This is a genomic window from Demequina sp., from assembly GCF_049841215.1.
Lineage (GTDB): Bacteria > Actinomycetota > Actinomycetes > Actinomycetales > Demequinaceae > Demequina.
Window position 1 is genome coordinate 1 of record NZ_JASGEO010000013.1, and the last position, 114,014, is coordinate 114,014.

114 protein-coding genes, 3 tRNA genes and 1 other RNA gene (1 of these 118 running past the window's edge) are annotated in these 114,014 nt (G+C 66.6%); 53 read left to right on the plus strand and 65 right to left on the minus strand.

All coding sequences use genetic code 11. The annotated features are described in order from the left end of the window. Both sucB and QM618_RS05895 read left to right on the plus strand, forming a co-directional pair. Positions 1-1,018: 2-oxoglutarate dehydrogenase, E2 component, dihydrolipoamide succinyltransferase (gene sucB, locus QM618_RS05890; protein WP_428095653.1), on the plus strand; the 1,018-nt coding region annotated here is incomplete at its 5' end. After that, a complete protein-coding gene (locus QM618_RS05895; protein ID WP_428095654.1) occupies positions 1,019-1,939 on the plus strand; it encodes a TIGR01777 family oxidoreductase in 921 nt (306 codons plus the stop codon). It begins immediately after the preceding gene. Here the strand turns inward: QM618_RS05895 and QM618_RS05900 are convergent. Together QM618_RS05900 and QM618_RS05905 are read right to left on the minus strand one after the other, a co-directional pair. After that, positions 1,893-3,101 carry a hypothetical protein gene (locus QM618_RS05900; RefSeq protein ID WP_428095656.1) on the minus strand — a complete coding sequence of 403 codons (1,209 nt, stop codon included), beginning with the start codon at positions 3,099-3,101 and terminating at the stop codon, positions 1,893-1,895. The genes QM618_RS05895 and QM618_RS05900 overlap by 47 nt on opposite strands. A 62-nt stretch (positions 3,102-3,163) precedes the next feature. After that, positions 3,164-5,311 (minus strand): MMPL family transporter, encoded by a 2,148-nt coding sequence (locus QM618_RS05905; RefSeq protein WP_428095658.1) that lies wholly within the window; start codon positions 5,309-5,311, stop codon positions 3,164-3,166. 55 nt (positions 5,312-5,366) lie between these two features. Between QM618_RS05905 and lipB the strand changes: the two genes are divergently transcribed. From lipB to QM618_RS05920, 3 genes are read left to right on the plus strand one after another with little or no spacing between them, the layout of a single operon-like run. Further along, positions 5,367-6,020 (plus strand): lipoyl(octanoyl) transferase LipB, encoded by a 654-nt coding sequence (gene lipB / locus QM618_RS05910; protein WP_428095660.1) that lies wholly within the window; start codon positions 5,367-5,369, stop codon positions 6,018-6,020. Continuing rightward, a complete protein-coding gene (gene lipA / locus QM618_RS05915; protein ID WP_428095662.1) occupies positions 6,017-7,024 on the plus strand; it encodes a lipoyl synthase in 1,008 nt (335 codons plus the stop codon). The genes lipB and lipA overlap by 4 nt, the downstream gene beginning before the upstream one ends. Positions 7,025-7,037: 13 nt before the next feature. After that, the gene (locus tag QM618_RS05920; protein WP_428095665.1) at positions 7,038-7,739 is read left to right on the plus strand and encodes a DUF4191 domain-containing protein; all 702 of its coding nucleotides are present in this window, start codon (positions 7,038-7,040) and stop codon (positions 7,737-7,739) included. On the opposite strand, the gene QM618_RS05925 is transcribed toward QM618_RS05920, so the two are convergent. Both QM618_RS05925 and QM618_RS05930 read right to left on the minus strand, forming a co-directional pair. After that, complete coding sequence (locus QM618_RS05925; protein ID WP_428095667.1) at positions 7,726-8,361, minus strand: HAD-IA family hydrolase; 636 nt, start codon at positions 8,359-8,361, stop codon at positions 7,726-7,728. The genes QM618_RS05920 and QM618_RS05925 overlap by 14 nt on opposite strands. Then, a complete protein-coding gene (locus tag QM618_RS05930; RefSeq protein ID WP_428095669.1) occupies positions 8,361-8,807 on the minus strand; it encodes an RDD family protein in 447 nt (148 codons plus the stop codon). Before QM618_RS05930 ends, QM618_RS05925 begins: the two co-directional genes overlap by 1 nt. Positions 8,808-8,984: 177 nt before the next feature. Between QM618_RS05930 and glnA (QM618_RS05935) the strand changes: the two genes are divergently transcribed. From glnA (QM618_RS05935) to QM618_RS05945, 3 genes are all read left to right on the plus strand, one after another. After that, positions 8,985-10,418: a type I glutamate--ammonia ligase gene (glnA, locus tag QM618_RS05935; RefSeq protein WP_428095672.1), complete on the plus strand. Its 1,434-nt coding sequence runs from the start codon at positions 8,985-8,987 to the stop codon at positions 10,416-10,418. Positions 10,419-10,655: 237 nt separating this feature from the next. Continuing rightward, the gene (locus tag QM618_RS05940) at positions 10,656-11,345 is read left to right on the plus strand and encodes a hypothetical protein (RefSeq protein ID WP_428095674.1); all 690 of its coding nucleotides are present in this window, start codon (positions 10,656-10,658) and stop codon (positions 11,343-11,345) included. A 178-nt stretch (positions 11,346-11,523) separates the two neighbouring features. Beyond that, complete coding sequence (locus tag QM618_RS05945; protein WP_428095676.1) at positions 11,524-12,378, plus strand: formate/nitrite transporter family protein; 855 nt, start codon at positions 11,524-11,526, stop codon at positions 12,376-12,378. Here the strand turns inward: QM618_RS05945 and QM618_RS05950 are convergent. From QM618_RS05950 to QM618_RS05965, 4 genes are read right to left on the minus strand one after another with little or no spacing between them, the layout of a single operon-like run. Then, positions 12,342-13,232 (minus strand): helix-turn-helix transcriptional regulator, encoded by an 891-nt coding sequence (locus QM618_RS05950; protein WP_428095678.1) that lies wholly within the window; start codon positions 13,230-13,232, stop codon positions 12,342-12,344. The genes QM618_RS05945 and QM618_RS05950 overlap by 37 nt on opposite strands. Before the next feature lie 2 nt (positions 13,233-13,234). Continuing rightward, entirely contained in the window at positions 13,235-13,987 is a 753-nt protein-coding gene (locus tag QM618_RS05955) for an SDR family oxidoreductase (RefSeq protein WP_428095680.1), read from the minus strand. Next, positions 13,984-15,018 (minus strand): zinc-binding dehydrogenase, encoded by a 1,035-nt coding sequence (locus QM618_RS05960; protein WP_428095682.1) that lies wholly within the window; start codon positions 15,016-15,018, stop codon positions 13,984-13,986. The genes QM618_RS05955 and QM618_RS05960 overlap by 4 nt, the downstream gene beginning before the upstream one ends. After that, positions 15,018-16,001 carry an aldo/keto reductase gene (locus QM618_RS05965; protein ID WP_428096466.1) on the minus strand — a complete coding sequence of 328 codons (984 nt, stop codon included), beginning with the start codon at positions 15,999-16,001 and terminating at the stop codon, positions 15,018-15,020. The genes QM618_RS05960 and QM618_RS05965 overlap by 1 nt, the downstream gene beginning before the upstream one ends. 172 nt (positions 16,002-16,173) lie before the next feature. Between QM618_RS05965 and QM618_RS05970 the strand changes: the two genes are divergently transcribed. Together QM618_RS05970 and QM618_RS05975 are read left to right on the plus strand one after the other, a co-directional pair. Then, positions 16,174-17,835: a glycoside hydrolase family 13 protein gene (locus QM618_RS05970; RefSeq protein WP_428095684.1), complete on the plus strand. Its 1,662-nt coding sequence runs from the start codon at positions 16,174-16,176 to the stop codon at positions 17,833-17,835. 1 nt (position 17,836) lies between these two features. After that, positions 17,837-18,868 (plus strand): LacI family DNA-binding transcriptional regulator, encoded by a 1,032-nt coding sequence (locus tag QM618_RS05975; protein ID WP_428095686.1) that lies wholly within the window; start codon positions 17,837-17,839, stop codon positions 18,866-18,868. On the opposite strand, the gene QM618_RS05980 is transcribed toward QM618_RS05975, so the two are convergent. The 4 genes from QM618_RS05980 to glnA (QM618_RS05995) are packed head-to-tail and all read right to left on the minus strand — an operon-like array spanning position 18,869 to position 25,308. Further along, positions 18,869-20,077, minus strand: a complete 1,209-nt coding sequence (locus QM618_RS05980; protein WP_428095689.1) for a hypothetical protein — start codon at positions 20,075-20,077, stop codon at positions 18,869-18,871. Beyond that, positions 20,074-20,937 carry an LPXTG cell wall anchor domain-containing protein gene (locus QM618_RS05985; protein WP_428095691.1) on the minus strand — a complete coding sequence of 288 codons (864 nt, stop codon included), beginning with the start codon at positions 20,935-20,937 and terminating at the stop codon, positions 20,074-20,076. The genes QM618_RS05980 and QM618_RS05985 overlap by 4 nt, the downstream gene beginning before the upstream one ends. Beyond that, a complete protein-coding gene (locus QM618_RS05990) occupies positions 20,934-23,942 on the minus strand; it encodes a bifunctional [glutamine synthetase] adenylyltransferase/[glutamine synthetase]-adenylyl-L-tyrosine phosphorylase (protein ID WP_428095693.1) in 3,009 nt (1,002 codons plus the stop codon). Before QM618_RS05990 ends, QM618_RS05985 begins: the two co-directional genes overlap by 4 nt. 31 nt (positions 23,943-23,973) lie before the next feature. Continuing rightward, positions 23,974-25,308, minus strand: coding sequence for a type I glutamate--ammonia ligase (glnA, locus tag QM618_RS05995; RefSeq protein ID WP_428095695.1), 1,335 nt, complete (start codon positions 25,306-25,308; stop codon positions 23,974-23,976). Positions 25,309-25,381: 73 nt separating this feature from the next. On the opposite strand from glnA (QM618_RS05995), the gene QM618_RS06000 reads away from it, so the two are divergent. From QM618_RS06000 to panB, 3 genes are all read left to right on the plus strand, one after another. Further along, on the plus strand, positions 25,382-27,022 hold the full coding sequence (locus QM618_RS06000) for an NAD+ synthase (RefSeq protein WP_428095697.1): 1,641 nt from the start codon (positions 25,382-25,384) through the stop codon (positions 27,020-27,022). A 73-nt stretch (positions 27,023-27,095) separates the two neighbouring features. Then, positions 27,096-29,075 carry a CDP-glycerol glycerophosphotransferase family protein gene (locus QM618_RS06005; RefSeq protein ID WP_428095699.1) on the plus strand — a complete coding sequence of 660 codons (1,980 nt, stop codon included), beginning with the start codon at positions 27,096-27,098 and terminating at the stop codon, positions 29,073-29,075. Between the two features lie 28 nt (positions 29,076-29,103). Continuing rightward, the gene (gene panB, locus QM618_RS06010; protein ID WP_428095701.1) at positions 29,104-29,904 is read left to right on the plus strand and encodes a 3-methyl-2-oxobutanoate hydroxymethyltransferase; all 801 of its coding nucleotides are present in this window, start codon (positions 29,104-29,106) and stop codon (positions 29,902-29,904) included. Positions 29,905-29,910: 6 nt separating this feature from the next. Here panB and QM618_RS06015 read toward each other — a convergent pair whose 3' ends face one another. After that, the gene (locus QM618_RS06015; RefSeq protein ID WP_428095703.1) at positions 29,911-30,549 is read right to left on the minus strand and encodes a DUF4386 domain-containing protein; all 639 of its coding nucleotides are present in this window, start codon (positions 30,547-30,549) and stop codon (positions 29,911-29,913) included. 65 nt (positions 30,550-30,614) lie between these two features. Between QM618_RS06015 and QM618_RS06020 the strand changes: the two genes are divergently transcribed. Then, on the plus strand, positions 30,615-31,286 hold the full coding sequence (locus QM618_RS06020; protein ID WP_428095705.1) for a TetR/AcrR family transcriptional regulator C-terminal domain-containing protein: 672 nt from the start codon (positions 30,615-30,617) through the stop codon (positions 31,284-31,286). Here QM618_RS06020 and QM618_RS06025 read toward each other — a convergent pair whose 3' ends face one another. After that, complete coding sequence (locus QM618_RS06025) at positions 31,287-31,487, minus strand: hypothetical protein (protein ID WP_428095707.1); 201 nt, start codon at positions 31,485-31,487, stop codon at positions 31,287-31,289. It abuts the gene before it with no gap. 31 nt (positions 31,488-31,518) lie between these two features. On the opposite strand from QM618_RS06025, the gene map reads away from it, so the two are divergent. Both map and ppgK read left to right on the plus strand, forming a co-directional pair. Beyond that, positions 31,519-32,400, plus strand: coding sequence for a type I methionyl aminopeptidase (map, locus tag QM618_RS06030; protein ID WP_428095710.1), 882 nt, complete (start codon positions 31,519-31,521; stop codon positions 32,398-32,400). Next, a complete protein-coding gene (gene ppgK, locus QM618_RS06035) occupies positions 32,397-33,206 on the plus strand; it encodes a polyphosphate--glucose phosphotransferase (protein WP_428095713.1) in 810 nt (269 codons plus the stop codon). Before map ends, ppgK begins: the two co-directional genes overlap by 4 nt. A gap of 10 nt (positions 33,207-33,216) precedes the next feature. Here the strand turns inward: ppgK and QM618_RS06040 are convergent, their stop codons facing one another. Genes QM618_RS06040 through QM618_RS06050 form a run of 3 tightly spaced genes read right to left on the minus strand, consistent with a single transcriptional unit; the run spans position 33,217 to position 37,357 of the window. After that, complete coding sequence (locus QM618_RS06040; protein ID WP_428095715.1) at positions 33,217-34,557, minus strand: O-antigen ligase family protein; 1,341 nt, start codon at positions 34,555-34,557, stop codon at positions 33,217-33,219. A gap of 22 nt (positions 34,558-34,579) precedes the next feature. Next, the gene (locus tag QM618_RS06045; protein ID WP_428095717.1) at positions 34,580-35,788 is read right to left on the minus strand and encodes a hypothetical protein; all 1,209 of its coding nucleotides are present in this window, start codon (positions 35,786-35,788) and stop codon (positions 34,580-34,582) included. 9 nt (positions 35,789-35,797) lie between these two features. Next, the gene (locus tag QM618_RS06050; protein ID WP_428095719.1) at positions 35,798-37,357 is read right to left on the minus strand and encodes an SLC13 family permease; all 1,560 of its coding nucleotides are present in this window, start codon (positions 37,355-37,357) and stop codon (positions 35,798-35,800) included. 82 nt (positions 37,358-37,439) lie between these two features. On the opposite strand from QM618_RS06050, the gene QM618_RS06055 reads away from it, so the two are divergent. The 3 genes from QM618_RS06055 to QM618_RS06065 are packed head-to-tail and all read left to right on the plus strand — an operon-like array spanning position 37,440 to position 40,134. Continuing rightward, positions 37,440-38,933: a leucyl aminopeptidase family protein gene (locus QM618_RS06055; protein ID WP_428095721.1), complete on the plus strand. Its 1,494-nt coding sequence runs from the start codon at positions 37,440-37,442 to the stop codon at positions 38,931-38,933. A 20-nt stretch (positions 38,934-38,953) separates the two neighbouring features. Further along, positions 38,954-39,847: an oxygenase MpaB family protein gene (locus QM618_RS06060; protein ID WP_428095724.1), complete on the plus strand. Its 894-nt coding sequence runs from the start codon at positions 38,954-38,956 to the stop codon at positions 39,845-39,847. A 20-nt stretch (positions 39,848-39,867) separates the two neighbouring features. Next, positions 39,868-40,134, plus strand: a complete 267-nt coding sequence (locus QM618_RS06065) for a DUF2087 domain-containing protein (protein ID WP_428095726.1) — start codon at positions 39,868-39,870, stop codon at positions 40,132-40,134. A gap of 3 nt (positions 40,135-40,137) precedes the next feature. On the opposite strand, the gene QM618_RS06070 is transcribed toward QM618_RS06065, so the two are convergent. After that, positions 40,138-41,274 (minus strand): LCP family protein, encoded by a 1,137-nt coding sequence (locus tag QM618_RS06070; protein ID WP_428095728.1) that lies wholly within the window; start codon positions 41,272-41,274, stop codon positions 40,138-40,140. Between the two features lie 67 nt (positions 41,275-41,341). Between QM618_RS06070 and QM618_RS06075 the strand changes: the two genes are divergently transcribed. Beyond that, positions 41,342-41,773, plus strand: a complete 432-nt coding sequence (locus QM618_RS06075; RefSeq protein ID WP_428095730.1) for a VOC family protein — start codon at positions 41,342-41,344, stop codon at positions 41,771-41,773. Between the two features lie 29 nt (positions 41,774-41,802). Here the strand turns inward: QM618_RS06075 and QM618_RS06080 are convergent, their stop codons facing one another. The 3 genes from QM618_RS06080 to QM618_RS06090 all read right to left on the minus strand — a co-directional run bounded on the left by QM618_RS06080 (position 41,803) and on the right by QM618_RS06090 (position 44,193). Continuing rightward, on the minus strand, positions 41,803-43,083 hold the full coding sequence (locus tag QM618_RS06080; protein WP_428095732.1) for a S1C family serine protease: 1,281 nt from the start codon (positions 43,081-43,083) through the stop codon (positions 41,803-41,805). Positions 43,084-43,174: 91 nt separating this feature from the next. After that, positions 43,175-43,543: RNase P RNA component class A (gene rnpB / locus QM618_RS06085), an RNA gene on the minus strand. A gap of 35 nt (positions 43,544-43,578) precedes the next feature. Then, positions 43,579-44,193, minus strand: coding sequence for a PadR family transcriptional regulator (locus QM618_RS06090; protein ID WP_428095734.1), 615 nt, complete (start codon positions 44,191-44,193; stop codon positions 43,579-43,581). 169 nt (positions 44,194-44,362) lie between these two features. On the opposite strand from QM618_RS06090, the gene QM618_RS06095 reads away from it, so the two are divergent. Then, a complete protein-coding gene (locus tag QM618_RS06095; RefSeq protein ID WP_428095737.1) occupies positions 44,363-45,109 on the plus strand; it encodes a YaaA family protein in 747 nt (248 codons plus the stop codon). Here QM618_RS06095 and QM618_RS06100 read toward each other — a convergent pair. Genes QM618_RS06100 through QM618_RS06135 form a run of 8 tightly spaced genes read right to left on the minus strand, consistent with a single transcriptional unit; the run spans position 45,099 to position 52,418 of the window. After that, on the minus strand, positions 45,099-46,697 hold the full coding sequence (locus QM618_RS06100) for a phenylacetate--CoA ligase family protein (protein ID WP_428095740.1): 1,599 nt from the start codon (positions 46,695-46,697) through the stop codon (positions 45,099-45,101). The two genes, QM618_RS06095 and QM618_RS06100, sit on opposite strands and share 11 nt — an antisense overlap. Beyond that, positions 46,694-47,716, minus strand: a complete 1,023-nt coding sequence (locus QM618_RS06105; RefSeq protein ID WP_428095742.1) for a hypothetical protein — start codon at positions 47,714-47,716, stop codon at positions 46,694-46,696. Before QM618_RS06105 ends, QM618_RS06100 begins: the two co-directional genes overlap by 4 nt. Then, positions 47,713-48,264 (minus strand): hypothetical protein, encoded by a 552-nt coding sequence (locus tag QM618_RS06110; RefSeq protein WP_428095744.1) that lies wholly within the window; start codon positions 48,262-48,264, stop codon positions 47,713-47,715. The genes QM618_RS06105 and QM618_RS06110 overlap by 4 nt, the downstream gene beginning before the upstream one ends. 19 nt (positions 48,265-48,283) lie before the next feature. After that, positions 48,284-49,477 (minus strand): bifunctional RNase H/acid phosphatase, encoded by a 1,194-nt coding sequence (locus QM618_RS06115; RefSeq protein ID WP_428095746.1) that lies wholly within the window; start codon positions 49,475-49,477, stop codon positions 48,284-48,286. Next, positions 49,474-50,205 (minus strand): zinc ribbon domain-containing protein, encoded by a 732-nt coding sequence (locus tag QM618_RS06120; protein WP_428095748.1) that lies wholly within the window; start codon positions 50,203-50,205, stop codon positions 49,474-49,476. Before QM618_RS06120 ends, QM618_RS06115 begins: the two co-directional genes overlap by 4 nt. A 9-nt stretch (positions 50,206-50,214) precedes the next feature. Continuing rightward, entirely contained in the window at positions 50,215-51,036 is an 822-nt protein-coding gene (locus QM618_RS06125) for a Nif3-like dinuclear metal center hexameric protein (protein WP_428095751.1), read from the minus strand. Positions 51,037-51,045: 9 nt separating this feature from the next. Next, on the minus strand, positions 51,046-51,804 hold the full coding sequence (locus QM618_RS06130; protein WP_428095753.1) for a potassium channel family protein: 759 nt from the start codon (positions 51,802-51,804) through the stop codon (positions 51,046-51,048). Further along, entirely contained in the window at positions 51,801-52,418 is a 618-nt protein-coding gene (locus tag QM618_RS06135; RefSeq protein WP_428095755.1) for an HD domain-containing protein, read from the minus strand. The genes QM618_RS06130 and QM618_RS06135 overlap by 4 nt, the downstream gene beginning before the upstream one ends. A 78-nt stretch (positions 52,419-52,496) precedes the next feature. On the opposite strand from QM618_RS06135, the gene QM618_RS06140 reads away from it, so the two are divergent. Continuing rightward, positions 52,497-54,059, plus strand: coding sequence for a phytoene desaturase family protein (locus QM618_RS06140; RefSeq protein ID WP_428095757.1), 1,563 nt, complete (start codon positions 52,497-52,499; stop codon positions 54,057-54,059). Here QM618_RS06140 and QM618_RS06145 read toward each other — a convergent pair. Then, a tRNA-Val gene (locus tag QM618_RS06145) sits at positions 54,060-54,133 on the minus strand. 60 nt (positions 54,134-54,193) lie between these two features. Here QM618_RS06145 and QM618_RS06150 point away from each other — a divergent pair. Beyond that, complete coding sequence (locus QM618_RS06150; protein ID WP_428095759.1) at positions 54,194-55,246, plus strand: lysylphosphatidylglycerol synthase domain-containing protein; 1,053 nt, start codon at positions 54,194-54,196, stop codon at positions 55,244-55,246. On the opposite strand, the gene QM618_RS06155 is transcribed toward QM618_RS06150, so the two are convergent. Genes QM618_RS06155 through QM618_RS06165 form a run of 3 tightly spaced genes read right to left on the minus strand, consistent with a single transcriptional unit; the run spans position 55,241 to position 56,743 of the window. After that, on the minus strand, positions 55,241-55,804 hold the full coding sequence (locus QM618_RS06155; protein ID WP_428095762.1) for an NADPH-dependent FMN reductase: 564 nt from the start codon (positions 55,802-55,804) through the stop codon (positions 55,241-55,243). The genes QM618_RS06150 and QM618_RS06155 overlap by 6 nt on opposite strands. Positions 55,805-55,814: 10 nt before the next feature. Continuing rightward, positions 55,815-56,282 (minus strand): redoxin domain-containing protein, encoded by a 468-nt coding sequence (locus tag QM618_RS06160; protein ID WP_428095764.1) that lies wholly within the window; start codon positions 56,280-56,282, stop codon positions 55,815-55,817. Then, complete coding sequence (locus QM618_RS06165) at positions 56,279-56,743, minus strand: DUF3052 domain-containing protein (RefSeq protein WP_428095766.1); 465 nt, start codon at positions 56,741-56,743, stop codon at positions 56,279-56,281. The genes QM618_RS06160 and QM618_RS06165 overlap by 4 nt, the downstream gene beginning before the upstream one ends. Before the next feature lie 209 nt (positions 56,744-56,952). On the opposite strand from QM618_RS06165, the gene aceE reads away from it, so the two are divergent. Beyond that, entirely contained in the window at positions 56,953-59,730 is a 2,778-nt protein-coding gene (gene aceE / locus QM618_RS06170) for a pyruvate dehydrogenase (acetyl-transferring), homodimeric type (protein ID WP_428095768.1), read from the plus strand. Here aceE and QM618_RS06175 read toward each other — a convergent pair. After that, the gene (locus tag QM618_RS06175; protein ID WP_428095770.1) at positions 59,727-60,896 is read right to left on the minus strand and encodes a hypothetical protein; all 1,170 of its coding nucleotides are present in this window, start codon (positions 60,894-60,896) and stop codon (positions 59,727-59,729) included. The two genes, aceE and QM618_RS06175, sit on opposite strands and share 4 nt — an antisense overlap. Before the next feature lie 80 nt (positions 60,897-60,976). On the opposite strand from QM618_RS06175, the gene QM618_RS06180 reads away from it, so the two are divergent. The 5 genes from QM618_RS06180 to QM618_RS06200 all read left to right on the plus strand — a co-directional run bounded on the left by QM618_RS06180 (position 60,977) and on the right by QM618_RS06200 (position 65,751). After that, positions 60,977-62,146 carry a PucR family transcriptional regulator gene (locus QM618_RS06180; protein ID WP_428095772.1) on the plus strand — a complete coding sequence of 390 codons (1,170 nt, stop codon included), beginning with the start codon at positions 60,977-60,979 and terminating at the stop codon, positions 62,144-62,146. Between the two features lie 79 nt (positions 62,147-62,225). Next, on the plus strand, positions 62,226-63,146 hold the full coding sequence (locus QM618_RS06185) for an ACP S-malonyltransferase (protein ID WP_428095774.1): 921 nt from the start codon (positions 62,226-62,228) through the stop codon (positions 63,144-63,146). Between the two features lie 5 nt (positions 63,147-63,151). Beyond that, positions 63,152-64,144, plus strand: coding sequence for a beta-ketoacyl-ACP synthase III (locus QM618_RS06190; RefSeq protein ID WP_428096470.1), 993 nt, complete (start codon positions 63,152-63,154; stop codon positions 64,142-64,144). Between the two features lie 83 nt (positions 64,145-64,227). After that, positions 64,228-64,473: an acyl carrier protein gene (locus QM618_RS06195; protein ID WP_428095776.1), complete on the plus strand. Its 246-nt coding sequence runs from the start codon at positions 64,228-64,230 to the stop codon at positions 64,471-64,473. Between the two features lie 42 nt (positions 64,474-64,515). Continuing rightward, the gene (locus QM618_RS06200) at positions 64,516-65,751 is read left to right on the plus strand and encodes a beta-ketoacyl-[acyl-carrier-protein] synthase family protein (RefSeq protein WP_428095778.1); all 1,236 of its coding nucleotides are present in this window, start codon (positions 64,516-64,518) and stop codon (positions 65,749-65,751) included. 45 nt (positions 65,752-65,796) lie between these two features. On the opposite strand, the gene QM618_RS06205 is transcribed toward QM618_RS06200, so the two are convergent. Further along, on the minus strand, positions 65,797-66,162 hold the full coding sequence (locus QM618_RS06205; RefSeq protein ID WP_428095780.1) for a DUF4440 domain-containing protein: 366 nt from the start codon (positions 66,160-66,162) through the stop codon (positions 65,797-65,799). Beyond that, positions 66,162-66,674: a DUF3145 domain-containing protein gene (locus QM618_RS06210; RefSeq protein WP_428095782.1), complete on the minus strand. Its 513-nt coding sequence runs from the start codon at positions 66,672-66,674 to the stop codon at positions 66,162-66,164. Before QM618_RS06210 ends, QM618_RS06205 begins: the two co-directional genes overlap by 1 nt. A 194-nt stretch (positions 66,675-66,868) precedes the next feature. On the opposite strand from QM618_RS06210, the gene QM618_RS06215 reads away from it, so the two are divergent. Continuing rightward, on the plus strand, positions 66,869-67,486 hold the full coding sequence (locus QM618_RS06215; protein WP_428095784.1) for an NAD(P)H-hydrate epimerase: 618 nt from the start codon (positions 66,869-66,871) through the stop codon (positions 67,484-67,486). A gap of 11 nt (positions 67,487-67,497) precedes the next feature. Here QM618_RS06215 and def read toward each other — a convergent pair whose 3' ends face one another. Next, the gene (def, locus tag QM618_RS06220) at positions 67,498-67,992 is read right to left on the minus strand and encodes a peptide deformylase (protein ID WP_428095786.1); all 495 of its coding nucleotides are present in this window, start codon (positions 67,990-67,992) and stop codon (positions 67,498-67,500) included. A 76-nt stretch (positions 67,993-68,068) separates the two neighbouring features. Here def and QM618_RS06225 point away from each other — a divergent pair, with 76 nt between their 5' ends. The 3 genes from QM618_RS06225 to QM618_RS06235 all read left to right on the plus strand — a co-directional run bounded on the left by QM618_RS06225 (position 68,069) and on the right by QM618_RS06235 (position 69,796). Continuing rightward, the gene (locus tag QM618_RS06225; RefSeq protein WP_428095789.1) at positions 68,069-68,626 is read left to right on the plus strand and encodes a GNAT family N-acetyltransferase; all 558 of its coding nucleotides are present in this window, start codon (positions 68,069-68,071) and stop codon (positions 68,624-68,626) included. Between the two features lie 28 nt (positions 68,627-68,654). Next, positions 68,655-69,506, plus strand: a complete 852-nt coding sequence (locus tag QM618_RS06230) for an NAD(P)H-hydrate dehydratase (RefSeq protein WP_428095791.1) — start codon at positions 68,655-68,657, stop codon at positions 69,504-69,506. Positions 69,507-69,589: 83 nt separating this feature from the next. Then, positions 69,590-69,796: a CsbD family protein gene (locus tag QM618_RS06235; protein WP_428095793.1), complete on the plus strand. Its 207-nt coding sequence runs from the start codon at positions 69,590-69,592 to the stop codon at positions 69,794-69,796. Positions 69,797-69,870: 74 nt separating this feature from the next. Here the strand turns inward: QM618_RS06235 and QM618_RS06240 are convergent. After that, a tRNA-Ile gene (locus tag QM618_RS06240) sits at positions 69,871-69,944 on the minus strand. A gap of 101 nt (positions 69,945-70,045) precedes the next feature. Here QM618_RS06240 and QM618_RS06245 point away from each other — a divergent pair. Beyond that, positions 70,046-70,118, plus strand: a tRNA-Asn gene (locus QM618_RS06245). Positions 70,119-70,144: 26 nt separating this feature from the next. Here QM618_RS06245 and QM618_RS06250 read toward each other — a convergent pair. Further along, positions 70,145-70,588, minus strand: coding sequence for a VOC family protein (locus tag QM618_RS06250; RefSeq protein ID WP_428095795.1), 444 nt, complete (start codon positions 70,586-70,588; stop codon positions 70,145-70,147). Positions 70,589-70,590: 2 nt separating this feature from the next. Beyond that, positions 70,591-72,462 (minus strand): DNA primase, encoded by a 1,872-nt coding sequence (gene dnaG, locus QM618_RS06255; protein WP_428095797.1) that lies wholly within the window; start codon positions 72,460-72,462, stop codon positions 70,591-70,593. 59 nt (positions 72,463-72,521) lie between these two features. Between dnaG and QM618_RS06260 the strand changes: the two genes are divergently transcribed. Genes QM618_RS06260 through QM618_RS06270 form a run of 3 tightly spaced genes read left to right on the plus strand, consistent with a single transcriptional unit; the run spans position 72,522 to position 73,794 of the window. Then, positions 72,522-72,971 carry a DUF6941 family protein gene (locus tag QM618_RS06260; protein WP_428095799.1) on the plus strand — a complete coding sequence of 150 codons (450 nt, stop codon included), beginning with the start codon at positions 72,522-72,524 and terminating at the stop codon, positions 72,969-72,971. 12 nt (positions 72,972-72,983) lie between these two features. Further along, on the plus strand, positions 72,984-73,400 hold the full coding sequence (locus QM618_RS06265) for a hypothetical protein (RefSeq protein WP_428095801.1): 417 nt from the start codon (positions 72,984-72,986) through the stop codon (positions 73,398-73,400). Between the two features lie 4 nt (positions 73,401-73,404). Then, positions 73,405-73,794 carry a hypothetical protein gene (locus QM618_RS06270; protein WP_428095803.1) on the plus strand — a complete coding sequence of 130 codons (390 nt, stop codon included), beginning with the start codon at positions 73,405-73,407 and terminating at the stop codon, positions 73,792-73,794. On the opposite strand, the gene QM618_RS06275 is transcribed toward QM618_RS06270, so the two are convergent. After that, the gene (locus QM618_RS06275; RefSeq protein WP_428095805.1) at positions 73,767-75,032 is read right to left on the minus strand and encodes a deoxyguanosinetriphosphate triphosphohydrolase; all 1,266 of its coding nucleotides are present in this window, start codon (positions 75,030-75,032) and stop codon (positions 73,767-73,769) included. The genes QM618_RS06270 and QM618_RS06275 overlap by 28 nt on opposite strands. A gap of 70 nt (positions 75,033-75,102) precedes the next feature. Here QM618_RS06275 and QM618_RS06280 point away from each other — a divergent pair, with 70 nt between their 5' ends. Further along, complete coding sequence (locus QM618_RS06280) at positions 75,103-75,675, plus strand: dihydrofolate reductase family protein (RefSeq protein ID WP_428095807.1); 573 nt, start codon at positions 75,103-75,105, stop codon at positions 75,673-75,675. On the opposite strand, the gene dusB is transcribed toward QM618_RS06280, so the two are convergent. The 3 genes from dusB to QM618_RS06295 all read right to left on the minus strand — a co-directional run bounded on the left by dusB (position 75,672) and on the right by QM618_RS06295 (position 79,552). Next, positions 75,672-76,844: a tRNA dihydrouridine synthase DusB gene (dusB, locus tag QM618_RS06285; RefSeq protein ID WP_428095809.1), complete on the minus strand. Its 1,173-nt coding sequence runs from the start codon at positions 76,842-76,844 to the stop codon at positions 75,672-75,674. The two genes, QM618_RS06280 and dusB, sit on opposite strands and share 4 nt — an antisense overlap. A gap of 139 nt (positions 76,845-76,983) precedes the next feature. Continuing rightward, complete coding sequence (locus QM618_RS06290; RefSeq protein WP_428095811.1) at positions 76,984-78,162, minus strand: YibE/F family protein; 1,179 nt, start codon at positions 78,160-78,162, stop codon at positions 76,984-76,986. Between the two features lie 4 nt (positions 78,163-78,166). After that, complete coding sequence (locus QM618_RS06295) at positions 78,167-79,552, minus strand: glycine--tRNA ligase (protein ID WP_428095813.1); 1,386 nt, start codon at positions 79,550-79,552, stop codon at positions 78,167-78,169. A gap of 198 nt (positions 79,553-79,750) precedes the next feature. On the opposite strand from QM618_RS06295, the gene QM618_RS06300 reads away from it, so the two are divergent. From QM618_RS06300 to QM618_RS06320, 5 genes are read left to right on the plus strand one after another with little or no spacing between them, the layout of a single operon-like run. Continuing rightward, on the plus strand, positions 79,751-80,662 hold the full coding sequence (locus QM618_RS06300) for a metal ABC transporter substrate-binding protein (protein ID WP_428095816.1): 912 nt from the start codon (positions 79,751-79,753) through the stop codon (positions 80,660-80,662). Further along, entirely contained in the window at positions 80,655-81,446 is a 792-nt protein-coding gene (locus QM618_RS06305; RefSeq protein ID WP_428095818.1) for a metal ABC transporter ATP-binding protein, read from the plus strand. Before QM618_RS06300 ends, QM618_RS06305 begins: the two co-directional genes overlap by 8 nt. After that, positions 81,443-82,294, plus strand: a complete 852-nt coding sequence (locus QM618_RS06310; RefSeq protein WP_428095820.1) for a metal ABC transporter permease — start codon at positions 81,443-81,445, stop codon at positions 82,292-82,294. Before QM618_RS06305 ends, QM618_RS06310 begins: the two co-directional genes overlap by 4 nt. Continuing rightward, entirely contained in the window at positions 82,291-82,692 is a 402-nt protein-coding gene (locus QM618_RS06315; RefSeq protein ID WP_428095823.1) for a Fur family transcriptional regulator, read from the plus strand. Before QM618_RS06310 ends, QM618_RS06315 begins: the two co-directional genes overlap by 4 nt. Beyond that, on the plus strand, positions 82,689-83,204 hold the full coding sequence (locus QM618_RS06320; RefSeq protein WP_428095825.1) for a DedA family protein: 516 nt from the start codon (positions 82,689-82,691) through the stop codon (positions 83,202-83,204). The genes QM618_RS06315 and QM618_RS06320 overlap by 4 nt, the downstream gene beginning before the upstream one ends. Here QM618_RS06320 and QM618_RS06325 read toward each other — a convergent pair. From QM618_RS06325 to hrcA, 14 genes are all read right to left on the minus strand, one after another. Next, complete coding sequence (locus QM618_RS06325) at positions 83,173-83,472, minus strand: TM2 domain-containing protein (protein WP_428095828.1); 300 nt, start codon at positions 83,470-83,472, stop codon at positions 83,173-83,175. The two genes, QM618_RS06320 and QM618_RS06325, sit on opposite strands and share 32 nt — an antisense overlap. A 15-nt stretch (positions 83,473-83,487) precedes the next feature. Continuing rightward, positions 83,488-84,246, minus strand: coding sequence for an isoprenyl transferase (locus tag QM618_RS06330; RefSeq protein WP_428095830.1), 759 nt, complete (start codon positions 84,244-84,246; stop codon positions 83,488-83,490). A 134-nt stretch (positions 84,247-84,380) separates the two neighbouring features. Next, complete coding sequence (gene recO / locus QM618_RS06335) at positions 84,381-85,115, minus strand: DNA repair protein RecO (RefSeq protein ID WP_428095832.1); 735 nt, start codon at positions 85,113-85,115, stop codon at positions 84,381-84,383. Between the two features lie 54 nt (positions 85,116-85,169). Continuing rightward, a complete protein-coding gene (locus QM618_RS06340; RefSeq protein WP_428095834.1) occupies positions 85,170-86,558 on the minus strand; it encodes a polysaccharide pyruvyl transferase family protein in 1,389 nt (462 codons plus the stop codon). Between the two features lie 132 nt (positions 86,559-86,690). Beyond that, entirely contained in the window at positions 86,691-87,263 is a 573-nt protein-coding gene (locus QM618_RS06345; protein ID WP_428095836.1) for a hypothetical protein, read from the minus strand. A gap of 79 nt (positions 87,264-87,342) precedes the next feature. After that, on the minus strand, positions 87,343-89,088 hold the full coding sequence (gene leuA / locus QM618_RS06350) for a 2-isopropylmalate synthase (RefSeq protein ID WP_428095838.1): 1,746 nt from the start codon (positions 89,086-89,088) through the stop codon (positions 87,343-87,345). A 282-nt stretch (positions 89,089-89,370) separates the two neighbouring features. Continuing rightward, positions 89,371-90,273: a GTPase Era gene (era, locus tag QM618_RS06355; RefSeq protein ID WP_428095840.1), complete on the minus strand. Its 903-nt coding sequence runs from the start codon at positions 90,271-90,273 to the stop codon at positions 89,371-89,373. Continuing rightward, the gene (locus tag QM618_RS06360; RefSeq protein ID WP_428095842.1) at positions 90,266-91,516 is read right to left on the minus strand and encodes a hemolysin family protein; all 1,251 of its coding nucleotides are present in this window, start codon (positions 91,514-91,516) and stop codon (positions 90,266-90,268) included. Before QM618_RS06360 ends, era begins: the two co-directional genes overlap by 8 nt. Then, positions 91,513-91,962, minus strand: a complete 450-nt coding sequence (gene ybeY, locus QM618_RS06365; RefSeq protein WP_428095844.1) for an rRNA maturation RNase YbeY — start codon at positions 91,960-91,962, stop codon at positions 91,513-91,515. Before ybeY ends, QM618_RS06360 begins: the two co-directional genes overlap by 4 nt. Beyond that, positions 91,959-92,990, minus strand: a complete 1,032-nt coding sequence (locus QM618_RS06370) for a PhoH family protein (protein WP_428095847.1) — start codon at positions 92,988-92,990, stop codon at positions 91,959-91,961. The genes ybeY and QM618_RS06370 overlap by 4 nt, the downstream gene beginning before the upstream one ends. Beyond that, complete coding sequence (locus QM618_RS06375) at positions 92,987-93,322, minus strand: HIT domain-containing protein (RefSeq protein ID WP_428095849.1); 336 nt, start codon at positions 93,320-93,322, stop codon at positions 92,987-92,989. The genes QM618_RS06370 and QM618_RS06375 overlap by 4 nt, the downstream gene beginning before the upstream one ends. 57 nt (positions 93,323-93,379) lie before the next feature. Then, positions 93,380-94,129, minus strand: coding sequence for a 16S rRNA (uracil(1498)-N(3))-methyltransferase (locus QM618_RS06380; RefSeq protein ID WP_428095851.1), 750 nt, complete (start codon positions 94,127-94,129; stop codon positions 93,380-93,382). Continuing rightward, positions 94,130-95,248 carry a molecular chaperone DnaJ gene (gene dnaJ / locus QM618_RS06385; protein WP_428095853.1) on the minus strand — a complete coding sequence of 373 codons (1,119 nt, stop codon included), beginning with the start codon at positions 95,246-95,248 and terminating at the stop codon, positions 94,130-94,132. 16 nt (positions 95,249-95,264) lie between these two features. Beyond that, positions 95,265-96,266 carry a heat-inducible transcriptional repressor HrcA gene (gene hrcA, locus QM618_RS06390; protein WP_428095855.1) on the minus strand — a complete coding sequence of 334 codons (1,002 nt, stop codon included), beginning with the start codon at positions 96,264-96,266 and terminating at the stop codon, positions 95,265-95,267. 79 nt (positions 96,267-96,345) lie between these two features. Here hrcA and QM618_RS06395 point away from each other — a divergent pair, with 79 nt between their 5' ends. From QM618_RS06395 to QM618_RS06410, 4 genes are all read left to right on the plus strand, one after another. Beyond that, positions 96,346-96,702 (plus strand): DUF4870 domain-containing protein, encoded by a 357-nt coding sequence (locus QM618_RS06395; RefSeq protein WP_428095857.1) that lies wholly within the window; start codon positions 96,346-96,348, stop codon positions 96,700-96,702. Next, positions 96,695-97,087 (plus strand): DUF4870 domain-containing protein, encoded by a 393-nt coding sequence (locus tag QM618_RS06400; RefSeq protein WP_428095859.1) that lies wholly within the window; start codon positions 96,695-96,697, stop codon positions 97,085-97,087. The genes QM618_RS06395 and QM618_RS06400 overlap by 8 nt, the downstream gene beginning before the upstream one ends. Before the next feature lie 143 nt (positions 97,088-97,230). After that, positions 97,231-97,605, plus strand: a complete 375-nt coding sequence (locus tag QM618_RS06405) for a DUF4870 domain-containing protein (protein ID WP_428095861.1) — start codon at positions 97,231-97,233, stop codon at positions 97,603-97,605. 102 nt (positions 97,606-97,707) lie between these two features. After that, on the plus strand, positions 97,708-98,136 hold the full coding sequence (locus QM618_RS06410) for a DUF4870 domain-containing protein (RefSeq protein ID WP_428095863.1): 429 nt from the start codon (positions 97,708-97,710) through the stop codon (positions 98,134-98,136). An 8-nt stretch (positions 98,137-98,144) separates the two neighbouring features. Here the strand turns inward: QM618_RS06410 and hemW are convergent, their stop codons facing one another. Continuing rightward, positions 98,145-99,293: a radical SAM family heme chaperone HemW gene (gene hemW / locus QM618_RS06415; protein ID WP_428095865.1), complete on the minus strand. Its 1,149-nt coding sequence runs from the start codon at positions 99,291-99,293 to the stop codon at positions 98,145-98,147. Positions 99,294-99,295: 2 nt separating this feature from the next. Continuing rightward, the gene (gene lepA / locus QM618_RS06420; RefSeq protein ID WP_428095868.1) at positions 99,296-101,149 is read right to left on the minus strand and encodes a translation elongation factor 4; all 1,854 of its coding nucleotides are present in this window, start codon (positions 101,147-101,149) and stop codon (positions 99,296-99,298) included. 77 nt (positions 101,150-101,226) lie between these two features. Between lepA and QM618_RS06425 the strand changes: the two genes are divergently transcribed. From QM618_RS06425 to QM618_RS06435, 3 genes are all read left to right on the plus strand, one after another. Further along, entirely contained in the window at positions 101,227-101,733 is a 507-nt protein-coding gene (locus QM618_RS06425) for a type II toxin-antitoxin system PemK/MazF family toxin (protein ID WP_428095871.1), read from the plus strand. A 73-nt stretch (positions 101,734-101,806) separates the two neighbouring features. Next, a complete protein-coding gene (rpsT, locus tag QM618_RS06430; protein ID WP_428095873.1) occupies positions 101,807-102,067 on the plus strand; it encodes a 30S ribosomal protein S20 in 261 nt (86 codons plus the stop codon). Positions 102,068-102,197: 130 nt separating this feature from the next. Further along, the gene (locus QM618_RS06435) at positions 102,198-102,848 is read left to right on the plus strand and encodes an EAL domain-containing protein (protein ID WP_428095876.1); all 651 of its coding nucleotides are present in this window, start codon (positions 102,198-102,200) and stop codon (positions 102,846-102,848) included. Here QM618_RS06435 and holA read toward each other — a convergent pair. From holA to leuS, 5 genes are all read right to left on the minus strand, one after another. After that, positions 102,845-103,828, minus strand: a complete 984-nt coding sequence (gene holA / locus QM618_RS06440) for a DNA polymerase III subunit delta (protein ID WP_428095878.1) — start codon at positions 103,826-103,828, stop codon at positions 102,845-102,847. The two genes, QM618_RS06435 and holA, sit on opposite strands and share 4 nt — an antisense overlap. 4 nt (positions 103,829-103,832) lie before the next feature. Continuing rightward, the gene (locus QM618_RS06445; protein ID WP_428095881.1) at positions 103,833-106,085 is read right to left on the minus strand and encodes a ComEC/Rec2 family competence protein; all 2,253 of its coding nucleotides are present in this window, start codon (positions 106,083-106,085) and stop codon (positions 103,833-103,835) included. Further along, complete coding sequence (locus QM618_RS06450) at positions 106,082-106,735, minus strand: ComEA family DNA-binding protein (protein WP_428095883.1); 654 nt, start codon at positions 106,733-106,735, stop codon at positions 106,082-106,084. The genes QM618_RS06445 and QM618_RS06450 overlap by 4 nt, the downstream gene beginning before the upstream one ends. 93 nt (positions 106,736-106,828) lie before the next feature. Continuing rightward, the gene (locus QM618_RS06455; protein WP_428095885.1) at positions 106,829-107,692 is read right to left on the minus strand and encodes a DegV family protein; all 864 of its coding nucleotides are present in this window, start codon (positions 107,690-107,692) and stop codon (positions 106,829-106,831) included. Positions 107,693-107,776: 84 nt separating this feature from the next. Then, entirely contained in the window at positions 107,777-110,278 is a 2,502-nt protein-coding gene (gene leuS / locus QM618_RS06460) for a leucine--tRNA ligase (RefSeq protein ID WP_428095887.1), read from the minus strand. 137 nt (positions 110,279-110,415) lie between these two features. Between leuS and QM618_RS06465 the strand changes: the two genes are divergently transcribed. The 3 genes from QM618_RS06465 to QM618_RS06475 all read left to right on the plus strand — a co-directional run. Then, the gene (locus QM618_RS06465; protein ID WP_428095889.1) at positions 110,416-111,747 is read left to right on the plus strand and encodes a hypothetical protein; all 1,332 of its coding nucleotides are present in this window, start codon (positions 110,416-110,418) and stop codon (positions 111,745-111,747) included. Between the two features lie 116 nt (positions 111,748-111,863). Next, the gene (locus tag QM618_RS06470; protein ID WP_428095891.1) at positions 111,864-112,817 is read left to right on the plus strand and encodes a hypothetical protein; all 954 of its coding nucleotides are present in this window, start codon (positions 111,864-111,866) and stop codon (positions 112,815-112,817) included. Positions 112,818-112,979: 162 nt separating this feature from the next. Beyond that, on the plus strand, positions 112,980-114,014 hold the start of the coding sequence (locus QM618_RS06475; RefSeq protein ID WP_428095893.1) for a hypothetical protein. 2,682 nt of this gene lie beyond the right edge of the window; only the first 1,035 of its 3,717 coding nucleotides appear in the window; it begins with the start codon at positions 112,980-112,982; its stop codon lies beyond the right edge, outside the window.

Genomic DNA, 114,014 nt, shown 5'->3' on the forward strand with positions numbered 1-114,014 from the left:
ACCCGCTCCGGCACCCGCGCCGGCGGCCGCTCCGGCTCCTGCGGCCGAGGCCGCACCGGCACCCGCGGCATCCGGGCAGGGCGGCTCCGGCTACGTCACGCCCATCGTGCGCAAGCTCGCCTCCGAGCGTGGCGTTGACCTCGGCGTCGTGTCCGGCACAGGCGTTGGTGGCCGCATCCGCAAGGAAGACGTCATCGCGGCAGCCGAAGCACCGGCACCAGCCGCTGCCCCCGCAACCCCCGCCGCCCCTGCCGAGCAGGCCGCCCCCGCTGTAGCGTCGGGCGGGCTCGAAGTATCCGAACTACGTGGCCAGACCGTCAAGATGACGCGCATCCGCAAGGTGACAGCGGACAAGATGATGGAGTCGCTGCACGGCATGGCGCAGCTGACGTCCGTGATCGAGGTGGACTGCTCCAAGATCTGGGACCTGCGTGCCAAGAATAAGGACGCGTTCCAGGCCAAGTACGGCGTGGGGCTGTCCTTCCTGCCGTTCTTCACGGTCGCGGCCGCGGAGGCGCTGCAGAAGCACGCCAACGTCAACGCGTCGATCGTGGACGACTCGATCGTCTACCACCCCACGGTGAACCTGTCGCTGGCCGTGGACACCGAGAAGGGGCTCATGCTGCCGACGCTGCGTGACGCCGACTCGAAGTCTCTGCCAGAGCACGCTCAGGGCATCGCGGACCTCGCGGCCCGTGCCCGCAGCGGCGGCCTCAAGGCTGACGAGATCAGCGGCGGCACCTTCTCGGTGACCAACACGGGCTCGCTCGGCACGCTGTTCGACACCCCCGTGGTGCCGGCCCCGCAGGCCGCGATCCTTGCGACGTGCGCGATCGTCAAGCGCGCCGTCGTTGTCAAGGGACCGAACGGCGAGGACGTCATCTCGGTCCGCCCCGTCTGCTACCTGCCGCTCAGCTACGACCACCGGCTCATCGACGGCGCCGACGCGTCCCGCTTCCTGCAAGACGTCAAGAAGCGCATCGAGGCCGGTGCCTTCGAAGCAGACCTGGGTCTCTAGGTGCGAGTCGCGATAACGGGAGCGTCGGGCCTTATTGGCACGGCGCTCTCGGCGTCTTTGCGCGCCGACGGCCATGAGGTTGTCGCTTTGGTGCGCCGCGAGGCCCACGCGGGCGAGTCTCGCTGGGATCCCGCGCACGGCGTGATCGACAAGGACGCCCTGCTCGCGTGCGATGCCGTGGTCAACCTTGCCGGCGCATCCATCGGCGAAAAGCGCATGACCGACGCCTATAAGGCGGTGGTGCGGCAATCGCGCACGGATGCGACCTCGCTCATCGCGACCACGCTCGCGGATGGAGCCTGGAAGGGCGTGCTCATGCAGGGCTCCGCGATGGGCTTCTACGGAGACCGTGGCGAGGAAGTGCTCACCGAGAGGTCCGGGCCGGGGACCACGTTCCTCAGCGAGATCGTGCTCGCGTGGGAAGGATCCGCGCAACCGGCCATCGACGCTGGTATTCGCACGGTTTTCACGCGCACGGGCCTAGTGTTAGCGCCGCATGGAGGGTTCGCAGAGCGCCTGCTCCCGTTGGTTCGGCGTGGCCTGCTGCGGCGCTTTGGCAACGGTCGCGAGTTCCATGCGTGGATCACCCTCGAAGATCAGGTGCGCGCCACGCGCTTCCTCATGGAGTCCTCGAACCACGAGGGGCCCGCGAACATCGTTGCGCCCCACGCAACTCGTGATGAGAAGCTCATCGGCGCTCTCGCGGCCGCGGCGAACAAGCCTGCGACCTTCCCCGTGCCCGCGTGGGCGATGAAGCTTGCGGCAGGCGAGGCCGCGGTGGACCTCTTGACGTCGCAGAACGCGGAGGCCGGCGTGCTGTCGCGCCTCGGCTTCGAGTGGCACCACGGGGATATTCACGATGCGGCGCGGTGGGTCATGGTGGGGGCAGGATTCGCTCCACCAGCCACCCACTCTGCGTGAGGCGCAGCTCTAGAAGTGCCGTGGCCTCGCCCGCGGCCACCTCTTCTTGCCCGACGCTGTAACCGCTGAGCGCCGTCGTCACCTCCACGATCGCCCCGGTTTGGGTGGCCTCGACCACGCGAGCATCGGCGCTTAGCAGGGTGAGGCCATCGAACGCGAGGTCCCCCGTGCGCAGGCCGAGCGCGGTTGATTGATCGGCTCTCGCGGCCTCGCCCCCGGGTAAGGAGACCGCGAGCAGGCCCGCAGCGTCGCTCGCCGCGAGTGCGGCGATGCGCCGTTCGGTCAACGAGATCGCGGCCTTTCGCGGCCCCTCAAGCGCCGTGACGCGAACGGGCGGCGTTGCCGCGCCGATGTGGGCCGTCGAGCCCTCCATGAGGCGCTCCGGACCCGCCGCCACTGCAGGCACGAGCGCAGCCCCACTGATGACGCCCACCACGGCGAGCGCGGCGAGGGGAGAGAGTTTGATCGCGGTGCGCTCTGCACGCCACCAGCGGTCCTGCGGTCGCTTCTCGGTCCGCGCGATAACGCCAGCGCGCATCGCCGCGACCACGGGCGCCTCCGGGGGTCTGATCGGTTCCGTTGGGGCGCACCGAGCGAGCGCCGCGGCCGCATGCGCGGCCGTTGGCCGCTCGCTCGGGTCCGCCGCGAGCAACGGTTCCGTCCATGCATCGATTGCGGGCTTGGCCGCGTCGTCAGCGAGGGATCGCAGCGCCAGTCCAAGGGAGTACACGTCGGCCGCAGGATCGGCGCCGGCGTGACGGTCCGGCGGCGCGAATCCCGGAGTGCCGCGCTCCTCGCTTAGCGCACCCATGGTGTCGACAAGCGTCACCGCCTTTCCACGAGCCACCACGTTCGCGGGTGAGACGTCACCGTGCGCCAATCGCTCGGCGTGCATCGCGGCGAGGGCGTCGGCTACCCCTACCCCAATGGTGATGCACTCCCCCAGCGTGAGCGCGCGCGTGCCGCGGATCTCGGCGAGCGAGGCGCCCGAGGCAACCGGAACGCTGAAGGCGACCACGCCGTCGGGCCGCCGCGTCACGGCGGTGGGAACCAGCACCCCTCGGCAGCGGTCGCGTGCCCTGCCGAGCGCGGCGGATCGCGCGAGCGCGCTCGTCAGCAAGTCGCTTCCGCGACCTAGTTCTCGAGTGAGTAGCTCCGCCACCCTCTAAGGGTGCCGCGCTGCTCAAGGGCACATGCGGTTATCCACAACCCGAATTCGCGAACTCAGTCCTCGATCTGACGGTGCCATGGCGCCCAGGAATGGCGGCCGATGTCGATCATCGTCCCAGGTATGAGAAGGGATCGCACGATGATCGTGTCGATGAGCACTCCCGCGGCAACGATGAAGGCGATCTGCGCGAGGAAGATCAACGGGATCACTCCAAGCGCCGCGAATGTTGCGGCGAGCACCACTCCCGCGGACGTGATCACGCCTCCCGTGACCGCGAGCGCGTGCTCCACTCCTGTACGCGTGCCGCGGCGCAGCGACTCCTCGCGGGCGCGCGACATGAGGAAGATTGAGTAGTCGACGCCGAGCGCCACGAGGAAGACGAACGCCAACAGAATCGTCGCGAGGTCCACGCCGGGGAAGTCGAAGATCACGGTGAAGACGAGGGCCGAGAGCCCCAGGGCGGCCGCGAACGACAGGATATTGGCGATGACGATGACGAGCGGCGCCACAAGCGCGCGCAGCAGCAGGATCAGCACCACAAAGATCACCAGCAGCACTACCGGGATGATCACCTCGGCGTCGCGTTGTGTGGTGAGACGGGTGTCGAGAGCCTCCGCGGCCTCGCCGCCAACCAGCGCGTCTGGAGACGTCTCAGCGATGGCGGCGCGCACGTCGCCAACGATGTCCGCGGCGGCCGCATCGGTGGACGCCACCTGGGTGACGGCGACGAGCTCGACGTGGCCGTCGACAACGATGGGCTGCTCGCCCTCGGCCGCAGGCTGCCCGGTCGCCGAGGACTCCGTGAGCGGATACACGGCGGTGATGCCATCAACCTCGGACACGGCGGCCGCGACCGCCTCTGCGTCGTCTTGGGGCACGATGATGCGCACGGGCGACGTGGCCCCCGCATCGAAGTGCTCCTCAAGCACCGCGAGGCCCTTGACCGAGTCGGGGTTGTTGAGGAAGTAGTCGCGGTTGCCGATGCCGCCCACCTTGAGCATGGGCAGGAACGCGGCCATCAGCACAAGCGACGCCGCGGCAAGGAGCCACGTGCGGCGCGGCTTGGCGCGCACCCCGGCCGCGATGCGGTCCCACAGTCCGGAGGGATGCTGCGCGTCCGCGCTCTCAAAGGCGGGGCGCTTGGGCCAGAACACGCCGCGTGCGTGCTTGCCGCCGATGAGCAGCAGTGCTGGAAGCAGCGTGAGGGCGGCGAGCAGAGCAGCCGCGATACCTACCGCGCCAGCCGGGCCAAGCGCCTGCAGAGACTTGAGGTCGCTCAGCAGCAGCACCAAGAGGCCCGCCGCTACCGTGCCCGCGGAGGCAGCGATCGGTTCGAGGGAGCGCCGCCACGCCACCCACATCGCCGAGTACGGCGACTCATGACGCAACAGTTCCTCGCGGTAGCGCGCCACCAGCAGCAGCGCGTAGTCGGTGGTGGCACCCACCACGAGGATGAACATGATGCCTTGCGCTTGCCCGTTGAGAGTGATGATGTCGTTGAGCGCGAGTTGGTACACCACGAGGATCGCCGCGGTGAGCGCGATCATCGCGGTGGCGAGCACGAGGAACGGCAACACAGGGCTGCGGTAGACGATGAGCAGGATCACCAGCACTACCGCGAGCGCCACGAGCAGGAGCACGCCGTCGATGCCCGAGAACGCCTCGAGCAGGTCGGCAACGAAGCCCATCGCCCCCGTGAGGAAGCCGTCGAGGCCCGTGCCCTGAGCGTCCCATGTCGACACGATCGTGGAGGCGATGAAGGTGCCGAGCGGCTCCTCGCCCACGAGTTCGTTGTACGTTTCGCCGTCCACGCTGAACGTCACGAGCGCGGCTCCGCCGTCCTCCGAAGGGATGACAGCGGGCGGAGCCAGGAGGGTGTCGCCAACGGTGCGCCCCTCAGGGTCCTCGCCGATGGTCGCGGCCGCCGCAGCGTCGGCGAAGGCTTGCACCTTGCCGAGGTCGACTTCGCCCGTGATTCCGTCCACGACAAACAGGCCAGGAATGGACTCCACCGGCACAAACTTGGCGTGCCACTCGGCGGCCTGCGTGGACTCCGCGCTCTCGGGAAGGAACGCCGCGGCGTCGTTCTCTTGCACCGAGGAGAGCTTGCCGAACGTCTGGCCCCCCACGGATGAGATCGCGAGCCACCCGAAGATGGCAAGCACAATGAGCACGGGACGCAGCCAGGGACGGATTCGCATGCCCCTATTGTCGCTGGGGAATGGGCCGACGCTGGCACCGGTTAGCCTTGACGCTATGCGTATCGAGTCCTACGACCTGGGAACGCGGCTCGTGCCGTACCAGGAGGCCTGGGACCGTCAGCGCGCCGAACACGCTGAGGTGGTGGCTGGCGGCGAGGACCGCATGCTGCTGGTGGAACACGAGGACGTGTACACCGCGGGCAAGCGCACCGCCAGTTGGGATCGGCCGATCGACGACACGCCCGTAGTGGACGTGGACCGCGGCGGCAAGATCACGTGGCACGGGCCCGGGCAGCTCGTTGGCTACCCCATCGTGCGCCTGCTTGAGCCGATCGACGTGGTGCGCTACGTGCGCCAGCTGGAAGAGGCGATCATCGACGTGTGCGCGGCGTTTGGCCTCGACACCATCCGCGTCGAGGACCGCTCTGGCGTGTGGCTGCCTGCCACGGACCACGCCAAGGAACGCAAGATCTGTGCCATCGGCGTGCGTGTGGCGAAGGGCGTGACCATGCATGGCTTCGCGCTCAACTGCAACCCTGACCTCACCGCGTTTGACCGCATCGTCCCGTGTGGCATTGCGGACGCGGATGTGACTAGCCTCAGCAAGGAACTTGGACGCGAGGTCACCATCCACGACCTCGTTCCCGCCGTGGTGGACAGCGTGAATGACGCGCTGGCCCCCATCACTCGCATCAAGGAGACCGTGTGACCATCGCGCCAGAGGGCCGCAAGATGCTGCGCATCGAGGCCCGCAACGCCGAAGTCCCCATCGAGCGCAAGCCCGACTGGATCCGCACCAAGGCCACCATGGGCCCCGAGTACAACGACATGAAGTCGCTCGTGAAGACGGGCGGCCTCCACACCGTGTGCGAAGAGGCGGGCTGCCCCAACATCTTTGAGTGCTGGGAGGACCGCGAGGCCACCTTCCTCATCGGCGGCGACCAGTGCACGCGCCGTTGCGACTTCTGTCAGATCGACACGGGAAGGCCCGCGGCCTTCGACGCCGACGAGCCCCGCCGTGTTGCCGAGTCCGTGCTGCAGATGGGCCTCAAGTACTCCACCATCACGGGCGTTGCGCGCGACGACCTTCCCGATGGCGGCGCGTGGCTCTACGCGGAGACCGTCCGCCAAATTCACGCGATGACCCCTGGTACGGGCGTGGAACTCCTCATCCCCGATTTCAACGCGAACCCGGACCAGCTTGCCGAGGTGTTCTCGTCGCGCCCTGAAGTGCTCGCCCACAACCTCGAGACCGTGCCGCGCATCTTCAAGAGCATCCGGCCCGCCTTCCGCTACGACCGCTCGCTGTCCGTGCTCACCTCCGCTCAGGCCGACGGGCTGGTCACCAAGTCCAACATCATCCTTGGCATGGGCGAGACCTTTGAAGAGGCCGTGCAGGCCCTCCAGGACCTTCACGACGCAGGCTGTGACCTCATCACCATCACGCAGTACTTGCGGCCGAGCCCACGTCACCACCCCGTTGATCGCTGGGTCAAGCCCGAAGAGTTTGTGGAGCTGTCCACCGCTGCCGAGGAGATCGGCTTCCTTGGGGTGATGTCCGGACCTCTTGTGCGCTCGTCCTACCGGGCGGGCCGCTTGTGGGGTCAAGCGATGACGAGCAAGGGTCGCCCCATTCCCGAAGCCCTCGCGCACCTCGGTGAGCCGACTACGGCACGTCAGGAAGCGTCGGCCCTGTTGGCCGCACGGCCGTAGACTGTTCGCCATCATGGCGAAGAACGATCCCGCACCCAAGAAGCCCCGCTGGTACCAACTGATTGGTCAGGCGTACCGGTCCACGGCACCCCACGACAAGCTCCTGCTGCCGATCATCCTGATCAGCGCGCTCGGTCCCATCGCGCTTGGTGTGCTCGTTGGCCTCCTCATCGGCAACACGATCGCGCTGGTCTACTGCATCATCTTTGGCGTGCTCGTGGGCACGCTGCTCGCGCTGTTCATGCTGACCAAGCGGTTCGAGAAGACCGCGTTTGGCCAGATGGAAGGCGTGGTTGGTGGGTCGCTCGCCGTTGCGCAGTCCATTCGTAGCGGCTGGGAGTTCGACGACGCCCCGCAGGCCATGGACCCCAAGGGACGCGCGGTGGTGTTCCGCGGCGTGGGCAAGACGGGCATCGTGTTGCTCGCGGAGGGCGGCGGCGCGGCACACCGCCTGGTGGATGACGCCAAGAAGCGCCTCAACAAGCTCATTCCCGGCGTGCCGATTCGTGCGATCTACGTGGGCAAGGGCGCCAACGAGGTGCCGATCTCAAAGATTGTGCGTGAGATTCGCAAGGGCAAGACGGTGCTGTCACGCGGCGAGCGTGCGGCGGTGTCCAACCGCCTGCGCGCCATCGGTGGTGCCAAGCTCCCCGTGCCCAAGGGCGTTGACCCGTTGCGTGCCCGCCCCGACCGCAAGGCGCTCAAGGGAAAGTAATCGTCAGTCCTTCGCCGGTGGCCTCCACGGTCACGGCGGTGAAGTCCCTGATGCGGCCCGCGATTCCGTTGGCCTCCACGTTGCCAACGGCCACTACTGCGCAACCGGCGGCAAGCCCTGCCTCGATACCCGCGATCGTGTCTTCGAACACCACGCAGTCCTCCGGCACCACCCCAAGGGCCGACGCTGCGGCCAGATAACCTTCCGGGTTCGGCTTGCCATGGGTCACGTCATCGGCGCCGATCAGCACGGGTGGCGGAGGGAAGCCATTCTGGGTGAGCCGTTCGTGCGCCGGGTGATGGATTGCCGAGGTCACCACCGCCCAACGCTCGAGTGGGATCGCGAGCACCGCCTCACGTGCACCAGGGATCGTGGTGACCTCCGTGAAGCGCTCCCCCTCTGCGGTGTGAATCCAATCGAGCCACTCATCGATGCGCGTCGTATCAGCGACGAACTTCGCGATCGTGTCGCGGGACGGGCGGCCGTGCGCAAAGTCGATGACGGCGCGCGCGTCAACTCGATTCGCCTCCGCGAACTCCGACCACACAGCCTCCACCATCGCGGTGGAGTCCACGAGCGTGCCGTCCATATCGAACAGCACGGCGGCGGCGGTGAGCCGCATCAGCGGATGGAGATGAGGCGGGTTCCGGCCGCGCGGTCGTGAAGGCCGCGGCCCTCTGAGTCCCACACCACCGCGGGAATCACAAGGGCGAGGAGCACGGTGCGAATGGCGCCAGCCTTGAGACCGGGGAAGCCGCCGCCGTCCTCACGCACCACGCGCAGGCCCGCGATGCGGTGGCCGTACGTCATGCCGATGAGAGACACGAGGAAGAAGTGCTGCACCGCCCAGATGCTGAGCGTCGCGAGCGGCTTGCCGGCGAACACCCGCTCAATGCCGCCCGCGTCCGCGTACTCCGCAACGGGGAAGAAGAAGCCAGAGATGATGAGGCACAGCACCCAGTCGATCGCAATGCCCCCGATGCGAGCGAGAATGGAGGCGCGGCCCGGTTCGGGGGCCTCGCCCTCAGATGCCTGGTTGTCGTTGTTCGAAGGGGTCACGTCGGTCACCGGGCAATCGTAACCAAGCCAGCCACAGCGTCGGGCCGCGGACTGTCACCCTGCGCGAAGTCGCCGGGCCAACCAGTTAACACTCCCGTAACGCGTCATGAATGCGCCCGAAACTGGTTGGTCCTAGGCTGAACCCGCCAGTGACGGCAAGACCAACCCTTTTTGAGGAGTACACGGATGTTCAAAGACGCCGACGAGGCCATTGCCTACGTCAAGAAGGAAGGTGTCGAGTTCGTCGACATCCGCTTCTGCGACCTCCCCGGCCAGATGCAGCACTTCAACATTCCCGCCTCGCAGTTCACCAAGGACGTGTTCGAGGAAGGCGCCATGTTCGACGGTTCGTCGATCCGCGGTTTCCAGGCGATCAACGAGTCCGACATGAAGCTGCTGCCCGACGTCGCGACGGCGTTCATCGACCCGTTCCGCGAGCACAAGACGCTCGTCATCAACTTCTCGATCGTGGACCCGTTCACGAACGAGCCCTACTCGCGCGACCCCCGCAACATTGCGGCGAAGGCCGTGGAGTACCTCAAGTCCACGGGCATCGGCGACACCGCCTTCTTCGCTCCCGAGGCCGAGTTCTTCATCTTCGACTCCGTGCGCTTCGACACGAACCAGCACGAGGGGTACTACCACATCGACTCGTCCGAGGCCTGGTGGAACACCGGCGTCGAGTACGAGGAGGACGGCACCCCCAACCGCGGTTACAAGACGCGCTACAAGGGCGGCTACTTCCCCGTCAGCCCTGGCGACCAGTTCGCTGACCTGCGCGACGAGATGTGCAAGGTCCTCGGCGAGGTTGGCCTCGAGCTCGAGCGCGCGCACCACGAGGTGGGCACCGCAGGCCAGCAGGAGATCAACTACCGCTTCAACACGCTGCTGCACGCGGGTGACGACATCCAGAAGTTCAAGTACGTCGTCAAGAACGTGGCTTGGAAGCACGGCAAGACCGTGACCTTCATGCCCAAGCCGCTCTTCGGAGACAACGGCTCCGGCATGCACGTGCACCAGTCCATCTGGAAGGACGGCGACCCGCTGTTCTACGACGAGAAGGGCTACGGCGGCCTGTCCGACATCGCCCGCTGGTACATCGGCGGCATCCTCAAGCACGCTCCGTCGCTGCTCGCGTTCACCAACCCCACGGTGAACTCGTACCACCGCCTGGTGCCCGGCTACGAGGCCCCCGTCAACCTGGTGTACTCGGCGCGCAACCGCTCCGCCGCCGTTCGTATCCCGATCACGGGCTCGAACCCCAAGGCCAAGCGCATCGAGTTCCGTGCCCCTGACCCGTCGTCGAACCCGTACCTCGCGTTCGCGGCGCTGCTCATGGCCGGCATCGACGGCATCAAGAACCGCATCGAGCCCCCGGCTCCCGTGGACAAGGACCTGTACGAGCTTCCCCCAGAGGAGCACGCACAGATCGCCCAGGTCCCCGCGTCGCTTCCCGAGGTGCTCGACGCCCTCGAGGCCGACCACGGCTTCCTCACTGAGGGCGGCGTGTTCACCGAGGACCTCATCGAGATGTGGATCGACCTCAAGCGCACGCAAGAGATTGACCCGCTGCGCTTCCGTCCGCACCCCCACGAGTTCGAGCTGTACTACGACTGCTAAGACCTCTTAGCTGGCAGGGAAAGGGGCCGCTTCCGGGAAACCGGGGGCGGCCCCTTTCGCATGCCCCACGGCGGCACCTGGTTTGGCCCGCCAATCACCCGCGGGCCCACTCCCCCGCCCTGCACGATCCTGTCGGTACAACCGCGTCGTACTGCGACTGCGCGCCGCATGACAAGCGCGCGGTTGGTGCCCCCTTTGTACCGAAAAGAAACGGGGTGGCGGGTCTAGGGTGAAGCCATGCTGCAGGCATTCCTGATTGGCGCGGTTGCGCAATCGTCGCTGTTGATCGTCGCCTTGTTGGCGTACCGCCTCAGAAATGTCAGCGAGAACCTGATCGGCCAGATGGCCGGCCTTGGTGCGGGTGCCCTGCTCGGCGCAGCCGCCTTCCAACTGGTGCCAGAGTCGAAGGAGTCCCTTGGCAGCCTTGAAATCAGCGTCTGGCTCTTGATTGGTGCAACGGTCTACGTTCTTGCTGACCGGATCATCGAGAGGCGCTTTGGCGAGGGTGGCGCGATGGGCATCGTGGTGGGCAACATCAACGACGCGCTTCCAGAGTCCCTAATCTTCGGCATCCAGCTGGGGACGGGCATGGCGTTCAGCCCCACTCTCGCGGCCTCGGTGTGGGTGTCCAACATCCCGCAGGTCTTTGCCCCCGCCTCACAGATGGTCAAGGACGGCTGGGCGATGCGCAAGCAAGCGATCCTGTGGGGCTCGATCGTGATCGCGTCCGGCATCTTCGCCGCCGTTGGCTACGCCGCCGCGAACGCCCTTGGCGACGTTGGCGGCGCGCGCATCGCCGCGTTCACCACTGGTGGCCTCATCGCGATGCTCAGCACGTCGATGATTCCGTTCGCCTACGAGAAGGCGAAACTGTTCGCGGGCATATGGGCGGTCGTTGGCTTCGCGGCGACCCTCGCCGCGTCCTAGCCCCGCCTAGTCCACACCCAGACCGCCACCCCTCCCCCTGGTTTCGTGTCGGTACATTCGTGTCGCTTCCGCGCGCGCGAAATGCGACGGGGTTGTACCGACACCACTGCGGGGGTGGCAGGGGTGCAATGGGACGGCGGTCCCGCGCTACCGACTCACCGAGTGGCAGGCTTGACCCGTGACCGACAACGCCCAGCTGTTCCCCGGCAAGCACTTCATCTCCACGGTGTTGGACGCGCTCGAGACCAAGACCACGATGAGCGGCGGCCTCACGCGCGTCTACCTCATGCGCGCGGCTATGGCCGGGATCATCATCGGCGTCATGTACCTCGCGTACTTCAACGTGGTGGCGGCGTTCGCGGGAATCGGTGACGGCAGCCTTGTTGCCGTGGGCAAGTTCGTGGGCGCCTTGCTCTTTGGCTTCGCCCTCGTCTTCATCTACTACTCGAAGTCAGAGCTGCTGACCTCGAACATGATGATCGTGGCCATCGGCGGCTACTACCGCCGCATCACGTGCTTCCGCGCGGGCCGGATCCTGGTGCTGTGTTTCCTCGGCAATGCGATCGGCGGCTTGCTGCTTGCCGTGCTCGTCAAGTTCTCCACGCTCGCAGACGGCGGCGCCGGCGAGCAGATGGACGCCGCGCTCGAACACAAACTCGCCTACATCCACGAAGGTCTCGCTGGCTGGGGCGACCTCTTTGTGCGCGCCATCCTCTGTAACTTCATGATCAACCTGGCGATGCTGCTGGTCTACAACGGCATCATCAAGGACGACCTCACCAAGTGCCTCGCGATGATTGTGAGCGTCGCGATTTTCGCCTTTGTGGGCTTCGAGCACTCCGTGGCCAACACGGTGTTCTTCACCGTGATGGGACTCCACGGGGGTATCGACGTGGGAGCGGCGCTCGCCAACATCGGCGTCGTGCTCGCGGGTAACTTCGTTGGCGGCGGCCTCTTGATCGGCTGGTACTACGCCTACGCGAACGACGACCGTCGCTACTTGCGCACCCACCCGCCGGCTGGCGACGAGTAGTCGGCACCGAGCGCTTCTTGCTCGTCGGCCCAGATTTCCAAGAGCGCAAGTTTGTCGGCCACCGCGGATCCAGGCTCCACCGCGTACACCAGCAGCGTCAGATCGGGATCGGACGGCAGCTCCATCCCCTCAAGCTCAAGTTCGAGGATCCCCACCGCAGGGTGATAGATGCGCTTCCTCCCGGAGCGGTGGAACGTCACGTCGTGCCGCGCCCATAGCCGCCGGAACTCCTCGGAACGCGTGGACAATTCGCCGATGAGCTGCGTGAGCGCGGGATCGCGCGGCCGCTTTCCCACTTCCATGCGCAGCAGCGCGGTGACGTCGGCAGCAGCCTTGGCCCAGTCTGGAAAGTACTCGGTGCCTGCGGGGTCAAGAAACACGAACCGCGCGGTGTTCACGGGCCGCTCGCCGCTCATGAGCAGCGGCGCGTAGAGGGCTCGCGACGCACGGTTGTGCGCGAGGTGATCGAGGCGTCCGTTCCGCACCCACGCGGGCGCGCTGATCGAATCAAGAATTCTCTGCACAGTGGGGCGAAGGGTGGTCGCCGTTTGCTTCGGCGCAGAGCGCGCAGGGCCCGACGCTCGCGCAAGATCGTACAAATGGTCGCGTTCAGCGGGGTCCAGTTGGAGCGCCGTGGCGAGCGAGTCAAGCACCGAGTCAGACGCACCGGACAGGTTCCCGCGCTCGAGCCGCACGTAGTAGTCAACGGACACCCCGGCGAGCATCGCGACCTCTTCGCGCCTCAGCCCCGGAACACGGCGGTTGCCGCCGTACGCGGGGAGCCCGGCGTCCTGGGGCGAGATGCGCGCGCGGCGAGTCCGCAGGAACTCGGTGACGGCTGGATCTGCGGGCACGGTCACACCTTACGCAGGCCGCGCACGGCCTCGACGTCGTCCCGCACCTCTTGTGGCTCATCCTCCAGCCCGACGCCGTGGTCACCGCCCCCTGCCAAGCCGGCCTCGTCGTCGGGCAGCAAGGCGGCGAACAGTGGCTCGAAGTCTCCCTGGAGGTCACCTTCTTGCGCGAACAACTCGATAGTCTTGCCCTCAGCACCGGGCGAGAACAGTGCCTCTACCAGCGTCTTCGCAATCTGAGAACGCGCCACTCCCCTGCGGTTTGTGACCTCGGTGCCATCGCCCTGCTCAAACAGCACGGCGTTCTGCGTTGCCGACTGGTACTCAAACCAGCCGGGCCGCACGATCGTGTAGGGCGCCCCGTAGGCGCGCACCAGGCGCTCCGCGCGGCGCTTCCAGTTCATGATGCCGCCCCACGACGAGGTCTCGCGCGTGACCCCCATCGACGTCATGAGCGCGATGCGCGGCGTGGCGCCATCGAGCGCCTTGAGCACGCGCAGCACCCCGTCATAGTCCACGGTCCTATCGTCGCCGCCATGGGTGAGCACAATCCCGTCAACCCCGGCCAGCGCTGCAACCAACCCCTCGCCTGAGGCGAGGTCGCCGCTCACCAAGGCCACAGCGTCGGGCAGAATGGTGCGAGCCCGCGCTTCATCGCGCACAAGCGCCCGCACGGACGCGCCGTGCGCAAGCAACTCGTCGACGACGAGGCGCCCAATGCTTCCCGTAGCGCCAATCGAGAGCACCGTGGTCATGGCTTCACCATCACTTTCAGAGACTCGCGGGCGTCCATCGCCGCGTAACCCGCGGGAACGTCCTCGATGCCCACCACTCGATCAAACACCCGCCCGGGGTTGATGGCTCCGCTCAGCACGCGACCGATGGCGTCCTCCAGGTACGCGCGCACGGGCGCGGGCCCGCCCGTCATGGCGGCGTTCTTGCCGAACAGCTGGCCAAAGCCAGCTGGCGGCGAGTCAAACTGCGGCACGCCCACGCGGCTGATGACGCCGCCCGGCCGCACAATGCCGTACGCCTGTTCATATGCAGGGGCGTGCCCGACGGCCTCCAATACCACGTGACTCCCCTCACCTTTGGTGAGTTCGAGAACCCGAGCAATCCCCTCCTCGCCCCGTTCGGCCACCACGTCCGTGGCGCCAAACTCGCGGCCAAGGTCGGTGCGAGCTTCGTGACGGCCCATGAGGATGATGCGCTCGGCGCCCATTTCGCGCGCGGACAGCACGGCGCCAAGACCCACCGCCCCGTCGCCGATCACGGTGACGGTCTGTCCCGGGGCAACTCGCGCCATGTGTGCGGCATGCCATCCCGTGAGGTAAACGTCGGAGAGCGTGAGCAGGGAGGCGAGGAGAGCCTCGTCTGCGGTCTCGTCCACGCCGGGAACTTTGACCGCAGTGCCGTCGGCCCACGGCAGGCGAAGTGCCTCGGATTGGCCACCTACCAGCCATGATCCATGCACACAGGAGGTGTGGAAGCCTTCGCGGCAGAACACGCACGTGCCGTCGTGAACGGCGAAGGGGACGATGACGAAGTCGCCTGGCGTCAAAGTACGGACATCGGCGCCGACGCTGTCCACCACCCCAATCGCCTCGTGGCCCATGAGCCTGCCGGTCCCGGACGCGGGCATCGAGTGATACGGGTGCAGATCGGATCCGCAGATGCAGCCGCGGACCACGCGAATGATCGCGTCGGTGGATTCCTGAAGAACGGGATCGGGAACATCGAGGACGCGCACGTCCCCTGCCCCAAACATGAACGTCGCCTTGACCATCAGAGCCCCACCGCCTTCATGCCCGCTGGCGTGTACCGCTCGCCCACTACGCCAATCCGAGCCGCCAGCGCATCCAGATCGGCAACGTCGTCCGCGGACAGTGCCACCGTTGCCCCGCCGATGTTCTCGTCGATGCGCTCTCGGCGCCGGGTCCCGGGAATCGGCACAATGAACGGCGCCTGAAACAGCAGCCACGCCAAGGCCACCTGGCCGGGGGTGGCGCCCCTAGCGTCGGCCAGTGCGCGCACGTGATCCACGAGCGCCTGGTTCGCGTCCATCGCGTCCGGCTGGAAGCGCGGCGTGCTCGCGCGGAACTCGCCTTCCTTGACATCCGCCGCCGTCACAGTCCCGGTGAGGAAGCCCTTGCCAAGCGGGCTAAACGGCACAAACCCAACGCCGAGTTCGCGAAGCGTGGGCAGAACCTCGGGCTCGGGATCGCGCGTCCACAGCGAATACTCGCTTTGCAGCGCGGTGACCGGATGCACGGCGTGTGCGCGGCGAATGGTGGCCGCTCCTGCCTCTGACAGTCCAAAGTGCTTGACCTTGCCCTCTGCCACCAGTTCGCTCACGGCTCCCGCTACGTCCTCGATGGGCACGTTGGGGTCCACGCGGTGCTGGTAAAAGAGGTCGATCGCCTCCACTCCGAGCCGCTTGAGAGAGCCCTCGGCGACGCGCCGAATCTGCTCCGGGCGCGAGTCCGTGCCCTGCATCGCCCCGTCCACGATGTTCCAGCCGAACTTGGTGGCGACCACCACCTGATCGCGAATGGGCGCGATCGCGTCACCAACGAGTTGCTCGTTGTCGTACGGCCCGTAGACCTCCGCGGTGTCGATGAAGGTGACGCCCTGCTCCACGGCGTAGCGGATCACGCCGATCATGTCGTCGCGATCTCCGGGGTTTGGCCCATAGGACATCGACATTCCCATGGCGCCAAAGCCGATGGCCGAGACCTCAAGCCCCTGGCCCAGTGTGCGTGTGTGCATCATGACTCCCTGCTGGTAACTGATGCTCACAGTCAACTACCAACCGGTCAGTGGTGGGAGTGACTGTCAGTACCCGTCAGGCGACGCCCTCGTTCACGCCCGACGCTGCGGCTGAGTGACACTCGCAACAGGGGGTTTGCGGATAGTAAGGTAAGCGTTTACATTTGTGCCTGTGAGCACCGTTGCCCCAACTCAGTCCCCGTCGCAGACCTCCACCCAGTGGTGGCGCAATGCCGTGATCTACCAGATCTATCCGCGCTCGTTCGCGGATGGCAACGGAGACGGCATCGGCGATCTGCCAGGTATTACGCATCGCCTTGAGCACGTGGCTGCGCTCGGGGTCGACGCCGTGTGGCTCTCTCCCTTCTACGTCTCTCCGCAGCACGACGCCGGCTACGACGTAGCGGACTTCCGCGATGTAGACCCCGTCTTTGGGAACCTCGATGACGCCGACGCACTCATCGCGCGCGCGCATGAGCTTGGCCTCAAGGTCATCGTGGACATGGTTCCCAACCACGTTTCCAGCGAACACGTGTGGTTCAAAGAAGCGAAGGCGGCCCCGGAGGACTCCCCCGCCCGCCACCGATTCATCTATCGCGACGGCCGCGGCGAAAACGGCAGCGAGCCGCCCAACAACTGGACCTCCGTCTTCGGCGGCCCGGCATGGACCCGCGAGACCCGCCCAGACGGCACTCTCGGCCAGTGGTACCTGCACCTTTTCGACTCCACCCAACCGGACCTCAACTGGTCCCACCCTGACGTCCAGAACGACTTCGACGACATCCTGCGCTTCTGGCTCGACCGTGGGGTCAACGGCTTCCGGGTGGACGTCGCGCACGGCCTCATCAAGGAGGAAGGCCTTCCGGACCACTTCCCCAAGGAAGGCGGCGGCTCGATGGGCGGCGAGGAGTTCCACGCCACGCCGTACTTTGGCCAAGAGGGCGTTCATGAGGTGTGGCGGCGCTGGCGAACGATTCTTGACAGCTACGGACCGGACCGCATCCTCGTGGCGGAGGCCTGGGTCTACCCCCTCACCCGCATGGCGAACTGGGTGCGCCCAGACGAGATGCATCAGGCGTTCAACTTCCCGTACCTCGAGACGCCGTGGAACGCCGATCGCCAGCGCACCATGATCACCGAGTCCCTAGCCGCCTTTGGCGGGGTGGGGGCTCCCAGCACATGGGTGCTCTCCAACCACGACGTGGTGCGGCACGCGAGCCGCCTCGCGCTCACCGCGGAGAACCCGCAGGGCCACGGCATTGGCCCCAACTCCCCTGGCCTTCCCATCGCGGATCTGGGCCTCAAGCGTGCACGCGCGGCCACCCTCATGATGCTCGCGCTTCCAGGGTCTGCGTACATCTACCAGGGCGAAGAGCTAGGCCTTCCCGAACACGTGTACATCCCGGACGACGCTCGCCAGGATCCCACCTGGTTCCGCACCAACAAGGAGCGCTACGGACGCGACGGTTGCCGCGTGCCCTTGCCATGGGAGGCCGCGGCTCCCGCGTACGGCTTCAACGACACGGGCGCGTCATGGTTGCCCCAGCCCGACGGTTGGGCTGGGTTGGCACGCGACGTCCAGTCCGCGGATCCCACCTCCACGCTCGCGCTGTACAAGGCCGCAATCCGCACGCGCCGCGAGCACTCGCTCGGCGACGGAAGCCTCGAGTGGCTCGACCTTGGCGAGGGCGTTCTCGCCTTCGACAACGGCGACGTCCGCGTCATCGCTAACGTGAGCGGCGCGCCGGTGAGAATCGATGGCCAAGTCCTTGTAGCGTCGGGCCCCGTGAGCGACGTTGTAGAGCCAGACACCACGGTGTGGTTGGCACGCTGACATGGCCAAGATCCAGAAGGTTGCGGAGCTAGCAGGCGTCTCAACGGCGACCGTCTCGCGCACCCTTGCTGGAAAGTCATCGGTCTCCCCAGAGACCCGCGCGCGCGTCGAGGCCGCCGCGAAGCAACTCGGCTATGTGGTCTCAGCAACCGCGTCGAGCCTTGCCTCCGGCCGCACGCGCAATGTGGGAATCGTGCTCCCCCAACTCACCGGCTGGTTCTACACGCGCGTGCTCGCCGGCGCCCACGCGGCTCTCGCGGACGCGGGCTACGACCTCACCGTGTATCACCTTGACCAGTCCGATGCGAATGGGGCGGACGAGCGCCGCAAACGCCTCTTTGACGAGGTGCTGCGCCGCAAGCGCGTGGACGCGTTCATCGCCGTCTCGCTGGAACTCACCGCGGACGAACTCGAGGAACTGCACGCCCTCAACAAGCCGCTCGTTGGCGTGAGCGGCCAGCTAGAGGGAATCCGCACTCTCGCTATCGATGACGCGGCGGCGATGCGCCTCGCCACGCAGCACGTGATTTCGCTTGGTCACACCGTGATCGCCCACATCGGAGGCGCACCGGAACTGGACCGCGACTTCCGCATCGGCGCCGTACGCCGCGAGGCCTACGAGGCCACCCTCACGGACGCCGGGCTCACGCCAGACGAGCACCTCGTTCGCACGGCCGACTTCACGATGGACGGTGGATACCAGGCGACGCTGCAATTGCTAGGCGATCCCTCCGTGACCCCTACGGCAATCGTGTGCGCCTCTGACGAGATGGCGATGGGTGCGCTGCTCGCCGCCCGCGACCTTGGCCGCGAGGTTCCGCAGGATCTCAGCATCGTCGGCATCGACGGGCACACCCTTGGCGAGTTCTGGGGCCTCACGACCGTGGCGCAGTACCCAGAGGAGCAGGGTCGGCTCGCCGCGGAGGCGCTGCTCGCGGAACTCGCTGGCGAGCCCGTGGCCAAGGAACACTTCTCGGTGCCGTTCAAGCTGGTGGTGCGCCGCTCCACGCGCGCGCTTCAGCAGCCGCGCTAACTATTCCTTTGGCGGAGTGGGCTTGCGCGCTCGCGTGGTCTTTGGGCTGCCCGACGCTGCGGCCGGCTTCTTCGTTGCTGTTGCCTTTGTTGTGGGCTTGCGGGCGGGTGCCTTCTTGACCGGCGCCGTTGGCTCGGTGGCGGGAGCGGGCTCATCGGCCGTGAGTTCCACCGTATCCACCACTTGTGCGTGAGAGGAAACGGGCGGCGTGGTCGCCACGACGGGCTTGGCGACCACGGGCTTTGCGACGACGGGCTCGGCGACCACAGGTTCGGCGACGGCGACCTCCGAGGTCACCACGCCGTCGGCCGTAACGGCCTTGTGCGGGAGATACTTCTCGCGGAAGCCTGGAAGTTGCCGGGCGATCACCCAGAAGAGCACGGCGAGCACGAGCGACCAGAGGGCCATCGAGAGCAAGCGGCTCGCGATGGGGCCTGTGGCGTTGCTGGACAGGAAGTCCTTGACGAATGTGCCGCCAGCGCTATCCGAGCCCCCGGGAAGTGCGTTGGCCACCGAGATGGGCAGGATGCGCCGCACCACGATGGAGACTGCGAGCACCACGAACCCCACCGCGAGAAGCGCCTGCGGCCAATACCAGCGGCTGCGTGGGGCCACAAAGAACCCAGCGACCACGAGCACAAGCGCCACCAAGAAGCCCCACGACGCGACGGCCTTGACGCCACCGTAGATACCGCGGATCTGGTCGAACGTGGCGGCGTCGATGAGTTCCTTCTCGATGGGCGGCACGGTCACATCGGGGAAGAAGAGCCCCACCACGGGAATCTCGTCGATGCGCTGATTGACGCGATCGCTTACGTCGATTGACAGCACGAAGGGGGCGGTGGCGCGGTCGGGCTTTGTCAGTTCTTCCGTGAGTTGCGCCGACACCTTGTCGACGGAGTTGGTGACCACCTCGTTGACTCGCTCTGACTCGAGCACATTCTGGACGACCCTCTCGAGCTCCGGTCGGAACGCCTGCACAATGCGATTGAGGAAGCGCCCCTCCGTCTGCCTGTCGAGGCCGTTGATGACCGCCTCCGACGCGGTCGCGGAGAAGGTGGGGTCTTCAAGCAGCTTCTGCGTGAGGTTGTTCGCGGCCTCTCCGGATTCCACGGCGTTGATGGCTTTGCCCGCCACGGCCCACGCCATGAGCATCATCGAGCCGAGGAGCACCAAGAATGCCGCGGCGATAATCCGGATCGTCTTCACTTCTTGCCTCCGTGTCCCCCGCGAGCAGCGAGCGTAAACAGTACCAACGCGACAATCATCGCACCCAGGGCCACCCAACCCATGGTGGTGGCAATTGAATTCTTTGCCTGATAGACCAGGTCGATCACGATCGCGTCCGCCACGCCAGCACCCGGTAGCAGATTCGCGATCGCTTGTGGCTCAAGCCTCACCATCACGAGCCACACCACCGCGCTGATCACGGCCACGGCCGTGGCTACCTTCGCGAAGAACCAGCGCTTGCGGCGGCTCACCAGGATTCCAAGGCCAATGAGAGCGAGACCCGCCCACCCAAACCACGTCTTCGCTATCTGCAACCAGTGCCACGTGGTGCGAACCGTGTCCGCCGTCTGCTCGTCCATGACCTGCACCGGGAGCCCCGGAACCACGATTGTTGGCAACGAGTCGCCGATGATGGGAATCTGGCCGAGCCTGGCGTTGACCTCGTCGCTGAAGTCAAGCGTCACCACCACAGGCCCCTCGCCCGGAGAGTTGAGCGCGTCCACCACTTGCGTGCGCACCGAGGCGGTCTGCGTGTGCACGAGCGTGATGAACGCATCCGAGGTCACGACCGCGTCGATGATGCCGCTAGTAATGCCCTCTACACCGGGAATGTCGGTGTTGAACCCCGCGTCCTCGAGCGCGTCAAGCACCGCGGTGGTGCCCTGATCCACGAGAGTCTCGCGAGCCACGTCTGTGGTGATGGCCCGCGCAGTCGTGTCCTCGATCACCGTGCCGTTCTCAAGGGCGTCGAGTGCAGCCATGCTCGCGGCCCACGTGGCGATCAGCAGGGCGCCGAGGGCAATGCACAGAGCTGATGCGAAGGTTCTGAGTGCACTCATGGCGTCTCCCAGCCGTAGAAGACGCGCTCGGTGACCGCCCTGGCGTGGCGGGCCGCGCGCGCGTATGCCTCGTCCAACTGGGCACCCGTCATGGCGGACTCAGTGATGTCGGCGAGCACGCCAAGTTCACGAACGTCGGAGGGCAACACATCCGTGTCCTTCGCCGCCCCGCGCAGGGCCATCGCGCCACGAAGGTCCGTGGCGAGGCGCCACGCCTGAGCGAGAATGCGCGCGTCCGACGCTGACACCAGGCGTTCTGCCTGCGCCGCCTCGAGTGCAGCGAGCGTCTGGGTGGTGTGGAGGGACGAGTGCGAGTGGCCGTGTTGCAACTGGAGCAGCTGCACGGTCCACTCCACGTCGGAGAGCCCTCCTGGGCCCAACTTGAGATGACGGCGAGGGTCCACCCCGCGTGGGAGCCGCTCGGATTCCATGCGTGCCTTGAGCGTGCGCATCTGCTTCAGCGCGCCCTCTGGAAGCGCCGCAGGGAAGCGCACGGGGTCAATTGCGGCCACGAACGCATCCCGCAACTCCATGTCCCCCGCACACGGCCGTGCTCGGAGCAGCGCTTGCGCCTCCCACGGATCCGACCAACGCCCGTAGTACTCCGCGCACGAGTCAAGCGAGCGCGCGAGAGGGCCATTCTTGCCCTCCGGCCGCAGGTCGGCGTCGATCTCAAGCGGTGGCTGGGCGCTCACCGCTTGCAACAACTTGCGCACCGTCACCGCCACCTGCACGGCCGACGCTTGGGTCTGCCCTTGCTCTGCCCCCGCGGAGGCGCCGTCCCAGACAAACTGCACGTCAGCGTCGGACGTATATGTCATCTCCCTGCCGCCGAAGCGGCCCATCGCCACCACGATCATGTGTACGGGCATCGCATCGGCGCCGCGCTCGTCTGTGACAACGTGACGAGCGATGCGCAGCGCGCCTTCGACGAGCACGTCGGCGGTGGCCGTCACCGCGATGGTGGCGTCTGAGGGGTTGATGAGGCCAAGCGCGTCCGCGGCGGCGATCCGAAGCAGTTCGCGCCTGCGCAACCCGCGCAGCGCCGCGATCGCCTGGTCCTGGTCGTTGGACCTCGTGAGAATCGCGTCGGCTTCCGCCCACAGCCGCTCGTAGCTGCGCGGCTCGAGCTCGGCGTCGTCGTCGAGCCACGTGACGGACTCCGCGGAGGCCAGCAGCGCCTTCGCCGCGTAGGCGGAGGTCGACAGCAGCCTCGCGAGCCGCTCCGCAGCGGTACCGGAGTCCCGCAGCAGCTTGAGATACCAGTGCGCGTCGCCCACGTGGTCGCTGAGCTGCCGGAACGCGAGCAGGCCTGCATCCGGATCCGCTCCCCTGGCAAACCAGCCGATCATCGCCGGCAGCAGCTGGCGCTGAATGAGCGCCCGGCGCGAGACACCATCAGTCAGCGCCACGATGTGCCGTTGCGCGTCAACGGGATCGCGGAAGCCAACCGCCGCGAGGCGTGCGCGCGCGGCCTCATCGTCCAGGGCGGCCTCGTCCGCGCTGAGACGCGCCACCACTGGCAGGATCGGCCGGTAGAACATTTCGAGGTGCATTGCTCGAACATCACGCCTGGTATCGGCCCAGACCTCGGACATGTACTCGACCGTTGCAAAGCCCGACGCTCTGGCAAGAATGCGCAGACCGTCCTCATCGCTTGGCATGAGGTGGGTTCTCGACAGTTTGCGCAATTGCAAGCGGTGCTCCCACACGCGCAACTGCCGATAGGCCCTGTCCATGCTCGCGGCTTGCGCGCGACCAACGTACCCACCCGCGCGCAGGGCGCGCAGGGCCTCGAGAGTGCCGCGCAGCCGCAAGGACGCATCCGCGCGCCCGTGCACCAATTGCAACAGCTGGATCGTGAACTCAACATCGCGAAGGCCGCCAGGCCCCAGCTTGATCTGCCGCTCCGACTGGTCGCGAGGCACGTGCTCCTCGACGCGCTTGCGCATCGCTTGAGCAGACTCCACGAACCCCTCGCGGCCAACCGCCGTCCACACCATCGGCCACACCGCGTCGAGATACTGCTGACCCACCTCGGCGTCGCCGGCGATCGGGCGCGCCTTGAGAAGAGCCTGGAACTCCCAGGTTTCCGCCCACCGCTCGTAGTACGCCTTGTGCGACGCGACGTTGCGCACAAGGGGACCATCCTTGCCCTCTGGCCGCAAGGCCGCATCGACTTGCCACAGCGGCGGCTCCGAGCCGGCGGTGTCGCACGCGCGCGCGGCGATCGTGGCCAGCTTGGTGGCCACTCTGATCGACGCTTCGTCGCTCGCGCCTTCCGCTGGTTCCGCCACGAAAATCACGTCAACATCGGAGACGTAGTTCAGCTCGCGCGCCCCGCACTTGCCCATGCCGATGATCGTGAGGCGAGTCTTCTCGTGCTCCGGTTCGCTCGCCCGCGCGATCGCGAGCCCCGCCTCAAGCGCCGCGCCCGCGAGGTCCGCAAGCGACGCCGCAACCGCGGGAAACAGCGCTGTTGGCTCGTGCGTGAAGAGGTCCTCTGCCGCGATCCTGAGCAAAGCGCGACGGTACGCCACACGCATGGCTGCCACAGCGTCGGGCCCCGTCATGGCGGCGACGGGAGAGGGTGACGAGGGATCCGCGCCAACCGCGGCGAGCAGCGCGGCGCGGACGTCCACCTCAGCGAACGACTCCCCGTCGGGCCACTGGCCAATGTCCGCAACGAACTCCGGGTGCCTCACAAGAAAGTCGCCGAGAGCAACAGAGCCGCCAAGCAGCACGCCAAGCTTGCCGCCGCCGAGCGAATCGCGAAGGGCCGACAACCCGTCGAGCACACCGGCGTCTCGCGCAGACTCCGCAAGGCGAAGCAGTTGCAGCAGTCCTGTATCGGGATCTGCCAGGTATGACAGGGCGTGCGCGGGGTCATCTACGGTGACATCGGTAACCGCGACGATCTGCTCCAAAAGGCGCTCTGCGCGCTCGGGATCGGAAACGCCTGACCGGCGCAGGCGCGTCGACAGCGAGACTTCGCGGGTGCTCACGCAACCACCCTAGTTACTGGGGCCGCAGCGACTAGAGGACGGCGAGGTACTGCTCGAGCTCAAACGGCGTGACTTGGGCGCGGTAGGCCTCCCATTCGGCCCGCTTATTGCGCAGCACAAAGTCGAAGACGCGCTCGCCAAGAGTCTCGGCAACCAACTCAGACTTCTCCATGACGGCAACGGCGTCCGCAAGAGAGGCCGGCAACGGCTCGTAACCCATGGCGCGGCGCTCTTGAGGCGAAAGCTCCCATACGTCGTCCTCGGCACCTTCGGGCAGCTCGTAGCCGCCCTCGATGCCCTTGAGGCCCGCCGCGAGCAACACGGCGAAGCTCAGGTACGGGTTGGCCGCGGGGTCCATGGCGCGGTACTCGACGCGAGTGGACTGCCCCTTGCCCGGCTTGTGAATGGGAACCCGCACAAGCGCGGACCGGTTGTTGGAGCCCCAGCACACGTACGACGGCGCCTCGGCACCGCCCCACAGGCGCTTGTACGAGTTCACGTACTGGTTGGTGATCGCCGTGATCTCTGGCGCGTGCTTGAGGAGGCCGGCCATGAACTGCCGCGCGACCGTCGAGAGCTGGTGATCCGCGCCCGCCTCGTAGAACGCGTTGCGGTCGCCCTCGAAGAGGCTCATGTGCGTGTGCATTCCCGAGCCAGGCCCGTTTGCGAGCGGCTTTGGCATGAAGGAGGCGAAGACGCCCTGCTCGAGCGCCACCTCCTTGATCACGGTGCGGAACGTCATGACGTTGTCCGCCATCGTGAGCGCGTCCGCGTAGCGAAGGTCGATCTCGTTCTGGCCGGGACCCGCCTCGTGGTGACTGAACTCCACGGAAATGCCCATGGACTCGAGCATCGTGATGGCGGTGCGGCGGAACTCGTGCGCGGTTCCGCGCGGAACGTTGTCGAAATATCCGGCCTGGTCCACCGGCTTAGGCACCTGACCCTCAACGGGCGGCTCGAACAGGTAGAACTCGATTTCGGGGTGCGTATAGAACGTGAAGCCCTGCTGAGAGGCCTTGTCGAGGGTGCGCTTGAGCACCTGGCGGGGGTCGCTCAGTGCGGCCTCGCCGTCCGGAGTGTAGATATCGCAGAACATGCGGGCCGCGCCCTGCCGGTCTCCGCGCCACGGCAGAATCTGGAACGTCGCCGGATCCGGCTTGGCGATCATGTCTGCCTCGTACACGCGGGTGAGGCCCTCCACCGCGGAGCCGTCAAAGCCAATCCCCTCGCTGAACGCGTTCTCGAGTTCGGCGGGTGCGATGGCGACCGACTTGAGGATGCCGAGCACATCGGTGAACCACAAGCGGATGAATCGGATATCGCGCTCCTCGACGCTGCGAAGCACGTACTCCTGCTGCTTATCCATGGCCCTATCCTGCCCTATCGATGTGTCGGTTGTGTGACGTGACCGAGCACAGTGTGGCGCGTAGTCTGGCGCCATGTCAGCGCTCCGTGTAGCCCTCGCCCAGATCAATCCGTGCGTTGGTGACATCGCTGGTAACTCAGCGCTTGTGCTCGCTGCGTGCCGCCAAGCTGCGGGTGCCGGGGCGCAGTTGGTGGTGCTTCCGGAGATGGTCATCACCGGCTACCCCATCGAGGACCTCGCCCTGCGCGAGAGTTTTCAGCGCGCCGCGGCCCGCGCGGTCATCGATCTTGCCCGCGACCTCGAGGAGCAGGGACTCGGGTATCTCACCGTCATCGTGGGCTCGCTTGGCACCCTTCCCGACGGCCGCCCCACCAATCGCGCGCACGTGCTACTTGGCGGGGAGCAGGTTGCGGAGTACGACAAGCACCACCTCCCCAACTACGGCGTGTTCGACGAACGGCGCATCTTCGCGCCAGGCGCGAGCCCCTGTGTCGTGTCGGTACAAGGGCGTCGCATCGGCGTCGTGATCTGCGAAGACATCTGGCAAGAGGGCGGCCCTGTTGCGGCCCTCGCCGAGCACAACCTCGACCTGCTGGCGGTACTCAATGGCTCTCCCTTCGAGGAGGGGAAGGGGCGCGTACGTACCGACTTGGCACGGCGTCGGGCAGCGCAGGTGGGGGCGCCGCTTGCCTACGTAAACCTTTGGGGCGGACAGGACGACTTGGTCTTTGACGGCCACTCGTTCGTCGTAGCGGCCGACGGCACGTGGCTGGCCAACGCGGGCGGCTTCAGGGACGCGGTGCTGGTCTGGGATCTTGAGGACCGCACCGGAGGCCAAGATCAAGGCCCTGTCGTTGATTTTGCCGCCGACGATGCACAGGTGTATTCGGCGTGTGTCACGGGCCTGCGGGACTACGTCGTGAAGAACGGCTTCACCTCCGTGGTGCTCGGGATGAGCGGCGGCATCGACTCCGCGCTCACCGCCGCGATGGCCGCGGACGCCATCGGCGGCGAGCACGTCGTTGGCGTGTCGATGCCGTCGCAGTACTCGTCGGAGCACTCACGCGACGACGCAGCTGACCTTGCCAAGCGCATCGGTGCGGACTACCGCGTGCAACCGATCGCGCCGATCGTCGAGGCCTTCCAAGCGGAGCTGGCGTTGACGGGCGTTGCCGAGGAAAACCTCCAGGCACGCGTTCGCGGGGTTATTCTGATGGGCATCTCGAATCGCGAAGGCCACCTGGTCATCGCGCCGGGAAACAAGTCAGAGCTTGCGACGGGCTACGCGACGATCTACGACGCGGGCTCGATCGGCGGCTTTGCTCCTCTGAAAGACGTGGACAAGTCCCGCGTGTGGCAGCTCGCGAGGTGGCGCAACGCGCTCGCAGAGACCCGTGGCGAGACCCCACCCATCCCAGAGAACTCGATCACCAAGGCGCCCTCTGCCGAACTGCGGCCCGGCCAGACCGATCAAGACTCTCTGCCTCCGTATGACCTCCTCGACGAGGTACTCGACGCGTATGTGGAGCACGCGGAGGGCCGCGACGAACTGCTCGCACGCGGTTTCGACGCCGCCGTGGTCGATCGCGTGCTGCAACTCGTTGACCGGGCGGAGTGGAAACGTCGCCAATACCCTTTGGGGCCTAAGGTGACGGCACTCGCCTTCGGTCGCGACCGTCGGCTACCTGTCACGAGCAGGTGGCGCGAGGTCTAGCGCACCCTGCAGAATGCAAACCGCACAAACGTATACTTTTGCGAAACACGACGGCCTCAGGGGGACCGCGAGCATGGGTGACCTCGGCGGTTGCGCCGAACCCACCCAGCCCCGCGCAGACCCACCGGAAGGCCACCCGTTGACACCCCATCAGTCCGTGCTCACGGAAGTGCTCTCAGACGCGCACTTGACGGACCCCAGGTCAACCGCGGCCTTCTGGAATGAGCCGCTAGCCACGTCCCGCGAAGTTCGCCAGGCGTACCGCAGATACAGCTCGCGAGTGCCAGTGAAACCAGGCGTGATTCTCTACGAGACCGCGTCCGGTGACCGCATGAACGACAACCCTTTCGCGCTCTTTGAGTTCCTGCTTTCGCACCCGGAGTACGGCGCCACTTTGCACGTGTGGTCGCTCGGTCCGCACGGCTCCATTCCTGACACGTACCGCCACCTCGACAACGTGGCCTTCGCCCCACGCACCTCTCGCGCATACGCGTACTTCCTCGCATGTGCCCAGCGGCTCGTGGGCAACGCCCATTTCCCTGAGTACTTTGCACGCAGGCAAGAGCAGTCGTATCTCAATACGTGGCACGGCATCCCGTTCAAGGCACTCGGCAGGGACGCGGAGGGAACACGATTTGGTCTCCCGTCGGGAGCCGCGACCTTCCTCAAGGCCACGCACGTGATCACGCCCGGCGAGTTCACCACGAACGCGCTCGTCTCCGCGTACTCGATGGCTGGCGCGTCCACCGCGCTCGTTGCGGAGACCGGTTACCCGCGAGTGGACACCGTGGTCAACTCGACGCCGGACGAGCGCGCGGCGCTACGCACGATGCTTGGCCTCGACCCCACCGAGCCACACGGCGAACGCAGACCCGTGGTTCTCTACGCCCCCACCTGGAGAGGCGAGGGCGGCGAGGACCCTGTCGACACGGACCATCTCACGGACACCTTGAGCGCGCTCTCCAGCCTCGACGTTCAGGTGTTGTATCGCGGGCATCAGCGCATCGGCCGCGAGCTGGACGATCAGACGGTTGGCGACATCGTCGATGACGTCATCGTGCCGCCCCAAGAGCTCGACTCCAACGCATTGCTCACCGTCGTGGACATCCTCGTCACCGACTACTCGAGCATCTTCTTTGACTTCCTCCCCACGGGAAGGCCCATCATCCACTTTCTGTACGATTTGGCCGATTACGAGGCCAGCCGAGGACTCAACTTTGGCCCCGACGAGCTCCCCGGCACGGTGGCCCACACCGAGAGTGAACTCTCCGCCGCCGTCGAGGACTTGGCGCGGGCGATCAGGGCCACGACGCGCCTCGAGGAACTCACCGAGGCGCCGATCCAAGGGGCGCACTACCTCGCGGCGCGCTCCCACTTCTCCCCCTTCGAGGATGGCGGCTCATCGGCACGCGTGGCGAACTTCTTCTTCCACGACGACGCGGGCGACATGGCCGTGCGCACCGTACGCGGCGAGCAACCCACCACGGTGTTCTGGGCGGGGCTCATCTCCGAGGGCAAGCGCGACGCCGAGTTCGTGGACCAGGTCATCGACGCAGCGCACGACGGCGACAGGCAGCTCACGCTCGTGATCGATCGCGCTTCCACGGTCAGCGCCGCCGCGATCGCGGAGCTGACCGCGGTGAAGGACGCGGTGGCGTTCATTCCCTACAACCGCCCCGCCGTCGTCACGTTGCGCTCCGAGACGGGCGCGTACCGGGAACTCATGGCGCGAGGTGACCTCCGTGGTGAGGCCGTATGGGGGGCGCTTCGCGACGACTCGGAACTCCAGCGCCTGTTCTGGTACGAGTATCGGCGCCGTCTCGACGTCTCGATCTTCGATTCCGTGATGCTCGCACCGCAGCTGTCCACGCACGAGACGGCAATCGCGGCGTTCGCGACCGCCGCCGGAGTGGCGCGGCCGCAAGAGGTGCTGCTGCCAGCGCCTCGCGGCAAGCGGGGACCGCACTTTGCTCGGTCCGCGCTTGGGCTCGCTCTGCCGCAGGGCTCGGAACGCCGAGCGCGGGCCGCTCGCCTCTACCGTCGGCTTCGGTAGTGACGCCGCGCACCGTAAGGTGGTGCGCATGGCCAAGGTCCGTATCCACCACTTCCGCGAGATGAAGCAGCGCGGCGAGAAGATTACGATGCTCACCGCGTATGACTTCCCCACCGCCCGCGCCTTTGACGCCGCTGGGGTGGACCTCCTCCTCGTCGGCGATTCGCTTGCCGACAACATCCTCGGCTACGACTCCACGCAGCCGCTCACCATTGACGAGATGGTGCCGTTTGTCAGGGCCGTTGCGCGCGGCGCCGATCGCGCGTTCGTGGTGGCCGACCTCCCGTTCGGCTCGTACGAGCAGGGACCGGAGCTCGCGGTAGCGAGCGCCGTCGACATGGTCAAGCGCACGGGCGCCACTGCCGTCAAGTTCGAGGGCGGGCGGCGCATCGCGCGCCAGGTCAAGGCCGTCACAGATGCGGGAATCCCCTTCATGGGCCACCTTGGCTTCACGCCGCAGAGCGAGAACGCGCTCGGCGGCCGCCGCATCCAGGGCCGAGGCGACGGCGCATACGACGTCATGCTCGCCGACGCGCTCGCGCTGCAAGAGGCTGGCGCGTTCGCGATCGTGCTCGAGATGGTGATCGCCCCCGTCGCCGAAAAGCTCACCGCCGCCCTCGACATCCCCACGATCGGCATCGGCGCAGGCCCGCACACGGACGGCCAGGTGCTCGTGTGGCTCGACGCCGCAGGGGTTGGCGATTGGCACCCCAGCTTTTCCAAGCAGTTCGCGCAGGTTGGCCAGGCAATGTCCGACGCTGCGGCCGGGTACGTCGCCGAGGTCAAGGGCGGGACGTTCCCGGCGCCAGAGCACACGTTCGACGAGTAACTGCGGTTACCGCGGGCGAACGCCCTTGAACACCAAGTAGAGCGCGAACCAGATCTCGAACGCGAAGATCGGCAGCGCGAGCGCGCCCGCAACCGCTCCAGAGAGCGGAATCGCCCCGAACAGCTGCATGAGGTTGCTGCTGAGCACGAGCGCGGCTCCCAGGGCGCCGAGCACAGGGATCCCGACGGGCACGATCGCAGACTTCCACTGCGCGAAGGCAAGCACAAACGTGTTGATACTGATGATCAGCCCTTGCCCCACGAGGAAGGCCGCGTCGTGTGCGGCGGCGAGGCCGTCGCCCAAGCCAGCCACAGCGTCGGACTGGTTCTTTACCAGCCACATCACAGTCAGCACCGGAATGATGCCGGCGGCGATGACCGCAGCCTCCATGGTGCGCATCGCGGCGAAGGCGGTCGCGGCAACCGGCGCGCCGCGCCGCAAGAGCGGGAGCAGCACCACTCCGGTGCCGAGGCACGCGAGCGCGAGGGCGAATTCAAGCGCCGCGCCGAGCGCTAGCCGAGTGGCGGACGACGCGGTGGGGTCGTCGAGCGCGGAACCATAGGCCACGACCGCGCCGACGCTGGTGACGTGGGTGATGAGGTACAGCAGGCCCGCGATAAGTGCGAGGCGACGGTCGGTGGTCATGCGTTCTCCCCAGATATGTACGGTGTATATGGTGCCGGAAGCGAGACTAGATATACGCTGTACATATGTCAAGGGACGGCGCGCCATTGAGCCCAGAACAGGTGATCGCGCGCGCCATCGCACTGGCGGACGCGGAGGGCCTCGAGGCGCTCACCATGCGGCGGCTCGCGAGTGACCTTGGTGTCACCCCGATGGCCCTGTACAACCACGTACCCAATCGCGAGGGTCTTCTCGACGCAATGGTCGAGCACATCGTGGCCACCTTCCCCCCGGTACAGCCGGGCGGCGACTGGCAGGACGCCCTGCGAGCGCGGCTCCTGAGCGCCCGTAGCGCTACCGAGTCACATGCGTGGTTCCGCGACGCGATCCAGACCCGCACGCTTGCGGGGCCGCACGTGCTGGGCTACATGGACTCGCTCATGCACATCATGTTCGACGGCGGGTTGTCAGCGGACCTTGTGCACCACGCCATGCACACGCTCAGCACTCGCATGTGGGGCTTCACGCGCGACGTGCTGCCCACCCCTGCCGTTCCGGACGATCCGGTAGCCCGCGAGGAGATGTACCGCCAGGCGGCGATCGCGTTCCCCAACATCATTCGCATGGCTACTACCGCGCCCGGCGCTGGTCAGGATTGCGACGATCGGGCGGAGTTTGAGTTTGCGATCGACGTGATGATCGACGGCTTTGCGCGCCGCCACGCGAGCCAGTGGAGCTCGCTGGAGCAAGGCTACTGACTAGTCTTCGTCGCCGCCCCAGGACTTGTCGTCGTCATCCCACGCCTGAGAGCGCTTCTTCGCGATCTCCATGGCGTTCTCGGCCTCTTCGGGCGAGTCGTACGGGCCCATGAGGTGCTCCCACGAGCTCTGACGGCCCTTCTCGACCATTTTGGTGCTCGTGTTGAAGAAGTACTCCGTCTTGCCTTCTCCGTCTGACATCGCCATCGCCTCCATGAATAGACTGCCAGGTATGACCCTGCTCCGCGCGCCCATCACCAAAGGTGTCGTGTCACCGATGCGGCCCGTACCAGGCTCAATTACTCGTCCACCCTATGTGGGCCTCAAGAAGGCGGCACGCTGGCAGGGCGGCGACGTTCACGACGCTAGAACGGTGGAGCGGATTCGCGCTGCGGGCAAGGTAGCCGCGCAGGCGCTCGCTCTCGTTGGCCAGAACGTGACCCCTGGCATCACCACCGACGAGCTTGACCGGATTGGCCACGAGTTCATGCTGGACCACGGCGCCTACCCCTCCACGCTGGGGTACCCAGGCTCCGCGGGCCGTCCACCATTCCCCAAAGCGATCTGCACCTCCGTCAATGAGGTCATCTGCCACGGAGTTCCGGATTCGACCGTGATCGAGGACGGTGACGTCGTGAAGGTGGACATCACGGCGTTCCTCGACGGCGTGCACGGCGACAATTGCGGAACCTTCATCGCGGGCGAGGGCAGCGAGGAGTCTCAGCGGCTCGTCGAGGTGGCGCGCGAGGCCACGATGCGCGGCATCGATGCCGCCAGGCCGGGCCGCGAGGTCAACGTGATTGGCCGCGTGATAGAAAAGTTCGCCGCCCGCCATGGATATGAGTCCGTTCGCGACTACACGGGCCACGGCGTTGGCCCCGCGTTCCACACAGGCCTCGTGATCCCCCACTACGACGCGGCTCCGTACCATGCGGACGTGATCGAGGTGGGCATGGTCTTCACGGTTGAACCCATGCTGTGCGCCGGATCCCAGCGCAATCACGAGTGGGACGACGGCTGGACCGTCGTCACCGAGGACGGCTCCTGGGTGGCCCAGTTTGAGCACACGATTCACATCACTGAAGACGGACCGGAGGTTCTCACGCTGCCATGAGCAAGCACATCGCATTGGGCGTCGACATTGGCGGCTCGGGGATCAAGGGAGCCCCTGTCAACCTCAAGAAGGGCGAGTTCCTGCACGATCGTCACCGGATCCCCACGCCCCAGCCGGCAACGCCCGACGCTGTGGCCAGGGTGGTCGCGCAGGTGATCGCCGCGTTCGAGCCAAGCAAGAAGACGCCGGTTGGCGTCACCTTCCCTGGGGTGGTGCAGAACGGCATCGTCAAGACCGCGGCGAATGTGGACGACTCGTGGATCGGCACCGACCTGCGCAAGATCATTCGCGACTACGCAGGTCACGACGTCCACGTTCTCAACGACGCCGACGCCGCCGGCTACGCGGAGTTCCTCTATGGCGGCGCCCACAAGCGCGAAGGCGTGGTGCTCATGACGACGCTAGGCACCGGAATCGGCACCGCGCTCATCGTGGACGGGGTGCTGGTGCCCAACACCGAGCTGGGACACCTTCAGATCGACGGTGCGGACGCGGAGGAGTTCGCGGCCGAGTCGGCGCGCGAACGGCACAACCTCACGGACGATCAGTGGATCGCCAAGCTGCAGCGGTACTACACCGAGATGGAAAAGCTCCTGTGGCCGGACCTCATCATCGTGGGCGGTGGTGTCTCAAAGGAACACGACATGTTCCTCCCCAAGTTGCGCCTGCGCGCGCCCATCATCCCCGCCGAGTTGTTCAACAGCGCGGGAATCGTGGGGGCGGCGGCCTACGCCGCCGCCCGCGTCAAGGCGGAAGAGGCCCACACCAAGAAGCAGGCCAAGAAGTCCACGCCACAAGACGTGTGAGCGTTGCTCGCTAGCCGCGCGGACGTACCCGTGGAGGCGGCTCTCGATCGCGCGAGCCGTAGTGCACCAACTCCTCGTCAACAAGGGTGAGGGTGAACAGCTGCGGGCCGAGGCAGAACAGCGCGACGATCAGGTACCAGCCGCCTTCGACGAGCGGCCTGGACTCCGTGAGCCCCTGAATGGCCAGCGCGGCGGCAAGCAGCGACCACGCCACCGGAATGAAGGTGTCGCCGCGGGACGCGCGCTCAACGAGACGCCACGTACCCCCAAATAGCAGCACCATGATCACGAGGAACAGCACCATGCCGATGAGGCCGGTCTGGAGCCACGCGTCCAGGTATGCGTTATGCGCATGGGCCGCGACCACATCGGTGGACTCGACTATCGACTTGTAGGGATCGGACCAGATGGGCCAGTAGCCCACATATCCCCAGCCCTCTGGCCGCTCTTGTGCGTAGTGGACCACTTGGGCCCAGATGTCCGCGCGGTGAGTGGCGTCCGGGGAACGATCGAGAAGATCGAAAATCAGGTCCCTGTACTTGATCGTAAGCACGCCGCCCACGGCGGTCAGCGCGAGCGTGGTGAAGGAGATGGGTCGCTTCCAGCGCACGGGCGCGCGGCGAATCGCAAACGCCGCGAGCGCAAGAATCACCACGTACAACAGGGCAACCGTCACTGTTGCCGATCGGGTGAGGAAGTGCACGGCGACGGCCGCTGCCAAGGTGGCCACAGCGTCGGCCCTGCTGACGCGACGTTCGAGCATCATGACGTAGCCCATGATGGCGGCGAGCAGGGCGATGGCTCCGAACGGATTGCGGTTGCCCACGAAGCCCTGGATGGGCCCACCCTCGAAGAGCAGGTTGTGGGACCACCAGATTTCCGCGTCGGAGCTGTGTTCCTCGGCAACCCGCGAGAAGTCGTTGACGAGCGGGTGAATGGGGTGGCGGATGATGATGGCCACCACGAGCTCGAACACCAGCCCCAACACGAGGCTCGCCTGCAGGCCTCGGTACAGCAGCACCATGTAGTGGCCGCTCGTGGTGCCGCGCGCCGTGATGAACGCAATCGCCGTGGTGAAGACAAGGGTGACCACTGCGAGCGCCGTGATGGCACGCGTCCCCGACCACAGGGTGGTCAGTGCGGCCAGGCCAACGAATGAGCCAATCAGGAGTGGCGGCTTGAGTTTGCGCCACGTTGGCCGGAACGCCATAAACAACAGCACCACGGTGGCGATGGCAAGCACGGCGTAGCCCGCAACGCCAACGAGGTAGCGGAACCCTTGCCCAGAGACCAACAGCACGATGGTCCAGATCGTGAGCAGGTCACGAGACGGTCCAGAGGTGAGGCTCACGGCCACCGAGCCTACCCCCGCACTACGAGCCAATGCCGGAGGCGATGATGCCCGTCACCACCACCGAGGTGATCGTGACAGTCGAGAAGCCTGCAACGATCATCTTGGGCAGGATGGAACCCTCGATGGCCTTGCGCTCGTCCTCGTCTTCGGCTGCCGACCGTGCGGCCTCTTGCGACAGCACCATCGTGCCCGGAAAGCCGTACAGCGCCGTGAGGCCAATCGAGATGGCCATCGGCACCGAGTAGCCAAGTAGCTTGCCCACGAGCGCGGCAACGGCGAAAATCCCCGCCACGCCAAACACGAAGACGATGAGGAGCGGCTTCGCGAGCGACACGAGGTCGCTCGGCTCGAGCGTGGCAATGGGGCCAAACACGAGGATCAGGATCGCGAGCATCATCAGGCCAAATGAATCAATACCGGCGAGCACCATTGGTTTGAACACGCGGGTAGTGCGCAAGAGCACGCCAAAGATGAGCGCCACCACAAAGGTGTTGAGCCACCCGTCGGTGAGGTTGTTGATCCCCAGGCTGATGAGCACCACAATGCCCGTGACCAACAGCGTGCCTGGGGTGTTGAGGAACGCTTTGGGCAGGATCGTGGGCGCAGGGGCCGACGGGTCCTCCTCCTCTGGCACGGACAGTCGCCCTGCGCTGTACTCGCCTTTGAGGCGCGCGGCCTCCTTGCGCAGCAGGATGGAGGTGAGCGGGAAGCCAACGAGACCCTGAATGGCGACGATCAGCACGGGGAACGCCGCAACCGTGGTGAGGCCAACGCCGAGCGCCGCGTCTTGCACGATGATCACCGAGATGGTGCCGCCGGACAACGCTCCGAGCCCCGCGATCATGTAGTCGCGACCCGTGGACACGAGGCCGTCGTACGCGCCCTCGGTGCCATCGATGCCGAAGATCGTAAAGGCGATGAGCAGCAATAGTCCGATCCCGGCAACCGTGGCGACGCCGATGACGAACGTGCGCCACTGCTTCTTGAAGTCGTCAAGGCTGATCATGGTGCCCAAGTGGACGATGATGAAGCCCACCACCACGCCGGCGAGCGCGAGCAACGACGATGCCGTCAGTAGGTCGTCGGGGAATAGCCCCGTCATGAAGCCGACGAGGAAGATCACGGAGGCGACAAGCAGGCTCGAGAGCAGCCCCTTCGTGAGCCGCGCCACGAGCTCCGCAACCGTCCACACGGCCATCACCACAACGAACGCAACAATGGGATTCACGGTGGCCTCCTAGAAGCGCCAGATCAGGGGGACTATCAGCACGGCGACCACCAAGAACCACAGCAGCAACGGCAAGCCAAGCTTCCAGTAGTCACCAAACTTGTACGCGCCGGGTTCGAGCACCATGGTGTTCGCCGGGGTCGCGACCGGCGTAAGGAATGCGGCGGCGCCCGCCACCGTGAGCGCCATCAGGAACGGCAGCACCGAGAGGTTGAGGTCCGCCGCGAGCGACACCGAGATCGGCAGCATGATGAGCACCGTCGCCATGTTCGAGATCAACTGACCGAGCACCATCGTGAGCAGGCAGATCGCGAGCAGCGCCACCTGGGCAGGGGCGTTGCCGATGATGTCCTTGAGGTGGGTGGCGATCAGGTCCGCGGCACCCGTCTCGGTGAAGGCCGTGGAGAGTGGAATCATGCCGGCCACGAGCAGCACCGTGGTCCACTGCACGGCCTTGTACGCACGCAGCGGCGTGAACACGCCTGAGAGGATCACGGCGCCCGCGGCGAGCAGCCCGGCGATGACGGGAGGGACCCAGCCTGTGACGAGGAGCAACACCATTGCCGCGAGGATGACGAGCGCGCGCTTGGCGCCTGGCCCCAGCGGAACGGCCTTGCGCAGGGACGCGGGATCATTGACGACGAGCACCTCAGGCCCGGCAGTGTGACGCTCGAGGTGCTCCCAGGTGCCGCGCACAAGGATCGAGTCCCCGGCCGCGAGTTTCGCGTCCGGACCAACGAGAGGCTCACCTCCCCTGTTGACGCCGAGCACAACGAGGTCCCCGGACGGCGTGGTTTGGCCGGTAAACAAGTGCGTGCCGATGAGTTCGGATCGGGGTGGGATCACCACCTCCGTGACTCCCTCGGCGGTGCCGATGAGTTCCTGGCCTTCTGGAACCACGTAATCAGCGCGAAGCGCCCGTGTGAGAGCGGCGATGTCCGCCGGAAGCTCCTCCGGCGGGTTGTGGGGAAGGGCACGCTTACCAAGCAGCGCCATGATGATCACCGAACCAATGACGAGCGGAATGCCAACCCACGCGAACTCGAGGTAGCCGAACGGGCGCTCCCCAGCGTCGGCCGCCGCTTCCGAGACGATGATGTTCACCGGCGTGCCCGTGAGCGCCAGCAGCGATCCCGCGTGTGCAGCGAACGCAAGCGGAATCAGCAGCTGCGATGGCGGCAGCCCTGCCCGCACCGCCACCACCACAACAAGCGGCACTAACGCAGCCACTGCGCCGTTGACAGAGATCAGCGCGGTGAGCAGCGCCACGAGCAGGCAAATCGTGATGAGCAGCGGGACGCGCTTTGTTCCGCCCCGCGTCACCGCCTGCTGGCCCGCCCAAGCGGTGACACCGGTGGCGTAGAGCGCCTCGCTCACGATGAACAGGCTCCCTATGAAGATCACCGTGGGATCACCAAAGCCCGCGAGTGCCGACTTCAGCTCCAACACACCGGTTGCCCACAGCGACACGGACACCCCAACGGCAACGATCGCGATGGGGATCTTGCCGGTCATGAACGCGACCACGGCGAGCCCCAAGATGAGGAAAGTGATCTCGATCGGCGTCACATTCGAAACACTAGTGGCACCCATCCGCCGTGCACGGTGACTAGGCTCGTAATCGCTACAATTCCGCGTCAAGGGAGTCGCCATGTCGTACGCACCGCACAAGCTCGTTCCAGAGGGATTCTCCGCCGTCTCGTCACTGCATGCGCTCCCCCAAGTGAGCGCCGCCGACGCGGTGCCTGAGGACGCGGATACCGTCGCCTTTCTCGTCACAGCGGACGGCACGTGGCCCGACGCTATTGGCGCCTCTCGCGAATCCCTCGCCGCCGCAGCATTCGAGGCGGAGGCGGGGTCTAGCGTGGTTCTCCCCCACGGCGACAAGCCGGTGGTTGTGGTCGGCCTTGGCAAGGCGGAAGACGTCAGCGCGGACTCCGTGCGGGACGCGGCCGCGACGGCCGCGCGGGCCACTGCCAAGAAGTCCACGCACCTCGCGATCGTCTCCGCGGACCTGGGACTTGGTGCCGGGGCGGTAGCTCAAGCGCTCGCGGAGGGCGCCCAGTTGGCGCGGTACCGGTACCGCGCGCTCAAGGCAGAATCCAAGGAGCGCGCGCTCGGAGGCCTCACGCTGGTGGTGAGCGGAGCGGACGAGGCGACCGTAGCGTCGGGCATTGCAGCTGCGGAACCGGGCGTGCGAGCGGCCGTCGTGGCGCGCGATCTCGCGAACACGCCCGCCGGATTCCTCAGCGCCGAAAACCTCGCCGACGAGGCCACGCGCCTTGGAGCCGCCTACGGATTCGCGGTCGAGGCGTACGACAAGGCCGCGCTCATCGACATGGGCTGCGGCGGCCTTCTGGGAGTGAACGCCGGAAGTGCCGACGAGCCGCGCATGATCGTGCTTCGATACAACGGCGGAGGCGACAGGCACCTTGGGCTGGTCGGCAAGGGCATCATGTACGACTCGGGCGGCATCTCGCTCAAGCCCTCCGACCCCATGCACCTGCTCATGAAGATCGACATGGGCGGCGCGGCTGCAGTACTTGGCGCTTTCACGGCACTCCGCGATCTTGGCGTCACCGCGAAGGTGTCCGCGTGGCTCATGTGCACGGACAACATGCCCTCTGGCACCGCCACCAAGTTGGGTGATGTGCTCGTGGCGCGCGGCGGCAAGACCGTGGAGGTCAAGAACACTGACGCAGAGGGTCGCTTGGTGATGATGGACGGGCTCGTGCTCGCCACCGAGGACGAGGTGGACGCAGTCATCGACATCGCCACGCTAACCGGTGCCGCGCTGATGGCGCTTGGCAAGTCCCGCGCGGCCCTGTTCGGCAACAACCAAGACCTCGTGGACGCGGTCAAGGCCGCGGCGGAGGTGGTGGACGAGCCCGTGTGGCAGATGCCGCTTGAGAAGAAGTACCGCAAGCAGCTGGACTCCGACATCGCCGACATCGCCAACCTTGGCGGACCCTTCGCGGGCGCCACCACAGCAGCACTGTTCCTCAACGAGTTCGTTGGCGAGACCCCATGGGCACACGTCGACATCGCTGGGACGATGCAAGCAGAGGCCGACGACTCGTGGCGCTCCGCAGGGGCAACCGGCTACGGGGCGCGGCTGCTCGCACAGGTGGCCAAGGAGTTCTAGCCGCGGGTGATACTGAAGGGGTGACAGCCAGCACGGGCTTCCGCCCCATCGAGCGCACTCGTGCGCGCGTTGGTGACGCGCTGTTCACTCGCATTGCAGGCCCCAATGGGTACGAGGCTCGCTCACGCGTGCACAACACGCCTGGCCCGCGGTGGTTTCCGCCGGGCAGCGCGATTCGACGTGTGCATGGCGACGCGTCCACGTTCGTTGGCGGCCTCCGCGCGCTGCTGTTCCAGTCCCTGCATCCTCTGGCGATGGCTGGCGTCGCCGGCCACTCCGGGTATCGCGGAGACCCGTGGGGAAGGCTTGCGCGCACCTCCACCTTCCTTGCCTTCACCACGTTTGGGGCCGCGGATGACGCGCAACAGATGGTGGATCGCGTGCGCGCGGCCCACGAGCGGGTGCGCGGCAAGACGGCCGACGGCCGCTCCTACCGGGCGAGCGACCCGCACCTGCTGACGTGGATCCACATCGCGGAGGCGGACTCGTTCCTCGCCGCCCACCAGCGCTACGGAGAGCGCCCACTCGATGCGGCAGGGGCAGACGAGTATGTGGCGCAGGCGGGCCGCGTCGCTCGCGCGCTTGGAGCCGTCGAAGTCCCTGAGACCACTGCGGAACTCGCCGAATACCTCGAGGGATACCGTCCAGAGCTCGAGGCAACACCCGCAGCGCGGGACACGGCGGCGTTCCTCCTCAAGGAGCCACCCCTGCCCTGGGCCGCACGCCAGCCGTACCGGCTCCTCGCAGCGGGAGCCGGGGCGCTGCTGCCCCCCTGGGCCAGAGAGGAACTGGAGCTTGGTGGCTCACTGAACCGGGCCGTCGGGCCGCTTGCCGGACGAATCGCCACCACGGGTGTGCGGTGGGGAATGGGAAACGCCGAACAGCGCCGCATTAGGGGCTTCACGGGCCACTGAGCCAGCCGTACAGTGAGCGCATGACCACGGGCGCGGAGCGTTTTCTTGAGAATGGGGTGCTGGTGCGCACGCCGCGGCGGTGGGACGATCGCGCGCAGGTGTACGCCTACCTCGCGGGGCTCGTGTTTGAGACGCCGGAGGCCACGCTGAGCGAACGCGAGGTCATGGAGCGCTTGACGCCGCTCGCCGAGGATCCCCTCACCGTGAGGCGCGGATGGATCGACATGCGGCTCGTGAAGCGCACCCCGGACGGCGCCAAGTATTGGCGAGCTCCCGCGGTGCCGTAGCGCCTACTCGAGCCCGCCCACCTCGCTGCCGGGTTCGAAGTTGCCTTCGGCGACGTCTTCCCAGAACGCATCTAGCTCGTCGGGATCCAGCAGCACCGTGGAGCCAACGCCCTTGACGCGATAGCCCCAATCCTCGATAGGCGGCGTTCCCGAGACGGCCTGATCGCCCTGCCCTGACCGGAAGGTGAGCGCGATGCGCGCCAACTGGAACGGGCCCGTGCCGTCGCTCACGCGGAAGGCCTGCAGGCCGGCGTCGGCAACGCGCATCGCCTCGAATGGGTTGGAGACCACCTTGGAGGTGAAGACGCCGTCAACCACCGCGCTGACCAGTTGACGCTGCCGCGCGGCGCGGCCAATGTCGCCAAGCTTGTCGCTGTAGCGCATGCGCGCGAACGCGAGCGCGGTGTCGCCGTCCGCCACGTGGCAGCCGGCCTCCCACTCGAGCTTGGAGCGCCAGTCGTCGACGTCTTCGTCGTAGCACAGCTCCACCCCGCCGAGCGCGTCCACGAGGTCCGCAACTCCCGTGAGCCCCACCTCCATGTAGGCGTCGATGGTGAGGCCCGTGAGTCCCTCGATCGTCTCGACGAGCAGCTGAGCACCGCCCTCGGAAAACGCAGCGTTGACCTTGTTCTTCTTGTGGCCCGGGATCTCCACATAGGAATCACGCGGGATTGAGATGAGGTTGACCACGCCGTTCGGGGCCTTGTGCAACACCATGATCGTGTCGGTGCGAGCCCCGGTGGTCCCGTCGTCGTACTTCCAGCCCTCTCGCGAATCCGAGCCCACGATGAGGTAGGTCTCCCCCGGCGTGTTCTCGGCGCCACTCAACGCGTCCACGTGCTGGATGCGCTTGTTGACCCACAGGTACGCGAGCACGCCCGTTGTCAGCACCGCCAGCAACAGGATGACCACCGTGTTGCGGAACCAGTGACGCTTGCGCTTGGGCTTTGTCTGGGGTTGCTTTGGTGGGCCCGACGCTGGGGCTGGCTTTGGTGCGGGGCGTTGCGCGGGCGTCCGCGCCGGCGTCCTCGCGGGAGCGGGGCTCGCCGGTTGCGCCGGCCGTGGCTGGATCGACGGAGGCATGGGTCGCCGCGCGCCCGGGGCGCCGTGTTGCTCGGGCTTACCCCCGGTAGAAGTCACGCGGCGAGCGTAACCCGCCCCAGCGTCGGGCCGATGGCGGCGCGCTGAGGCGGATAGTCTCGGGAGCATGGCCGTAGAGCGCATGGATAACGTGTCGATAGTGGTGTCCGACCTCGATGCGGCGGTGGCGTTCTTCGAGGCCATTGGGCTTGCGGCGGGACAGCGCGCAACGGTGAGCGGAACCTGGGTCGATGACGTGCTTGGGCTTGATGGTGTCGAGTCCCAGATTGTGGTGCTCGAGACGCCTGACGGTGCGGGGCGGATCGAGCTCGCGCATTATGTGACGCCGCCCGCTGAGCCTGTGCCAGCCCCTGCTCCCAACACGCTCGGACTGACGCGTGTGATGTTCGCGGTGGATGACATCGACGCCACGCTTGAGCGCCTGGCACCGCTCGGCGGTACCCCGTTGCGAACTGTCGCCAGATACGAGAATGCCTACCGGCTGTGCTACCTGCGCGGGCCCGAGGGGATCATCGTGGCGCTCGCGCAAGAGCTGTAGCCGGTAGGCACATCTCGTATGGCGGACGGCTAGGCGGGGCCTTCCGTCAGCGTGACCGACGTGCTGTGGGTGTCGCCGCTCGCGTCCGTCCAGGTGATCGTCACGTTGTCGCCGGGCTCGAACCCTTTGAGGGCCGTGGCAAGCTCATCGCCGCTCGATACTGCGGTGCTGTTGACCGCGGTGATCGTGTCGCCTGCGACGAGCCCGGCCTTGGCCGCGGGGGTGTCCTCGTAGACGGTGCCGATCGTGGCGCCCGTGGTCGTCTGGCCGTAGCCGTAGGACTGCGCGAGTCCCACGCCGAGGAACGCGGAGTAGCCGATGCTCACGGTGCCGGATTCGTCCCCTGCCTGGATCTGCTCAACGATCGCGAGCGCGTCTTCGATGGTGATGGCGTAGGCGGTGGTGACCGCGGATCCGCTTGAGGCGGCGGTGGTCATGCCGATGACCTCACCCTCGCTGTCGAGGAGTGCGCCACCTGAATCGCCTGCCACCACGTCAGCCTGAATCTCGATGGTGCCCGTGAGAGTCTCGCCGTCCTCGTAGTAAGTGGAGGACGTGGTGACGCTTGCGTCGAGCTCCGTGATCTGGCCCGTGGCGGCCATGAGGACCCCGCCGCCGCTCGCGTTGCCGACGGCCGTGACGGTATCGCCAACGGTCTCTGTGTCGTCGTCATCGATGGTCACGGTTGCCAAGCCAGAGGCGTTGTCGAGTTTGAGCAACGCCACGTCATTCGTGGAGTCCGTGCCCTCGAGCGTGGCCGTGTAGGTCTCGTTCGTGCTCGGGTCCGTCACGGTGATCTGCGTCGCTCCCTCAATCACGTGATTGTTGGTCAGCACGTAGCCGTCGCTCGTGAGGATCATTCCGGTGCCGGCGGCCTCCCCGCCCGAGTATTCGAGATCCGTGTCGATGAGCACCACTCCGGTGGACTGCTCCGCGTTCGCGGCGGTGGCTGCGGCGTAGGAGCCGCCGCCCGTGCTGCCGTCGTATCCGGGCTGGGTGGGCGTTGCCTGCTGGCCGCCGCTGTACGGCTGGAACTGCTGGAACTGCCGGAATTGCTCGTAAAGGCTTTGGAGGTCCTCGAGCGACCACTCATTGGAGCCCCAGCCGGGGCCTCCCCAGCCACCGCCTGGCTGTGCCTGGACGTCTGCGGCGGCCACAACGTCGGCCGTGCCAGTGTCCGCGTCTGCCGTGCCTGCGTACGCAACGCCAAGCCACAAGAGGGTGGCGAAGGCGAGAGCGCCGGTGAGAGCGCGCCTACGGCGGGTGCGCGGGGTGCGGGTGGCGGTGGTGACTTCGATGGGATCTTCCATGTCTTCCTCCTTGAGCTTCTCTTTGAGTCAACCGCGCGGTCTACAGACGGCGCTGAGAGGTGCCTGAGAGTTTGCTGGGAGTCATGGAGGGCGGATGAGTTGGCCGATACGCCGGGTTTTGTCGGGCCCGGTCGCGAAACCGGGCCGGGCGGCCATCCATCTACGACGTACGTTGCCGCACGCCTCTAGCGACCTACCCGGAAGCTCGGGCGAGCAGCCCTCAAGCGCTTCCTGTCTGGCCTTGCTCCGAGTGGGGTTTACCGTGCCGCCCCTGTCACCAAGGACGCGGTGAGCTCTTACCTCACCCTTTCACCCTTACCTCCGTTGCCGGAGGCGGTTTGCTTTCTGTGGCACTGTCCCGCGGGTCACCCCGGGTGGCCGTTAGCCACCACCCTGCCCTGTGGAGCCCGGACGTTCCTCGGTGTTGGTTGCCCAACAACGCGGCCGCCTGGCCAACTCATCCGCGGGATAAGTGTAGCCAGGCGGCGCGATGTACTACTGGCCAGCAAGCAGCGCGTACAGGTCCTTGCGGGCCTGCGCGATGACCTTCACGGCCTCTTCGGCGGTGTCGCCGCCTTGGCGAGCCGCGAGCATGGCCGCGTCACGGAGCTGGTGCATCTCTTGGCGCAGCGCGATGGCGCTCGAGGCGCCCTCTGGCTGCGTGAAGACCGTGTCCGCTTCGGAGCCGTGCTCCGCGAGCCACTGGCTACCCGCCTCGGTGAGCGAAGCCGTCTTCCGACCCTCGACGGTCTCGAACTGGATGAGTCCCTCATCCTCGAGCGCCTGCAGCGTGGGGTAGATCGAGCCGGGGCTCGGCGACCACATGCCATTCGAGCGCTCCTCGATGGCGCGCATCAGGTCGTAGCCGTGGCGAGGCTGCTCCGCGAGCAGCACGATCACCGCGGTGCGCACGTCACCGCGATTGCGGCCACCGCGCGGTCCGCGTCCAGGGCCGCGTCCAGGGCCAAAGCCCGGTCCTGGGCCAAAGCCGTCCGACCCAAACCCACCCGGCCCAAACCGAGCCTTACGGCCCCTGGGCCCAAAGCCTTCGTGGTGTGATTCAAAGTCGTGGTGGTGGCGGTTTCGTCCGCCGTACTTCATGTCTTTCATGAGCGTCTCCTTTCGTCGACATACTCACGATATATCGCGTAATACTCGGATGTCAATCGGGGATGTCTGGCCCATCCACAGTTCCTATCGGTACATCCGCGTCGCTTCGCGCGGCGGAGTCGACCTGTGTGTACCGACAGGCTCCAGCGGCGCCGGTAGGTTGGTGGCCGTGCTGATCCTGCTTCCCCCCTCTGAGGGCAAGACGGCTCCAGTAGACGGCGACCCGCTAGACCTCGAGAGCTTGAGCCACCCGGAACTCAATCGCGCGAGACAACGCGTGGCGCGAGATCTGATCGCGGCAAGCGGCCGCCGAAACGCCCTGCAGATCCTCGGCGTGGGGGCGTCCATTGCGCCCCAGGTTGCCAACAACAACACGCTGTGGAGCAACCCAACCGCGCCCGCGGCCCAGGTCTACACGGGCGTCCTCTACGACGCGGCAGCGTCGTCTACCTGGGATGACGCGACCTTGGCGCGCGCCAGGGACCGCATCCGCATCATCTCCGGGCTCTGGGGAGCGCTCTCCCCCGCTGACCTGATTCCCGCGTATCGCCTCAACATGTGCGTCCACCTGCCGCGCGTAGGCGCCTTGACCGCCATCTGGCGCGCCAATCTCCCTGCCGCCCTCGATCCCCTCGCACATGACCAGCTCATCGTCGACTGCCGTAGTAGCGACTACGCGGCCGTCTGGAAGGCGCCCGCGGGTGGTCTCACCGTCCGCGTGGCCTACCTCCAGGACGGCAAGCGCAAGATCGCGAGTCACACCGCCAAGCACACGCGCGGGCTGCTCACCGGCGCGCTCGTGGCGGCGCCCACAGACCCCACCGCCCCAGAAGAACTCGCGCAGATCGCAAGCACCCTCCCCAACGTCACCGACGTGGAACTAGACAAGGGCGCCCTGACGCTCCTTACGTCCTGAGGTGCCGCGGCGGCTCGTACCCGGGCACCAGGTTCCACGCGTCGACCTCGCCCACCCCAAGCACCCACACGTACTCGTTCTTGAGCTTCTTGCCATCCTCCGCAAAGGGACCCGTGCGATAGGGGTACACGGCAAGCGAAGGCAGCGTGCCGTCGGGCGCCGTACGAATCGCGTTGGAGAAGTCGCCGTTGGCCGCGCGCAGGTGAGCGAACACCTTTGTACCGACAGCAATCTGGTCGGCGGCGCCTGCCGGCGCGTCCTGAACCAACTGCAACGCAATGTGCAGCTGCCGGTCACCGGCCGCGTCCTCGTACGAGATCAGCCGGTGGTTCTCGATAACATCCGCAAGCGCGGGATCTGAGAACACCGCGTCACGCACAGAGTCAGGCGCCATCACCGCGCCGTTGTAGTCAACGGACATGTCGGAGCGCCCGTAGAGGAACAGCAGCGGGAGGTCCGTAATCCGCTCAGAACGGAGGCCAGAGAGCCCAACCTCGCGCAGCACCGGATCCAGGTCCCGCATGCGCAGCACGTGCCCGCGGTCGTGGATGTTGTACCGAATACGAGGGTTGATGTTGGTGCCGCGGGTGATCGTCACCAACAGTTCGCCAGCAGCGTTCGTCTCCATCAAGTAGTCGAACGGGTTGAATTGGAACACCATGGGCAGCACGCCGTACTCGCGCTGCTTGGTGAGCCGCGCGGACAGTTCCGGGGATGCCGCGATCGCCTGCCGCAGCGCTATCGAGAAGTCCGTCTCGATAGCCACGTTGATCTCTAGGTCGGACGCGCCATATGACCCATACGCCGCACGCGCGTGCTCCAGGATCAGTCCGCGCATGTTCTCGCTGATGCCCTCGCCGCCAAACGCGGTCACCACCTCGTATTGCGACCAGTCGAGCCGATCGTCCTCGAAAAGCGCCTTCAGAAACGGCGGGTAGCCCGTGATCACATACGTGTACGAGGGCCCAAACTCCTGCATCGTGTGGATGACCTTGTCGCGGTCCGGCCCAATCGACTTGATCATCGTGATCTCTGTCAGCGACGCCGACACGTTCATGCCAGTAGCCCACGCGCCAAGCGAGAAGCAGTTGAGCACGAACGGCTGGCGATTGGGGAACTCGCGCTGCGTGCGCCAAAACCCCATCTGCAGCAGTTGCCGCGTCGCGAGCCGCTCATCCGGCCCGCGCACCCAGCTCGTCGGCACCCCGGACGAGCCAGACGACTCATCCACCACCACCCCGCGCCGCGGCAGCTTCCCGCCAAGAGACCGCTGCTCCACCGAGTACTGCTTGATGTAGCTCGCCTTGTCCATCTCGGGAATGGTCGCCAGCGCCTCCGGCAGCTTGAGGCCCGACGGGATGGTTGGCTTGGCACCCTGGCTCGCCAAGAACTGGGCGTACGCAGGCACCTTCTTGGTCGCCTTGTCGAACGTGCGCCAGGCGCGCATGCGGCCGCCGAACCAGCGCAGTCGCTCGATGCCGGGCCCCAGCAAGAACCGGTGGGTGCGCACGGATCGCGTGAGTTGCCTGATCACCAGGTCAAAGAGCCACAACAGACCAAATAGCAGGTACTTGAACGCATTTCTCACGCGACGATCATCTCCTCGAGCGGACGGCGGTAGGCCACGGGCGGGGTCTTGGCGTAGCCGAGCCGCACCAGCATCCACGCCATACGCCCATCCGTCTCCGCAATGCCCGCGGCCTCCACAAACCGCGCATGCGACCGCGGATTGGTGATGACCGTGCCGAGCGGATGCAGAGCGACTCCTCGTGCGGTCAGTTCGAGCCACGAGCGCATGAACAGGCGTCCCGCTTCCAGATAGTCACCAGGGCCAGCGAACGGACCCTCGAACCACGCCACCTGCGCCACCCCGCGCATCGTGCGCAAATACACGGACTTGATGACGCGCCCAATGACTGGCGCCTCCCACATGCCGCGATGCCCCATGGCGAACCGCAGCAGCCTGCCCGGCATGAGCATCGCGTCCGCGGAGAGTCCATCTCCAGACGAGCGCGCCTGCTCGTCGCTGAACCGCAGCCAGGTCATGATCTCGTGGTGCACCGCGTCGTTGCGCAGATCATCGAACAGCGTCTCCTGATTCACGCGAATGATTTCGGCAACCACCGCAGGGTCCTGCGACGACGCAAAGGTGTGCCCGCCGTCGGCCGCAATACCAGCGACAACAGCTAGGTCGCCCGACGCTACGGCCCGGTTGTCGTACGGCCTGCGGTTGGTGCGGCGAGCGTCGAAAGCGGCCCTGCGGGCCGCGTCGCGCGGCGTCGCCGTGCGCGGAGACAGCACCAATGTACCGAGAGGATGAAGGCGCTCCGCGGAGTCGAAATCCATCTCCGTCAGGGTGAGTTCCTCGCGCACCTCGTAGCCCGCGGCCGCGGCAACAACGGAGAGCGATTCGAGGAACACGCCAGCGCACACGTGGCCAAACGGGATGCCGAAGCTCTCCGCGGGGAGCCCGCGATCGAGGTCGTAGAACACGTGGGCGGTGGTGTCGTCGATGACCCGCACTCGGATGGGTTGGGAGTTGTGGGGAGATGGATAGGTGCGCGCTGCCTCAAGAAGCCCACCCCATGGGCCGGCGACGTCCGTCACTCGGCCGCCCCAGCGTCGGGCAACTCAGGAGCGTCGTCGTCCTCAACTACAGGCGGCGCAAACACCAGGGTGGTACCGCGCCCGGCGAGCACGGCATTGGCCGCGGCGACGAAGTCTTCCGGCGCCACCCCGTACAGCGGAACGCGGGTGATGACGCGCTCTCCGTCGCTCAGGCTGACGCGCGGATCGAGCTTCCCGGGCAGTGCCTCGATGGGCGGCACGGTCACCTCGATGCGCTTGCCCGCAACCCACTCGAGCGGGCGCCGAAGCACTTGCTCCTGGAGGGACTGTGGCCACTCGATCGAGCCCGCGCCCGTGTGCACGAGCAACGCACGCTTGTTGCGCAGGATGTTCACCACTGCCGCCACCGCAAGCAGCAGGAACGGCACGGCGAGCACGAACATCACGACGCTCACCCACGGCACCCCAACAAGCACTCCTACGAGGATGAACGCCCCCGCCATGGCCGCTCGGTATCCCAGTCGCGACCAGAACGCTGACGTGGGCTCCCGCAGCAGAACTGCGGACCCCTTCCATGCAGTCGACATGCCTGTGAGCCTAACCAACTCAGGACGTGGGCACGCCGAGCGCAAGCAAGTGATTGTTGTGCATCTGCCCCTCTGGAGTGACGCGCAACTGCAGAATCGTGAGGGACGCGGGGGTGGGCCAAATGCGGGCCACCGTCGCGGGGGCCATCTCCATCGCCGCCGCGACCATCGACTTGATCGCCACAGAGTGCGACACGATCGCGATGGTGCGCGGGATGTCTTCCTCGGCGCACAGCCGCGCCTGCTCGGCGGCCAAGTCCTCCATGAACGGCCGCATGCGCGCCACGACGTCGCCAAGGGACTCCCCGCCCGGCGCCTTCTCCTCCGCGTCATCCCAGCGGTGGAAGAGATCTCCGGACAGCGCGAACGCTTCCGGCGCGCTCAGGCCCTCCCACTCGCCAAAGTTCACCTCGCGCGCGCGATCGTCGACCTCAACGTGGAGGCCCAAACGGCGCCCTAGCGCCCCCGCGGTGTCTTGCGTGCGCTGCATCGGTGAGGCGAGGATGCGGGACACCGGGGCGAGCGGAGCCCAGGTCTCGCGACCCACGCGGTACACCGCATCCGCCGCCTTCGCCGCCTGCACGCGGCCCGCCGCGTTGAGGGGCGGGCCGGCCACGCCTCCCCCTGACAGCAGGTGGGATGTCGTCATGTCCGTCACGCCATGACGCACCAATACCAGGGACAACGTGGAGACAAGGTCTCGCCTGCTGGAATCGCGCCAGTTGATCACCGGCGCCGGATCGGGATCGTCGTATTCGGGCCCGACGCTGGGGCCAGTTGCCCCGTGCCCTCGCACAATCTCGCGATCGCGGGTGTCCATCGCCTCGTTCGCGAGCGCATCGGCGGCGCTGTTGCGCTCTCGCGGGATCCACTCAAAGGTCACCTCGCGGTCCCCGATGATTTCGCGAGCGCGAGCAGCAAGCGGCTTCATATCGGCGTGCTTGATGGCCCACCGGCCGCTCAACTGCTCCACCACCAACTTGGAGTCCATCCGCACATCGATCGCCGCATCCGGAGCGATCGCCACAGCGGCCTCGAGCCCCGCGATGAGTCCGCTGTACTCGGCGACGTTGTTGGTCGCTACGCCCAGGTAGCCCGCGCGCTCCGCGAGCACGGCACCCTGGGCATCACGCACCACCGCGCCATACCCCGCGTGTCCGGGATTCCCGCGCGATCCCCCGTCCGCCTCCACAGTGAGGCGATCATGCGTCATGCCTCGCGCACCAAGATTCGCCCGCACTCCTCGCAGCGCACCACCTGATCGGGGCTCGCCGCGAGGATGGCGGAGAGATCTCCCGCGTTGAGCGTCATGTGGCACCCCTGGCACTGCCCGCGCACCAACGGAGCGGCGCCAATGCCACCGTGCTGGTCCCGCAGCTTTTCGTAGAGCACGAGGAGCGCGGTGTCGAGGCCTTCCGCGGCCTTCACGCGCTCGTCCGCAATCTCCGCGAGCTCCGCATCGATCTCGGCGAACGCGGCGTCGCGCTGCTGCTCGAGTTCGTCGATCTGCTTCGCAATCTCCGCGTGCTGAGTCTCCGCGGATGCGAGCTCCGCCTCCGCGGCCTCGAGTCGCTCCATGGCCTCGAGCTCCACATCCTCGAGCTCGCTCGTGCGACGCTGCAGCACTTCGAGTTCGCTGCTCAGCGCCTGCAGGTCCTTGGGAGTGCCCTGACCGGAGTTGAGCCGCGCGTTGTCGCGCTCCGCGCGCGCCCGCACACCCGCCACGTCGTCCTCGATCTTGGTGACCTCGCGACGCAAGTCACCCACCGTGGCACCGCGCGCGGCGCGCTCATCGCCAAGGTCCACCACGCGCGCAGTGAGCTCGTCGAGCTGGCCAAGTACGGGAAGGGTCTTGCGACGATGCGCGGCCTGCTGTGCTCGCAAGTCTGCGGCCTGGACGTCAAGCAATCGCTTCTGATCGGCGGCGGGTGCGGTAGGCACGGTCTCTCCTTATGACGCGTCGAAGCGCGCGGTCCAGGGGTCGGTATTCACGGTGGAGACGAAGGTGTCAACGCCCAACTCGTCAGCGAGATACGCGGCCGCATCTGCGAGCCACAGCCACTCGGAGGCAAAGTGCGAGACGTCGACGAGGTACGGGCGCCCATCGCCCAATCCCGCAAGCTCGCGAGCATCGAGCGCAGGGTGGTGGCGAAGATCGGCGGTCACATAGACGTCCACGCCCGCAGCGCGAGCGTCGTCCAGGAACGCGTCCCCCGCTCCCCCAACCACCGCAACCGTTCGCACCGGCGCGTCGAGGTCGCCAGCAACCCGAACGCCGTGCGCCGTCGTGGGAAGCGCGGAGGCGACGCGCTGCGCAAAGTCCCGCAGCGTCGGGCCGTCGCCAAGGGTTCCCACGCGGCCCGTGCCAAGCGCGGCCTCCCCGGCGACCGACACCAGTGGTCCCGTGACCTCCAGCCCGACGGCCCTGGCAAGGGCGTCAGCCACGCCACCGGCGGCGTGGTCAGCGTTGGTATGCGCGTTGGCGAGGGCCGTGCCTCCCTGCACGAGCGCGTGCACGACAGCGCCCTTCGCAGTGTCTGCGGCGACGTTGGAGACGCCGCGCAGCATCAGCGGGTGATGCGTGATGAGCAGCTCGGCACCGGCTGCCACGGCCTCGCGGGCCACGGCAAGGGTGGGATCCACGGCAAAGTGAGCGCGCGTGATTTTCGCGTCCCGAGAGCCCACCGTGAGGCCGTTGACGTCCCACTCCTCCGCGAGCCGCGCGGGAAAACGGCGCTCGAGCGCATCAAGCGCGTCGCGGACGGTGGGCATGCCCCTAACCTACCCGCGCGGGTGCTCCTCGTCCTCACGTTTCAGGTTGGCCTCGAGCAGCCGATCGAGCTTGCGCTCAAGCTCGATGATGCGCTTGCGGTCCTTGTCGTCTCGCGCCGTCGGCCCGTCGACGTCGCCTCCACGGGAGTTCGCCACGAACCACGACGCGATGGACGCTGTGATAATCGCGACGAGCGCCAATCCCACCACCATCAGCACAATGCCGATGGCGCGTCCCGGAGCCGTCACGGGGACCATGTCTCCATAGCCAACGGTCGCGATGGTGACAAACGCCCACCAGACTGCGTCGCCGAGGTTCTCGATCGTGGAACCCGCTTGGCCGCGCTCTGCCGCGAGCACCGCGACCGAGCACACCCAGATCAGCAACACCCCCGCGATGATCACGGCGCGGCTTGTACGGGCTATCGCCTGGCCTGATCGCAGGCGGCTGTCACCGATCACCGCGAGAACTTTGAGCGGACGGAAGGCCGGCCACAACACCGCGAGCACGTCGAGGGGGTGGGTGAGAAGCCAACGTAGCGGCCGCTCCGCAAAGGTGACTCGGACGACGAGATCGATGACGAAGGCGACCCAGATGACCACCTGCAGCACCAGGCACACCACGCGCAGCCATGCGGGCATGTCTTGCCACGCCACGATGGCGGTGAAGACCACGAGGAAGATCAGCGCGAGCCAGATCATGATCGGGTCCGCGATGCGCGCGTAGCGATCCTCGCGCTGAGCCCTATTGGGGCGCGTTGGCCTCACGAGGCGCCGCCCATGATCCGTTCCCACACGTCGCCTCCTGCAGCGACGCGGCCCGCGTTCTCCAAGCGCAACGCGTTGGAGTGTGGCTTGCGCTGCGCCTGGTCGCGGATCTGTGCGTCGAAGGTTTCTGTGAACTCGCCGCGCGGAATGGCCGCGGTCACCGCGCGCAAGAAGGCGGCGTCTAATTGGTCCACGCCTGCTCCGGCTACGTCGATGCTGGTGGCGGCCTCGAGCAAGTGACCCTCCGGATCTTCAGCGGGATCCACCGCTGTCCACATGTGGCGCTCGATAATCTGTGCCACGCGATCACACCTGTACGCGTCCCAACCAGCTCCCGCAGCGAACACCGACCCAACCGCGCCACCGGCCACCTCGAACGCCACGGTATGGGAGTCAAAGTTCTCCGTCACGCCAATGTCGTGCAGCATCGTGGCCACGTAGAGCAGTTCGGCGTCGTACTCAAGGGCGTTGCGCTCGGCAAGCGCGACCGCCCACACCCAGGAACGCAAGCAATGACTGACCAGGTCGGGTGAGCACCATTGCGTCGCGACTTCGTGTGCGCGCGCGGCAATCGGGCTTGGCGGCGCAATGAGCGCTTCCACATCAATTGTCACGGGATCTCCCAGGCTCGCGCACGTGCCAACCCTAGTCCCGCTCCACCGTCACCGCGGGAGTGACGTAGATTCGGTGAGGTGCCGGCACAGACGTCTCAAGCCACGTTCGATGCCATCGTTGTGGGCGCGGGCCACAATGGCCTCACCGCCGCGGCGTACCTGGCCCGAGCCGGCAAGTCCGTGCTGGTGCTCGAGCGCTCCGATCACGTGGGCGGCGCGAGCGTGTCCGCGCAGGTATTTCCCGGCATTGATGCGCGCCTCAGCCGCTATTCCTACCTGGTGTCGCTCATGCCTGAAGCGGTGCGCAAGGAGTTGGGCCTTCGCATCACTCTCAGCAGGCGGCGCTTCTCGTCATTCACCCCAGATCCCGTGGACCCTTCGCGCGCACTGCTCGTCGACACCCACGATCCCGCCGCGACTCTAGAGTCCTTCGCGAGCGTTGGCGCCCGCGGTGATGCGGCCGCGTGGGCGGAGTTCTATTCGCGCACGGGAGCGCTCGCCGCGCGGCTGTTCCCCACCGTGACCGAGCCCCTGATGGGGCCACGGGAGGTGCGCCAATTGATTGGCGCCAACGATTGGCGTGACTTCGTTGAGCGCCCCATCGGCGACGTCGTTGAGCGCTCATTCGAGTCAGACCTGGTGCGCGGAGTGGTGCTCACGGACAGCCTCATTGGCACATTTGCCAGGTCCGACGCTTCCGACGGCCTCGCCAACCGCTGCTTCCTGTACCACGTGATTGGTGGCGGAACGGGAGACTGGGACGTGCCCGTCGGCGGTATGGGGGCAGTATCTGGGGAACTCGAGCGGGTTGCTCGCGAGGCGGGCGCCCGCGTACTCACCAGGGCTACCGTGACTGCTATCGACCCGGGATCACCGCACTCGCCTGCCACGGTCGTGTGGGAGGACGACGACGGCCGCGTCCACGAGGCATCGGCGAGCCACGTTCTAGCGGCGTGCGCGCCAGCGGTGCTTGATCGCTTACTTGGACGCGAGCCCGAGTGGCCGGAGGGTTCGCAGCTCAAGGTCAACATGCTGCTGAAGCGCCTTCCCCGCTTGCGCGCGGCCGCGGATCCGAGCGCGGCCTTCGCGGGCACCTTCCACATCAACGAGACCGCGAGCCAACTCGACGCCGCCTTCGCCGAGGCCCAGAGCGGGTCCATCCCCAGCCTTCCGCCGGCCGAGATCTACTGCCACACGTTGACCGATCGCTCGATCCTTGGTCCACAACTCAACGAAGCTGGCGTCCACACACTCACGCTGTTCGCCCTCCATCAGCCTGCCTCGCTTTTCCGCGCGGACCCTGAGGCGAGCCGCGCCGCCGCGCTCGAGACAACGCTCGCCTCGCTCGACTCGGTGCTTGACGAGCCCATTCGCGAGTGCCTCGCCACCACGCCGGACGGCGAGCCCTGCATCGAGGCCCGCTCCCCCGTAGACCTCGAGGAGGAACTGGCCATGCCGGGCGGCCACATATTCCACGGAGACTTGAGCTGGCCGTGGGCGGAGCGTGAAGAGGACGCGGGCACATGGGGCGTCGAGACTGCGTTCCCGCGTGTGTTCATTGCCGGAGCCGGGGCCCGCCGCGGCGGCGGCGTGAGCGCGATCGCCGGACGCGATGCGGCGATGGCGGTGCTGAGCAAATAGTGGGCCCTACCGGACTCGAACCGATGACACCTGCGGTGTAAACGCAGTGCTCTAACCAACTGAGCTAAGGGCCCGCCGACTATTCTCCCGGCGCGTGCCCATTGCACCAAACCGAGCGTCGCTAGCATGGGGCCGTGGACACCGAGAGTCCTAGCGGGATCAAGGCGTTTCTGCGCCGCCGCTGGGTCAAGCCCGCGGCCATCGTGCTCGTGAGCCTCATCGTCGGCTGGTTCATCATTCGCTTCATTGGCAAGGTGTCGTGGTCCGCAGTTGGAGACGCGATCCGCTCCGTTGGCATCTGGGAGCTGCTCGCGCTCGTCGCGTTGCTCCTGGTAAGGCAGGTAGTCAACGCGATCCCCATCGGTCGATTCACCCCGGGCCTCGGCCTTCCCAAGTCCGTCGTCAGCGACGTCAGCGCCAACCTCGCGGGCACCATCGCGCCCCCGCCCGGTGACGTGGTGGTGCGGATCGCGCAGTTCCGCACATGGGGCATCAACCCCGTGGACGGCATGGCGGGAGCCACTCTCAACATGCTGATCTTCTACGGCGCCCGCTTCGCGGCACCGGCACTAGGCGCGGCGATCTTCTGCCTGTACTCGTTCGAATCCGGCCACGTTGTCACGGGGGTGATCTCGCTCATCATCGCCATCGTGATCGTTGCGGTGCTCGTGGGCGTCTTGCAGTCCGACGCTGTGGCTGAGCGGCTCGCTCGGCGTGCGGCGCGTGCGGCAACGGCAATGAGCGCCAAGGTCGAGGAGCAGAAATGGGTGGACGCGGTAGTCGACTTCCGGCGCCGCATCGGCAAGACCCTCAACCGCAACCTCGCCCCCGCGCTTCTTGCGATGGTGGCCGGAATCGTGGCGGACGCAAGCATCTTCCTCGCGGCGGTGCGCTTCGTGGGAATCGGCGCGGACGTCGCGCCATGGCCAGTAGTGGTGGGAGCCGTGCTGCTCGCCTATCCCCTCACGATCCTTCCCATGTTTGGCCTTGGCGTGATGGACGCGGTGATCATCGCGGCCGTCGTTGACGTGACGGGAGTCGAGTACGAGTCCGCGCTCGTCGGCGCGGCGATGGTGTGGAGAGTGATCACCCTTGGTGGCACCCTCGCGCTTGGCGCGCTCGCCATGGCCTGGTGGCGCGCCCAAGCCGCGCGTGCAGAGGCGGCGACCACAGCGTCGGGCCTATGAGCGAAGCGAAGAGAGCGCTCCTGTCCACTTCTCCAGCTCGTCAAGCATCGTCGCGGCCGCTCCGGGCGCGTGCTCCGGGGGCGTGAACACGCCTTCCGTGATGTGCTTGGCGACGAACTGAACAGACACGCTGTCCTTCAGGGGGTGCATGTCAAGGTTCGCGAGCAGCAGCCTCAACGTCTGCGTGGAGCGCAACCCGCCAGACACTCCCCCGTACGAGACCACCCCTGCAGGCTTGTACTGCCACTCCTTGGCGAGGCACTGGACCGCGTTCACCAGGGCTGCGGGCGCGAAGTAGTCGTATTCAGGGGTGACGAAGACGAACGCGTCCGCGTCCTCAACAATGGCCGACCACCGCTTGGTGTGCTCGTGCTCGTATTGCTGCTTGGACGGGTGCGCCGCCTCGTCGAGGAGCGGCAGGTCCAGGTCCTTGAGATCCACCAGGGTGATGTCGAACGCGCCGTGATCCCGTGCGGCGTTGACGAACCACTCGGCAACGCTAGGGCCTACGCGGCCGGGGCGAGTGGATCCGATGATGATGGCGAGCTTGTGCGGCATGCCCCCATCATTACTCACCCAGGAGGGCCGTCACTTCACGCCGGTAGTCCGCGATGTCACGCGCCTGGCCCTTGGGGTTCACCACGGACCAGCGCACCACACCATCGGCGTCGATGAGGAAGGTGCCGCGCGTCGCGAGTCCCTCGCGCGGGTTGAACACCCCGTACGAGCGGGCGGCGTCGCCGTGGGGCCAGAAGTCGCTGAGGAGCGGCGAGCGGTACGAGTGCGTGTCCGCCCACGCCTTCATCGTGTAGATGGAATCACACGACGCAACCACCACGGTGAGGTCATCGCGGCCCTGCAGGTCTGCGGCGTTGCGCAACTCGATGAGTTCGTTCGTGCAGACGTCACTAAACGCGAAGGGCACGAATACCAGGAGGATCGCCGTGCCGCGGTGCTCGGCGAGCGAGAACGCCCGTCCGTGCTGATCGGTGAGGGAGAACTGAGGAGCTGCGTGGCCGTCAAGCGCATGCGTCACTTGGAGCGACCCTTCTCCACCAACTGGGTGGCACACCAGCTCTCGCCGATGACGAATGTTGAGGTGGCGTGCAGGCCCGCGAGAGAGGACGCTTCGCCGATCTCGCGCGCATCCACGTGCCCGGTGACGCCCTTCTTGGGGGCCAGCAACCACACGCATGCGCCATCGTCGAGAAGGCTCTGGACGTCCATCAGCAGATCGGCGAGGTCGTCATCGCCTTCGCGGTACCAGACGATCGCGCCGTCCGTCACGTCGCCAAAGTCCTCGTCAACGAGGCCCTCTCCCGTGGCGGACTCGATGGCCTCGCGGAACTTCTCGTCGCAGTCGTCGTCGTAGCCGAACTCCTGGATGACCAACCCTGGCCTAAGGCCCAGTCGCGCAATCGTTCCGGAATCACCGGCCGTTGCGCCCTCCGTAGTCGCCACGCTGGCGCCGCTCCCTTCGTTGAGGCTGGCGCTCATCGGCGCCGTCCTGCCCACAGTAGAGGCACGCGGGCGGCATTCGCAACGGAGGCCCCCTCCCCCCGTATGTTGTCGGTACATTCGCGTCGCGTCCCGCGCGCGAAGCGACGCGAATGTACCGACTGGATGCGGGAGGGGATGGCAAGCGGGCCGACGGTGTGGTCACCTCGCCCACCGGGCCTCCCATGCTGTGCCAAGATAAATGGCAGATGCGCGCACCCGCGCGGCCCCTCACCTATTCGGCGCACACCCCAGCGCCAGCAAGGACGGATTCTGTGGACACCTTCGGAACAGTCGACAAGGACCCGAACGAGACTGAGGAGTGGCTCGAGTCGCTCGACGGCCTCATCGAGACCGGCGGCGAGTCCCGCGCAGAGTTCATCATCGAGCAGTTGGTGGAACGCGCCGCCACAAAGCAGCTCTCCGTGCCGCTGAGCCTGAACACTCCCTACGTCAACACGATCCACGTTGACGACGAGCCGGAGTTCCCCGGCGACGAGGAGATCGAGCGCCGGTATCGGGGCTGGATCCGCTGGAACGCCGCGGTGATGGTTACCCGCGCGCAGGCAACGGGCAAGGGCGTTGGGGGGCACATCTCGTCCTACGCGTCCGTGGCCACCCTCTACGAAGTCGGCCTCAACCACTTCTTCAAGGGCAAGGACCACCCCGGCGGCGGAGACCAGGTGTACTTCCAGGGCCACGCCGCCCCCGGCGTGTACGCGCGCGGGTTTGTTGAGGGACGCTTCAGCGAGGACGATCTCGACTCGTTCCGCCAGGAAAAGTCCGGGCCGGGCCGCGGACTGTCGTCCTACCCGCACCCACGACTCATGCCGGAGCTGTGGGAGTTCCCAACCGTGTCGATGGGGCTTGGTCCGTCTTCGGCCATTTACCAGGCATGGACCAACCGCTACCTGCAGTTGCGTGGCATTAAGGACACCTCTGAGCAGCACGTGTGGGCGTTCCTCGGCGACGGCGAGATGGACGAGCCTGAGAGCCGCGGCATGCTCCAGTTGGCCGCGAACCAGCAGCTCGACAACCTCACGTTCGTGGTCAACTGCAATCTGCAGCGCCTCGACGGTCCGGTGCGCGGCAACGGCAAGATCATCCAGGAGCTCGAGGCGTTCTTCCGCGGCGCTGGCTGGAACGTCATCAAGGTGGTGTGGGGCCGCAACTGGGACGCGCTCCTTGAGCGCGACGAGGATGGCGCACTCGTCAACCTCATGAACACCGTCCCCGACGGCGACTTCCAAACCTTCCGCGCGGAGTCCGGTGCCTTCATCCGTGATCAGTTCTTCGGCGGCGACCCGCGCGCCAAGGAACTCGTCAAGGACATGACGGATGACGAGATCTGGGCGCTCAAGCGCGGCGGCCACGACTACCGCAAGCTCTACGCCGCCTACCTCAAGGCGACGACGAGCAAGAACGGCAAGCCCACCGTCATCCTCGCGAAGACCATCAAGGGCTATGGCCTCGGCTCCAACTTCGCGGCGCGCAACTCGACGCACCAGATGAAGAAGCTCGCCGCCGCGGACCTCAAGGTGCTGCGCGACACGTTCGACATCCCATTCACCGACGAGCAGCTTGAGGCGGATCCCTACAACCCGCCGTACTTCCACCCGGGAGCCGACGACCCCGCGATCCAGTACATGCTTGAGCGGCGCCGCGCGCTTGGCGGCTTTGTGCCGGAGCGCCGTGACACTCACACCGAGGTCAAGTTGCCTGGTGACAAGGCCTACGAACTCCTTGCGAAGGGCTCCGGTAAGCAAGAGGTGGCCACGACGATGGCCTTCGTTCGCCTCTTCAAGGACCTCATCCGCGACCCCGAGTTCGGCAACCGACTGGTGCCGATCATCCCTGACGAGGCCCGCACCTTTGGCCTCGACTCGATCTTCCCCAGCGCCAAGATCTTCAACACGCAGGGCCAGAACTATCTGCCGGTTGACCGTGAACTCATGCTCTCCTACAAGGAGTCTGAGGCGGGCCAGATCATGCACACCGGCATCAACGAGGCCGGCTCCGCGTCCGCATTCCAAGCCGTCGGCACGTCGTACGCCACGCACGGCGAGCCGCTCGTGCCGTTCTACATCTTCTACTCGATGTTCGGATTCCAGCGCACGGGCGACCAGTTCTGGGCGGCGGGCGATCAGCTAACGCGCGGCTTCATCATTGGCGCCACTGCCGGCCGCACCACGCTTACCGGTGAGGGCTTGCAGCACGCCGACGGCCACTCGCCTCTGCTCGCCGGCACCAATACCGCTGTGGTTCAGTACGACCCCGCGTACGGGTACGAGATTCGCCACATCGTGCGCGACGGCCTGCAGCGCATGTACGGCGACGACGGGCGCGACCCCAACGTCATGTACTACCTCACGGTCTACAACGAGCCGATCCAGCAGCCCGCCGAGCCGGAGGACGTGGACGTCGAGGGCATCCTGCGCGGCATCCACCGCATCGCCGCCGCTCCCGACGGCCCCGGACCCGAAGCACAGATTCTCGCCTCTGGCGTGGCCATTCCATGGGCGCTCGAAGCCGCAGAACTGTTGTTGCACGACTACGGCGTGCGGGCAGCCGTGTGGTCGGTGACCTCATGGAACGAACTTCGTCGCGACGCCTTGGCGGCGGAAAAGCAGGCGTTCCTGAACCCCACGGAACCCCCGCGGACGCCGTTCGTGACCGCGAAACTGCAGGGAGCGTCGGGCCCGTTTGTGGCCACAAGCGACTACGACCACCTGGTTCCCGACCAGATTCGGGCCTGGGTGCCGGGCGACTACGCGGTGCTTGGCGCGGACGGGTTCGGGTTCTCGGACACCCGTGCGGCGGCGCGACGGTTCTTCTACATCGACGGGCCGTCGACGGCGTGCCGGGTGCTGTACGCGCTCGAGCGACGCGGACAGGTTGCCCCGGGCACCACCGCTGGAGCGATTGCGAAGTACGAGCTGCACGACGTCCGCAAGGGCACCTCTGGCAACGCGGGCGGCGACTCCTAAGGCGCCTTGGGGGGCTCTGGCTCGGCCTCGGGCTGGTCCTCTGGCGCGTCCTCGGACTGGGGCTCTGGCTCGTCCTGTGGCTCGCTCGGAGCTACCCCTTCGACTGCGTCTGCGAGTTCGTCGGGCGCTTCGTCCTCGGTCACCGGAAGCAACTCGGTGTCGGCTGCTGGCATCACCTGAGTGTCCGCAACCGGCTCACGCTCCTCGCTCGCGAGCCACGCGGCCGAGGTCCCGGCCGCGGCCTTGTCGGAGCCGTTGCCGCGGCTCTCCTTGGTGGCGGCGGGCTTGGTGTCTTTGGGTTCGCGGGCCGGTTCAGGCTCCGGCGTCGAGGCGGGCTCCGGCTCCGCGCTGGTGAAGGCACCCACGTATTCGGCGTCGCGAGTCTCCGTGGCGACGGCCTCAGCGCCAGCCTCACGAAGTGACCGGCGCACGGAGAATGCCAGGGCGATCACGATGAGCAGAAGCAGCCCGCCGGCCACCCACAGCCCGATGATGAGCGGGGTGGCGAAGACTCCCTCGGCGTTGACGCGGATGTAGCCAGCCATCTCGCAGTCGCCCTCATCCGCGTTGATGTATCCGAACGCGTGGTACGTGCCACGGAGCTGCAAACCGCTCTGGTCCTCGATGTCGTCAAGGAACTTGCTCACCGGCTCGGTGCCCGCCCATTCGGTGAGACCCTCCGCGTTTGCGCGCTCCGCCGTCCAGATGGTGATGGGGATGCCACCAATCGCCGTTCCCAAGCCGCTGTCCCAGTTGGTGAGCACGGTGTCCGTAGACGAGGTGAACTCCACCGAGTCGTCCGGAGTGGTGTCGAAAGCGTCAAAGGCACTGGTATCCGTGGGAGTTGCCTCGTCCGTCGCAGACGCGACAGTGAGGCTGCACCCCTCGCTAAGGGTGCCCGTGTTCAGGAAGGTCTCCGGTATCCCTGTCAGTGCTACGCCGCCGAGAACGCCCGCGATGATGGCGCTCGTGACGAAGCGCTTCTTCCCGCGTCTCGTGGTCTGTGTCAGCAGTAGCTCGACCACAAGAATCGTCACCGCGAGAACACCAAACAGGATGAACCTGTCTGGTGGGGCAACGCCGAGCTGCCACAGCAGCCCCACAACTACGAGTCCCAAGAGAAATCCAAGGAGCAGTCCTAGCAGGGGTTTGGGCCGGGGCTTCATGTGTTCTCCTTTGCGTTCGTCCCACCGTAACCGCAAGCGCGCGTGGCCGCGCGGGGAGACGGCGCCCGTATGCTGGCGCCATGGTCACGGCGGAGATGCGCGCTCAAACGCTGCGGAAACTTCGCGCAGGTAGCGGCCGCCTCACCACAGCCGCCCTCAAGAGCCTCGACGCGAACTACAAGTGGTTCTCTGACCTACCGGCGCAAGAGCGCTCGTGGGTAGGCACGGTCGCGCAGGCCGGCGTGGACGCGTTTATCGGCTGGTACGAGAACCCGTCAGCACACACGCGCGGCGCCGCCGAGGTGTTCGCCGCCGCTCCCCCGGAGCTCACTCGGTCCATCTCCTTGCAGCACACGCTCGCGATCGTGCGCACGTTGGTGCGCATCGTCGAGGAGCAGTCGGACGACTTCGCCGCTCCCGGCTCCGAGCAGGCGCTGCGTGAGGCGATCCTGCGCTATTCGCGTGAGATTGCGTTCTCCGCGGCTGAGGTCTACGCCCGCGCCGCCGAGACACGTGGCGCGTGGGACGCCCGCCTCGAGGCCTTGGTGGTGGACGCTCTGGTGCGTGGCGAGGTGGACGACGATCTCCCCTCTCGCGCGGCGGCACTTGGGTGGAAGCCCGGCCCGACGCTAGTGATGGTTGGCAGCACGGACGGGCCCTTGGGTGAGGTGCAGTCGGCAGAGCTTCGCCGCACCATCCGTAGGGCGGCACCTGGAGCGCTTGTCGGCATCCACGGCGAGGACCTGGTGGTCATCGCGCGCAGCGACCTCGCGATTGCCGACCTAGCGGAGCACCTGCTGGGGTGCTTCGGCAACGGACCCGTGGTGACCGGGCCGCCAGCCGTGACGCTCCTCGAGGTGGCGCGGGCTACTCGCGCCGCTCTCTCTGGCCGGTCCGCCGCCCCCGCGTGGGCGCTCACACCGCGACCCGCGTCGGCGGACGACCTGTTGCCCGAGAGAGTTCTCATCGGCGACACGTCCGCGCGAGACCGTCTCATCGCCGTGGCATACGACCCCATCGTCAAGGCTGGCGGCTCGCTTGGCGAGACCGTGGCCACGTACCTCGATTGCGGCCGCTCGCTCGAACTCGCCTCGCGCACGATGTTCGTCCATGCCAACACGGTCCGGTACCGGCTCAAGAAGGTGGCCGAGTTGACTGGGTGGGACGTATTGTCCACTCGCGACGCACACGTGCTTGAGACGGCCTTCGCGCTCGGCAGGCTGAGGGACTCCTCGCGCACTGTTTTGTAGGAAACATACAAACCTGCACTCGCGAATCCGTGCGCGTGGGAGCCGCCACATCCCGCCAGAATGAGGCACGCTAGTAAGCATGCTTGCCGTTCTGTGTCCTGGCCAGGGCGCCCAGACCCCCGGAATGCTTGAGCCTTGGCTCGAGCTCGACGGGGTAGGTGCACACCTGGCGTCATTGTCGGAAGCCACCAACGTGGACCTACTCACGCACGGCACCGCGTCGGATGCCGACACCATCCGCGACACCGCAATCGCGCAACCGTTGCTCGTCGCCGCTGCGCTCTTGAGCGCTCGGTGTGTCTTCTCCAACGGCGTCCCCACCGGCTCGGTCGTCGCCGGCCATTCGGTTGGCGAGTTTGGCGCCGCCGCACTCGCTGGCGTGATCGCGGAGGAGGCAGCACTGGCTCTCGTGACCGTCCGTGGCGCGGCAATGGCGGCAGCGGCCGCGAGCTCGGAGCCGACGTCGATGGCGGCGGTGCTTGGCGGCGAACCCGAAGCCGTCACTGCGGCACTCGCGGCGCTCGACCTCACCCCCGCAAACGTCAACGGCGGCGGGCAAGTAGTCGCCGCAGGTGCCAAGACGGCGATCTCGGAACTGGTCGCCAACCCCCCAGAGCGAGCGCGCGTTATCGAACTACAGGTAGCCGGCGCTTTCCACACGCGCTATATGGCCCCTGCCATCGACGCCCTCGCCGCCGCAGCGTCGGGCATCTCGCCAACCCAACCCACCGCTACCCTGCTGTCGAATGCCGACGGCGACGTTGTCACAAACGGCGATGACGCGCTTGACCGCCTCGTGCGACAGGTGGCCAACCCCGTGCGGTGGGATCTGTGCATGGAGCGGATGCTAGAGCTGGGCGTGACGGGCATTATTGAGGTGGCGCCAGGCGGGGTGCTCACGGGTCTCGCCAAGCGCGTCATGAAGGGTGTGCCAGCCGTGGCGCTGAAGTCCCCTGAGGACCTCGACGCCGCGCGCGAACTTGTGGAGGAACACGCGTGACCCAGATGACCATCCGGCGAGGGCCGGAGTTTGCTCGCATCCTCGGACTCGGCGTAGCGCGCGGCGAGAACGTCGTCACCAACGACGAGATCGCGGGCCCCATCGAGTCTTCAGACGAGTGGATTCGGCAGCGCACGGGCATCGTGACGCGCGTGCGAGCGGGCGCGGATACGTCCGTACTTGACCTCGCGGAGGCCGCTTCTCGCGACGCGATTGCGCACGCGGGCATCGCAGCCGATGAGATCGACACGGTCATCCTTTCCACCATCTCGTTCCCGCACATGACGCCTGGTGGCGCCCCCACGCTCGCGGACCGCCTTGGCATTGGCCCCGCCGCCGCGTGGGACATCTCGGCCGCGTGCGCGGGCTACTGCTACGCCATCAGCCAAGCCGACGCCCTTGTGCGCTCGGGTCAGAGCCGCAACGTGCTCGTCATTGGCGCCGAGAAGATGAGCGACTTCGTAGACCCCACGGACCGTTCCATCTCCTTCTTGCTTGGTGACGGCGCGGGCGCGGTGGTCATCGGCGCATCCGACCACGCCGCGATCGGCCCCACGGTGTGGGGCTCCGACGGCTCGCGCGCCGATCTGATCCGCCAAACCAACTCATGGCTTGAGCTTCGGGAAGACCCCTCGCTCCCCTTCCCCACCCTGCGCCAAGAGGGCCAGTCCGTGTTCAAGTGGGCGTCGTTCCAGATGGCCCCGGTTGCGTCCGCGGCAATTGAGGCCGCGGGCCTCACCCCCGGCGACATCAAGGCCTTCATCGCCCACCAGGCCAACGTGCGAATCATCGATCAGATGGTCAAGCAGATTGGCCTGCCCGACTCCGTGGTGGTGGCGCGCGACATTGCCGATTCCGGCAACACATCCGCCGCCTCCATCCCCCTCGCAACAGAGCGCCTCTACCGCGAGGGCCTCGTCAGCAGCGGTGACCTGGCGCTGCAAATCGGCTTTGGCGCCGGCCTTGTCTACGCCGCACAAGTCGTGGAACTCCCATGAGACGCGCGCCCAGAGACTAGATTCGTACACGTTCACACCGAACCTGATGCGACCGCATCACACAACCTGAGAAGGAGCACCACATGGCACTGCCCGAAAACGAGGTCCTCGCCCACCTCGCCGACATCGTGTCCGAAGAGACCGGCATCGACGCGGCGGAAATCCAGATGGACAAGTCGTTCACCGACGACCTCGACATCGACTCGCTGTCGATGATGACGATCGTCACCCTCGCCGAGGAGAAGTTCGACGTCCGCATCCCCGACGAAGAGGTCAAGAACCTCGTGACCGTTGGCGACGCGGTGAAGTTCATCGCCAACCAGGACTAACCAGTCGTTCCCGCTCCACTCGTCCCACTCCGGAGGTAACCCATGAATGTCGTCGTCACAGGCCTAGGCGCCACCACCCCGCTTGGCGGGGACGTGCCAAGCACGTGGGAGGCGGCGCTCGCGGGCAAGTCCGGCGTGCGCCCACTGGAGTACGACTGGGTCGAGAAGTACAACGTCCCCATCACCATTGCCGGCCAGCTGGTCGTCAAGCCCGAGGACGTGCTCACTCGACCAGAGATGAAGCGCATGGACCCGATGTCGCAATACGCGCTCGTGGCCACGCGCGAAGCATGGGCCGACGCTGGCTCGCCTGAGGTTGACCCCTTGCGTCTGGGCACGGTGGTCTCCACGGGAATCGGCGGCGTCTGGACAATGCTCGACGCCTGGGACACCGTGCGCGACCGCGGCCCGGAGCGTGTGCTGCCACTCTCGGTCCCCATGCTCATGCCGAACTCGGCAACGGCGTACATCGAGCTCGAACTCGGTGCCAAGGCGGGCGCGCACGCGGTGGTTTCCGCGTGCGCGTCCGGCGCCGAGGCCGTGGCACTTGCCTACGACATGATTCAGTCCGGCCGCGCTGACATCGTCGTTGCGGGTGGCACAGAGGCCGCGATTCACCCGCTGCCGATCTCCACCTTCGCAGCCATGAAGACCCTGTCCAAACGTCTGGACGACCCCGAGGCCGCTTCACGGCCTTATGACGTCGACCGCGACGGCTTCGTGCTTGGCGAGGGCGCGGCCGTCATGGTCCTCGAGTCCGAGGAGCACGCGCGTGCCCGCGGGGCGCGCATCCGCGCGCGCCTGCTCGGCACGGGCCGCACCGCAGACGGCTATCACATCGCCGCGCCGGAGCCCACAGGTGACGGACAGAAGCGCGCAATGCTCGCGGCGGTGGAACAAGCAGGGCTGACTCTTGCCGACATCTGCCACATCAACGCGCACGCCACCTCCACGCCTGTTGGCGACCCCATCGAGGCGCGCGGAATCCGCGACCTGCTCGGTGAGCACACAGATGACGTACTCGTCTCGGCAACCAAGTCCATGACGGGCCACCTTCTTGGCGGTGCTGGCGCACTCGAGTCGGTGCTCACCATCAAGGCTCTCGAGGACCGCCTCGCGCCGCCCACGATCAACGTAGACAACCCGGACCCGGATCTCGCGATTAACCTGGTGCGCAACACCCCTGGGGCGCTTCCTCAGGATGGTGGCCTCGCGGCGATCAACAACTCGTTTGGCTTTGGTGGCCACAACGTAGCGCTTGTCTTCGGCACCGCCTAGTTTCCTGTCGGTACAACGGCGTCGCTCCGCGCGCCACGTGCGCCGCTAGCGCGCGGCTGGCGTTCCTTGGTGGTACCGCAGTCTCCAGGTGCCCTCGACGCACACCCAGACGGACGCTCGGTGCGCAGCGCCATGGCGCGACTCGCGCGGCACAGTCTCGTAGCTCACGAGCGCGGCATCGGCGACAAGCTCCTGCACCGAGAATGTGGCTCGTGGGATGTCAACGTCGATCGACACCGCGGGCATCTCGAGCACTTCGTCCCTGGTAAACACCCTCCCCGAACGCCCCACCTCGGTGAACTCGGGGTGGAGCACCGCGTTCATGTAGGCGTGATCGAACCGAGTCTCGTCGCGCCACACGGACTCTTCGAGCGCCTGCAGTGTCAACGTAGCGGTCGCGTCGAGCGGCACTACCCCACCCTGTGAAGCCAACGCACTGGCGCCCCATGCCCGGCATACCGGAAGGGCTCCAACTCGTCGTCCCATGCTGTTCCGAGCGCTAGGTCCATAGCGCGTTGCACGTCCGCAATAGATCCGCCCGCGTCGAGGGCGGCACGAATCCTGTCTTCCGGCACCACGATGTTCCCGTGCACGTCTGTGACCGCGTGGAAAATGCCAAGCGAAGGGGTGTGTGACCACCGCCCACCGTCGCACCCAAATGACGGGTCCTCGGTCACCTCATAGCGAACGTGCTCCCATCCGCGCAGGGCAGAGGCAAGCAGCGCCCCAGTCCCCTGGGCTCCCTGCCACGCAACTTCAGCCCTCAAGAGCCCGGTTCCGGCAGGCTGGTCGGTCCAGTCGAAGGACGCGCGAGGACCCAGCACGTTGCGCACCGCCCACTCGATGTGGGGACACATCGCGCGCGTGGCCGAGTGCACGAAAATGACACCGCGTGTAATCGCTGCCATGACCCTTCCTTCCATGAGGTTCGTCTTCCCCAACGGCCTCGAAGGATGCGCCCGGCGCACGGTGTGCTCCTATGGTGCCTCACCGCACGCAAAAACGGAAGTTTCAACGCGCCCGTACCTGCACCTTCTCGGTACACACGGGTCGGATCCGCGCGCGAAGCGACGCGGTTGTACCGACAGAAAACGGGCGCGAGTGGGACAGTAGGTCCATGGCTTCACAGGCGCAGCCACTTACCGCCGCCGAGCTTCGGCAAGCGGAGCGCATCACCATGCTCTCGACCCCCGAGTCCGTGTTGATGGATCGCGCGGCCGCGGCCGTTGCGGGCGAGGCCCACGGCACCGAGTCCGTTGCGGTCCTCGTCGGAGCAGGAAACAACGGCGGCGATGCACTTCTCGCCGGCGCGCTGCTCGCGGGCAGGGGCGTTCCCGTCAGTGCCGTCCAGTTGACGCCCCATGTCCACCCTCGGGGCCTCGAACGGTTTACTGCGGAGGGCGGTCAGCTCATCGAGTGGGTGATAGACCCGATCGGGGCGGCAGCGGCTATCGAGGCCGCCGACACCGTCATCGACGGCATCGTCGGCCTCGGTGGCCAGGGCGGTCTGCGGCCCGACGCTGTGGCGGCCGTTGCCAGCATCGCACCTGGCACTCGGGTCATCTCCGTAGACCTTCCGAGCGGCCTTGACCCAGATTCTGGCGACGCGAGCGCTCCTCACGTCACCGCAGAGACCACCGTCACCTTCACCGCCCCAAAGGCTTGCCTAATGCTCGAGCCGGCCAAAGCGTCGGCCGGGCGCGTGGTCATCGCGGATGTCGGCGTCACCCTCTAGGGGTGAGCAATCTAGTGCTCGAGCGACTCGCGCAGTTCGCGCATGGCTTGCTTGCGCACGTCCTTCTTGAGCCGATCAAGGTAGAGGTGGCCATCGAGGTGATCCACTTCGTGATTGATGAGGCGCGCCCAGATCTCCTCGCCCTCAACCACCACAAGATTGCCGTCAAGGTCGGTGCCTTCGGCGCGTGAGAACGACGGCCGCTCGCACGGGTACCAGAGCCCGGGAACCGAGAGGCACCCTTCGTCGCCCAACTCCTGCAACTCCTCGGAACGCTCAACGATGACCGGGTTCAGGATGTACCCGATGTCGCCGTCGATGTTCCATGAGAACGCGCGCAGACTCACGCCGATCTGATTCGCTGCAAGGCCCGCGCGGCCCTCGTGGTCCACCGTCTCCACGAGGTCCTCTACCAACTGACGCACCGCGTCGTCGATGGTCTCGATGGGCGCGCAAGCTGTGCGCAGCACGGGGTCGCCGATGGTCCGGATGTCGCGAAAAGCCATGCGGCGATTGTCCCATGAACGACACCACGCCAACCAACCGGCGCCCTCCCCAACCGCGCGGGTATCGTGTCGGTACATGGAGGTCGTTTCCGAGCGCCTAGTCCTTCGCCCGTTCACCAACGCGGACGTCGAAGACGTGCACGTATATGCGTCGGATCCCGCGGTGTGTTTCTTCACCGATTGGGGCCCCAACACGCTCGAGGACACGGTCAACTTCGTGTCCGACGCGGTGGCCGGAGGCGCCCCGCTCAACGTGGCGATCACCCTCGCGGTGGATCTGCTTGGAGCGTCAGGGACCGTGCCCGCGGGGACCGTCGTCGGCGGACTCAGCGCGTTCGGCGCCTTGCGCGGCCCCGTCGAGGCAAACCCCACCGTGCGCGAACTTGGCTGGGTGGTGCGCCGCGACCTTTGGGGTCAGCGGATTGCGACCGAGGCCGTGGCCTCCTTTCTCGATGCCCTGGTGCGCGATCACGGCATTCGCGAGTTCACCGCACGCTGCCGCCCGCAGAACCGCTCGTCCTCGCGCGTCATGGAGCACGTGGGAATGACGTACGTAGAACGCATACCCGGCGACGTCATCATCCGCGGCGAACCCGCGGACTCGGAGATCTACCGCCTGGTCATTCCCGCCTGACCAGGGATGACTGTGCCACGCTAAGGACGTGATCACGGTGGAATGGTCTCGCGAAGACATCGCCAAACATTGGCCGCGGCCCGACGCTGGGGACGACAAGTACTCTCGCGGCACCTTGGGCGTGGTGGCGGGTTCAGAAGCCTTCCCGGGAGCTGCGGTGCTCGTGGTGTCCGGCGCGATTCGCGCCGGAGCCGGCATGGTGCGCTACGTGGGGCCGCGCAGAGCCCAAGACCTCGTTCTCGCGGCTCGCCCAGAGGCGATTGTGCACGGCAGCGCCGACGCTGCGGAGACTCTCCCTAGGGCGCGCGCCTGGGTGGTGGGTCCCGGCGTGGCTGATTACCCCGAGCAAGACGCCGCGATCGGCTCCGTGGCCGCTTCTGGGCTGCCGATGGTCGTCGACGCGGGCGCCCTCGAGTCCGTTGCCACCTCGCGCGCAGCTGGTGCGCGCGAGGCTCCTGCTGACCGCGTCCTTCTCACGCCCCACGCGGGCGAGCTCATCCGCACCCTGGCCGCCCTGCGGCATGACGTGACGCGTGCAGACGTTGAGCGCGATCGCGCGGGGCACGCGCGCCTGCTCGCCGAGACCGCGAGAGCCACGGTGCTTCTGAAGGGATCCGTCACCGTCATCGCCTCACCGGGCGGCGGCATCGTCTGGCTACCGGAGGCCACGCCGTGGCTCGCGACAGCGGGCTCAGGCGACGTTCTGGCTGGTATTGCAGGGGCTTTGCTTGCCGCGGGCCTCGCCGCCGCCGACGCCGGCGCGTGCGCCGCATGGGTGCATGCGAGAGCGGCGGAACTCGCGTCCGCTGGCGGCCCAATCAGCGCCCTGGACCTGGCCGGGGCCGTGCCCGTCGCGATAGGTGACGCGCTAGGTCGCTGAACCACGCCGTCGGGCAGCGGGAATACTTTGCCAACTGTTGGTGTAGTCCCTAGTGACCCTCAACACCACTGGAGGTGGAAATCATGGGTACCGACGAGAGAATGCAGAACGCCGCCGAGGACTGGAAGGGCAAGGCCAAGGAGCACATCGGCGAAGCCACCGGCGACGAGCAGATGGAAGCCGAAGGCAAGATGGATCAGGCCTCGGCTGCAGTCAAGGACAAGGTCGAAGACGTCAAGGATTGGGCTGCAGAGAAGTTCAACAACATGACGGACGACGACAAGAAGTAGACGTTTCTGTCCCCCTCAGACGCGGATGCCCGGCTCCCCCTCAGCGGCCGGGCATCCGTGTGTCTGGGCTCGAGTGGGGCGGGCGGGACTTGAACCCGCGACCGATGGATTATGAGTCCACTGCTCTAACCGGCTGAGCTACCGCCCCACGACCCGTTCCCCGGGCCGCACGCAAGTCTAGCGACGCCAGGCGAGGCGCCGATCGTGTCTTGGGTGCGCCTCGCAATCGGGTACAGTATTCGAGCGCGATCCTCCGTAGCTCAATTGGCAGAGCAGCCGACTGTTAATCGGCAGGTTACTGGTTCGAGTCCAGTCGGGGGAGCTTTCCATATCTGATCAGCGCCGCCACTAGGCGGCCGGATCCCTGAGGTCCGTCGACCCCCACTCATCGAGGGTCCAGTACGGGTTCATGGCGAGTTCCCAGACGTGCCCGTCAGGGTCCGCGATGTAGCCGCTGTACCCGCCCCATGACGCCTCTTGGGGCCGCTTGAGCATCGTGGCACCGGCCGCGAGCGCGGCACGGAAGCGCTCGTCCACCTCGGCGATGGTCCCGTAGTTCTGCGCGAGCGTCATCGCCCCAAATCCCAGCGTGGCCTCTGGGCGCGCTTGGTCCTCTGCGAGCTCCTCCAGCCCAAACAGCGCGATCACCAGGCCGTTTCCTTGGAAGAACACGATGCCCTCGTTCGCCTCCTCAGGCACCCACCCCCACGCCTCGTAGAACTGCCGCGCGCGCTCAAGGTCCGCCACCCCGAGCGTCACCAAGGTCACGCGCTGCTTGCGTCCTCCCGGCATGTCTACTCCTCTCGTAGCGCCCTGCGCCGCGTCTCCAACGCGATCAGTGCGGCGAACGCCGCTTGCGCCTCGTCACTGCCCTCCCCCGCGCGCTGCATGGAGCCGCGCAGTTCGGCGATTTGGCGCGTGAGATCCAGATCCAGCATTCGCGCCAGCACGGACCGCACATACTCGGCGTCTGCCTTGTCGGTGGGCAGTGGCGTCACCGCGAGCTGCGACACCGTTCCCGCGAGCGCCTCCCCGGCTTGCGCGCTCACGTCTCCCACCCAGTCACCGGTGCTCGCCGCGGGGCCGCCCGCGGCGCGGATCGCCTCAAAGACCGCGCGGTATTGCGGCACGGTAAAGGCCTCGGGCGAGATCGCGCCGAACAACGCCGCCGCGGACGGATCCTTGACCACCTCCGGCGCGGCCTGCAGCAGCACCCCAAGCGCGAGCGCTTGCGCTCGCGCAACAGGATCCTTGGCATTCGGCCTGCCCGACGCTCCGCTCGCCGCGGGCGCCGAACCCGCCCCAGCGTCGGGCTGGGTTGTCGCCTGCTTGCCCGCCGCCGACACCGCGCCAAGCACCTGCTCCGGCTCCATGCCGAGCCACCCAGCGAGCTTGCGCGCGTACTCGGGACGCAGGGCAGCGTCGCGAATACCAGCGACGACGGGCGCGGAGGCGCGAAGGGCGGCGACCCGGCCCTCAGGGGTGGCGAGGTTATGCGACGCGAGCGAAGCCTTAATCACGAACTCAAAGAGCGGCACGGGATTCGCCATCAGTGAGACCACCGCGGCGTCTCCGTGTCGCTGGCGGATCTCGCACGGATCTTCGCCGTTGGGGTCCACGGCAACGAAGGTTTGCGCCAAGAACTGGCCATCAAGGTTGAACGACTTGAGCGCGGCGTTTTGCCCGGCCTCGTCGCCGTCGAACGTAAAGATAACGCGAGCGCCGGTGGCACCCACCTTGAGTTGCGTGGTGTCCCCCATGAGGCGCCGAACCATCTTCACGTGGTCCTCGCCAAACGCTGTGCCGCACGTGGCCACCGCGTTCGTGACTCCCGCGAGATGGCACGCCATAACGTCCGTGTAGCCCTCGACCACCACCGTGGTGCGCTCACCGCGGATCGCGCCCTTGGCCAGGTCCAGTCCGTAGAGGACCGTTGCCTTCTTGTAGAGCTGGGTCTCAGGGGTGTTGAGGTACTTAGGGCCCTGGTCATCCTCGTACAGCCGGCGAGCGCCGAAGCCGATGACGTCACCCGTGACCTCGCGAATGGGCCACACGAGGCGCCCGCGAAAGCGATCGTAGACTCCCCGTTGACCCTCACTTACCAGGCCCGACGCCTTGAGCTCGTCTTCCGTGAAGCCGCTCTTGCGCAAATGATCCGTCAGGGACGACCACCCCTTTGGCGCATAGCCAACACCAAACTGCTCGGCGGCCGCGCGGTCAAAGCCACGCTCGCGCAGGAAGTCGCGTCCCGTGCGGGCCTCGTCCGAGGCCAGCTGCTCGGCGTAGAACGACTGGGCCACACGATGAGCCTCGATGAGACGCTTACGCAACCCGGGCGCAGGGCCGGAACGTGCCCCCCCTGCCTCGTAGCGCAAGGTGACGCCCGCGCGATCCGCGAGGTATTCGACGGCCTCCGCGAACGGCAGGCCGTCCAAGCGCATGACGAACTCGATGACGTCGCCGCCCTCGCCGCAGCCAAAGCAATGCCAGCGCCCCACGGCGGGGCGCACAGTGAAGGAGGGAGAGCGCTCATCGTGGAAGGGGCAGAGACCCTTGAGCGAGCCCACCCCCGCAGATTTCAGCGCCACGTGCTGCCCGATGATCTCCTCGATGGGCGCCCGCTCGCGAACCGCCGCGATGTCGTCACGGTTGATGGTTCCTGGCACGTGCTCACTCTAGTTCTCCGGCGGTTAGGCTTGAGTCAGACTTGGGGAAAGGACCCGTTGTGAGAGTTGATGCGTTCCTCGCGGACACCGCCGAGGTTGTCAACGGCAAGATCTATGCGCTTGGTGGCGGCTGGAACACGATTTTTGTGCGGAGCTTTCCCGCGCAGCACCGCCGCCTTGGCGTGGCGATCACCGCACACGTGCCGTTCAACGAGACCAACATGCAGCACAACCTCGAGGTCAAGCTGGTCACTGAGGACGGTGAGACCTACCCCATCGGCCTGCGCAACGACGAAGAGGGCAACCCGCAGCCCGTGCGTGCGATGGGTGGGGACTTCACGTTGGGGCGTCCCGCCCACCTTGCCGACGGCTTTGAGCAGGTTGCGTGCTTCGCCTTCACGTTTGACGGCCTGCGCTTCGACAAGCCGCGCATGCTCGCGTGGGTCATCTCGATCGACGGCGAGGAGCTCGCGCGCCTTCCCATGCGCGTCCAGAACGCCCAGCAGTAGGTTCACGCCCTCGTGAGCGCGTACCTTCACGTCATCTACCCTGCGGTGCTCGTCGTGAGCGCCGTGCTCGTGTTGCACGGCGTCGTCACCCTCATTGCTGTCGGTACACACAGGTCGCTTGAGTGGGTGGTGACGGCCACGTGGATTGCCGTGGTGGTGCAGGCGGCGGCCGTGTTCTATGTGTGGGTGGTGGACGGCACGCCCGACGCTGTGCTCACCATCGGCTACCTTCTCGCCACGGTTGGCTTGTTGCCTTTGCTCGGCATAGGGCGGCTGGGAACACCAGAAGCGGCGGCCGCGGATCCCGACCCCAACAGGCCCGTACTCGCGCCCGACCAGATAGCGCGCGTGGACGCGGGGGCGGCGATTGCCGTGGGGATTGCGTTGGCGGTTGCGTCATGGCGGCTCACGATCGTGCTGGGAGGATAGGCCCGTGAACCCGGTTGCGCGCATCATCCTCATCGTCGTGTACTCGATCCTTGGGCTGGCCGCCACCGGGCGCGCCACCGTTCAGATCATGGAGAAGTTCTCCGAGGCGCCGGTCGCGTACACCGTTTCCGCGATCTCCGCGGTGCTCTATGTCGTGATCGCCGTGGCACTGTGGCGCGGGTGGGAGCGGGTAGCTCTCGTGGGATCTTCTCTCGAGCTGGCGGGCGTGCTGCTCGTCGGTACGTTGGGGTATCTTGACGCCGATCTGTGGCCCGACGAAACAGTGTGGACCGGATACGGCAGCGGCTACGGATGGGTGCCCCTACTGTTGCCCCTCGTAGCCCTCTATTTCCTGCTCAAGGGGCGTCAGCGTCGGGCCGCCACAAACCTGTGAAACCAATCGTGAGCCGACTTGTCGGTGAGCGAGGCAACCTGGTCAACGGCCACGCGCTTGCGGGCGGCATCGGTGCTTGCCTCGTTGTACAGGGCGGCAAAGTGCGGCTCCATGGCCTCCGCTCCCCTGGCCTCTAGGGCAAGGACCAGAGCGGCGAGGCGCTCGCGCTGCTGGCGGTAGCTGCCGCGGCGCTCGCGGGGCGCCATGAGGAAGTGCACGGCGATTCCCTTAAGGATGAGCATTTCCGCCTGGACGTCCGTGGGGATCACGAGGTCAGCGTTGTGGCGGGTGAGAGGCCCGTCGCCGTGCTGCGCTTGAGTGGCCTCGATGACCGTGTCGCACAGACGCCCGATGAGCTGGCTCGTCATGTCTTTGAGGCTCGCGAGCGCGCGATGGGAGCCGTCGTACTCGTCCATCCACCAGGGCTCATCGCGGAGGCGGTTGAGTGCGGCGAGCAGCTCTTCTTCGTCGCCTCGCCCGTACCACTCGTGGACGTGCTGGGCCACGGCGCGGGCTTGGCCCTCATCCCTCAAGACCGCGAGAGCAACATCGTTGTGCACCACCGAATCCTCGACGTCGTGAACCGAGTAGGCGACGTCATCAGCGAAGTCCATGAGCTGGGCCTCGAAGCTGGTCTGCTTGGCTTCGGCACCGTGGCGTGCCCACTCAAAGACTGGGCGATCGTCCTCGTAGAAGCCGAATTTGCGCGTTGGAGTGCCATCAGCGCGTTGGGGAGCCTGGGACTCCGGCCACGGGTACTTGATGGAGGCGTCGAGCACCGCGCGCGTGAGGTTGAGGCCGATGGACGCCCCGGTAGCCGGGTCAACGGACTTCGGCTCAAGGCGCGTGAGGAGACGCAGCGTTTGGGCGTTTCCCTCGAAGCCGCCGATGTCGCGAGCCACCTCGTCGAGCGCGCGCTCACCGTTGTGGCCGAACGGAGGGTGACCCAGATCGTGGGCCAGGCATGCGGCATCCACGACGTCCTCGTCGCTGCCGAACACCTTGGCGAGGCCGCGGCCGACCTGCGCTACCTCGAGGGTGTGCGTGAGGCGGGTGCGGACGAAGTCGCCGCTGCCCGCGCCGAGCACCTGGGTCTTGGCACCGAGGCGCCTGAGGGCGCTCGAGTGGACGATGCGCGCCCGGTCGCGTTCGAAGGGAGTGCGGCTGGCGCGCTTGGGCGGTTCGTCAACGTAGCGCTCCGCGTCCGCGTCCGAGTAGCCGGGAGGTAGCGCGCTCACGCTTTGATGGTAGTGGGCGGCGGGGCGTGAACGGCTCGCCGAGCGCCGCGTGCCCCCGTAGCCTTGCCCCATGGGACGCGTTGTTGGGTACCTCGCCATGTCGCTCGATGGATTCATCGCCGGGCCGAACGACGAGCTCTCGTGGCTCGAACGTCCACGCGAGTCCGGCCTTCCGCTCGCCGTCGAAGCGTGGGCGGCAACACGTCCGGACGGACTCGAGTTCGACGATTTTCTATCCACCATCGGTTGCATCGTGATGGGCAGGCGCACGTACGACGTTGTGGCCGGGTTCGATGGCCCGTGGCCCTATGGCGATACTCCGCTTCTGGTCGTGACCTCGCGGCCTCTCGAGACCGCGCACGCTTCCGTCGAGGCTAGTGGTGGCGACGTTGCGGAAGTGATCGATCGCGCGAAGGCGCTGGCTGGTGATCGAGACGTCTACGTTGACGGGGGCGCAACGATCCGGTCGGTACTCAGTGAGAAGCTGCTCGACCACCTTGTACTCACGATCCAGCCCACTGCCCTCGGCGCTGGCATCCCGCTCTTCGCCGGCCTCGCGGTGCCCGCGGAGTTTGCCGTCGAGAAGGTCGAGCGTTGGGGTCCCGGGTTCGTCCAGCTACACCTGACGGCACGTGCCGCCTAACCCCCAGAGACGCTCAGTTCCGCCTCGCGCAACCTCTCCTCGAGGTCCGGAGTGATGTCGCGCGTATCAAGCCAACCCTCTGGGCACGACGGCCGCTTGGGCGTCCCCTGGCGCCCACGAGCGCCCTCGGCGTCTACTCCCGGGTACGGGGCGTCACCGAGTGCATCAAGCAAGCCACGCAACTCGGCGAGCGACGTCACCAAGCCGAGCGAGCGTCGGGCCTCCCCGCCCACTGGGTAGCCCTTGAAATACCAGGCCATATGCTTGCGAATTTCTTGCATTGCCTTGAACTCGTCGCCACCAAAATGGCGCACCATGAGCTCTCCGTGTCGGTAGACCGTGTCCGCGACGAACTTCAAAGAGGGCCGCGCGCGCTCCGGCCGGCCCTCGAAGGCGGCCTGCAAGTCCGCGAAGAGCCACGGGCGCCCTTGGCAGCCACGCCCAACGACGACACCATCGCAACCCGTGCGCTTCACCATCGCAAGCGCGTCCTCGGCGGACCAAATGTCGCCATTTCCCAGCACGGGAACGGTGGGCACCGCGTCCTTGAGACGCGCGATGGCCTCCCAGTCCGCGGTGCCGGAGTAGTAGTCGGCCGCGGTGCGCGCGTGCAGGGCAACGGCGGCGGCGCCCTCTCGCTCGGCCATAACGCCCGCGTCAAGGTACGTGAGGTGCTCGTCATCGATGCCCTTGCGCATCTTCACCGTCACCGGAATGTCGAACTTGGACGCCTCGCGCACCGCCGCGCGCACGATGTCACGGAACAGGTCACGCTTCCACGGCAGCACGGCACCGCCGCCTTTGCGCGTCACCTTGGGCACGGGGCAACCAAAGTTCATGTCAATGTGGTCCGCGCGATCCTCTTCCGCGATCATCTTCACGGCGGCGCCAATGGTCGCGGGGTCCACTCCGTAAACCTGCACACTACGAGGGGTTTCGTCGGGATCGTGGGCGATGATCCGCAGGGATTCCGGGGTGCGCTCCACGAGCGCGCGCGACGTCACCATCTCCGCCACGTAGAGCCCGCCGCCGTGCTCGCGGCATAGGCGGCGGAACGCCGCGTTGGTGATCCCCGCCATGGGCGCTAACACCACGGGAGTCTGCACGGAAATCGGCCCAATGTGCAGGGGCGGCAGCAGGGCCGACGCTGTGGCGGGCTGAGTAGACATGGTCACCATTGTCTCAGGCGCTCGCGCCCCCGTTCGCTGTCGGTACATAGCGGTCGGTTCGCGCGCGCGAAGCGACGCGCGTGTACCGAGACGGAGCAGGCGGGCGAGAGGGAGCGTCGGGTTGGCGGAGGGGTGGAAATCAGTCCTCGAGGGCCGACTCGACGTCTCGCTGGGTGCGGCGAGCGCGCCTGCTGTCCTCGGCGGGAGCGGTAGCACCCGGCCCTGCGATGAGCGCACCGATGGCCGTGGTGAGCGGAACCGCGAGCACCAGACCGAGCGAACCTACGAGGGTGCGCACCACCTCGCCCGCGATCTCCGACGAGGTGATCGCGTTGGTCAACGAGTTGTTGTACACCGTGATGAGGACGATGAGAGGGAGCGAGGCTCCAACGTACGCGAACGCGATGGTGTAGACGGTCGAGGCGATGTGATCCCGCCCAACGCGCATGCCGCGCGAGTAGACCTCGCGCCGCGCAAGGTCCGGCCGTGCCCGGCGCAGCTCCCAGACGGCTGACGCCTGAGTGACCGTCACGTCGTTGAGGATGCCAAGGCCGGCGAGCATCACACCGCACAGCGCGAGGCCAGACAGCGAGATCGCGCTCGCCACGAAGGACACGTTGACCTCGGCCTCTCCCGGAACGCCGGGAATCCGGGCGGCGCTCACCGCCCACGATCCAAGCAGCGCGGTCACCACAAGTCCGGCGATCGTGCCCAGATAGGCGGTAGTGGTGCGCGCGTTGAAGCCGTGCGCGATGTACAGGAGCAGCGCCAGGGCGCCAGCCCCCGTGACAAGCCCCACGATGATGGGAGGCTGGCCGTCGATGAGCGCGGGAACGGTGTAGAACACCACCACGCCGAACGCGAGCAGCAAACCAAGCAGCGCCCCAGCACCCCGCCAGCGAGCCACCAGCAGCACGGCCAGGACAAACACGATCACCATCGCCAGCAAGGGCGCGCTGCGCTTGTAGTCGGAGAAGATGACGTCGCCCGTGCCGAGCACCACCACGGACAGCTCGTCCCCCGGGGCGAACTCGGTTCCCGTAATCCCCGGCGACTGGATCTCGACGGTGCCGTCCTCGCCGGCGAGTCTCGCCGTGATCATCAGGGTGTCTTCGTCGAAGGCCACCACTGTGGCGGTGGCCCAGTGCGACCCGTCCTCCAAGTACTGCTGCGAGCCAATCACATTCACTGTGGACGGCCACGTCGCGACCGCACCAACGAGTACCCCGGTCAGGATCACCCCAACGAGCACCCACAGCACGAGCGACGTGCGTTCGGACGCGCGCGGCACCTCGTCATGCGAGTGACCGTGCGGCACGTGGTTACGCCCCCGCGAGCCGCTGCGCGAGGTAGCCCTGGACCTGCGAAAGAGCCACGCGCTCTTGCGCCATGGTGTCGCGATCGCGGATGGTGACGGCGAGATCGTCGACCGTCTCGAAGTCGACCGTGATGCAGAAAGGCGTGCCGATCTCGTCCTGACGGCGGTAGCGCTTGCCGATGGCCTGCGTGACGTCGTAGTCGACATTCCAGAAGCCCCGGAGCTCCTTGGCGAGGTTTTCCGCGGTGGGGAGCAGAGCGTCGGACTTCGAAAGCGGGAGCACCGCGGCCTTGACGGGCGCCAAGCGATGGTCCAGGCGCAGCACCGTGCGGACGTCGACGCCGCCAGAGGTGTTGGGCGCCTCGTCCTCGTCGTAAGACTCGACGAGGAAGGCCATGAGGCTCCGCGTGAGGCCGGCCGCGGGCTCGATCACGTAGGGCGTGTACTTCTCGTTGGTGACCGGATCGCGGTACTGGAGGTCCTTGCCCGAGTGCTCGGCGTGGGTGCTGAGGTCAAAGTCCGTGCGGTTGGCGATGCCCTCGAGCTCGCCCCACTCGCTGCCCTGGAAGCCGAAGCGGTACTCGATGTCGACAGTGCGCTTGGAGTAGTGGGAGAGCTTTTCCTTGGGGTGCTCGTAGTGGCGCAGGTTGTCGCGGTTGATGCCGAGACCCGTGTACCAGTCTGTGCGGGTGTCGATCCAGTACTGGTGCCATTCCTCGTCCGTACCAGGCACGACGAAGAACTCCATCTCCATCTGCTCAAACTCCCTGGTGCGGAAGATGAAGTTTCCTGGGGTGATCTCGTTGCGGAAGCTCTTGCCGATCTGGCCGATGCCGAACGGCGGCTTGACGCGCGACGTCGACACGACGTTGGCGAAGTTTACGAAGATGCCCTGCGCGGTCTCTGGGCGCAGATAGTGCAGCCCGGACTCGTCCTCGACGGGGCCCAGATAGGTCTTGAGCATCATGTTGAAGTCGCGCGGCTCCGTCCACTGGCCGCGGGTGCCGCAGTTGGGGCACGCGATCTCGGCGAGGCCACCGTTCGCGGGACGGCCCTTCTTCTCCTCGAACTCCTCGAGCATCTGGTCCTCGCGGAAGCGCTTGTGGCAGCTCAGGCACTCGGTGAGGGGGTCGGTGAACACACCAACGTGGCCAGACGCCACCCACACCTGGCGCGGCAGGATCACCGAGGAGTCGAGGCCGACGATGTCGTCGCGGCTCGTGACCATCGCGCGCCACCACTGGCGCTTGATGTTCTCCTTGAGCTCCACGCCCAGTGGTCCGTAGTCCCACGCGGAACGCGTGCCTCCGTAGATCTCGCCAGCGGGGAATACGAAGCCGCGGCGCTTCGCTAGCGAGATGACGTTGTCGAGGCGGGACGGTGCTGCCACGGAATGCTCCTTGTGGGGTTGGACTGTGCTCGGAACAGTCTAGTGGCGCGCCTTCGCCCAACCTCCCCATCGCTGTCGGTTCAGAGGCGTCGGCAAGCGCGCGCGAAGCGACGCGCTTGTACCGACACACGTGCGGGAGGCGGGGCGAGCGTGATCGTGTTTTGACAATGATTCTCAATTCCAATAGTGTGAGGCGTCATGAAGCCCATCACCCTCGTCTCCGGCGCAGCCGGCCTCCTTCTCGTCACCGGTTGCGCCGGAGGCTCGTCCTCCAACGCAGACGCCGACCTGACGGTGGCCGCGTCCTTCTACCCGCTCCAGTACGTCGCAGAAGCGGTTGGTGGTGACAACGTCGACGTGATCCCCCTCGCCGCGCCCGGCGTAGAGCCACACGACCTCGAGCTCTCCCCCAGCGCCGTCAGGGAACTCTCGAGCGCGGACTTGGTGCTCTACCTGAGCGAGTTCCAGCCAGCCGTCGACGACGCCCTGGTGTCCACCCAATCGCGCGCCTTCGACGCCGCAGACGCCGTTGAGCTTCGTCCAGCCGAGGAGCACGACCACGAGCACGAGGACGGCGAAGAGGATCACGACCACGGGCAACTGGATCCGCACTTCTGGCTTGACCCCACCCTGCTAGCTGAGTACGCCACGGCCGTGGGTCAGCAGTTCGCGCAACTGGATCCGGACAACTCCGCCACGTACATCCAGAACGCGACGGACCTGCGCGCGGAACTCACCGCTCTCGACGAAACCTTCACCAGCGGCCTCGAGCAATGCGAGCGCCGCGACATCGTCACGAGCCACGAGGCCTTCGCGTACCTCGCCGATCGCTACAACCTGGAACAGGTTGGCATCGCGGGAATCGATCCAGAGACAGAGCCTTCACCGGCGAAGCTCCTGGAAATTCGCGACTTGGTTGAAGAAACCGGCACCACAACCATCTTCACGGAGTCCCTCGTCAACACCTCGGTCGCGGACGCCATCGCGAAAGACACTGGTGCCACGACAGCGGTACTCGATCCGATCGAGTCCGTGGTGGACGACGACGATTACGCTACGGTCATGGCCCGCAACCTCGACAGCCTGAGGCAGGCGCTTGCCTGTGCCTGACGCGCCCACCACACACGAACCGCGCACGCTGCTCTCCGCGAGCGGCGTGCGCGTTGCGCTGGGCGGCAACGAGATCCTCCACGGCGTCGACATCGCCGTGCGCGGCGGCGAGGCCGTTGCCGTGATGGGCGCCAATGGCTCCGGCAAGTCCACCCTGATCCGCGCCTTGGTTGGGGTGCTGCCCATGACCGCGGGTACGGTCACCTTCGGCGATCACCCAAACTCAGCTCACGCCCGCGCGCGCCTCGGTTACGTGCCACAGCGCATCAGCGCGGCGGGCGGGGTCGCAGCCACATCGCTCGAGGTGGTGACGGCCGGGCTCTTGGGCGCTGGTCGCCTTCGCCCTCCGCGAGATGCCCGACGGCGCGCGCTGGCCGCGCTCGAAGAGCTGGGTGTCGCTGACCTCGCCTCGCGCGACGTCGGCTCGCTCTCCGGTGGTCAGCAACAGCGAGTTCTCATCGCGCGAGCGATGGTTCGAGAACCAGATCTGCTGGTCCTCGATGAGCCGATGACCGGCGTGGACCTGCAGTCTCAGGTGGCGCTTGTGCACACCCTCGACCACCTCAAGGCTCACGGTGCGGGAATCGTCGTGGTACTCCATGAGATTGGCCCGCTCGCCACTCTCATCGATACAGCGGTGGTGCTCGACCACGGGACCGTGAGCTTCACGGGCCCCCCTCCGCAGGACCTCGGCATTCACGCCCTCCCCGGCCACGAGCACACGCACGCCCACGAGGACCCTCGGCCACCAGCGTCGGGCCCCGTGCTGGAGGTGCAGCCGTGAACCTCTTGCTCGATCCCCTCGTTCAACGCATGCTCATCGCCGGCGTGGTGGTGGGAGTCGCCGCGCCAATCGTCGGAACATACCTGGTACAGCGCCGGATGGCGCTGCTCGGCGACGGCATTGGTCACGTGGCGCTTGCTGGAGTCGCCGCCGGCTGGCTCGCGGGCTCGCTCGCTGGTTTCGCGCAGCGTGACGCCCTCGCGCTGCCCGGTGCCGTGATCTTTGCGGTGGCGGGTGCGGCAATTATCGAACGGATGAGGTCGCGCGGAACCGCGGCCGCCGATGTGGTGATGGCCATCCTCTTCTACGGCGGCATCGCGCTCGGCGTGCTGCTCATCGGCGCCTCCGGAGGCACCAGCACCAACCTGCTCGGCTACCTCTTTGGGTCCATCTCCACGGTGTCGTGGCAAGACGTCTGGGTCTCCGTGATCCTCGCGGGAGTGATCATCGCCATCGGGCTCGGCCTGCGGCGCGCGCTGTTCGCCGTGACCCACGATCAAGAGTTCGCGTCAGCGTCGGGGTTGCCGGTCAACGTGCTCAACATGGTGGTCGCGGTGCTCGCCGCGATCACCATCACGGTCTCAATGCGCGTGGTGGGCGTGCTGCTCGTGAGCGCCCTGATGATCGTCCCGGTGGCCATCGCCCAACTGCTCACGCACTCGTTCAACCGCACCATGCTCATCGCGATGGGCATCGGTGCCGCGCTCACGCTCATCGGCATCGCCATCACGCTCTATGTGAATCTGCAGCCGGGTGCGCTCATCGTGGTGATCGGTGTGGCAACCTACGCGATAGTCGCAACAACCGCCGCGGCACGCCGCAAGCGCCGTGCAAGGATCGCCTCATGACCGGCGAACTGCGCATGACGAAACAGCGCACCGCGGTGCTGGAAACGCTCGGCGCGGGCGAGTTCCGTTCAGCTCAGGCGTGGCACGACATCCTGCGCCACGAGGGCTCCACCGTTGGTCTCGCCACCGTGTACCGAACCCTCCAGTCGCTCGCCGACGCGGGTGAGGTGGACGCCGTCGTGAGCGAATCAGGCGAAACCCTCTACCGCCGCTGCGACTCGGCAGATGACCACCACCATCACTTGCGGTGCCGCCACTGCGGAACCGCCGTGGAACTCGACGCTCCCGCCGTTGAGACCTGGGCCGCCGCCGTTGCGTCTCAGTACGGATTCACCGACATTGCGCACACCGTGGAACTCACGGGTGTGTGCAAGGACTGCGCAGCCTCGCGACCGTGAGCGGCGTGCCCTCGGCCATCTCCAGCGGCCCGTGGTGGTGGATCTTCCTCTTCCTGCTGTGCGTCGTCTTTCTGCGCGCCCAAGCCACCTACTGGATAGGGCGAGGGCTTCGCAGGGGTGCGGCTGGGAGCGAAAGCCAGCCACAGCGTCGGGCAGGAATGGCCCGACGCTTCAGCGGCCCAGCATGGCAACGCGCCCAGGATTTCGTGGAGAAATGGGGGTTTGTCGCCATCCCCGTGTCATTCCTGACGATTGGCTTCCAAACTCTCGTCAACGCGGCCGCGGGCTTCACGAGAATGCGCTGGGACCTCTACACGGCGGCGATGATTCCAGGCTGCGCGGCGTGGGCAGCGGTGTACTCGGTAGTGGGATTTTCCCTGGTAGCGGCGTGGAAAGAGTCGCCGTGGCTGTTCGTGGCCGTGGTGGTAGCGCTCGTGGGCGTGGCCTGGCTATTCAGCCTGTGGCGCCGACGCAGCGACGTCAGCCCTGAAGTCCGTACAGAACCCCACTAACGCCGCCGAGCAACCACACCACGATCGTCACCACCCACGCGATCCCCTTGGATTGCTGGTACCCGGCGAGGTCGCGGCCGTGCTTGTCGTGCTGGCCGCCGGCGAGAACAAGGATCACGTCGATCAGGTACCAAAGGCCAAAGCCGCCAACCGTGATGAGCTTGAGAATGCCCGTACCGATCTTGCCGAGGTAGAACCGGTCAATGCCGAAGTAGCCGAATAGCCACGCGAACAACCAGGTGGCAACGAAGGACTTCTGAGGTGGCATGATCACTCCTTTGGGTTATGCGGAGCCGAAACGGCGGTTGCGTTGCGCGTACTCCTCGATCGCGGCCCACAGGTGGGTGCGGTTGACGTCTGGCCAGAGCACGTCGCTGAAGACGTACTCGGCGTAGGCGGCCTGCCATGGCAGGAAGTTGCTTGACCGTTGCTCTCCGCTCGATCGCCAAAACAGGTCCACATCAGGCATGTCGGGCTCGTCGAGGTAACGCGCGAAGGTCTTCTCGGTGACCTTTCGCGGATCCAAGGCGCCGGCGGCGACGTCGCGCGCAAGAGCCTGCGCCGCATCGGCGATTTCTGCGCGACCGCCATAGTTGACGCACATCGTGAGCGTGAGGGTGGCGTTTGCGGCGGTGAGCCGCTCCGCCGCCTCAAGTTCGTCGATCACGGACTTCCACAGTTTGGGGCGGCGGCCCGCCCAGCGCACTCGCACGCCCCACTCGTTCATTTCGTCGCGGCGGCGCCGAATGACGTCGCGATTGAAGCCCATGAGGAAGCGCACCTCGTCGGGGCTGCGCTTCCAGTTCTCGGTGCTGAACGCATAGGCGCTGATGTGGGTGACGCCGGCCTCGATGGCGCCTGCGACCACGTCAAGCAGCGCCGCCTCTCCCCTGGTGTGACCCTCGGTGCGGGGCAGTCCACGCTGCTTGGCCCAGCGTCCGTTGCCATCCATGACGATCGCGACGTGCTTGGGGATGGCCTCTTTGGGCAGCTGCGGCGGAATCGCTCCCGAAGGGTGCGGGGGCGGCGGCGTTGGCGTCACGCTGGCCAGCCTACTTGCCGCGCACCGGGCCCTCCCCGCACCACCCCGCCGCGCGCCCGCGTCCTGCCGGTACAAACGCGTCGCTTCGCGCGCGCGAGACGACCCCTATGTACCGAGAGGAGACTGCGGCGCGCCTAGGACTCGCGATCCACGAGTGGCAGGCTCCGCACCTTCCGCTCGAGGTGGTACTGCGTGTACGCGGCGACGAGTCCCGCGGCGTCTCGCCGGTCTCGTGGCTCTGCGGCGTCCGCGACGGCCCAGTTTCCCTCGAGCAGCGCGCTAAGCAGCACGAATGTACCGACAGCGGGAGCGGCCGCCCCCGAAGGGCGGCAGTCCTCGCACACGGCTCCACCCTCGGCAATCGCGAATGCGCGATGGGGTCCCGGCTTCCCGCACACGGCGCACTCGGAGAACGACGGCGCGTACCCGGCGATCGCCAAGGACCGAAGCAGGAAAGAGTCGAGCAGCGAACCCGGCTCGTGCTCGCGGCGACTCAACGATCCGAGCGCCCCATGCAAGAGTCGGTACTGCTGGAGCGCGGGCTCCTTCTCGTGATCTACGAGCTTGTCCGCGGTCTCCACCATGGCGGTTGCGGCGGTGAACAGCGCATAGTCCGCCGCGATGCGCCGAGCGTATGGCTCACGCATCTCCACCTGACTCACGATGTCGAGGTTGCGCCCCTCGTAGAGCTGCACATCCGCGAGCATGAACGGCTCCATGCGCGCGCCGATCCGCGATGACGTGCGCCGCACCCCCTTGGCTACCGCGCGCACCTTGCCGTGGTTCTTGGTGAGCATCGTGACGATGCGATCTGCCTCACCCAGCTTGTGGGTGCGCAGCACGATTGCGTCGTCTCGGTACAGGGGCACGGGCTCATTGTCTCCCGCACCGGCAGCGACTCGCGGGCGCCCCGCCGCTGCGCCTTAGGGCTTCGCGGACCGCCCAAAGAGCTTGCGAGCGCGGCGCCGCACCCCACGGACAATCCGCTCGGGGAGGCGGGTGTCGAGTTCCTTCTTGTGCTGGCGCACTTCGGCCTTGAGCGCGTTCACCTGCTTGGTCAGGGCCGTTGCTTCCGCCTTGAGCTCGCGGATACGCGCGTCTTTCTCGCGCCCAGACACGAAGCGGGCAAGGTAACTGCGCTCCGCCTTACCAAGCTTGAAACGAAGGTCGTTCTCGTCCTCGTCGATCACGTGAGCGCGCGCCACGAGAGCGCTCGCGACACCATCGAAGCCGTGCATCTTGGTGCTCGAGGAACGATTGGCGAGCACGTGGTCGCGCAACGACTCGAACACGTACGTATATGTGGACATCAGGTACGGCTGATAATCAGCGTCCACCTCTGGGGCCGTCCCGGCGGCGCTCAGCAACTCAAATGACCGCGCACCCGACCACTCGCCGAACGGAATCACGCGCTCGGGATGACCAATGGCCTCATAGAAGTGCGGCAGTTTGTCGTTCCACGCGAGCGCGATCGTGGGAATGCCAAACGAGTACGCGATGATCGAGGAGTGCATGCGAATCGCAGCGATAGACGACCGCGTTGAGATCGCTTTCACCACTTCCCGCGTGGTCTGTGGCAAGACCACACGCTCTGGAGCCACGTCGTATTCGCGGGCGAAGTACGCGAGCGTCTTGTTGTCGTCCAAACTGCCGTTCGTGTAGAACTCTGGCCGCAGGCCTTGGGCCGTGGCCAGGTCCGCGAGTTCCCCAAGGTAAGCGAGCTCCTGGGCGAGGCTCCAGGTGCGCTTATTGGCGGTGAACAGGCCGCTGCGCACCACGTTCACGCCAAGAGTGCCGTCGGGCACAACGTCCGTCATGCCGTAGAGGTACTTGGTCCAGACGGCGGGGTCTGCAACTTGACGAACGTCGTACGACAGGCCGGTGACCAGTTCGCGGAACAGCGGCAGATTCTCGCGTACCGCAACGGCCTTGACACAGTCCTTGCGCAGAATGTGAGCAATTGCGTCCGCATTGCCGTCTTCGGCGCTCATGTTGTTGAGGCCCATCGACGAGAAGATCACCGGAATGCCCTTGCGCTCGGCTACCTCGGTGATCCGTTCCACGTGGGGGAAGAAGTCGAGGTACGACAGCCCAAACAGGCCGCCCCCCGCGAAGAAGATCGCGTCAGCGCCCTCAAGCGAGTTCTCGTCAGAGCGCTTGAGCGAGATGGGCACAATCTCGTACTCCGACCCCTCGAGCCCATGATTGCCAAGTGCAACATCAAGCAGGCCCTGGAAGCTGATGCGGATTAGGTTGTCACCGAAATTGTCGTCGACAAACGACACGATGACGAGGCGAAGCGGCTTTGCCATTCCTGCGGTCCTCAATTCGCGGTCGTGGTCACAGAGCGCCCGTCCACCCTAGGCCGCGCCCCATCCCTCACGGCCATGTGTGCGGAGGATTCGTTCCGAAGAGTAGCAGGAACCCGCCCGCCAACAATCACGTCAGCTGGAGGCCGACGGCGCGCTCGAGCTCTCCACTGCCGTGGGCGACTGCGTGCCCACGAGCACCTCCACTGCGGCCCCCTCGAGAGCCTCGTTGACCTGGTCCGCGGTGGGTTCGTCCGGAAGCCCGTCGAGCACCGTGCCGGGATCCGCGAGCACCGCCACCGTGCGCACTACCGCCGAGTGGCCGTCCACCGTCACCAGCACCGCGCGGCACGCGATGCCGCCACCTACGCCGAAGGCGTCATCAGGGCACACATCCGCGGAGATGTCCGTGCCGCCCGACGCCAGCATGATCGCGTCTTGTGACGCGTTCGCGATGTCGATGAACGTCTTGTCTGGGCTGCCCTTCCAGCACTCCGCCACCCACGGGTCCTCAGGCGCCTGGAAGGTCCCTCCGATCGCAGCGCCGTCGCCGCACGGGAATGACACGAGGCCCTGCGAGGTGAGGTCGGGAAGAGCGTCTGCGGCCGCCGTCGCCGCCGCGTCATCGTCCGAGCCGCCGCACGCGGCGAGCGCGAGGGTGGCGGCACACACCAGCACGGCGGCACCAAGGGTGCGGGAAAGTTTCACGCGGGTAATCGTAGTTGCCCGACGCTGTGGCAAGGTTCCGTACGGACCCCACCCCAGCGTCGGGCACCTTTCGAAAGACTCAGCGAACCCTGCGGTTGATCGCCGAAATGATCGCCTTGAGCGTGGCGGTGGTGATGGACGGGTCGATGCCGACGCCCCAGAGGATCTCGTCGTCGATCTGGCACTCGACGTAGGCCGCGGCCACGGCGTCGCCGCCGCCGCTCATTGCGTGCTCGTGGTAGTCGAGCACCTCAACCTTGGCTCCGCGGCCCTTGAGGGCCGCCACGAACGCGGCGACGGGACCGTTGCCGCTGCCCTCGATCGTGACGAGCTCGCCGCGATCGAGGATGTCAGCGGAGAGCGTGTCAGGTCCGGTGTCTGATGACGATGATCGCGTCCCTACCAGGGAGAACCGGCCCCACTTTTTGGCGGGGTCGCTCGCGGGGAGGTACTCGTCCTCGAAGATGTGCCAGAGGTGTTCTGCGGTCATCTCGGTGCCCGAGGCGTCGGCAACCTTCTGAACAACACGGCTGAATTCGATCTGCAGGCGGCGCGGGAGGTCAAGATTGCGCTCCGTCTTGAGCAGGTACGCTACGCCGCCCTTTCCGGACTGGCTGTTGACGCGGATGACGGCCTCGTAGGAGCGGCCGACGTCGCGCGGGTCGATGGGCAGATACGGCACGGCCCACACCATCTCGTCCACCGTGACGCCGTGCTTCTGGGCCTTGACCTGCATGGCCTCGAGGCCCTTCTTGATCGCGTCCTGGTGTGAACCGCTGAACGCCGTGAAGACCAGGTCGCCACCCCACGGGTGGCGCGGGTGCACGTCGATCTGGTTGCAATACTCGACGGTGCGGCGGATCTCATCGATGTCGCTGAAGTCGATCTGTGGGTCGATGCCCTGGCTGAACAGGTTCATGCCGAGCGTCACGAGGTCCACGTTTCCGGTGCGCTCACCGTTACCGAACAGGCAGCCCTCGATGCGGTCTGCGCCAGCGAGGTAACCCAGCTCCGCGGCGGCCACGGCCGTGCCGCGGTCGTTGTGTGGGTGCAGGGACAGGACAGCGGCGTCGCGGTAGTCGAGGTGGCGATTCATCCACTCGATCGAGTCCGCATACACATTGGGCGTCGCCATCTCCACCGTGGCCGGCAGGTTGATGATCACCTTGCGGTCGGTGGTGGGCTTCCACACGTCCATGACGGCGTTGCAGACCCTGGCCGCGTACTCGAGTTCCGTACCCGTGTAGCTCTCGGGGCTGTACTCGTAGAACACGTTGGTACCAGGCACGTTGTCTTCGTACTTCTGGCACAGGCGCGCACCCTGTGTGGCGATGTTCTCAATTTCGTCCATGTCGGCGCGGAAGACGACATCCCGCTGCAGGATCGACGTGGAGTTGTACAGGTGCACGATCGCGTTCGTCGAGCCCTTGATCGAGTCATACGTGCGCTCGATGAGGTGCTCTCTCGCCTGCGTCAGCACCTGGATGGTGACGTCCTCAGGAATGCGGTCCTCGTCGATGAGCTGACGAACGAAGTCGAAGTCGGTCTGGCTCGCGCTCGGGAAGCCGACCTCGATCTCCTTGTATCCCATGCGCACCAACAGGTCGAACATGCGCAGCTTGCGCTCAGCGTTCATGGGCTCGATGAGCGCTTGGTTACCGTCGCGGAGGTCAACGGCGCACCAGCGCGGCGCCTCGGTGATGCGGCGGCTGGGCCACGTGCGGTCCGGCAGGTCAACGGCGATCTGCTCATGGAACGGCACGTACTTGCGGACGGGCATCGGCGAACGGGTCTGATCTCCGCCCGTGTAGTAACTGGGGTTCATCTCGTGTGGTCCTTCGGTTGCTCTTGGCTGTCTGGTCTAGTTCTCAGCCGGCACACCAACCACCGCGACGAGGATCCGGCCTGATTAGGCCTCGTCGCGGCAACGAAGGAGAAGCGAGCGTGCACGCATCCCGCCACCTTACCGGAACCCGTTCGTTGTCGGTACATTGTGGCCGTTGCCCGCGCGCTTGGTCATGCTGCGCGCAGTCGCCGTGCGACGTGGTTGTACCGACAGGCAATGGGGGCGCGCGGGTCAGGCCTGGGTGCCCGACGCTTGGGCTGGCTAGAACCCCAGCCGCCCCATTTGCTTGGGGTCGCGTTGCCAGTCTTTGGCGACTTTGACGTGGAGGTCGAGGAACACCTTGCGGCCGAGCAGGCGCTCGATGCCCCCTCTCGCGGTCGCCCCTACCTCGCGAAGTCGCGTACCGCCCTTGCCGATGATGATGCCCTTCTGGGAGTCTCGCTCCACGTAGAGCTGGGCGTGAATCTGCAGCACACCGCCGTCCTCGGGCTCGATCATCTCCTCAACGACTACAGCGATCGAGTGCGGGAGTTCATCGTGGACGCCCTCAAGCGCGGCCTCCCGGATCAACTCCGCGATGCGCACGTCCTCCGGCTCGTCGGTGACCTCGCCCGTTGGGTACAACGCGGGCCCAACCGGGAGTCGCGTGATGAGCACATCCAACAGCACGTCCATCTGCACGTCCTTCACGGACGAGACGGGCACGATGTCGGCGAAGTCGCCGAGGGCAGAAACGTCCAACAGGTGCGCCGCCACTCGGTCGCGCGACACCTTGTCCACCTTGGTCACGATCGCGACCACAGGTGCCCGCGCGTCGGCGAGCTCGCGCGCAATCCACTTGTCGCCGGGGCCAACCTTCTCGTCTGCCGGAAGGCAGAAGCCGATGACGTCCACCTCAGCGAAGGTCTCGCGCACAAGGTCGTTGAGCCGCTCGCCAAGCAGGGTGCGTGGCCGGTGCAGACCAGGGGTGTCGACAACCACAAGTTGCGCATCATCCCTGGTGATGATGCCGCGAATCGCGCGTCGCGTGGTCTGCGGCCGCGACGACATGATCGCCACCTTCTCGCCAACGAGCGCATTCATGAGAGTGGACTTGCCCGCATTGGGACGCCCAACGAACGCCACAAAGCCAGAGCGGTGATCAACAGAGCGGTGTTCACTCATCCGCCACCTCCTCGGGCCGCACCACCACGGACGACAGCCGCCGCCTGCGCCCCTCAAACCTATCCGCCGTCAACACAAGTCCGTGCGCCGAGGCAGAGGCACCGGGAATCGGCACGCGCCCAAGCGCCTTCGACAACAGCCCGCCCACCGTGTCGACGTCCTCGTCCTCGATCTCAACATCAAACAGTTCGCCAAGTTCATCGAGAGCCATCCGCGAAGGCACGCGATACCCACCGGCGGCGAGCATCTCTGGCTCGGGCTCCGCGCGGTCGTGTTCGTCGGTGAGCTCGCCAACGATCTCCTCGAGGGCGTCTTCGATCGTCACGAGTCCGGCAACGCCGCCAAACTCGTCAACGACGATGGCAATGTGGAAGACGTCGTTTTGCATGCGCCGCAGCAGGTCGTCAACGGCCAGTGACTCGGGCACAAACTCGGGCTCTCGCATGATCGCGTCGACCACCTCGTCGAGCGCGGCGGGCGAGTCCCACGTCTCGCGCACCACATCCTTGAAGTACAGCACCCCAGCAACGTCGTCCACCCCGCCAGCGATGACAGGGACGCGCGAGAACCCTGATCGCATGAACAAAGACAGCGCCTTGCGCAGGGTGGTCCCCCGCTGAATGGTGATCATGTCCGTGCGCGGCACCATCACCTCGCGGGCCAGGGTCTCCCCCAGGTTCACCACACCCTGCACCAGTTCCACGTCCTCCTCGTCCAGCGCCTCGTGCGCTCGGTCAACGAGGTCCTCGGGTTCGGCGAGAGCGGGCGCGCGTAGCGCGGGAACCACACGCCGCACGGGCGTCGTCAGCACGATGAGTAGCCTCGCAAGCGGCGCCACGGCACGCACCGTGGTCTCCGGGTACGTGCGGCCAACGGATCGAGGCAGCGCCCGCACCACGATGAGCGACAAGAATGCGGCCACCACGGCAGCTACCAGGGAGAACACCCAGCCCGGCCACCCAAGCGCCTCGCCCATGCCCACGGCAAGCAACGTCCAGCACACAATGCCAAGGGCCTCGAGCGTGGCGTATGCAACCGACGCCGAGTTATCCGTGTCTCCCGGCGACACGGCGAGCCTGGCAGCAGAGGTGGGCCTGCCGTCGGGCCGCAAAGCGGACGCCATGCGCCGTTCATCGGCATACGGCAACTGCTCAAAGGCCGCCACAAGCGCGTGAAGCGCCCCGGCCCCCAGCAGGGCGAGCACGCCAACGACGATGAGGACCGTGACCTCGGTACCGGTCATCGGTTCGCGAGGAAGGTGAGCAGCAGGCGACGCTGGAGTGCGAACATTTCCTTCTCCTCCTCCGGCTCGGCGTGGTCGTAGCCGAGCAGGTGCAGGATGCCGTGGGTTGTGAGCAGGAGCATCTCCTCTTCGGGCGAGTGGCCCGCCGTTGCCGCCTGGCGGGTTGCCACGGAGGGGCACACCACGATGTCGCCGAGCAGCCCGGCGGGAGTGGGCGACCCAGGGGTTCCGGGACGCAGTTCGTCCATGGGGAACGACAGCACGTCCGTGGGCCCAGGCTCATCCATCCACTGGATGTGAAGCTGCTCCATCGCGGGCTCGTCAACGAACAGAATCGCGAGCTCCGCCCCGTCCGCAATGTTCATCTCCCGCAGCACGTACTGCGCGAGTTCAGCGAACTCGACCTCGTCGATCGCGGCATCGGTCTCGTTGTTGACGTCGATCACGCCTTGTCCTCCCTGGTAGCGGGCCGACGCTGTTGCCGGTCTGGCGCTCGCCTCACCTTGGTCTCGTCATCGCGCGCATATGCCGTGATGATGTCGCTGACGAGGCGGTGACGCACCACGTCGTCGGCCGTCAACTCACAGAAGCCGATGTCCTCGACACCCGTGAGGATGTCGCGCGCGGCCCGCAGTCCTGAGGTTGTTCCCCCTGGCAGATCCACCTGCGTGATGTCGCCGGTGACCACCATCGTGGAGCCGAACCCCAGACGGGTGAGGAACATCTTCATCTGCTCGCGCGTGGTGTTCTGCGCCTCATCGAGGATGATGAACGCGTCATTGAGGGTGCGCCCGCGCATGTACGCAAGCGGCGCCACCTCGATGGTGCCCGCCTCGATGAGCTTGGGAATCGACTCCGGATCCACCATGTCATGCAGTGCGTCGTAGAGAGGGCGCAGGTAGGGATCGATCTTTTCTGACAGCGATCCCGGCAGGAAGCCCAGCCGCTCCCCCGCTTCCACCGCTGGCCGTGTGAGGACGATGCGGTTGACGCGCTTTCCTTGGAGCGCGGCCACAGCCTGCGCCATCGCGAGGTACGTCTTTCCGGTTCCGGCGGGGCCAATGCCAAAGGTGATCGTGTGCTTCTCGATCGCCTGCACGTACGCCGCCTGACCCTGGGTCTTGGGCCGAATGGTGCGGCCGCGCGTGGACAGGATGGAGCGCGACAGCACCGCCACCGGGCGGTCATCGCGGGCACCAGATCCGGCGTCAACGCGCAGCATGCGCACGGATTCGCGCGCAACATCGGGAGTGAGCGGCACGCCGGCGGCGAGGATCGCTCGCAGCTCCTCGAAGGCGGTGGCCGCGGCGGTGACGTCGGCCTCTTCGCCCGTGAGCGTCAACGTGTTCCCCCGTACATGCACATCTACCTGGGGAAACGCACGCTCAAGCTCTCGCAGCACGCCGTCGCCCGCGCCCACCAATTGCGCCATCACGCCGGGCTCGTCAACAACGACCACGCGCGAGTTGGTCATGCGTCCCACCCAAGGGAGCCCGAGTTCATCACGTGCCCATGCGCGTGGAACACCGTCTGACCAGCGGCGGCGCCAGTGTTGAAGATCCAGCGGAACTCGCCGCCGCACTCCGCGTCCGCGATCTGCTGGGCCACGGCCGCCATCTCCGCGAGCACCTCAGGGGCGGCGGCCGCGAGCGCGGCAACGTTCGGCTCGTGCCGCATGGGCACCACAAGCACGTGCACGGGCGCCTTAGGTGCGATGTCGCGGAAGGCGATCACAGCGTCGGTCCGTGCCACGACGTCCGCAGGAATCTCGCCCGCGACGATGCGGCAGAAGATGCAATCGGTCATGGCCCAAGCCTATGCGGTGTGGCGCGGCACGGCGGCGAGACCGTTCGCGGCCGCGATTTAGGCCCAGTCGCCCCTGATCGCGGCGAGCGCTGCGATCGCCGCGGGGCCTGCGCTCGACGACCGCAGCACGTGACGCCCCAAACGTACCGACAGCGCGCCGGCGGCGGTAAGGGCAGTGAGTTCGGCGTCGGAGATCCCGCCCTCGGGCCCCACGATGACCCATACCTCTTGCTCTGGCCGCTCCCAACCAAGGCCAGCAAGCGGCACGCTCGCCACCTCGTGCAGCACCAACACGCACCCGCCCGACGCTGTGGCCGCCTTCACCTGTGCGGCCAGTTCGCGGGTGGTTACCAGGGGGTTCACGGTTGGCACGAGCGCTCGCCGGCTCTGCTTGGCAGCCGCGAGCGCGAGCGCCTCCCACGAGGCGATCCCCTTGGCTACTTTGGGGCCGCGCCACTGCGCGATGGAACGCTCGGCGGCCCAGGGGGTCACGGCGGTTACGCCCAACTCGATGGCCGATTCGACTGCCTGCTCGTCGCGGCCGCCCTTCGCGAGCGCCTGGATCAGCGTCACTGGGGAGTCCTGATCCACGGCGACGGACTCCACGCGGGCCTCGAAACGACCCTGATGTACCGACAGAATGCGGGCGCTCGCGCGGCGGCCCGCGCCGTCGACGAGGTCAACGGCCTCGCCAACGCCACGTCGCTGCACGGTGACCGCGTGCCTGCCTTCCGCTCCGGCGACCGTCAAGACGGACCCGACCGCAGCGTCGGCCGCTTCGGGGCACAGGAAGACGGGTGCGCTCACCTAGCGCCCCATAAAGGCGTCGCGAAGGCGAGCGAAGACTCCGTGACCGATGGGCGTGAGGTTCGCCTCTGGCATTTCCTCGTTGCGCAGCGTGGCGAGCTGGCGAAGCAGCGCCTCTTGCTCCTCGGTGAGCTCGGCGGGGGTGAGGACGTCAAGGTGCACAAAGAGATCGCCGCGGCCTGGGCGCTGGAGCTTTCCAACGCCAAGGCCCTTGAGTTTCACGGTGGTTCCCGAATGAGTGCCGGGGGCCACCTCAACGGCCTGCTCGCCGTCAAAGGTCGCGAGCGCGAGCACCGTGCCGAGCGCGGCAGCGGTCATCGGAACCTCGAGGGTGCAGTGGAGGTCATCTCCGCGGCGCTCGAAGACCTTGTGGGCCTTCTGGCGAATCTCCACATAGACATCGCCCTTTGGCCCGCCCGCGATTCCGGCGTCGCCTACCTGCGGCATGCGGATACGCGTTCCCGTCTCGACACCAGCGGGGATGTCCACGTTCATGGTGTGGCGTGCGTGGGTTCGGCCGCGTCCAGAGCACTCGGTGCACGGCGTGGCGATGGTGGTGCCATAGCCGCCGCACGTGGGGCACGGCGAGGTAGTCATCACGTTGCCGAGGAGCGAACGCGCTACCCGCTGCAGCTGGCCCGTGCCGTTGCACTGTCGGCACTGCTGCGGAGAGGTGCCCGGTGCGCAGCACGTGCCGTGGCATGTGGCGCACTCGTCGGCGAGGTCTACGGTGAACTGCCGGGCTACGCCGAACACCGCCTCCTCGAGCGTGACGTCCTCGTGTACGAGCGTGTCGCCACCTCGCTGCACTCGGGACGCGGGGCCGCGGCGCTGCTGACCGCCGCCAAAGAACGTCTCGAAGATGTCCTCGAAGCCAAAGCCTTGTGCGCCGCCAGCCGAGCCGCTCGCGGCGCGCGGGTCCACCCCGCGGTCGTACTGCGCACGCTTGTCGGCGTTGCCCAGAACGTCGTAGGCAGCAGCGACCTCCTTGAACCGCTCCTCGCCATCTGGCCCCGCGACGTCGGGGTGGAGCTCGCGCGCGAGCTTGCGGTACGCCTTCTTGATCTCCGCCTCTGTGGCGGTGCGAGGCACACCAAGCACGCCGTAATAGTCCTTCACACGTTCCTCTTCACTGCTATGCCTCCACGGCCTTCGACAAGTACCGGGCTACGGCGCGCACTGCGGCCATCGTCCCTGGGTAATCCATGCGTGTGGGGCCAAGGGCGCCCACCAACGACAGCGATCCTGGCCCGTAGGCGCTCGCCACGAGCGACGTGGAGCGCAACGAATCCGCGTGCGTCTCAGCGCCGATGCGCACCGTGACATCTGATGAGTCGGCCGCCATCTCGTGCAACAACCTGAGCAGCACCACTTGTTCCTCGAGCGCGTCGAGCACGGCGCCCATGGCGTCGGGCTCAAAGCCACCACCCGCGAGGTGCGACGTGCCCGCGAAGACCACGCGCTCCACGGTGCCGCCACGTGCGGCGGTAACCACAGCGTCGGCCACCACGGGCGCCCACGCCACCTGGCCGGAACGCGCGGCCCACGCCTCAAGCGCCTCGGCCAGCGCGGCCGGTCGCTGACCCACCGCTTGCTCGTTGAGCTCTCGCGCGATGCGCTCGAACGCATCGTCGCTGGGCGCGTCTCCAAGCGCCACCGTGTGCTGCTCCACGCGCGCGTCCGCGGACACCACAACAACGAGCGCCCTATCGAGCCCGATGCGCACGAGCTCGACGCGGCGAACGGCCGCCTCACGCAACGACGGGTACTGCACCACGGCCACTTGGCGGGTGATCTGGCTCAAGAGCCGCACCGAGCGTTCCACGACGTCGTTGAGGTCCGCAGCATCGGCGAGAAAGGTAGAAATGGCGCGACGCTGCGGCTCAGGCAACGACGCGGCGGTCAGGTGATCGACGAACGCGCGGTAGCCCTTGTCCGTGGGGATGCGGCCAGCCGACGTGTGTGGCTGCGTGATCAGGCCCTCGTCCTCGAGCGCCGCCATGTCGTTGCGGATGGTCGCAGGCGAGACGGCAAGCCCGTTGCGCGCGGCGAGCGCCTTGGAACCCACGGGCTCGGAGGTGGCGACGTAGCCCTCCACGATGGCGCGCAACACTGCTTGGCGGCGGTCGTCGCTCATCGTCCCTCCCGGTTGGCACTCGACGTGGCTGAGTGCTAATTCTACGACGGCTCCGGCGCGCGCCCGCTAGCGTGTCCGCATGAGTTACTCGCCCATCGACGGTCCCGACACCTCGCTCGCGGGAATCGCGCACCTCTCCGCGATCCTCGGACCTCTCATTCCGTGGCTCATCTGGCTCGCGCGGCGCGAGGACGACCCGTTCGTGGCGAAAGAGGCGGCGAAGGCCACGAACGCAGGCCTCGCGTTCTTCGTGGCGTTCGTGGCGGCAACGCTTGTGGAATCGTTCGTGCCCTTCGTGGGTTGGGTAGGGCGGATGACCCAGATCGCCGTGATCGTCGTGGCTGTGGTGCTGTGCACCAATGCGTTCCGCCGCGTTCGCAGAGGCGTGCCGACGACCTATCCCGTCCAATGGAGAGTGGTGAACGCCAGTGACTGACAGCCAGCCCCCCGCAACACCAGGCCCGCTGAGTGAAGACGACGCGCGTACCCAAGCAAAGCTCGCGCACATCATCAATGGCTTCATTCCGTTTGTCGGTGGGCTCGTGATGTGGCTGATCGGGAAGGAACGCAGCGACTTCGTCGACGATCAAGGCAAGGAAGCGACCAACTTTGGCATCGTCGTGGTGCTCGGCTGGATCATCCTGTGGATCGGCGGAATCGTGCTTGGCACCGTTGGCCCAGACTTCCTCGGAACGCTGTGCTGGCTCGCCCAACTCGCGCTGTGGGTGTTCTCGTTCATCATGGGCATCAACGCCGGACAGGCCGCTGGAGAGGGCACGCGGTACCGCTACTCATTCTTGCCCGTCAGGATCATCAACTAGACACTCGCGCCCCACCTCTACACGGAATGGGTGTTTGTCGCTAGATTGAGCGCGTTGACCAAAGCGAGCGCTCGGCACGTCCCGGACCGACCGCAGCAGAGAGTCGACGTCCTGTCCGTTCTACACGTAAGTGGTGAATCAACATGAGTGAGACCCCTCCTCCCCCGCCCTCGGCACCTCAGCCCGCTCAGCCGCTGTCTGACTCCGACGCGCGCCTGTACGCGACGCTCGGCAGCGCAGGCAACATCCTGTTCCCCGCGATCGCGCCGCTCATCATCTGGCTGATCTTCCGCGAGCGCAGCAGCTTCGTCGACACCGAAGGCAAGGAGGCCCTCAACTGGGGCATCACCTTGGTCATCGGCTACATCATCTCGTCGGTGCTGTTCGTGATCGTCATTGGCGCGGTCCTGTGGTTCGTGGTGTTCGTGCTGTCGCTTGTCTTTGGTATCCAGGCGGCGATGAAGAACAACAAGGGCGAGGCCTACCACTACCCCTTCGCGCTGCGCCTGGTGAAGTAACCGCGCCGCACGTAGGCATCAGGGTTATCCCCTAACCGAGGGCCCCGACAATCCGGTCCATGCCGGATGTCGGGGCCCTCGTCTTTGTGCCACAGTGGAGGTGTGACCGAACAGCCTCAACCCACGCCTCCCACGACCACTCCCGCCGTGTACCAGCCGCAACCGATGCTCGAGAGCGACGCGCGCCTGTGGTCGCTACTGATCAACCTCGCCACGGTCCTCGGCGCTGTTGTGTCGGGCGGCCTTCTCGGCGTGGTTGGCGTGCTCGTGATCTGGCTCATCTACCGCGAGCGCAGCGCCCTCGTGGACTTCCACGGCAAGCAACAGCTCAACCTCAACATCACGTCGGCAATCGCCGGAATCGCCACTGTCGTTATCGGCATCGTCACGTTCGGCATCGGGTTCATCGTGCTCGGAATCCCGTTGGTCGCGTACCTGATCTACGCGTTCGTGATCTCGATCGTCGCGGGTGTGGCCGCCAATCGCGGCGAGTACTACCGCATCCCGCTCATCATTCGCTTCATCAAGTAGCGCCGCCGCTAGGCGGTCAGCACTCGGACCACATGGTCCGCAAGCAACCGGCCCCTCAGCGTGAGCCTCAGCGTCCCCCGTACCGCGTCCGCGCCCTCCACCAGCTCCTCCGCGATAAGCCGCGCCACTGCGCCAGGGGGCGCACTCGCGGCGGGGATCCCGCCAGCGAGGCGGATCCGCAGCATGACGGATTCCAGCTCCAGGTCAGCAGCGGTCAGCTCCTCTTCCCCGCCGACGGGAAGCTCACCTTTCGCCAACACGTCACCGTAGGCGCGGGGATGCTTCACATTCCACCAGCGCTTCGCTTGTCTGCCCGACGCTGGGCCAAGATAGCTGTGAGCGCCGGGTCCCACTCCCCACCAGTCCTCGCTGGTCCAGTACGCCATGTTGTGACGGCATCGCTCGGCGTGCGTCTTTGACCAGTTGGAGACCTCGTACCACGAGTAGCCAGCGGCGCTCAGCGCCGCGTCCGCCGCCTCGTACATATCGGCTTGGGTATCGGGATCGGTGGGGGCCACCTCGCCGCGGCGCAGCTGTGCGCCCATCTTGGTCCCGGGCTCGATCACGAGCGCATACGCGCTGATGTGGCCAGGTTCCAGGGCGATCGCCGCGTCGAGGCTGCGCTGCCAGTCGTCGAGGGACTCTCCCGGCGTGCCGTAGATGAGGTCCACGCTCGTCACGAGCCCCGCCTCGTGTGCCCACGCAACCGCTCGCGCCACGTTGTCAGGGTTGTGGGTGCGCTCGAGAGTGGCGAGCACGTGCGGGACTGCGCTCTGCATGCCGATCGAGACCCTCGTGAACCCGGCTGCGGCAAGCGTCTCGAACGACTCTCGCGTCACCGAGTCTGGGTTGGCCTCCGTGGTGACCTCGGCACCGGGTTCCAAGCCCCAGACCTCCCGCACGCCACCGAGCAGCCTGGCCAGAGCGTCGGCCGGGAGCAGCGTTGGGGTGCCGCCTCCGAAGAAGACCGTGGAGGCGGGCCGAACGTCGGCGCCCATGGCCTCACCCGCGAGCGACATCTCCCGCAGGGCGGCGTCAACGTAGCCGGAAGGCGTCGCGCCGCCGAGTTCGCCGGGCGCGTAGGTGTTGAAGTCGCAGTATCCGCACCGCACCGTGCAGAACGGCACGTGGACGTAGACACCGAAGTCGCGGGTCACCGCTACTTCTTCTTGCCCTTATCCGAGCCGTCGTCGGAGGTGGACAGCGCGGCGATGAACGCCTCTGGCGGCACCTCGACGGAGCCGATGTTCTTCATGCGCTTCTTGCCGGCCTTCTGCTTCTCGAGCAGCTTTCGCTTGCGCGAGATGTCACCGCCGTAGCACTTGGCGAGCACGTCCTTACGGATGGCGCGGATGGTCTCGCGGGCGATGATGCGCGAGCCGATCGCGGCCTGGATGGGCACCTCGAATTGCTGGCGATCGATGAGGTCCTTGAGCTTGGACACCATCGCCAGGCCGTACGAGTACGCCTTGTCCTTGTGGACGACGGCGCTGAACGCGTCCACGGTCTCGCCCTGCAGCAGGATGTCCACCTTGACGAGGTCCGCGGCCTGGTCGCCCGCGGGCTCGTAATCGAGCGAACCGTAGCCGCGCGTGCGGGACTTGAGCTGATCGAAGAAGTCGAAGACCACCTCCGCAAGGGGCAGCGTGTAGTGCATCTCCACGCGCGCCTCGCTGAGGTAGTTCATGGTGCCCATCACGCCACGGCGCTCTTGGCACAGCTCCATCACGGTGCCAATGAACTCGCTCGGTACCAGGATCGATGCTTTCACCACCGGCTCGCGAACCTCGCGAATCTTGCCGCCAGGGAACTCGGATGGGTTGGTGACCGTGATGACCTTGTTGTCCTCCATGTGGACCTCGTAGACCACGTTGGGGGCGGTCGAGATGAGATCAAGGTTGAACTCTCGCTCGAGGCGGTCGCGCACGATCTCGAGGTGCAGCAGACCAAGGTAGCCGCACCGGAAACCGAAGCCGAGCGCCACCGAGCTCTCCGGCTCGTAGACGAGCGAGGCATCATTGAGCTGTAGCTTGTCGAGGGCATCGCGCAGCACCGGGAAGTCGGAGCCGTCGAGCGGGAACAGGCCGGAATAGACCATGGGCTTGGGATCGCGATAGCCGCCAAGGCTTTGGGTTGCACGACGGCCGGCGAGCGTCACCGTGTCCCCCACCTTTGACTGGCGCACGTCCTTCACGCCGGTGATGAGGTAACCCACCTCGCCAACGCCGAGCCCCTTCGTCACCACGGGCTCTGGGCTGATGACGCCGATTTCCAACAGGTCGTGGGTGGCGAGCGTGGACATCATCGCGATCTTCTCTCGCGACTTGAGCGAGCCGTCCACCACACGCACGTACGTGACGACGCCGCGGTACGTGTCGTACACCGAGTCAAAAATCATCGCGCGGGTGGGCGCGTTCGCGTCCCCAACGGGCGCGGGGATGTCCCGAACGATGCGGTCAAGCAGCGCGCCAACGCCCTCGCCCGTCTTGCCGCTCACGCGCAACACGTCGTCAACGTCGCAGCCGATGAGCTGCGCGAGCTCGGCAGCGTACTTGTCCGGCTCGGCGGACGGAAGGTCGATCTTGTTGAGCACGGGAATGATGGTGAGGTCGTTCTCGAGAGCCAGGTACAGGTTCGCGAGCGTCTGCGCCTCGATGCCTTGAGCGGCATCCACGAGCAGCACCGCGCCCTCGCACGCGGCGAGCGAGCGCGAGACCTCGTAGGTGAAGTCCACGTGCCCTGGGGTGTCGATCATGTTGAGCGCGTGCGCCTCGCCATCGACAGCCCACGGCATGCGCACCGCTTGCGACTTGATGGTGATTCCCCGCTCACGCTCGATGTCCATGCGGTCGAGGTACTGGGCCTTCATGGCCCGCTCTTCCACCACGCCCGTGAGTTGCAGCATGCGGTCAGCAAGGGTGGACTTGCCGTGGTCGATGTGCGCAATGATGCAGAAGTTGCGGATGCGCTCCGGCGCGGTCGAGGCAGGCTCGATGCGGGGATCGTTGGGCACGGTGGTTCCTTGCGTGAAGAGGGGGCCTCTATCGTCCCATGCCGCGCGCTCGCAACGAGCAACGTAGAGTCGCACTCGTGAAGTATGTGCTGCTCGCACTCGTCGTGCTCTTCCTCCTTGGCTGGCTGCTATCCAAGCGCGCTCCCCAGAAGCGAGGGCCACAGCGCAAGCCGGCCAGGCCGTCGGGCCGCTACCCGGGCGACTTCAAGGGCAAGGTCATTCCCGTCTACTCCCCCAACCCCAACGGACGCCCGGATCCCGGTGAGATCGTGTGGACGTGGGTGCCGTTCGAGGAGGACCACTCGCAGGGCAAGGACCGTCCGGTGCTGCTGATCGGCCGCGACGGGACGTGGCTGCTTGGGCTCGCGCTCACGAGCAAGGATCACGACAATGACCGTCACAACCGCGGGCAATGGGTGGACATTGGTACCGGAGCGTGGGATCGCCAGCGTCGCCCGTCGGAGGTTCGGCTCGATAGAATTGTGAGGGTCGACGAGCGCGCGATACGCCGCGAAGGCGCGGTACTGCCTCAGGAGACGTACAACCACGTGGCTCGCTCGCTTTCGGCCCTGCATCACTGGTAGACTGTTCCCTCGTGTGCGCGCGCCGTGCGCGCGCCCGTCCAAACTTTTCCAAACAAGCATTACGAGGATTCACGTGGCAAACATCAAGTCCAAGATCAAGCGCATCGGCACCAACGAGAAGGCTCGCCAGCGCAACGTTGCTGTCAAGTCGCAGCTCAAGACGCACGTCCGCAAGGTGCGCGAGGCCATCGCCGCTGGCGACAAGGACGCCGCGCAGACCGCGCTGCAGACCGCCTCTGTCAAGCTCGACAAGGCCGCCTCGAAGGGCGTCATCCACAAGAACCAGGCCGCGAACCGCAAGTCGGCTCTCGCGAAGCAGGTTTCTGCTCTCTAGCCTTCAGAACCGCCCCGGTTGCGCACTCGCGCCGCCGGGGCGCTTTTGTGTGCGCGAGTAGATTCGAATTGTGGCGGTTAACTCCTTGCCAGCGCCACGCCTATGGCGGCTACCGCTGACCGGTAGGTACGTGGGCGCGCCCCGTCCTCGCGTGCTCGTTGGCCGCCAAGGCATCTTCACCGCGGCGCGAGAACTCGTGGCATACGAACTCCTGTTCCGCACCCCTGGCAGGGCAGGGCTGCGCATCGACCTGTGGAATCAGCGGCAACAGGATCGCGCAACGGAGCACGTCATCGCCGCCGCGCTGTGCCAAGGTCCTGAGATCGCCCCAGAGCTGCCCGTCTCGATCAACTTCACGCGCTCATACCTCGTGAGCCACGACGACCTCCAGTGTGACCCAAGCAAGGTGATCGTCGAGGTGGTCGAGAGCGCCTTCGCAGATGACGCCCTGAAGGAGCGGATGGCACGGCTGTGCGAGCAGGGCTTCCGGATAGGGCTCGACGACTTCATCGGCACCCGTTCGCAGATGGACCTGCTGGAACATGCGGAGTTTGTGAAGGTCGACTACCGCGACCTCACCGCGAGAGGGCCGGAACTCGTTGACCGCGCGCGCTCCGCTGGAGCTCAGCTCGTTGCCGAGAGAATCGAGACTCGTGAGGCGCTCGACGAGTGCTTGGCGCTTGGGTTCGACTTCTTCCAGGGCCACGCGTTTGAGCCGGCCATCCTGGTGGACAGGGGCGAGTTCGAGCCCGGCTACGTCGAGGACTTCGTGGGCGTCTAGCCTGCGAGCTCCGCGACCGTCCGCACCACCCGTTCAAGCGCGAACGCCGGCGCCCTCGAAGCACCCTTGACGTCAGCATCCGCCTGAGCCACGGCCTCTATGGCCGTGGCGAGCCGGTTGGCGTCCCACTTCACCAGATCTTTGCGGGCGCGATCCACTTGCCAGGGGGCGAGGCCAAGTTCGCGCGCGTCGAGCCCTCCCCTTCCGCGTGCAGCCCCCACCTTGACGAGGGTGCGTAACTTTGAGGCGAGCGCCGCGATGAGCGGCACGGGATCCGTTCCGGTCTCCATCGCGTGGCGCGCGAGCGACACTGCGCGCACGGCATCGCCAGCTATCGCTGCATCGGCCACGGCGTAACCCGTGGCGTTCACTCGCGTTCCGTAGTACTTGGCAACGGCGTCGTCACCGATGTTGCCATCGACGTCACTCATGAGTTGGGCCGACGCTGCGGCAAGTTCGGCGACATCGGCACCTACCGAGTCCACGAGAGCTCGCACCGCAGTGGCCGAGATGCGACGCTCCGCCCTGCTGAACTCCCCCGCGACAAACGACGCGAGGTCTGCGTCCCTCGTCACCGCGGGGCACGTGTACTCGACCCCCGAGGCCCGCACGGCGTCAAGGAGTCGCTTGCCCCTCACCCCGCCACGGTGCCTGAGGACCACCACGACGTCAGGATCGGGAGAGGCCACGTACGCGAGCGCGTCCGTGAGGAAGGCGTCCGTCATCGCCTCCACGCCGTCCACCACCACTAGGCCGGGATCGGCGAAGAGAGAAGGGCTGGTGGCGGCGAGCAGGTCCCCGTGCCGATACGCGGCCGCGTCGAGGCGCGTCACGGTTGGCGTGACCGCCTCACTGCGCTTGGCTTGCGTGATGAGCTCGATGGCACGCTCGCCGAGCACGTCTTCAGGCCCGGAGATGAGCACCACCGGTGCGGGGCGCGCGCGATGCCACGTGGGTTCCGCGGGTGCCTTCTGAGCCATGCGCCTAGCCTGCCATGTCGCTGGGACATGCCGTGGCGAGTGCAGGGCCGGGAACCACCACGATGTCTCCGCACAGATCCGTCCGCACCAGGTGCGCGGCGCGCGAGCCCCACAGCGTGAGCGCGTCCGGCGCGGGGTGGCCATACGAGTTGTCCGCACCCACGCTCACGATCGCGACGCGCGCCGTGATCATGCCGGCCAGCGCCTGTTCCTGGCGATCAGATCCGTGGTGGGGCACCTTCACCACATCGACCACCATGTCCGACACCTGCCGCGACAGCGCTACCTGGCCCTCATGCTCCAGATCGCCAAGCCCCAGAATGCTCACGCCGCCAACCTGCACGAGCGTCACGACGCTCGCATCGTTGAGCCCCGTGGATCCCTCGCCTACGGCGTCACTACCGGGCGCGAGCACCGTGATGTCCGCGTCTCCAACCGTGGCCGCCACTCCGGCGTGGACCACCTCGACGGGCACCCCTTTGGCCGCGAGCGCCAGTTCTGCGGCGGCGCGCTCTGCATGTTCCGCGGGCGAGATCCACGCGTGCGCGACCGGGATTTCGGCGAGGACCTCCGCGAGCCCACCCTCATGATCCGCGTGAGGATGCGTGATGACCAGCAGATCGATCCGTGTCACCCCGTAGCGGCGCAGGCAGTTCAGCCCGGCGCCGTCCGCTGGCCCAACGTCGACTGCAATCGCCGAGTGCGGCCCCGATCGCACGAGCATCGCATCGCCTTGCCCCACGTCACACTGCACCATTAGCCAATCGGCCGGCGGCCGCGGCTCAAGGAGCCGCGGAGCTACGGGAACCGCAAGTGCCGCGATTACTAACAGGCCTGCTACCACCGGCATTCCGAGCCGCACTCTGCGCGCAAACGTCAGCGCCACCACCGCCACAACCGCAAGGGCCGACGCTGCGGCACCCCATACCCCGGGCGGCACCGTGAGCTGTGCTCCAGGCAACGACGAGACGATTCGCGCGGCGGCGTCGACCGGCCACGCGCAATAGCCCGCGACGGTCGCGAGCGCGTGCGCGAGAGCGGGGCCGAATGGCGCCACCACGAGCGCGCACAGGCCAATCAGCGTCACCGGAGCGGCGACGATCCCCACCGCGAGATTGGCGACCACCGCCCACGGCGACACTCCCCCTCCGATGAGCGCCAGCAACGGGAGCACGGCAAGTTGGGCGGCGATACACACGGCTAGCGGGTGCGCAAACACCGGCGGGAGACTGTGCTCAAGCCGCGCCGCGAGGGCGGGCGCCCACAGGGCGATCGCCGCGACGGCCGCGACGGACATCGCGAATCCCGGTTCGCATGCGAGGCGCGGATCCATGATGGACACCACGATGACTCCCGCGCTGAGCGCCGGCAGCGCTTGCGCGGGCCGCCCCCACCACAGCGCCGCGCACACCACCGCCGCCATGGTGCCGGCCCTCACCACGGAGGGCTCCGGGAAGACGAGGCAGGTGAGTAACGCCATCGCGATTCCCACGGTCACCGCCACGATGCGCCGCGATCGCACCACGAGCCGCAGCATCGCCGTCACGGCCACCAGCACGATCGCGAAGTGCGATCCGGACACTGCCGTGAGGTGGGTGAGACCCGCCATGGCCATCTGCTCGCGTTGCTGGGGCACCATCCCCGAGTCATCGCCGATGACCATCCCGCGGGTGAGAGGTCGCAGGCGCGGCGGCAGGTCCGCCGAGGCCTCCCTGAGGCCCGCGCGCAGGTTGGCGATCATTGCGTCGAGCCCGCGTGTTGGCTCAACAGACTCCAGGCGTGGCCGCCACATCAGCCCGCCCTCGCCGTCGCCTGCAGCGAGGGTGCCCGCGAGTTCCACGCGCTGGCCCCGCACGACGGCCCGCCACGCGTCGTCTCCCCACACACTCACGCGCGCCCGCGTGTTGATGCCATCTGCGGACGTGACGGATACCTCGACGGCCCACAACCCCTCCGTTGGCCCCTCCGTGCCTGGCGCCGCATCGGTGGCGGCGATGCCAACGAGGTTCACGTGCTCACCGGCCGCGCTCGTCACGGGAGAGGCCGCCTCCACGGCATTCACCCCCGCGAGCGCGCCTCCCGCCCCCGCAATCGCGGCAAGGACCAGCGCGGGCCGCGCGGAGCGCCTCGCCCACGACACCGCGACCACCACCCCCATTGCCACGAGCGGCCACCAGCCCCACCCAAGCCACATCGCGGCGGCAGCAGCCCACGCACACACGGCCGCCGGTGCCAGCCGCGCGTCATGCGGCGTCACACTGTGGCCACGCCCTCGAGCGCACCGACGATCGCGTCCCCCACTCCCGAGACCCTGCCAAGGTCCTCGAGCGAGCGGAACGGCCCGTTCGCGTCTCTATCAGCGACGATGCGCTCCGCGAGCACCGGGCCCACGCCTGGAAGCTGCTCGAGCTGAGACGCATCCGCCTGATTGATGTTGATGAGGCCGCTCGCCGCCGCGTGCTCCGCGTCTCCCCGGTGCGGAACCAAAATCTGCTCGCCATCACTCACGCGGCGCGCGAGGTTGAGCGCGTCAAGGACCGCGTCCGCGCTCGCCCCACCGGCCGCGTCGAGAGCGTCGGCGACGCGGCTGCCTGCGGGAAGCTCCACGAGCCCCGGCTGCTCCACGGCACCGGAGACGTCGAGCACCACCACCGCGCCTTCGCCCGGCGCCGGAGACCCGCTAATGGGGGCGAGCGGTACTTCGACTCCCGCATGAGGCCTGGTAAGCCACCATCCTCCTCCCACCAAGAGCACCACACCCAGCCCTCCGGCAAGCGCTTGACGCCAGGACATGCGCACGCGCAGCCCGCGCCGCGTCTCCGGAATAGCGGAACCGTGTGCCGCCTCGTAGGCGCGCGCGGCCGCGGTAGCGAGCGAGTCTTTCCAGCGGTCGTTTGCCTCTGTCACCCGCCCGACGCTAGGGCACCAAACTCTGCCACTCGCCGTGGTGCCGGGGGTACCTGGGGACAACGGCCGTCGGGCCGCGTTCTGGGGACGCGACTAGTGAACGTCGGCCGGGAGGTCCACGACGACCACCGCGAGCGCGCCCGGACCTGCGTGGGCAGACAGCACCGCAGACACCGAGGTGCGCAGCGACATCGCGAGGTGCGGGTGGGCGAGCTCCAGGACACGCGTCGCATCGTCGGCGTAATCGGCCTCGCCGAGCGCCATCACCGCAACCGCGGGGCGAACATGCTCGCCGATGGCTTCATCAGCACACTCGACGAGCGCGGCCCTCGCACGCGCCGTGGTGCGCACGCGATCAAACAGGGCAACTTCTCCGTCCCGCACCTCGAGTAACGGACGCACGCCGAGCACCTTGCCCACGGCGGCGGTCGCAGGCGAAATCCGCCCTCCTCGGCGCAGGAACTCGAGAGAGTCCACCGTGAACATGCACAGCGACGACTGCGCAACGCGCCGCGCGGCGGCCGCTACGGCATCAGCATCCGCACCGTTGGCAGCAGTCGCCGCGGCCGCAAGGGCCGCGTAACCGGCTGCCATCCCCACCGTGCCACTGTCCACCACGGTGACAGGTATTGCGGCGGAGACGGCGGCCGTTTCGGCAGCGGAGACCGTTCCGGAGAGCTTGCCTGAGAGCACCACCGCGACCACAGCGGTGGCTCCGGCGGCGGCGGCGTCGCGGTATGCCTCTTCGAACTGGGCTGGACTTGGCTGCGATGTGCTGACGGGATCGCCTGCCACGAGGTGTGCGAGCACCTCGTTTGGGGAGATCTCAGCACCTTCGGCAAAGGAGGAGCCGTTGACGACGATCTGCAGCGGAATCACGCGAATGTGCCAGCGCTCCGCGAGTTCCGCCGGGAGGGAGGAGGCGGAGTCGGTGACAACGGCGACCGTCGGCGTCATGGCGCAACGCTAGTGACGGTGGCGCTGGTGGCGCAATTGGGGGGCACCACCCGGCACGCTAGAGCCGACCACGCTGCCACCCAATTACACGGGGACGATGTTGACGAGCCCTGGCGCCCGCACGATCACGGTACGGATCTCGGCGCCGTCGAGTGCGCGCACCACTGTGGGTTCGGTCAATGCCAGTTCACGCAGCGTCGCTTCGTCGATCGACGGTGGCACGTCGAGTCGCGCCCGGACCTTGCCGCGCACCTGCACCACGCACGTCACGGTCTCCTGAACCAGCAAGGACTCGTCCACCGCGGGGTAGCCGGCGAGTGCGACGTTGTCGTGTCCAAGCATCGACCACATGTCTTCGGCGCAGTAGGGGGCAAAGAGACTCAGCAGGATCGCCACGGCCTCTGCGGCTTCGCGCACCGCGGGGTCAGCGGGCCCGGCTCCGGTGTCGATGACCTTGCGGGTGGCGTTCACGAGTTCCATGACGCGCGCTACCACCACGTTGAAGCGGAAGCCCTCTACCAGGTCGATGCAATCGGCGAGCGTGCGGTGGGTGACCGCGCGCAACTTCGCGTCGCCCGAGTCGGCACTCACCCCGGGCGCAGAGGTCACGTCTCGAGCGAGCCGCCACGCGCGGGCAAGAAACTTGGCGGAACCGGCGGGCGAGACGTCCGCCCAGTCGATGTCATCCTCTGGCGGGCCAGCGAAGGACATAGTGAGGCGCACGGCGTCCACGCCAAACTCGTCGAGCTGTTCGCTGAGGCGCACAAGGTTGCCGCGGCTCTTTGACATCGCGGAGCCGTCCATGTGCACCATGCCCTGGTTGAGCAGGGCGCTGAAGGGTTCTTCGAAGTCGACGAGGCCCATGTCGTGCAGGGCCTTGGTGAAGAAGCGCGCATAAAGCAGGTGCAGGATAGCGTGGGTAACGCCGCCAACGTACTGGTCGATGGGCGCCCACTTCTTGGCTTCCATGACGTCGAACGGGCCGTCGGTCTTGGAGGGCGAGAGGTAGCGCAAGAAGTACCAGGACGAGTCGACGAACGTGTCCATCGTGTCCGTGTCCCTCAGCGCGGGACCGCCGCACGTGGGGCACGTGGTGTTGACCCAGTCGGTGGCGGCGGCGAGCGGCGACTGCCCCTTGGGCTTGAGGTCAAGGCCCTCGGTTGGCGGCAGCAGCACGGGGAGCTGCTCGTCGGGGACGGGTACCTCGCCGTGGGTCTCGCAGTGGATGATCGGGATGGGCGTTCCCCAGTAGCGCTGCCGGGAAATGAGCCAATCGCGCAGACGGAAGTTCACTGCAGAGGCGCCAAAGCCGTCGGCCTCGAGGCGCGCGACGATCGCGGCAATCGCGTCCGCCTTGGTGAGTCCGTCAAGGGGACCCGAGTTGATGAGCACCCCGTCGCCAACGAGCGCGACCCCCGTCTGGGCGGGATCGCCGAGCTCCTCGCCGTTCTCGCCGCGCACGTCAAGCACGGGAAGCACCTTCAGCCCCATGGCCAGCGCGAAGTCGAGGTCGCGCTGGTCGTGGGCGGGCACCGCCATGATCGCGCCGTGGCCGTAGTCGGCAAGCACGTAGTCGGATGCCCAGATCGGCAGCCGTTCGCCGTTCACCGGGTTGATCGCGTAGCGCTCGAGGAACACGCCCGTCTTTGGCCGGTCCGTTGACAGGCGCTCGATCTCGTTGGATGCCTTGACGCGCTCTACGTACGCGTCGAACTCAGCCCGCACAGCGTCGGGCGCTGTGGCGGCGAGTTCGGCGGCAAGGTCGCTATCGGCTGCCACCACGAAGAAGGTGGCGCCATACAGCGTGTCGGGCCGCGTCGTGTAGATGTCGACGGGCTCGTCGCGGCCCTCAATCCGGAACGCAACGTCCGCACCGCGAGAGCGGCCAATCCAGTTCTTCTGCATCGCGATGACCTTGGAGGGCCACGTCGCCTGCAGGGTGTCGAGGTCATCAAGCAGACGGTCGGCGTAGTCCGTGACCTTGAAGTACCACTGGGTGAGCTTCTTCTTGGTGACGGGGGTGTCGCAGCGCTCGCACAGCCCGCCCACCACCTGCTCGTTGGCGAGCACGGTCTGGTCCTTGGGACACCAGTTCACGAGCGATGGCTTGCGATAGGCCAGTCCGCGCTCAAAGAGCCTTGTAAACAGCCACTGATTCCACTGGTAGTAGTCGGGACGGTGGGTCGCGAGCACGCGATCCCAGTCAAAGCTGCATGCGTAGCGCTCCATCGAGGCGCGCTGCTGGGCGATGTTGTCCTCGGTCCACCCCGCGGGATCGATGCCGCGCTTGATGGCCGCGTTCTCCGCGGGAAGGCCAAAGCTGTCCCAGCCGATGGGGTGCAGCACGTTGTAGCCGCGCTGCGTCCAATAGCGCGCGATCACGTCGCCGAGCGCATACGCCTCCGCGTGACCCATGTGGAGGTCACCCGAGGGGTAGGGGAACATGTCGAGCACGTACTTGGTTGGCCTGCCGTCGCCTTCGCGCCCTGACTTGAAGGGCTGTGTCTCGCGCCAGACGGGAAGCCATCGGTCTTCGAGCGCGCGGAAGTCGTAGCGGTCTTGCGTGGAAACAGGCTGGGAAGTCACCCCGACATTCTAGTGAGCGCGCGGCGCCTCAGTTGCGGGCCGTAGCACCAGCGGTGCACGTTCCCCTCGCGCTGTGAACCGGCGCGGCGTAGCGTTAAGCCGAATCCGCGTTGGGGCGCGGTTCTGAGGGAGAGATCATGAACGTCCGGTTGCGCGCACGCGCCACTACTGTCCTCGCGCTCGCGGCACTGATTCTTTCGGCCGCGCTGGTCGCTGTCGATGCTCAACAGGCGGCCGCCAAGAACCCGGTGTACGCAATATCAGGAACGGTCACGATCCCCCTCGACGCTCCAGCCGGGGCGCTCGCTGGCGTGCGCGTGGAAGCCGTACGTAGCGACGGCGGCACCGACGGGCCCGGGGCCAACTCAGCGTTCGTGACACCTGATTCCGTGACGGGCGCCTACTCGATCGCCGGCCTCAACCCCGGTGAGTATCGCGTTCGCTTCTACCCCGCGTCATACGAGACCGGAACCGGTCCCGCGGTCCCCGACTTCGCCACGGAGTACTACGCCGCCGCGTACAAGGACAGCGACTTCACGCCGGTCGACATCTCCTACGGGGACGCGACCGGAATCGACGCGACGCTTGAATGGAATGGTTCCATCGCGGGAACGGTGACTCTTGCCCCGTCGGTGCCCGCCGAGGACATGAAGGGTGTGCGCGTCTTCGCCACAAGCGAGGTGGGCGTCACCCGGTCCGCCGCCGCGGACCCGCTCACGGGCGCGTACGTCATCACCGGTCTGCACCCTGGGGTGTACAGCATCTACTTCGACGGTGTCGCGTACGCCGGCACTGGCGGCACCATGCACCCGGTGTTCGCGTCCGAGGTTTACGACAACGTGTACAGCGCCACCCAGGGAAAGACCGTGACGGTTGCATCGCACGCGGCCGTGACCGGCATTAACGCGACGCTCGACACGATGCTGCACTTCACCACCACGGCCACTCCAAAGATCACGTGGCTCGCTCTCAACGCCGGCTCGACGCTGGGCTCGAGCACGGGCAGCTGGGGGCCCAAGACGAGCGCCTTCAAGGTCACCTATCAGTGGAAGCGCAACGGATTAGCTATCTCCAAGGCCACCAAGTCCACCTATGTCATCCAAGAGGCGGACCGCGGCACCAAGATCACCCTCACCATTACCGCCTCGGACACCAACACCACTCCGGTGGCAAAGACGTCCGCTGCCCTCGCCATCCCCAAGGTCTTCACCAAGACGGTGACGCCAACCATCAGCGGAACACTGCGCTCTGGACACACGCTGACGGCCATTCGCGGCACGTGGTCCCCTACGGCCAGCTACAGCTACCAGTGGTACCGCAGCGGCACCAAGATCACGGGCGCTACGGCCAAGACCTACAAGCTCTCGAGCAAGGACAAGGGCAAGAAAATCACCGTCAAGGTGACGGGAAAGCGCACCGGCTATTTGACCGTCACCAGAACCAGCCCCTCCAAAACCGTCGCAAAGTAACCAAACCACCCCAGCGTCGGGCCGTATGGTGCCAACTTGCTCACACCACGGCTGATGACAGGCAACTGTGAACGCGCCCAGCCAATAGCGTTACCCCTGGAAGGTTGGGGGTTTCTATGAGCGGGCCGCGACGCGGGAAAGCGCTCCACAGGGCAATCACCGCCGCGCTCGCTATCGCGGCGCTCGTTGTGGCGCCCGCAGCATTCGCGGACTCGGACAAGGGCACCATCTCAGGCACCGTCTCGCTCGACCCCGCCATCAAGGACGGCTCTCTCGACGGGCTTTTCGTGACGGTTGAGTCCACGGACACCTACCGCGTGGTGCAGATCGATGATGACGACGGCACCTACGAGATCAAGAACCTTCCCAACGGCGCCTACACCGTGATGTTTGGCGCGAACGCCGGCCTTGGTGGTGACGCGTCGTTGCTTCCCGAGTACTACGACGATGTCTATTCGGAAGCGGCCGCGACGCCCGTGGTGGTGGTCGGCGGGCACGTCGAGGGAATCGACGCGCAACTGAGCCGCGTGGGCCACTTCACGTCCGCGCCCAAGCCAAAGATCACGTACAGCGCGCTCACCGCTGGCTCCAAGCTGGGTTCCTCAACCGGCACCTGGGTGCCCGTGAAGCCCACCTTCAAGTACCAGTGGAAGCGCAGCGGGGCGGCAATATCGGGAGCGACCAAGTCCACCTACGTGGTGACGGCGGCAGATAGGGGCAAGACCCTCACGCTCACGGTCACGGCAACCGCAACGGGCTACACGAGCAAGTCCACGACCTCAGCGGGTGTCTACATCCCCAAGGTTTTCTCGAAGGCCCCAACACCCACCATCTCGGGAACGGCCACGAGCGGAAAGACCCTCACCGCCAAGGTGGGCACCTGGTCACCAAAGCCTGCGCTGAGCTACCAGTGGTACCGCAGCGGAACCAAGATCTCGGGTGCCACGAAGGCCACCTACAAGCTCACCAGCAAGGACAAGGGCAAGAAGATCACGGTCAAGGTCACGGGAAAGAAGTCCGGCTACCTGACGGTGACCAAGACAAGCCCCAGCAGGAGCGTCGCGAAGTAACTCTTGCGCGTTGTGCCAGCCAGTCTCACGGGGGTCTCAATTTGCGCCTGCGCAGGACGCCAACCGCATCCAAACCGTAGCCTTGGCTCAACGGCGCATGGAGGGTGCGCCCCTTCGCTGAGGAGTCCCCGCATGGCAGGCGCGGCGCTTCATACTGTTCGCATGCGCGCGGCCGCGGCTGCCGCGATAACTGTCCTCGCTCTTGGCGCGATCGCCCTTGCAGCGCCGCCAGCGCGCGCAGACGGCGAACACAGCCTCTCCGGCACGGTGTTCCTGCCCGGCGGGCAGACCTCCCATTGGTTGAGCGGCATCTCGGTAACGGCCGACGGCCCGGTCACCGTCACGGTTCCCGTTGACCCAGTGGTGGGTACCTTTGCTATCCCCTCGTTGCCTCAAGGCGACTACACGCTCAAAGCCTCTGGGAGCGTCTTCACCCAGGCCGGCAACACGTACATCGTGAACGTCGTGCCCGAGTTCTTTGGCGGCAGCTACACCGTTGCCGACACCATCTCGCTCAGCGACGAGGACCTCACTGGCCTCGACATCTTCCTCGACAGGGGCGGGATCCTGCGCGGAGACGCCGTGCTGCCAGGCGGCTGGGCCTCGTCCATGTATGAAGGAGTCCTCGTCACCGCCGACGGCCCCGCCGGAGCCTCGTACACCACCACACCGGGCGCGGACGGCAGTTTCTTCCTCTTTGGCTTGGCACCCGGCGACTATTTGCTGCGAGCGGAGCCGCAGGAATACGGCGGCAATCCCGCCCCCGCATTGGTGACGACGTATTACCCGGAGAGCTACGAACACGCTTCACCCCTGTGGATTCCCGCGGCGACCAGCGACGCCGGCCAGTACTGGACGTTCGCGCTGCCCGAGTCGCACACCATCTCCGGCACCGTCGACGTTGAGGGCGACCATGCGCACGAACTCCTAAGCGGCGTGGTTGTCACGGCGCACGCCGGGCAGTACGAGGAGTCCCCGTGGACCACAGTTGATCCGGACACCGGCGAATGGTCCATCACGGGACTGCCTGGCTTGTCCTATCAAGTGGAATTCTCTGGGCCGCTGCTCATCACGCAGTGGTACAACGACGCCCCTGACCAAGACTCCTCCACGCTCGTCGAGCCCTGGGTAAGCGACGTCACCGGCATCGACGCCTCCATGGTGCGCACCCGCTCCATCTCGGGTGAGGTAGTGCTT

What these genes read in the sequence shown, in the direction of transcription:
- leuA (WP_428095838.1), bottom strand. Translation starts at nt 89,088, where the DNA reads ATGAACCCCAGTTACTACACGGGCGGAGATCAGACCCGTTCGCCGATG.
- QM618_RS06000 (WP_428095697.1), top strand. Translation starts at nt 25,382, where the DNA reads ATGTCAGCGCTCCGTGTAGCCCTCGCCCAGATCAATCCGTGCGTTGGT.
- QM618_RS06465 (WP_428095889.1), top strand. Translation starts at nt 110,416, where the DNA reads ATGAACGTCCGGTTGCGCGCACGCGCCACTACTGTCCTCGCGCTCGCG.
- QM618_RS06470 (WP_428095891.1), top strand. Translation starts at nt 111,864, where the DNA reads ATGAGCGGGCCGCGACGCGGGAAAGCGCTCCACAGGGCAATCACCGCC.
- QM618_RS06195 (WP_428095776.1), top strand. Translation starts at nt 64,228, where the DNA reads ATGGCACTGCCCGAAAACGAGGTCCTCGCCCACCTCGCCGACATCGTG.
- QM618_RS05960 (WP_428095682.1), bottom strand. Translation starts at nt 15,018, where the DNA reads ATGGTCAAGGCGACGTTCATGTTTGGGGCAGGGGACGTGCGCGTCCTC.
- QM618_RS06090 (WP_428095734.1), bottom strand. Translation starts at nt 44,193, where the DNA reads ATGAAAGACATGAAGTACGGCGGACGAAACCGCCACCACCACGACTTT.
- era (WP_428095840.1), bottom strand. Translation starts at nt 90,273, where the DNA reads ATGAGTGAACACCGCTCTGTTGATCACCGCTCTGGCTTTGTGGCGTTC.
- holA (WP_428095878.1), bottom strand. Translation starts at nt 103,828, where the DNA reads ATGGCTCAGAAGGCACCCGCGGAACCCACGTGGCATCGCGCGCGCCCC.
- QM618_RS06340 (WP_428095834.1), bottom strand. Translation starts at nt 86,558, where the DNA reads ATGGCAAAGCCGCTTCGCCTCGTCATCGTGTCGTTTGTCGACGACAAT.
- QM618_RS06395 (WP_428095857.1), top strand. Translation starts at nt 96,346, where the DNA reads ATGAGTTACTCGCCCATCGACGGTCCCGACACCTCGCTCGCGGGAATC.
- QM618_RS06110 (WP_428095744.1), bottom strand. Translation starts at nt 48,264, where the DNA reads ATGTCGACTGCATGGAAGGGGTCCGCAGTTCTGCTGCGGGAGCCCACG.
- QM618_RS06005 (WP_428095699.1), top strand. Translation starts at nt 27,096, where the DNA reads ATGGGTGACCTCGGCGGTTGCGCCGAACCCACCCAGCCCCGCGCAGAC.
- QM618_RS06455 (WP_428095885.1), bottom strand. Translation starts at nt 107,692, where the DNA reads ATGACGCCGACGGTCGCCGTTGTCACCGACTCCGCCTCCTCCCTCCCG.
- QM618_RS06165 (WP_428095766.1), bottom strand. Translation starts at nt 56,743, where the DNA reads ATGAGCGCCAGCCTCAACGAAGGGAGCGGCGCCAGCGTGGCGACTACG.
- QM618_RS06360 (WP_428095842.1), bottom strand. Translation starts at nt 91,516, where the DNA reads ATGACCGGTACCGAGGTCACGGTCCTCATCGTCGTTGGCGTGCTCGCC.
- QM618_RS06210 (WP_428095782.1), bottom strand. Translation starts at nt 66,674, where the DNA reads ATGGAAGGAAGGGTCATGGCAGCGATTACACGCGGTGTCATTTTCGTG.
- QM618_RS06235 (WP_428095793.1), top strand. Translation starts at nt 69,590, where the DNA reads ATGGGTACCGACGAGAGAATGCAGAACGCCGCCGAGGACTGGAAGGGC.
- QM618_RS06325 (WP_428095828.1), bottom strand. Translation starts at nt 83,472, where the DNA reads ATGCCACCTCAGAAGTCCTTCGTTGCCACCTGGTTGTTCGCGTGGCTA.
- def (WP_428095786.1), bottom strand. Translation starts at nt 67,992, where the DNA reads ATGGCTTTTCGCGACATCCGGACCATCGGCGACCCCGTGCTGCGCACA.
- QM618_RS05985 (WP_428095691.1), bottom strand. Translation starts at nt 20,937, where the DNA reads ATGAGTGCACTCAGAACCTTCGCATCAGCTCTGTGCATTGCCCTCGGC.
- QM618_RS06190 (WP_428096470.1), top strand. Translation starts at nt 63,152, where the DNA reads ATGACCATCCGGCGAGGGCCGGAGTTTGCTCGCATCCTCGGACTCGGC.
- QM618_RS06215 (WP_428095784.1), top strand. Translation starts at nt 66,869, where the DNA reads ATGGCTTCACAGGCGCAGCCACTTACCGCCGCCGAGCTTCGGCAAGCG.
- QM618_RS06250 (WP_428095795.1), bottom strand. Translation starts at nt 70,588, where the DNA reads ATGCCGGGAGGACGCAAGCAGCGCGTGACCTTGGTGACGCTCGGGGTG.
- dusB (WP_428095809.1), bottom strand. Translation starts at nt 76,844, where the DNA reads ATGTCTACTCAGCCCGCCACAGCGTCGGCCCTGCTGCCGCCCCTGCAC.
- QM618_RS06175 (WP_428095770.1), bottom strand. Translation starts at nt 60,896, where the DNA reads ATGAAGCCCCGGCCCAAACCCCTGCTAGGACTGCTCCTTGGATTTCTC.
- QM618_RS05955 (WP_428095680.1), bottom strand. Translation starts at nt 13,987, where the DNA reads ATGACCACGGTGCTCTCGATTGGCGCTACGGGAAGCATTGGGCGCCTC.
- QM618_RS06180 (WP_428095772.1), top strand. Translation starts at nt 60,977, where the DNA reads ATGGTCACGGCGGAGATGCGCGCTCAAACGCTGCGGAAACTTCGCGCA.
- QM618_RS05975 (WP_428095686.1), top strand. Translation starts at nt 17,837, where the DNA reads ATGGCCAAGATCCAGAAGGTTGCGGAGCTAGCAGGCGTCTCAACGGCG.
- QM618_RS06065 (WP_428095726.1), top strand. Translation starts at nt 39,868, where the DNA reads ATGACCACGGGCGCGGAGCGTTTTCTTGAGAATGGGGTGCTGGTGCGC.
- QM618_RS06080 (WP_428095732.1), bottom strand. Translation starts at nt 43,083, where the DNA reads ATGGAAGATCCCATCGAAGTCACCACCGCCACCCGCACCCCGCGCACC.
- QM618_RS06370 (WP_428095847.1), bottom strand. Translation starts at nt 92,990, where the DNA reads ATGACCAACTCGCGCGTGGTCGTTGTTGACGAGCCCGGCGTGATGGCG.
- QM618_RS06025 (WP_428095707.1), bottom strand. Translation starts at nt 31,487, where the DNA reads ATGTCAGACGGAGAAGGCAAGACGGAGTACTTCTTCAACACGAGCACC.
- QM618_RS06155 (WP_428095762.1), bottom strand. Translation starts at nt 55,804, where the DNA reads ATGCCGCACAAGCTCGCCATCATCATCGGATCCACTCGCCCCGGCCGC.
- QM618_RS06115 (WP_428095746.1), bottom strand. Translation starts at nt 49,477, where the DNA reads ATGACGCATGATCGCCTCACTGTGGAGGCGGACGGGGGATCGCGCGGG.
- QM618_RS06280 (WP_428095807.1), top strand. Translation starts at nt 75,103, where the DNA reads ATGGGACGCGTTGTTGGGTACCTCGCCATGTCGCTCGATGGATTCATC.
- QM618_RS06015 (WP_428095703.1), bottom strand. Translation starts at nt 30,549, where the DNA reads ATGACCACCGACCGTCGCCTCGCACTTATCGCGGGCCTGCTGTACCTC.
- glnA (WP_428095695.1), bottom strand. Translation starts at nt 25,308, where the DNA reads ATGGATAAGCAGCAGGAGTACGTGCTTCGCAGCGTCGAGGAGCGCGAT.
- QM618_RS06055 (WP_428095721.1), top strand. Translation starts at nt 37,440, where the DNA reads ATGTCGTACGCACCGCACAAGCTCGTTCCAGAGGGATTCTCCGCCGTC.
- QM618_RS05965 (WP_428096466.1), bottom strand. Translation starts at nt 16,001, where the DNA reads ATGCACACACGCACACTGGGCCAGGGGCTTGAGGTCTCGGCCATCGGC.
- QM618_RS06315 (WP_428095823.1), top strand. Translation starts at nt 82,291, where the DNA reads ATGACCGGCGAACTGCGCATGACGAAACAGCGCACCGCGGTGCTGGAA.
- QM618_RS05940 (WP_428095674.1), top strand. Translation starts at nt 10,656, where the DNA reads ATGCTGCAGGCATTCCTGATTGGCGCGGTTGCGCAATCGTCGCTGTTG.
- QM618_RS06375 (WP_428095849.1), bottom strand. Translation starts at nt 93,322, where the DNA reads ATGACCGATTGCATCTTCTGCCGCATCGTCGCGGGCGAGATTCCTGCG.
- QM618_RS06185 (WP_428095774.1), top strand. Translation starts at nt 62,226, where the DNA reads ATGCTTGCCGTTCTGTGTCCTGGCCAGGGCGCCCAGACCCCCGGAATG.
- map (WP_428095710.1), top strand. Translation starts at nt 31,519, where the DNA reads ATGACCCTGCTCCGCGCGCCCATCACCAAAGGTGTCGTGTCACCGATG.
- QM618_RS06405 (WP_428095861.1), top strand. Translation starts at nt 97,231, where the DNA reads ATGAGTGAGACCCCTCCTCCCCCGCCCTCGGCACCTCAGCCCGCTCAG.
- hrcA (WP_428095855.1), bottom strand. Translation starts at nt 96,266, where the DNA reads ATGAGCGACGACCGCCGCCAAGCAGTGTTGCGCGCCATCGTGGAGGGC.
- ppgK (WP_428095713.1), top strand. Translation starts at nt 32,397, where the DNA reads ATGAGCAAGCACATCGCATTGGGCGTCGACATTGGCGGCTCGGGGATC.
- QM618_RS05905 (WP_428095658.1), bottom strand. Translation starts at nt 5,311, where the DNA reads ATGCGAATCCGTCCCTGGCTGCGTCCCGTGCTCATTGTGCTTGCCATC.
- QM618_RS06300 (WP_428095816.1), top strand. Translation starts at nt 79,751, where the DNA reads ATGAAGCCCATCACCCTCGTCTCCGGCGCAGCCGGCCTCCTTCTCGTC.
- lipB (WP_428095660.1), top strand. Translation starts at nt 5,367, where the DNA reads ATGCGTATCGAGTCCTACGACCTGGGAACGCGGCTCGTGCCGTACCAG.
- QM618_RS06020 (WP_428095705.1), top strand. Translation starts at nt 30,615, where the DNA reads ATGTCAAGGGACGGCGCGCCATTGAGCCCAGAACAGGTGATCGCGCGC.
- glnA (WP_428095672.1), top strand. Translation starts at nt 8,985, where the DNA reads ATGTTCAAAGACGCCGACGAGGCCATTGCCTACGTCAAGAAGGAAGGT.
- QM618_RS06200 (WP_428095778.1), top strand. Translation starts at nt 64,516, where the DNA reads ATGAATGTCGTCGTCACAGGCCTAGGCGCCACCACCCCGCTTGGCGGG.
- QM618_RS05925 (WP_428095667.1), bottom strand. Translation starts at nt 8,361, where the DNA reads ATGCGGCTCACCGCCGCCGCCGTGCTGTTCGATATGGACGGCACGCTC.
- QM618_RS06125 (WP_428095751.1), bottom strand. Translation starts at nt 51,036, where the DNA reads ATGCCCACCGTCCGCGACGCGCTTGATGCGCTCGAGCGCCGTTTTCCC.
- QM618_RS06075 (WP_428095730.1), top strand. Translation starts at nt 41,342, where the DNA reads ATGGCCGTAGAGCGCATGGATAACGTGTCGATAGTGGTGTCCGACCTC.
- aceE (WP_428095768.1), top strand. Translation starts at nt 56,953, where the DNA reads ATGCGCGCACCCGCGCGGCCCCTCACCTATTCGGCGCACACCCCAGCG.
- QM618_RS06225 (WP_428095789.1), top strand. Translation starts at nt 68,069, where the DNA reads ATGGAGGTCGTTTCCGAGCGCCTAGTCCTTCGCCCGTTCACCAACGCG.
- QM618_RS05920 (WP_428095665.1), top strand. Translation starts at nt 7,038, where the DNA reads ATGGCGAAGAACGATCCCGCACCCAAGAAGCCCCGCTGGTACCAACTG.
- panB (WP_428095701.1), top strand. Translation starts at nt 29,104, where the DNA reads ATGGCCAAGGTCCGTATCCACCACTTCCGCGAGATGAAGCAGCGCGGC.